The sequence below is a fragment of the Streptomyces longispororuber genome (genome assembly GCF_014656095.1).
GTDB lineage: Bacteria > Actinomycetota > Actinomycetes > Streptomycetales > Streptomycetaceae > Streptomyces > Streptomyces longispororuber.
The window spans coordinates 1-81584 of record NZ_BNBT01000018.1; the positions used below are offsets into that span (position 1 = coordinate 1).

The window sequence follows — 81584 nt, forward strand, 5'->3', positions numbered from 1 at the left end:
CCGCGATCACCGCGTCGCTGTTCGCCCGGTTCTCCTCGCGCCAGGACGACTCGCCGCAGATGAAGATGATCGCCGCGTTGCGCAACCAGTTCGGCGGGCACGCGGTGGAGTCCAAGAGCGAGCACTGATCCACAGCCCGCGCGGCCCGTCGTCCACAGCCTGTGTGGAGCGCGGCGGGCCGGCGCGGGACCGGCCGGACCGCGTGCGGCCGCTGCGGCGCGCGGCCGGGCCGGCCACGGCGGGCGCCCTGCCCGCAGCACAGGAAGACAGCCGGGGGAGGTCGGCGCACACCATGCACGTCACGCACCTGTCCCTGGCCGACTTCCGCTCCTACGCCCAGGTCGAGGTCCCGCTCGATCCGGGCGTCACCGCGTTCGTGGGCCCGAACGGCCAGGGCAAGACCAACCTCGTCGAGGCCGTCGGCTACCTCGCGACCCTCGGCAGCCACCGGGTCTCCTCGGACGCGCCCCTGGTGCGCATGGGCGCCGACCGGGCCGTCGTCCGCGCCGCCGTCCGGCAGGGCGAGCGCCAGCAGCTCATCGAGCTCGAACTGAACCCCGGTAAGGCCAACCGCGCCCGGATCAACAGATCCTCGCAGGTCAGGCCCCGTGACGTGCTCGGTATCGTGCGCACGGTCCTGTTCGCGCCCGAGGACCTGGCCCTGGTCAAGGGCGACCCCGGTGAGCGGCGCAGGTTCCTCGACGAGCTGGTCACCGCCCGAGCCCCGCGGATGGCGGGCGTCCGGTCCGACTACGACCGCGTCCTGAAGCAGCGCAACACGCTCCTGAAGTCCGCCGCCCTCGCCCGGCGCCACGGCGGCCGCTCCATGGACCTGTCCACCCTCGACGTGTGGGACCAGCACCTCGCGCGCGCGGGCGCCGAGCTGCTCGCCCAGCGCCTCGACCTGATCGCCGCGCTCCAGCCGCTCGCCGACAAGGCGTACGAGCAGCTCGCCCCGGGCGGCGGCCCGCTCGGCCTCGACTACAAGCCCTCGTCGCCCGGGATCGTCGCCCACGCGCGCGAGGAGCTGTACGAGCAACTGCTCGCCGCGCTGAACGAGGCCCGCAAGCAGGAGATCGAGCGGGGCGTCACCCTCGTGGGACCCCACAGGGACGACCTGCTCCTCAGACTCGGCCAACTTCCCGCGAAGGGGTACGCCTCCCACGGGGAGTCGTGGTCGTACGCGCTGGCCCTGCGGCTCGCCTCGTACGACCTGCTGCGGGCCGAGGGGAACGAGCCGGTCCTGGTCCTCGACGACGTCTTCGCCGAGCTGGACGCGCGGCGCCGCGAGCGGCTCGCGGAACTGGTGGCCCCCGGCGAGCAGGTCCTGGTGACCGCCGCTGTGGACGACGACGTGCCGGGCGTGCTGAGCGGGGCCCGGTACGCCGTCTCCGGAGGTGAGGTGCGACGCGTATGACCGACTCCCCCGAGACCCCCCGCACGCCCGGGCCCGGGCCCGCCCCCGCCGAGCCCTCCGGCGTCGACCTGGCCCGCGTCGCGCTGCGCGCCGCCAAGGAACAGGCACGCGCGCGCGGCGACGCGACCCGGCAGAAGAAGCAGGCCCGGCGCGGCGGGCTCCGCTCCGGTGCGCGCGCCGACGGCCGCGACCCGCTGCCGCTCGGCTCCGCCATCAACCGGCTGATCACCGAGCGCGGCTGGGAGACCCCCGCCGCCGTCGGCGGTGTGATGGGCCGCTGGCCCGAGATCGTCGGCGAGGACCTGGCCAAGCACTGCGTACCGCAGCGGTACGACGAGAACGAGCGCGTCCTGACCGTCCAGTGCGACTCCACGGCCTGGGCGACGAACCTGCGCCTCCTCGCTCCGCAGCTCGTCGGACGGCTGAACGAGGACCTGGGCCACGGCACCGTACGCCTCATCAAGGTCCTCGGCCCCGGTGGTCCCGCGCGCCGCTTCGGGCCCTTGCGCGCGCCCGGCAGCACCGGCCCCGGCGACACCTACGGCTGAGACGAACCGGCCAGTAGCTCGGGGTTGACCTCCCGAAGCGCTGAGTGCCGCTGTGAGCCTCTTAGGGGCCGGGGGCGCATATGGGGAGTCGGCTGAGGCTGGTTCAGGGCGGCACATGCGGACTCAGGTACCGGCAAACCCCCATCACTGTCAGCGCTACCGGTAGACTGGAAGCTAATCCCGCCCCAGTCGTGGGGAGCAGCGGGAGAAGCTGAGCAAGAGCTGAACCAGGCTTACCAACGCAACACGCCGCAGCCGCTCCGGCCAGCGCCGGGAGCTTGGCTTGTGCTGTGCCAGAAAGGGCGCTTCGTGGCCGATTCCGGCAACCCCAACGAGAACATCCCGTCCACTGCCGCCGGCGACGGCGCCGTCCCTCCCGAGGCCGCCGCGGTCTCCGGCCAGGGCTCGGCTTCGTACGACGCCAGCGCCATCACCGTCCTCGAGGGTCTGGACGCGGTCCGCAAGCGGCCCGGCATGTACATCGGCTCGACCGGTGAGCGCGGTCTGCACCACCTGGTCCAGGAGGTCGTCGACAACTCCGTCGACGAGGCCATGGCCGGGCACGCGGACACCATCGACGTGACGATCCTGGCGGACGGCGGCGTGCGCGTCGTCGACAACGGCCGCGGCATCCCGGTGGGCATCCACCCGGTCGAGAAGCGGCCGGCCGTCGAGGTCGTCCTCACCGTGCTGCACGCGGGCGGCAAGTTCGGCGGTGGCGGGTACGCCGTCTCCGGTGGTCTGCACGGCGTGGGTGTCTCCGTGGTGAACGCGCTCTCCACCAAGCTCTCCGTGGAGATCAAGACCGACGGCTACCGCTGGACGCAGGACTACAAGAGCGGCGCCCCCACGGCTCCCCTGGAGCGGCACGAGGCCACCGAGGAGACGGGCACGTCCGTCACCTTCTGGGCCGACGGCGACATCTTCGAGACGACCGAGTACTCCTTCGAGACGCTGTCGCGGCGCTTCCAGGAGATGGCCTTCCTCAACAAGGGCCTGACGATCAAGCTGACCGACGAGCGCGAGTCGGCCAAGGCCACGGCGGGCGCCGACTCCGCCGAGGCCAGCGACGACACCGTCGAAGAGGTCCGCACGGTCACGTACCACTACGAGGGCGGCATCGTCGACTTCGTGAAGTACCTCAACTCCCGCAAGGGCGAGGTCGTCCACCCGACCGTCATCGACGTCGAAGCCGAGGACAAGGAGCGCATGCTCTCGGTGGAGATCGCGATGCAGTGGAACTCGCAGTACACCGAGGGGGTGTACTCCTTCGCCAACACGATCCACACGCACGAGGGCGGCACCCACGAGGAGGGCTTCCGCGCCGCGCTGACCGGTCTGGTGAACCGTTACGCGCGCGACAAGAAGCTGCTGCGCGAGAAGGACGACAACCTCACCGGCGAGGACATCCGCGAGGGCCTGACCGCGATCATCTCGGTCAAGCTCGGCGAGCCGCAGTTCGAGGGCCAGACCAAGACGAAGCTCGGCAACACCGAGGCGAAGACCTTCGTGCAGAAGGTCGTGCACGAGCACCTGACGGACTGGTTCGACCGCAACCCCAACGAGGCCGCGGACATCATCCGCAAGGGCATCCAGGCCGCCACCGCGCGCGTGGCCGCCCGCAAGGCGCGCGACCTCACCCGCCGCAAGGGCCTCCTGGAGACCGCGTCCCTGCCGGGCAAGCTGTCGGACTGCCAGTCGAACGACCCGACGAAGTGCGAGATCTTCATCGTCGAGGGTGACTCCGCCGGCGGCTCGGCCAAGTCCGGCCGCAACCCGGAGTACCAGGCCATCCTGCCGATCCGCGGCAAGATCCTGAACGTCGAGAAGGCCCGCGTCGACAAGATCCTGCAGAACCAGGAGATCCAGGCGCTGATCTCCGCCTTCGGCACCGGGGTCCACGAGGACTTCGACATCGAGAAGCTCCGCTACCACAAGATCATCCTGATGGCGGACGCCGACGTCGACGGCCAGCACATCAACACGCTGCTCCTGACGTTCCTCTTCCGCTTCATGCGCCCGCTCGTCGAGGCGGGCCACGTCTTCCTCTCCCGTCCGCCGCTGTACAAGATCAAGTGGGGCAAGGACGACTTCGAGTACGCGTACTCGGACCGCGAGCGCGACGCGCTGATCGAGCTCGGCCGTCAGAACGGCAAGCGGATCCGGGACGACTCGGTCCAGCGCTTCAAGGGCCTCGGCGAGATGAACGCCGAGGAGCTGCGCATCACCACGATGGACATCGAGCACCGCGTGCTCGGCCAGGTCACGCTGGACGACGCCGCCCAGGCCGACGACCTCTTCTCGGTCCTCATGGGCGAGGACGTCGAGGCGCGCCGCTCGTTCATCCAGCGCAACGCCAAGGACGTCCGCTTCCTCGACATCTGAGCCGGTCAGGCCCCCCGACGGCTGCTGACTGACGTACGAAAGGATCTTGACCGGCCATGGCCGACGAGAACAACCCCACCACCCCTGAGGACGGCGAGGGCCAGACGGTGCGCATCGAGCCCGTCGGGCTCGAGACCGAGATGCAGCGCTCGTACCTCGACTACGCGATGTCCGTCATCGTGTCGCGCGCGCTGCCGGACGTCCGCGACGGCCTCAAGCCCGTCCACCGCCGCGTCCTGTACGCGATGTACGACGGCGGCTACCGGCCCGAGAAGGGCTTCTACAAGTGCGCCCGCGTCGTCGGCGACGTCATGGGCAACTACCACCCGCACGGCGACGCCTCGATCTACGACGCGCTGGTCCGCCTCGCGCAGCCGTGGTCGATGCGCATGCCGCTGGTGGACTCGAACGGCAACTTCGGCTCCCCGGGCAACGACCCCGCGGCCGCCATGCGCTACACCGAGTGCAAGATGGCGCCGCTGTCCATGGAGATGGTCCGGGACATCGACGAGGAGACCGTCGACTTCACGGACAACTACGACGGCCGCTCCCAGGAGCCGACGGTCCTGCCGTCCCGCTTCCCGAACCTGCTGATCAACGGCTCGGCGGGCATCGCGGTCGGCATGGCGACCAACATCCCGCCGCACAACCTCCGCGAGGTCGCCGCGGGCGCCCAGTGGGCCCTGGACCACCCGGAGGCCTCGCACGAGGAGCTCCTCGACGCCCTGATCGAGCGCATCAAGGGCCCGGACTTCCCGACCGGCGCCCTCGTGGTGGGCCGCAAGGGCATCGAGGAGGCGTACCGCACGGGCCGCGGCTCCATCACGATGCGCGCGGTCGTCGAGGTCGAGGAGATCCAGAACCGCCAGTGCCTGGTGGTCACGGAGCTGCCGTACCAGGTCAACCCGGACAACCTCGCGCAGAAGATTGCCGACCTGGTGAAGGACGGCAGGATCGGCGGCATCGCGGACGTCCGCGACGAGACCTCGTCGCGCACGGGCCAGCGCCTGGTCATCGTCCTGAAGCGGGACGCGGTCGCCAAGGTCGTCCTGAACAACCTCTACAAGCACACGGACCTGCAGACGAACTTCGGCGCCAACATGCTGGCGCTCGTCGACGGCGTCCCGCGCACCCTCTCCCTGGACGCGTTCATCCGCCACTGGGTGAGCCACCAGATCGAGGTCATCGTCCGGCGCACGAAGTTCCGGCTGCGCAAGGCCGAGGAGCGCGCCCACATCCTGCGCGGTCTGCTGAAGGCCCTGGACGCCATCGACGAGGTCATCGCGCTCATCCGGCGCAGCGACACCGTCGAGGTCGCCCGCGAGGGCCTGATGGGCCTCCTGGAGATCGACGAGATCCAGGCCAACGCCATCCTGGAGATGCAGCTCCGCCGCCTGGCCGCCCTGGAGCGCCAGAAGATCCTCCAGGAGCACGCGGAACTCCAGCAGAAGATCGACGAGTACAACGCGATCCTCGCCTCGCCCGCCAGGCAGCGCGCGATCGTCAGCGAGGAACTCACCGCGCTCGTCGAGAAGTACGGCGAGGACCGCCGCTCCAAGCTGGTGCCGTTCGACGGCGACATGTCCATGGAGGACCTGATCGCCGAGGAGGACATCGTCGTCACGATCACCCGCGGCGGCTACGTCAAGCGGACCAAGACGGATGACTACCGCTCCCAGAAGCGCGGCGGCAAGGGCGTCCGCGGCACGAAGCTCAAGGAAGACGACATCGTCGACCACTTCTTCGTGTCCACGACGCACCACTGGCTGCTGTTCTTCACCAACAAGGGCCGCGTCTACCGTGCCAAGGCGTACGAGCTCCCGGACGCCGGCCGCGACGCCCGCGGCCAGCACGTGGCGAACCTGCTCGCCTTCCAGCCGGACGAGGCGATCGCCGAGATCCTCGCGATCCGCGACTACGAGGCGGCGCCCTACCTGGTCCTCGCCACCAAGGGCGGTCTGGTCAAGAAGACGCCTCTGAAGGATTACGATTCGCCTCGCTCCGGCGGCGTCATCGCCATCAACCTGCGCGAGACGGACGACGGTTCGGACGACGAGCTGATCGGCGCCGAGCTGGTCTCGGCCGCGGACGATCTGCTTCTGATCAGCAAGAAGGCGCAGTCCATCCGGTTCACGGCGACGGACGACGCGCTGCGCCCGATGGGCCGTGCGACCTCGGGCGTCAAGGGCATGAGCTTCCGCGACGGCGACCAGCTCCTCTCGATGAATGTGGTCAGGCCCGGTACGTTCGTGTTCACCGCAACGGACGGCGGGTACGCGAAGCGGACCGCCGTCGACGAGTACCGCGTCCAGGGCCGTGGCGGTCTCGGCATCAAGGCTGCCAAGATCGTCGAGGACCGTGGTGAGCTGGTCGGCGCGCTGGTGGTCGAGGAGACCGACGAGATTCTCGCCATCACCCTGTCCGGCGGTGTGATTCGCACGCGAGTCAACGAGGTCAGGGAGACGGGCCGTGACACCATGGGCGTCCAACTGATCAACCTGGGCAAGCGCGATGCCGTCGTCGGCATCGCACGTAACGCCGAGGCCGGGCGCGAGGCCGAGGAAGTCGACGGAGTCGACGAATCGTCCGACGGCACTCCGGCCGCCGGTACGGACGAGGGCACGGAGTCCCCGGCCGAGTAGCGCGAGGAGTGAGTCATCGTGAGTGGAGCCACGGGCGCCGGAGCCGCTGAGGCGAGTGCAACCGGCACGGACGGTGCCCGTGGCTCCGCCACTGATGCGGACTCCCACGAGTCTCATGGATCCCAGGGGGGGACTGTGACGGACACCCGAGGCCGAGGGACGCAGACGTCCGAGGCGACGGACGGCGGGGACGGTACGACCGGCCGCGCGGGCGGCGCCGACGACGTACGTGAAGCCGGTGGTACGCGAGGTGGCGGCGACGCGCGCGGCAAGCGCGACGCACGCAAGAAGGGCGACGCGCGCGGCAAGGCCGACGCGCGGAGCAAGAGTGATGCGCGGGGCAAGGGAGGCACCCGGACCAGGACCGACGCGCTCGGCAAGGGCGACGCGCCGGGCAAGGCGGACCCGCTCGGCCAGGACGACGTCCTGGCCAAGGACGACATCCTCGGCGGCGGCGTGCTCGGCGGCGGTGAGGTCCTCGGCGGCGGTGACGCGCTCGGCCCGGGCGACGCCCGGGGAAGCGGTGACGCCGCTGCCAGCGCGCTGCCCACCGAGCGCCCGGCCCAGCAGCAGGGCGCGCAGCCGTACCACCCGCCGCAGGCCTACCAGGCGGCTCCGGCCGGGGCGGTCCGCCGCCCGCGCACGGGGGCGCGCACCACGCCGCGCACCCGCAAGGCCAGGCTTCGGGTCGCCAAGGCCGACCCGTGGTCGGTGATGAAGGTCAGCTTCCTGCTCTCCATCGCGCTGGGCATCTGCACGATCGTGGCGGCGGCGGTGCTGTGGATGGTCATGGACGCGATGGGCGTCTTCTCCACCGTCGGCGGCACGATCTCCGAGGCCACGGGCTCGAACGAGTCCAACGGCTTCGACCTCCAGGCGTTCCTGTCGCTGCCCCGCGTGCTGACGTTCACCACGATCATCGCGGTCATCGACGTGGTCCTCGCCACGGCGCTCGCGACCCTCGGCGCGTTCATCTACAACCTCTCCGCCGGTTTCGTGGGCGGCGTGGAGCTGACGCTGGCCGAGGACGAGTAACACCTGGCGTGTCCTAGGGCCCCTGCCGTCGTTCGTACCCGTACTCCGGACCGCGTACGACGGCAGGGGCCCTTCGGCGTGTACGGACGGGGGCGGCGCGTGGGGAGCCCGGGTGGGCCGGGTGGGCCGGGGGAGCTGGGGGAGCTGGGTGAGCTGGGGGAGCGTCTGAGCCTCTGAGTGCCTGAGCTCTGGGAGGGCCGGGATCATCCCCCGGCGAGGAGGGCCGCGTCGGCCGCCGGGGCGAGCCCTCGGCGCGGCGAGGTCACGGGCCCGGGGCCCATCGATTTTGGGACTGGCCGCCACGTGCGCTAATCTTCAGTGGTCAGCGCGCGGGGCGACCCGCAGAGCGCGGCGGGGCTATAGCTCAGTTGGTTAGAGCGCATCCCTGATAAGGATGAGGTCACTGGTTCAAATCCAGTTAGCCCCACAGCGAGAAGACCCCCAGCCGGTGACGGCTGGGGGTCTTTCGTGTCGGTGGGGCGCGGTGGCGTCCGTCGCGTCTACGGCTCCGCGGCGAGGCTCGCGCCGGACAGGGCGCCGGCGTCGGCCGTTGCGGCGTCCGCGTCCGTCGTGGGGAGGTGGCGGCAGCTCGGCGTCGAACCGTGCGCCTCGGCGCGGATGCGTTGCTTCATCGTGGGCGGCAGGGACCGTTCGTACGCCATCGCCCAGGCGGTGAGCACGGGCGCCGTCGCGCTCGGCGTGCTCTTGCACGTCGTCGTGGTCTGCTGTACCGCCTCGGCCGCCGTCGCCGACGTGGCGAAACCCAGGGCGGCGAAGAACGCGAGTACGGCGCTGACGAGCGTGGTCCACAGCTTCATGGCCTTGTTGGCAGGCATGACCTCTCACTTTCGGGTTGGGCGATTTGCGTACTTTCCTCATGATGTGTATGAGGCGCCGCTAGTGAGGGACCGACGCTCCCGTCGCGTCGATGTTCCGATGAACACCACCCGGATGGGTGCAGGTGCCCCGAGAAAGCCGGGAAGCGGCGCGAGGGCGGCGAGCCCGGCCGGGGACGGAGCGTAGGCGGATCGATTCGGTCCGCATCTACTGCTCTGTCAGGCAGGGGAGTTGGGGCCGATCCAGGTCACCGATCGATATCGGTCGGTGTGTATAGTCGGGCGCCAGAAGTCCCCTACGTCAAGGAAAGACGAGGTCGCGCGGTGAAGAAGCTTCTCCTGGTCGCACTGGCCGCCATCGGCGGGCTCCTCGTGTACCGCCAGATCCAGGCGGATCGCGCCGAGCAGGATCTGTGGACGGAGGCGACCGACTCCGTGCCCACGGGTTCGTGAGTATCGACAGCAGTCTTCGCGGGGCCCCGATCGCTGGAGCGATCGGGGCCCTGTGCTGTACGGGGGGCTTTTGTCCCGCTTCTTCTGGCGTACGGGTGTGACGTCCGGGTCCCGGACGGCTCCGCGACCTGGACGGCTCAGCTTCTCGGACGGCTTCTCGTCGCGGTGGCCACGGGGACGCGCTGTCGCTTCGGTGGCCCCTCTAGTTCACTGACGCAATCTCATTGCTTGCTTGGGCAAAGCCGGGGAGGGTGAGGTGGAGAGCGGCGTGACGTGGCGCCGGGCGGACCGCTGGACGGCGGTGCGTCGAGCAGGACGAGCGGGATTCGCCGGACGAGCGGCACTCGTGACGCGAGCGGGACGAGCGGGCCGGGGGACGGCCGCGGAAGCGGTCCGCCGGGGCGGTCGGCGGGCGGGGCGCCGGGTGGCGGCGGGCGCGGGAGCCGCCCTCGTGGGCGCGGCGTGGTGCGTGGTCGCGCCCGCCGGTGCGGCCCGGGCGACGGAGACGCCACCGCCGTACGCCTTCGCGGACGACGCGCGCACCGTCGCGGGGACGCCGAGCAGCACGGGCAGCCGCACCCTCACTCCCGGGACGACGTACCGGAGCGCCATCGCGCACCCCGGCGCCGGCGGTACGACCACGCTCTACTACCGGCTCGAACTGGGGGCCGAGGACAACGTCCACGCCTCGGTGACCGCGCTGCCCACGCCCGGCAGCCGTGTCGGCTTCGCGGACGGCATCCGGGTCGCGGTGGAGGACGCGAACGGCTTCGACTGCGACGCGGGCTCCGCCCGCTTCGGGGCCGCGCGCAGCCCGCGCCCCCTCACCGCGTCGGCGCTGCGTACCGTCGGCACGGACGACAGCCGCTGCGCGGCCGCGGGCACGTACTACGTGGTGGTCGAGCGGACCGCCGCTTCCGGCGCGTCGGCCGCGGCCAGGTCCGAGAAGCCGTCCACCCCGGAGGAGTGGGACCTGGAGCTGTACGTCACCTCCGAGCCCGCCGTGGCCGAGCGGCGCGCGACGACCCCGCCCGCGGAACAGGACGCCCCCACACCGGCCCCGCCCGCGGGCCCGGCCCGCCCCCGCGAGGGCGGCAGCGGCTTCAGCACGGCCGAGGCCCTGGGCCGGGGCGTCTGGGGCGACCGGGTGGCACCCGGGCAGACCCGCTACTACCGCGTGCCGGTGGACTGGGGCCAGCGGCTCACCGCCACGGTGGAGCTGGGCGGTGCTCGGGGTGCCGGTGGTCCCGGCGGTGCGGGCGGCCGGGCCGGGGGGCGCGAGTACGTGACGTCCGCGCTGGTGGTGTCCGTGTTCAACCCCGCGCGGATGCCGGTCCAGGACATGGACACCGCGTACGACGGCAGCCAGAAGTCCACCACGCTGCCCTCGCTGGTTCCGGTCGCGTACGAGAACCGGTACGCGCCCATCGACCGGATCGCGACCGTGCGGTTCGCCGGCTGGTACTACCTGGCGGTCACGCTCCACCCGGATGTCGGGGCGCGCTTCGGCAGGGGCCCGGTCGGGCTGACCTTGCGGGTGGGCGTCACGGGGGAGCGGCGCGCCGGACCGAAGTACGCGGGGACGGCGCGGCCCGCGGACGCCTTCGGGGTGACGGGACGGGAGGAGTCAGCGGCGCGCGACGGAGCCGCGGGCACCCCCGGGCCCACCGGAGTGGCGGCGCCCGGCAGGAGCGAGAGCGCAGCCATGAAGGTGCTGGCGGCGGCGGGCATCGGCACGGGCACGGCCCTGCTGGCCGTACTCGGGGTGTGGACGCTGGTGGGGCGGCGACGGGCTGCCGGACGGCGAGTTTCCGCATGAGCGCCACAGCGACGGCTCGACCGCGGCGGTAGCGCCTCAGATACGGGCCAGCGCCCAGAACCCCACCGCGAAGCAGGCCAGCGCCGCGAACAGCATGGGCAGGGCCACCCGCGCCGGCGGGCCGGTACGCCGGGGCCTGGCGGCGTGGGAACGGGAGGCCCGGGGACGCGGGGGCCGCGTCGCCTCGGCGGCGGGCTGCGCGTAGGCGTGGGCGGGCTGCGCCGCGGGCCGGGGCAGCGGCGTGGGGGGAGTGGGCGGCTGCGGAGGCGGTGGCAGAGGCGGCGCCAGGTGGAAGCTCCCGGTCTCCGACAGCGGCGGGTACGGAGGCGGGGCCAGAGGTGGAGACGGAGGCGGGCACGGGGGCCGCCCCGGCGGCGGGGTCGGCGGCTGAGCGGGTAAGGGCGTACCGGTACGGGAGTTGCTCCCGGAGGCCGGGTGACCGTCGGCACCCGGCAGCGCGGCGGACGACGCGGAGCCGACCGACGGCACCGGTGATGCCGGTGATGTCGGTGAGGCCGATGGCACCGGTGAGGCCGATGGCACCGGTGAGGCCGATGGCACCGGTGACGCCGATGGCACCGATGACCCTGGTGGCGCCGATGCCCCCGATGGCACCGATGCCTCGGACGACGGCTGCCCGGCGACGGCCGCCACGAAGGACGGCGGATCACCGGCCGACGACGCGGCGGGCGGCTGCGCAGGTGGCGGCTGCGAGGGCGGCGGCGGAGGTGGTGGCTGGGGTGCGGGGGTGAGAGGCCCGTCGGGTCCGAAACCCTCGGGCAGCGGCCCGAGTTGGTCGAAGATCTCGATGCCCTCGTCGTCGGTACCCGGCTCGGGAAGCATCTCGACGGCGGAGGCGAGCGCCTTGCGCGCCCCGGTGGCGGTGCGGAAGCGCGCCTGCGGGTCAGGTTGCAGCAGCGTGGCGACGACCTGCCACAGCGGTTCCGGCACGCCCTGGGGAGCACGCGGCGTGCCAAGGGCCGCGAAGTGCTCGATGAGGGCCTTGGCGTCCGGTTTCCTGCCCCGGATCAGATAGAGGGCGACGAGGCCGACGGCGAAGAGGTCGGCGGGGAAGTCCGGTTCGGCGCCCAGGACTTGCTCGGGAGCGACGTACCCGGGTGTGCCCACCACGTAGTCGGTGGCGGTCAGCCGCGGCTCGCCCTTGCGCATCGAGATGCCGAAGTCCGAGAGCCGCAGGTGCGGCCGCCCCGTCCCGGTGGCTTCGAGCAGGATGTTGGCGGGCTTGATGTCGCGGTGTACGACGCCTTCCGCGTGCACGGCGGCGAGACCGGAGAGGAGCTGGTCGAGCAGAGTGCAGCAGAAACGGGGCGGCAGCGCCCCGTAGTCACCGATGACATGGGCGAGTGACCCGCCGGTGACCAGGTCCATGGTGAACAAGACCTGGTCGTCGTCGGCGGCCCAACTGGCGGGAGCGAGGACGTGCGGATGGTCGATCCGCAGTGCCTGCTCCCGCACGAAGCGCAACAGCGTATGGGCGTCGCGCTGCTGGAGGACCTTGGCGGCCACGTACCGGCGGCGCCTGTGGTCCCAGGCGCGCCACACGGCACCTACTCCCCCGCGACCGATCGGGTCGACGAGTTCGTACCGGCCGGCGAAGACCTCACCCATGGTCGTGCCCCGCTCCCCTTCCGGGCCGCCCGGCAGCGGCCCGGCCGACGGCTCAGCTCTGGTGCGCTTCGTAGTGGGCGACGGCGTCGGCGGTGCGGCCCGCCCCGTACACCCGGAGGAACTCTGCCAGTTCCGGGTGGGTCGGGGCGAGGGAGTCCGCGGCATCGATGATGTCGCCCGCGGCGGAGACCGAGCGCAGCAGCGACTGGATCTCGCGCACCACGCGTTTCACCGTGGGCGCGCCCGAACTCGACGTCGTCTGGGTGGTGTTGGTCAGGACGGAACCCCCCTGGGACTTCTTGATCTCGTCCATGCGGTTCGTCGCCTCGGCGGCGCTGACGCTGCCGTCCGCGACCTGGCCGGCCAGCTCCTGGAGCAACTGGACGCGCTGGACGACGGCCGGATTGCCGATCTTGGCGCGCTGGCCGCTCATGAGCTGGGACAGCATGGGCGCCGAAAGGCCCAGCACTCCGGCGAGCCGGGCCTGGTTGAGGCCCAGGTCGTCGATGAGCCGGCGGAACAGCGCCCCCAGTGGTTCCCCGTACCAATTCCGCTGTAGTTCCCGTGCTCTTGCGGTTGATTCTTGCTGTGCAGCGTCCATGTTGCGTCTCCCCATCGCTTCCCCATAGGACTGCGGTTCGCTGCCGCGAACCACGTCAGGCATCTTACGGAGAGTGGTCGCGCACGGGGACCCCCAATCCTTTTGCGAGATCCCCCGGGGGACCCGGTACTCTGGTCTGCGACGCTCACCGGGACGTGGTCCTTCCGCACCGGTGGTTGGTGTCCCGGGGCCTTAGCTCAGTTGGTAGAGCGCTGTCTTTGCATGGCAGATGTCAGGGGTTCGACTCCCCTAGGCTCCACGTCCCAGAGCCCCTCTGACCTGTGTCGACGCAGGACAGAGGGGCTCTGTCGCACACGGGGCGGCAGCGCCGTCCGACATCGTCCGGGTACGCGGTCCCGTGGCCGGTGCCTGCCCGCCCACCGACGGGCCCGGTGTGATCACGGTGAGCTACCGACGGTGAGCGGTCTCCCGCCCCCTGGCGGCAACGCCGTGCGCCACCCCACGGCGACAGAAGACGAGGCACCACGGGCATCTCGTCACCGTGCCCCTGCCTCCTGAGCGGCGGATCGTCTCCCGCTTCGCCGCACGCCCCCTCTCTCCCTCCTTCTCTTTCTCTCTCTGTCTCCTTCCTTCTCTCCTCCACGCTCTCTCCGGCCACGGTATTCATATAGGCGGAATATCTTGAGCCCGCACTGACTACGCAATAGCGGCTGGTCCTGTCGGCGGCTCGGCCTGACAGTGGCTGCGCCTGACAGCGGCTGCGCCCGATAACGGTTGGGCTCGACAGTGACGGGCTCGATAGTGACTGTGCTCGGAATGCCTCGTTGTCCGGTATGGCGCGCATTGCGTGCAGACATCAGGGCCTCCGGCCGCCCCCGGCCGGTTGGCAGGCAGCTCATCTTTAAGGACTTTCATGCGACGAGCTTTCATGTCGGCCTTCATGACCGTGGCGACCCTGACCGTGGGAGCCGCGGGCAGCGCCCACGCCGTGGACGTAGCCGACGCTTCCACTCTGCGTGACCTGCCCATTCTTGCTCCCGACACGCTCACGGAACCGGTGGAGGGGGCCGCGGGCACGCCGTCGGGCCTGGTGACGGGCACCGCGGGCCAGAAGATGCGGCAGATGCTGCCGTCGACGGTGCGGATGGTCTGAGTCCCCTCCCGGCCGCCCTTCGTACGCGGTCAACGGCTCGGTGGGACGGAACACCGTCTGCCTTCTGTCACGAAGGCATATGAATCCGGCGACCGGGTGATTACTCACCCCACAGAGAAACGCCGTGCACTGCATCCCGTTATTGCTGGTGCTGCTGTCTTCACCGAGACGCCGCCCGCACGCGAGGAAGGTAAAACCATGAGCATGAAGAAGATCGTCGCTGGTTCCATGCTGACGCTGACGGCTACGGGGATCGCCGTCACGCCGGCCGTGGCCGACGAGGAGGTGCACGGTCACTACTCCCAGAACATCGAGATCATCCGTGACCTCTGCCCGACCATTCAGGACATCGACGTCCTGACCATCGAGGTGCTGGACGAGGCCCGTGCCTTCCAGTGCAACGAGGTCCGTCAGCACTCGAAGGTGCACGACAGCTCCTCCGCCCCCGCGCTGCCGCTCCTCGGTTCGGTGCAGAACCACGGCTGAACCCCCGGTCACCGTCCGACGGTGTTCCTGGAGTAACCCCGCCGAGGGGAGCGAGCCCCGGGTCACGTGATCAGCACGTGGCCCGGGGTTCTCGCATGGCGCCGCGAGCCGGTCGCATTTTTGTTGCTGCAAGCGGATGAATGGCGTGCGGGAGCCGGAACCCCGCCGCCGGGAAGCCGGTTAACCGACTGTCGGCGCTTATCACTAAGAGCCGCAGCATTCGCACGCAAGGAAGGCAACTCCATGAACGCCAAGAAGATTCTGGCTGGCTCGATGCTGACGCTGGCTGCTACCGGTGGGGCCGTGACGCCGGCCATGGCCGACGAAGAGGTGCACGGCCACTACTCGCAGAACATCCAGATCATCCGTGACATCTGCCCGACCATTCAGGACATCGACGTCCTGACCATCGAGGTGCTGGACCAGGCCCGTGCCTTCCAGTGCAACGAGATCCGTCAGCACTCGAAGGTGTACGACGACTCGGCCGCCCCCGCGCTGCCGATCCTCGGCAAGGTCAACAACTAAAGCTCGGACACTTGACCCGGCGTTCTGCGATGCCCTTTCGGTTGGGGCTCATGGGCCCCGGACCGTGTGCTCGCCACGCGGCCCGGGGCTTTTCCACCGCACCCTCGTAACAGGGGCTCGCGCACCACCCGCATTACTGAAAGCGGGTGAATCGGCGCCATAGTGCGGAACCCCCCGGGCGGGAAGTCGGTTAGTAGGCTGTCGGCGCTTATCACTAAGAGCCGCAGCATTCGCACGCAAGGAAGGCAACTCCATGAACGCCAAGAAGATTCTGGCTGGCTCGATGCTGACGCTGGCTGCTACCGGCGCGGCTGTCACGCCGGCCATGGCCGACGAAGAGGTGCACGGCCACTACTCTCAGAACATTGAGATCATCCGTGACGTCTGCCCGACCGTCCAGGACATCGACGTCCTGACCATCGAGGTGCTGGACGAGGCCCGTGCCTTCCAGTGCAACGAGGTCCGTCAGAAGTCGAAGGTGCACGACGACTCGTCCGCGCCGGCCCTTCCCATCCTCGGTGCCGTCATCGACTAATCGATACGGTTTGCCGGCAGGGCTCTCCGTCCGCTGACGGGGCATTCCCTACCGCACACTTCGGGGCCACTGTTTCGACAGTGGCCCCGCTCAGCATATCCACGTTCTTCGCCGTGCCGGTTCGAAATCCTTCGCCGTGGCCATTCGGGGCCGGGGGAGCCGGCGCATGGTCGCGGCCCGAGGGCGCGCACGCGGTGAACGGTCCCGGAGGGCGTGTCGGCGGTCCAACACCCACGCGTCCTTCCGGGGGCTGGAGGCTCCACGCGTCCTTCCAGAGGCTCACCGGGTGCGCCCTGCGCCTTCCGTCGCAGCACGAGGCCCCTGATCGGAAAGATCAGGGGCCTCGTGCCGTTTCCGCGTCGGACGCGGGACCGCCGGGAGGTGCGAACCTCTTGTCAGTCGTCGTCCGCGTCGTCGGTCATCAGGAAGGCGCCGTGGTGCTTGGAGCCGCTGTAGATGCCGCCGCCCGACGAGCCGCGGACGTTGTCCCAGTCGCCGCCGCCCCGCTTGGCCGCGACGACCTCACGGTCGTCGGACTTGACGGAGGAGTCGGCGGCGGCCGAGCCGGTACCGAGCGCCAGCGCGGCCACGGCGACGACCGCGCAAGTAACAACCTTCTTCATCATGCTTTCTCCGAGTCGAATGGTCGTGCCCATCCCCTGCATGGAACGGGCATCCAGAACTCAGAATCTCCGCATTCGTTTCCGGTAATTCGCAATGCGCCGCCGCCTCACTCCTTCGTGATGTTTTGCACGGGCCATATGGGCTGCGCGGTAACCGGAGGAGCGTAAATGAATGATTTTCGGAAAGAAGTACCCGTCGCAGCAAACGGGGGAAAGGCGTCATCGCGTCGATCCTGCGGTTTCCTCATGCGTTTCTCCTCGTTGAACAGGCTCAGGAGAGAACTCGGTGTGACCCGAAGGGAAGCCAAGTGAAGCTCAGGAAGAGCGCGACGCTGGTCGCCGGTGCCGTCATGTCTCTGGCCACGGGTGCCACTGCCTATGCCGATGCCGGGGCTCAGGGAGCCACCTACGGCTCGACCGCCAAGGACTCGGAGAGTTCCCTGTCGGGCAACGTCGTCCAGGTGCCCGTGCACGTCCCCGTCAACGCCTGCGGCAACAGCATCAACGTCGTCGGCCTGCTGAACCCGGTGGCCGGCAACACCTGCGTCAACGACTGAGAAGCGCGCGGCTCTGGCGCCGCGTCTGCACCGGCCTCGGGACCCCAGACGTCCCGGGGCCGGCTCCACCGCACAGAGGAAGATCACTAGATTGCGACAGGCCCTCAGCAAAGGCATGCTCTCCGCCGCCGCGGCGTCGAGCATCCTGTCTCTGTCCGGCTCGTCCGCCTTCGCCGCCGACGCGAGCGGACAGGCCCACGGTTCTCCCGGATTCTTGTCGGGCAACAACGTGCAGGCGCCGGTGCACGTGCCGGTCAACGTCTGCGGCAACACCGCCGACGCCGCGGCGGCCCTCAACCCCACGGGCGGCAACGACTGCGCCCACGGACAGCAGCCGGCGCCGCACCACCACGCGCCGCCCCGCAAGGTGACGCCCCACCACCCGCCGACCCACGGCCCGGACCGCCACGACGCCCCGGACCGCGGCCCCGCGAGCGGCACCTCCGACCGTACGGACGAGCACGGCCCCAGGGGCTACGGCGACCCCGGCCCCGACCACGCCCACCGGCACACCGAAGCGCCGGGGCCCCGGACCGTGTCCTCGGCGTCCGCGGGCGGCAGCACGGCCAAGAGCGAGACCCACGGCTCCTCCGGGCTCCTCTCGGGCAACAGCCTCATGGCACCGCTCGGCGTGCCCCTCGACCTCTGCGGCAACACCGTGGACGTCGTGGGCGTCCTCAACCCGGCGCTCGGCAACCGCTGTGAGACCCACGGCGCCGAGCCCGGGCCGCTCGCCCCGCACCCCGACAAGCCGAAGCCGCCACGGCACCCGGACCGCGCGAAGCCGCCCGCGGAGCACCCCGTGCAGCCCGTGGACGAGGCCGACCCGCGCGTCCCGCCGCGGACCGTGGACCGGGCCGAAGCGCCCGACGTCACGCCGGACATGGTGCCGAGTGCGGACGCCCTCGCGGAGACGGGCCTCGATGTGAGCCTCGTCACGGCCGCGTTCATGAGCGCGGGGCTGCTGGCGGGCGGCGCGGTGCTCTACCGGCGCGGCCGCGTGGCGGCCCGTCGCTGACCCGGACCCGGCACCGCAGACCCCCCGCTCCACCGGAGACATCCGCTCGTCACCGAAGGCACCCCCGTCCCCCTCCCCGCATCCGCCCCGGCCCCAGCCAGCCGTTCGTAGTGGTGCGGCGACTCCCCCGAGTCGCCCCCCCCCCACCACTTTCGTACGTCAGGGGGCCGTCGCCACGAGCCGTCGGGGGCACGCCCCGGCGGTCAGCCGCCGCGGCCCGCTCGGTCGCACCCGGCCCCCGCCCCCTCCCGGCCCGACGCCGGTCCCGGCAGCACCGGCGGTGCGGGACGCGGCAGGCGTACGGGACCGCGCAGCCACGGCCCGCGCAGGTGCCGCGGGACGCGGCCGCCCAACTTGCCGAGGGCGTGGCGGCTCCACAGGCGGCGCAGGGCCTGGCCGGGCGCGCGGTCGTCGTCGGCGTGCCAGGCGAGCTCCCGCGGGGCCGGCCGCTGCCCCGGCCGGAGCGCGGACAGCGGGGCGTAGTTCTCCACGACGAAGGTGCGGCCGGGCAGCGGGCTCGACGGGGGCACCGGGCGGCCCGTCAGGTCCAGGTGCTGGGCGCGCACGACGTCGAGGTCCGCCGCGTCCGCGAAGAGCCGGAACTGCGCTCCCGGCCGGGGGTTGAAGTCCAGGAGGTGGTAGGTGCCGGTCGCCGCGTCCGCACGGAAGTCCAGGTCGAAGACGCCCCGGTAGCCGATCCGGGTCAGCAGCCGGGCCGCCGCCTCCTGGAGCGCCGGGTTGGGCGTCCACTCGCCGCGTACGGTGATCCCCGCCGAGCGCGGCCAGGCGCTGAGCTTCCGGCCCGTCCCGCCGGCGTGGACGCGGCCGTCGCGGCCCACGTAGCCGTGGACGAACCAGTCGGCGCCGCCCCGCGCCGCCACGAACGCCTGGATCAGCAGCGGACAGCCCGCCTCCCCGCCACGGGCGAACAGGGCCGCCGCCTCGTGCGGCGAGCGCACCAGGACCGTGCTGTGCAGCCCGGCGCCGCGCGGCAGGCACCAGGGGCGGCTCCACTTCGCCACGGCCGTGGGGCCGAGGCTGCGCGCGGCGTCGGCCGCCTGACCCGCCGACCGCGGCATCTCCGTACGGGGGTGCGGTACGCCCGCCGAGGCGCACAGCCGCGCCAGGACCGCCTTGTCGGCCACGCTCTCGGCGGTGCCGTCCGCCATCTCCGGGAGCAGGTACGGTCCGCTCAGCTCGCTCCGCAGGGTGTTCACGGCCAGGGCGCCCGCGTCGTCCAGGGGGATCAGGACGGCCGGGGCGCGCAGGTCCGCGGCCACCCGCCGCAGGGTGGCGGCGACCTCCGTCAGGGGCGCGTCGGGCCGGGCCGGCCGGTGCAGTCGGTGCAGGTAGCGGGAGCGGGACACGGGGGTGTGGGCGTCGTCGGCCACCAGGTGCACCTCGACTCCGGCGCGGCCCAACGAGCGCACCGCTCCCAGCGTTCCGTGGTGAAAGGAATTCCGGTCGGTCCGCAGCAGAACCGCCGGGACGCGTGTGTCGAGACGCTGCACTTTCACCCTTACTCTTCGCTCGCCCAAATGGAGCGATCTCTCGGAACCGAGGGTTAGGAACTCGTTTGGCGCAATACACATGTATATATGACTGAGCGTCAGTCGCGGCAGGCGGAAACGAGGAGGTTTCATGACCCCATACGGTCGCCGACGCGCGAAGCACGCGGCGTTTGTCGCAGGGGGAATCATTATGGCGTCCGTGGTCACGTGCGGGCCGGGGTACACGGTGGACAGCGGGCGGGAAAGCGCCGCACGGCACCTCTCGCCGATGGGCCCCGTGGCCCGGGCCCCCGCCGAACCGTCGCCCCCGGCCGCTCCCCCCGGCCCCGGCGCCTCCGACGCCCCGGCGGCCCCTGAGGCCTCCGGCGGACCGGGCGACCCCACCGCACCTGCTGCCCCTGCCGCGCCCGCCGTGCCCCAAGCCCCGGACGCGCCACCGGACTCGGAGGCGTCCCCCGCCTGGCCCGCCTTCGGCGCGTACCTCGACTACGGCCCGCGCGGCGTCTCGCGCATGGACGGGCTCAGCCGGTGGCTGGGCGGGGCGAAGCTGCGCGTGGGGCACACGTACCTGCCGGGGGACCGGTGGAGCAACATCGCGGGGGCGCCGCGCTTCCTGGAGAGCTGGGCCGAGTGGCGGCGCCAGCGGGACGACCGGCTGTTCGTGCTGAACGTGCCGATGCTGGAGCGCAACGAGGACGGCGTCGAGGACGCCGTCGTCCGCGCCCAACTGCGGCGCGGGGCGGCCGGGGAGTTCGACGAGCACTACCGGACCCTCGCCCGGCGCCTGGTCGGCCTGGGCGTGCCGGACACGGTGATCGTCCTGGGCTGGGAGATGAACGGCGTCACGTACACCCACCGGTGCGGGCCCGCCCCGAAGGCCTGGAAGTCGTACTGGAGGCGCATCGTCACGGTGATGCGGGAGGTGCCGGGGCAGAAATTCCGGTTCGATTTCACGCCGAGCCGGGGCCGGGACGCCATTCCGTGGCCGCGGTGCTATCCGGGGGACGACGTCGTCGACATCATCGGGATGGACTCCTACGACCAGCCGGAAGGGCTCTCGTTCGACGAGCAGGTGTCCGAACCCTACGGACTGCAGTTCCACGCCGATTTCGCGGCGGAGCACAAGAAGCCCATCTCCTTTCCGGAGTGGGGGCTTTTCCGCAACGGCGACAATCCCACGTACATGCGCCGCATGTTGGCGTGGATGGACGAGAAGAAACCCCTCTACAACACGCTCACGGACTACTGCCCGCACGGCGTGTGGCAGTGCGGGTCCAACCCGAAGTCGGCGGCGGTCTACCGGGCCCTGCTGACCGGCCGGGGCGAGGGGCCGGGGCCCCGGCCGGTCGAGCCGCCGCAGCCCACCCAGCCCTCGCAGCCCGCGCAGCCCGCCAAGTGCGCTCCGCTCGAACTCGGCGACTGGGTCGAGTACTGGCTGGGCGGGAAGCTCTGCCTGCGGTTCGACTGGTGGCGCGGGGACGACGGCACCGGGGACGGGGCCCGCGGGGACGGGGCGGGCCGGTAGGCCGCCGCCCCTCGCGCGTCGTGGTGGCGCGGGCTCAGCCCGTGGCCGCGTCACCACGACGGGCCCGCCGGGCGTCGAGCAGCCGCTTGCCGGCCCGGCGGGCGGCCGCCCCGGAGACGGCCGCGGCGAGCAGGGGCGCCGTGGCCGTCCGCGCGAGCAGATAGCGGCGGTTGACGACCGGATCGGGCCGCCAGTGCTGCTTGTAGGACTCGGTACCGCGCAACAGGCTCAGCGCGCGCGGGTGGTCGCCCGCGGTGTGGTGCGTGCAGGCGTGCAGGAGCATCGTCGCCACGTCGGCCTTGCGTTCGCGCAGCCGCGGGTGGGCCCCGTACAGATAGCCCCCGGCGAGGCGGTCCGAGAGCAGGGTGAGGTCGGCCGCCACCACCTCGCCGTCCAGGTGGAACTCGGTGACGACGGCGTCGCCCGCGGCGACCATCGGCTGCACCGCGCGGGTCAGGTGCTCGCGGAACCGCGGCCGCAGGTGCTCGGACGTCACCTTGCGCCCCTGCCACTGGAGTTCGTGCAGGCGCAGCAGGGTGCGCAGTGCCTCCGGTACGTCGTCCGCGGGCACCACGCGGGTCTCCACGCCGAGCTTGGCCAGCTTGCGCAGCTTGGCGCGGACGCGCTGGGCGCGGGGCGTGGGCAGGCGCGCGAGCAGCTCCTCCATGGGGAGCGGGGGCAGTTCGAGGCACGGGGAGTCGGCCAGGACGCGGCGCGGCCCCGGCCAGCGCTCGTACACCCGGTCGAGGCAGGCGCCGGGGCGCACCTCCCGGAAGTCGAGCAGCGCCCCGCGGGCCAGCGTCGCGAGGCCGTCGACCAGGGCGGACAGGACCTGCCCCGCCCCCTCGTCGGTCGCGTCGGCCGCTTCGTCGACGAGGACGTCGGTGAAGTCCGAGATGGCGCCGCCGAGCGGGACGAGCGCGGGCAGCGGGGCGTGGACCCGCATCAGGGGCGCCGCGGCCACGAGGGTGCCGCGGTCGTGGACGAGCAGCACCCGCAGCCGGCCACGGGTGCCGTACGACTGCCACCAGGAGGCGAGCCAGGCGTGGCTCTGGAAGGGGGTCGCCGCCGGGGACGCCCGGTGCAACCGGGCCCAGGCCGGGCCCAGGAGGGCGAACTCGTCGTCCCGTACGCACAGGTCCACGGTGAGGCGGCGGGCGGACGGCGGCGGTGCGGTGACCGGCCGGCGGGGGCCCGGCGGCGACGGCTCGGCCCGGGGCCCGGCGGCCAGGCGCTCGCTCTCCGGCGTCACCGCGCACCTCCGGGGAACCGCCGGGCGCACACGCCGAGCGGCTCGTCGGCGGCCTCCCGGGGCGCCTTCGGGGCGGCTTCCCCGCCCGCCTCCGGGGCCGGTGCGGGCACGGCCGCCGCGGGGGCCGGCTCGCCGCGCCGGGGGCGTACGAGGAGGACCAGGCCGCCCAGGAGGCCCCCCGCCGACATGCCGACGAGGGCGCTGACGGGGGCGGAGACCGACGAGGGCGCCGACGGGGGCAGGGCCCGGGAGAACGGCAGCAGCTTGACCTGGGTGCTCTTCTTGGTGTGGTTGGCGCTCACCGTCAGGGCGCGCGCCACCGCGTTGGCGGTGGTGGCGGCCTGGGCGGGACGGGCCGATGATGCCGTGACCGCGATCATGGGCGCGTCCGGCGAGGTGGCCACGCGCACGGACTCCCGCAGCCGGGCGGGCGACAGACCGGCCTCGACCTGCGCGTCGCCCAGGACGGCCAACTGGGTCGCGACGCGTCCGTAGGCCTGCGCGAAGCCCAGGGCGGTCGTCGGGTCGGTGCGCTCCTGGGGGACGGCGATGACGTAGCTCGTCGCGGTGTACTCGGGGGTGTGCAGCACGCCGTACCCGCCGCCGGCGAGGGCGCCGAGGAGCGTGCAGGCGGGCAGGGGCCACCAGCGGGGCAGCCGGGTGAGCCGGTCGCGGACGCGGACGAGCCGCTCGCGCGCGCGGGGGGAATCACTCATCGGGGGCAACCTCCGGGGTCGGGCCGCTCGGGCGGACCGGTTCGTGTGCGGTTTCATGCGGGTGCGATCGCGTGCGCGTGCGGACCGGTCGGGTGCGGTCCGGTTCCGCGCGGGCCAGGTCGCGTACGGGCCCGTTCACGTCTGGGGGGTGAGCAGGCGCTCGTAGACGTGCATCAGGCGGGTGGCGCTGCGGCTGACGCTGTAGTGGTGCGCCACCGCGGCGGTCTCGCGGGGCGGGACCCCGTCGGTGAGCAGCGCGTACAGGGAGCGGGCGAAGGCGTCCGGGTCGCTGGCGCAGGGGACGGCGGGGCCGCGGTCCTGGGCGGGCAGGGCCTCGATGGCGGGGCAGTCGGCGTAGAAGACGGGCAGGCCGCTGGCCAGGCCCTCCACCAGGGCGAGGCCGAAGGCCTCCTCGGGGGAGGGGGAGGCGAGGACGTCCATGGCGGACAGGAGCGAGGGCAGGTCGGGCGCGGCCGGGCCGGACGGGGCCGCCCCTTGCGCCCGCGTACCACCCTGGTCGTGGCCGGTCCCGGAGGGTTCCGCCCACGCGGAGCCCTCGTCCTGGTCGTGGCCGGTCCCCGGGGCGCCCTCGCCCCGGTCGTGGCAGACCTCGCCCGCGAACCGCACCCGGTCGCCGAGGCGCAGTTGCCGGGCCAGGGTGCGCAGCTCGTCCTCCTCGGGGCCCGCGCCGACCAGCAGCAGCCGTACCTCGTGGGGGAGCTGGGCCACGGCGCGCAGCAGGACGTCGAAGCGCTTGCCGGGGACGAGGCGCCCGACGCCCCCGACGACGAACGCGTCGTCGGGCAGGCCCAGGAGGCGCCGGGTCGCGGCCCGTGCCCGGGCGTCGTAGCGGAAGCGGTCGGCGTCGATGCCGTTCGCCACGACGTGGATGCGCTGCCGCGGTACGCCCCACTGGTGCAGCCGCGCCGCGACGGCGGGCGAGACCGCGACGGTCACCCGGCCGAGCCGTTCGCCCGTGAGGTACAGGGCGCGCACGCCGCGGGTCAGCGGGCGGCCCTCCATCTGCGACTCCCCCAGCGAGTGCTCCGTGGCCACGACGGCGCGGACCCCGGCGAGGCGGGCGGCGATCCGCCCGTACAGGCAGGCCCGGTAGAGGTGGGTGTGGACCACGTCGTAGCGGCCGGCGCGGATGAGCTTCGTCAGGCGGGGCAGCGCGGTCAGGTCGCGGTTGCCGGACATACCGAGGTGCGTGACCCGGAAGCCCTCGGCGGTGAGCTGGCGGGCGACGGCGCCGGGGTTGGTGAGGGTGACGACGTCGCAGGCGGCGGGCAGGTGGCGCAGGAGCAGCCGGAGCTGCTGCTCGGCGCCGCCGGTGCCGAGCCCGGTGATGACGTGCAGGACCCTCATCGGGTCACCGCCGGCGGGGGCAGCGTGCGGCCGCGGCGGCGGTTCAGCCGCTCCTTGAGCCACAGGCGGGCGGCGGTGTCCCGCTGGCCGATGTGGACGCGCGGCAGTGCGAGGTCCCCCGCGAGGTCCCCGGGGGCGATGGCGCAGGCGTAGCGGTAGCCGGCGTCGTGCACGGTGGCGAGGACCCGCGCGTCCACGAAGCCGTACGGGTAGCAGAAGCCCGCGACCTCCGTCCCGGTCAGCTCGGTGAGGGCGGCGCGGCTGCCGTGCACCTCGCGTACCAGTTCCTCGTCACCGGCCCGCGTGAGGTCGACGTGGGTCAGGCCGTGCGAGGCGACCTCCATGCCGCTGTCGGCGGCCTGGCGTACGCCGTCGGCGTCCAGGAGCGGCTTGCGGGGGCCCAGCGGGTCCCAGGCGTTGTCGCCGTCCAGGAGGCCCGGCAGCACGAACAGGGTGGCGGTGCAGTCGTGGCGGCGCAGCAGGGGCAGGGCGTGGTCGACGAAGTCCTGGTAGCCGTCGTCGAAGGTGAGGCCGACCAGGCCGTCAGCCCGGCCCTCGTCGCGGGCGCGCAGCAGCTCGGCCACCGAGACGCCGCGCAGCCCTCGGCGCCGCAGCCGGTCGAGCTGGCTGTCGAGGCGGTCGGGCGAGACGGTGATGCCGTACGGGTCGTCGGCGCACTCGGCCACCGAGTGGTACATCGCGATCCAGGCGGGTGCGGCGGCGCGCCGGGGCGGAGGGGGCGAGGGGGGTGTCGTACGTGCGGTGTCAACGGACATGACGGGAGGCCAGCTTTCGTGTGACGGTGCCGAGTACGGAAACCAGGGAGCCGGTCGCGCGGACCAGGGAGCCCGCCGTGCGGGCCAGGGCGGCGGCCACGGGCAGCAGGGGCGCGGCGCCGAGCACCCGGCCGACGACGGCGAACGTCACGAGCACCACCGCGCCGGAGAGCACGAGGGCCGGCACGGGCGAGCCGACCGCGTCCGCGCACAGGGCGCCCGCCGTCGCCGCGGCGGCCGCCGCGAGGACGAGCCGGGCGAGCTGGGCGACGAGCCCGCGGGTGCGGACGGGCACGGTGCGCGGGCCCATGCCGTGCAGCAGCAGGACGGCGGTGACGCAGATGCCCGCGGCGTTGGCGGCGGCGATGCCGTGCACGCCCCAGGTGCCGACGGTCAGGAAGCCGAGGCCGGCCGTCATGACGATGCCGATGCCCATCGCGGTCACCGGCGCCCAGGTGACGCTCCCCGCGGAGAAGTACGACCGGGCGAGGGCGCCCACGAGGGTGTGGCCGAGCAGGCCGAGGGAGTACACGCGCATGACGGAGGCGGTGGCGGCGGTGTCCTGCGGGGTGAACGCGCCGCGCTCGAAGAGGAGACGGCTCAGCGGGTACGCGGTCGCGATCACGGCGGCGGCGCCGAGCAGGACCACGCACCCGGCGAGCACCACGTCGCGCTCGACGCGGTCGCGGGCCCGGTCGAGCTGCCCGTCCGCGAGCGCGCGGGCCACCACGGGGAAGGTGACCGTGCACAGCATCAGGGACAGCGCCATCGGCATCTGCGCGACCTTCTGCGCGTAGTTCAGGTGCGAGATGGCGCCGCCCGGCAGCGAGGACGCCAGGAAGCGCTCGATGAGCACCTGCGACTGCCGCAGCAGCGCGAACAGCAGCACAGTCCAGATGACCGCCGTCATCAGCCGGGTCGCGTCCGGGCGCGCGTCCTGGGGCCCGGCGTCCGGGCGGGCGCGCAACTGCCACCACAGGGAGGGGGCCTGGGCCACCACCATGAGGGCGCCGCCGAGGGCCACGCCGGCCGCGGCCGCCCGGACGCCCCACTGTCCGGAGAGGACGACGAGGGTGCCGATGATGGCCGCGTTGTAGACCACGTAGATGGCGGCCGGGACCGTGAAGCGCTGGTGGGCGCGGAGGGCGGCGCTGCAGTACCCGGCGAGGCCGAACGACAGGGCGCACGTCGCGGTCAGCCGGGTGCAGTCCACGGCAAGGGCGCGGTCCGGCAGCCCCGGCGCGAGGACCGCCACCACCCAGGGGGCGGTCAGGGCGAGGACGAGCGCGGCGGCCGCGAAGCACAGGCTCATCCGCGGCAGCGACGCGGCGACCAGGGCGCGCACCGGGTCGCGGTCACCGCCGTGCGCGCGCCGCGCGAGGGCGAGGCTGAACGCCGGTACGAGGAAGAAGGCGAGCCCGTCCTCGATGAGCAGGGTGGCCGCCATCTCCGGCACGGTCCACGCCACCAGGAAGGCGTCGGTGTCGGTACCGGCCCCGAAGAAGTGCGCGAGCGCCTGGTCCCGCCCGAGCCCGAGCAGCGACCCGGCGACGGAGAGGGCGGCGGTGACGAGGGCGGCCTTGGCGAGGAAGCCGTTGCTGGGGAGGGCGGGGGTGGAGGGGGGCTTCTGGGGGGTGGGGTCGGGGATCGGGGGCCCTAGGGGGGCGGGTTCCGTAAGCGGTGTCTTCAGGGGGGCGGGGTCCGGGGCAGGGGCCTTCAGGGGTGCCTTCAGGGAGGTGGGTTCCGGAAGCGGTCTCTTCGGGAGAGCGGGTTCCGGAGGCGCGGCGGTGGAGGGCGGCGTGGCTGAGGGCGGCGCGTGCGGGGGCTGTACGTCCGGAGGTAGCGCGGGTGAGCGCTGCGTGTCCGGGGGCGGCGCGGGCGAGGGCGTGGGCGCGCCGAGCAGCCCCTGGCCGCTGGTGTCGGGGGCGGTGCTCATGACCGGGACGCCTCCAGGGGCCGTACGCCGTGCCCCGGGGCGTCCGCCGTGCCCCGTGCCTGTGGCGCTCCTGACGCTCCTGGTGCCGCTGGCGCTCGGGGCGCGTCCTCGCGTCCGTGGGCCCCGACGCCCCACCACCCCGCGAGGCCGAGCACCACGGCCGTCAGGACCGTGGAGGGGCCGCCGATGTCCGCGTACAGGAAGTCGACCATCTGCCAGACCAGCAGCCCGCAGGCGAGCAGGGCGCAGTCGAGCCGGTCCTCGCCCCCGGCGGTGCGGCGCAGGCGGACGCAGCGGCTCAGGCAGCGGGCGAGGAGCCCGGCCCAGCACCCGGCGAGGGCGGCCAGGCCGACGACCCCCTGCTCGCTCAGGACGAGCAGGTACATGTTGTGCGGGGACAGCAGCGGCTGGCGCTGGAAGCCCTGGCCGGCGCCGGCGGTGTCGCTGCCGGAGGAGAGCGCGACGGAGGCGTGGCTGTCGCGGTACTCGGGGAAGCCCTTGAGGCCGACGCCCGTCAGGGGCTTCTCCTGCCACATGGCCACGGAGGCGGCCCACATGGTGTACCGGTCGGTGACGGACTGGTCGGGGGCGTCGGTGACCTGGGTGATGCTGCCGAGCCGCTCCTGGAGCATCTGCGACCCCAGGCCGAAGCCGCCCACCAGGACGACGGCCGCCGCCGTCGCGGCCAGCAGGAGCCGCAGCGCGCGCCGTACCCCGGCGAGCACGAGGACGGTCCCGCAGGCCGCCGCGGTGGCGATCCACGCGCCGCGGCTGAAGGACAGCGCCAGCGGTACGAGGAGGAGGGCGGCGCAGAGCCCCGCGGTGGCCCGTCGGCGGGGCGCGCCGGGGCGGAAGGCGAGCGCGAGGGCGCACACCACCCCGTACGAGACCACGGTGGCCATCCCCATGACGTCCGTCGGGCCGAACGTGCCGACCGCGCGGATGTCCTCCCCCATGTACGAGGCCCCGGTCCCGGTGAGGTACTGGTGCACCCCGATCCCGCCCTGCCACACCGCGAGGCCGACGAACGACCAGGCCACCACGCGCAGGTCGCGGCTGTCGCGGACGAGGGCGAGCACCGCGAGCGGCACGAGGACGAAGACCTGGAGGTAGCGGGCGGTCCCGGCGAGCGCGGCACCGCCCGTGGGAGCGGCGCACGCGGCCAGGGTGACGCCGAGCACCGGGAGCCCGAAGAGCAGCGCCGCGGCACGGGTCAGGGGCCGGCGGGCGGAGCGCACGGCGGACAGGACGCAGTACGCGACGACCAGACCGGAGGCGGCGTCGGCGGCGGTGGCCTGCGGGGAGCCCGCGGTCCCCGGGGACACGGGCAGGGCGAGCAGGGCCACCACCAGGACGACGGGCAGCACGGGCGCGTGGCGGCGCAGCGCGGTCAGCGGTCCCGTCCCGTAGGCGGCCAGGCGCCCGGTGAGCACGGTCGACACGGCGCCTCAGCTCCCCGTGTGCCGCACGAGGCAGCCCAGGGTGCGCAGCAGGATGCACAGGTCCTGCCAGAAGGACCAGCCGTCGATGTACGCGTTGTCGAAGCGGCACCGGTCCTCGATGGACGTGTCACCGCGCAGGCCGTGGATCTGGGCGAGCCCGGTGATGCCGACGGGCATCCGGTGGCGGCGCGCGTAGTCGGGGTACTGCTGGCTGAACCGGTCGACGAAGTACGGGCGTTCGGGGCGCGGCCCGACGAGGCTCATGTCGCCGCGGAGCACGTTCCAGAGCTGCGGCAGCTCGTCGAGGGAGGTCCGGCGCAGGAACCGGCAGTACGGGCTGATGCGGTCCTCGTCGGCCACGCTCCAGCGGGTCGCCGCCTCCTGGGGGTCCGCGGGCCGGTGCGTGCGGAACTTCAGGAGCGTGAACCGACGCCCGCCCATGCCCACCCGCTCCTGCCGGAACACCACACCCGGCCCTTCCAGGGTGCGCAGGAGCAGGGCGCACACCAGGAGGACCGGTGCGGCGAGCAGCAGCAACGCGGCCGAGACCACGACGTCGAGGGCCCGCTTGCGCAGGCGCGCCCCGCCGCGGCCGCCGGAGGTCAGCGGGCGGCACGGGAACCCGGCGATGTGCTGGGCGGGGACCGTGGGCCCGGGCGGCGCCGAAGCCAGCTCCCACAGGTCGCAGCCGAGCGCGTGCAGCGTCGGCAGCCAGCGCTCACGCGCGTCCGCAGGGCCCGCGGCGATCAGTACGGTGCGTACGTCGTTCTGGATGGCGGCGCGGTGCAGGGCGTCCGGCGTGGACAGCACGGGGAGGCCGGGGGGAGCGTCCTGGCCGGGGTCCTCGGGGGCGGTCGGGGTGGGCGCGGGCGCGGGCACGGAGTCAGCGGTTCCGGTGGTGCTGGTGGTGCTGGTGGTACTAGCAGGGCTGGCCGTTCCGGTAGTGCTGGTGCCGGTGCGGCCGGAGGCGGTGGCGGGCCGGTCGGACGCCTCGGCGTCGGCGGAGACCGTGGGTCCGGCGGAGGCGGTGGGCCCGGTGGTGGTCGCAGGTGCGGCGGGGGACGCGGGTTCGGCCGGGGCGGACGTACCGGTGTCCGAGGGGGTGCACACGACCCCGACCGGGCGCACCCCGCACCGGGGGTGGCGCAGCAGGGCCCCGGCGACCCCGCGGGCGTGCGCGCCGTCGCCGAGCACCAGGACCGGGCGCGGCCCGCGCAACAGGCTCGCGCGGCGGCGCCAGTACACCAGGGCGCGGCTGCCCACGCTCAGGGCGCAGTGGGCGGCGCACGCGGTGAACAGTGCGCCCGGCGCGAGCGGCGCGAGCTGTGCGGCGCTCGCGAAGAACTGCCCGGCGTCCACCGCGGCGCGCCCGGACCCGCCGACGGCGCCGGGCAGGGCCGTCACGCACGTCAGCGTGACGCACCAGGCGACGGCCACCCGCCCGCACAGGGCAGGCAGTTCGTCGAGTGCCCGGGGGAGCCGGGCCGGACGGTACAGGCCGCCGCGGGTGTTGAGAGCGCCCACGGTCACGGTCAGCAACGCCCCGACCAGCAGCGTCGCGGCCGTACCGGACCGGGTCGCGGCCGCGTACGCGAGCGCGCCGAGCACCGCCGCGGTGACGTCGGCCGCCACCAGCGGACCCGGTGGCCCCTGGCGGTACGGCTGCCGGACGCCGGGGCCGACGCGGGGGCCCCGTGCGTCCCGCGGAGCCACGACGACGGCCGAGGCGAAGCCCTGCTGGCCCTGCCGCAGCTCCTCTGAGGAGGTGGCGACGGTTCGTTCCGCACTCACGGGTTGCTGGACTCCCTGTGCTCGGTGACTGCCGCGCGGCCGGGGACTGCCGCACGGCTGGTGACGGCCGCGTCCGGCACGACGCCCGTGTCCGGTACGACGCCCGTGTCCGGTACGAAGCCCGTGCCTGGCGTGGCGGCCGTGTCTGGCGTGTCGGAGCTGCCTGAGGTGACGCTCGTGCCGGAGGTGACGGGCCTGCCGGAGGTGGCGGTCGTGTCCGACACAGCGGTCGTGTCCGGGGTGGCAGCCGTGTCCGGGGTGACGGTCGTGTGCTTCGGGTCGGGCAGGAAGCATGTGATGGGCGTGCGTTGTGTGCCGGTCGTGTGCGGAGTGCCGGTCGCGCTTGGCGGGACTGGCGCGTGCCGCGTCACCACCGCGCACAGGGCCGAAGGCGAGGCGGCCGGGGCCGGTGTCGATCCGGCCGGGGCCGGTGTCGATCCGGCCAGGAGGGTGCGGTAGACGCCCTCGACCGTGCTCGCCGTGCGCCGCACGTCGTGGCGCTCCTCCACATGGGCGCGGCCCTGCTCCCCCAGCCGTTCGCGCAGCGGGCGGTCCCGGAGGAGGGCGACCAGGGCACGGGCCAGGGCCCTCGGGTCCTCGGGCGGTACCAGGACGTGCGGCACCAGGGACGGCGGCAGGCTCTCGCGCGCGCCGTCGACCTCGGTGACCACCACGGGCCGTGCGCAGGCCATGGCCTCCAGCGGGGCCAGTGCCATGCCCTCCCAGCGCGACGGCAGGACGACCAGGTCGGCGGCCCCGTACCAGGGCGCCACGTCGTCGGCCGCCCCGGCGAACAGCACGGACGGGTCCGCCGCCGCCCGCAGCGCGGCGGCGTCCGGCCCGTCGCCCACCAGGGCGAGCCGCGCTCCCGGCACCTCCGCGGCGACGGCGCACCAGGCCCGCAGCAGCACGTCCTGCCCCTTCTGCCGGCAGAGGCGCCCGACACACACGACCAGGGGCGTCGCGGGAGCCCGTACGGAATCGGGCAGCGGCAGTGACGCCCGGCTCTCCCGGCGGTCGGCGGGCCGGTGGCGGCGGAGGTCGATGCCGTTGGGCACCACGACGGCCGGGCCCCGCACCCCGGCCCGGGCGCCGGTGCGCCGTTCCGCTTCGCTGACGCACACGAGCCGTGCCGTCCACCGGGCGCTGTACCGCTCCCAGGCCCGCGCCAGGTCAGCGGTCACTCCGCCGACGGCCTCGAACGACCAGGCGTGCGGCTGGAAGACGGTCGGCACGCGCCCGCGCACGGCGAGCCGCGCGGCCAGTCCGGCCTTCGCGCTGTGGGCGTGCACGAGGTCGGGGCGTACGGCAGCGACGACGCGGGCGATGTCCCGCACCTCGGCAGCCAGGCGGGGGCCGGGGGAACGGGTCGCCGCCCACGGGTGCACGCGCGCGTGCCCGGCGGCTCCCCGGGACAGGAACCCTTCGTCGGGGCAGGCGACATGGACCCGAACACCCGCCGCTGCCTGGGCCGCCACGAGGTCCTGGACCACGCGGGCCACACCGCCGTCCACGGGCTGGCTGACGTGCAGGACACGCGGGGGCCGGTCGGTCGGAGCCAGTTGCATGCGCGATTCCCCTAGGTGTGTGCGGGACGGTGCGTTCACCGCCACACGCCGACGAAGCCGGAGCCGGCGTCGGGGCCGGAGCGGGTACCGGTGGCCGAGCCGGAGCGGTGGTCGAGGACGGGGTCGGTGAGGACGCGACGCAGGCCCGGCGAGTGACGCATGACGGCGGTGGCCTTCCGGAGGGTGCGGATCTCTGCGAACTGTGGGATCACGACGGTCGGGACACGGTGGGGTGGTGCGGGTGGAGCACGTGGCGGACTGTGGGTGCTGTAGGTAGGTACGACAAGCGGTGAAGCGGCAACCAATCGTGCGAATGTGCACGAATATGGCTGAAATTCCCTCGCGAGGAAGCGCCACAGTAGCTGGCCGCGCAGGACATTCCCGCGAGCCCGGAACGTGTGTCGACGCGGTGAAATCAAGGGTCAGAGCACGTCTAAGAGGCGCGCGACAAGGCCGTGTTGTGCGGGGGCGGGGGTGTCACCGGGCCACTGTTGCGACAGTCGGATCACCGGAATGGAGCCGAGAATCCTTCACTCGTCCGGAGGACGCCCCACTCCGGGCTCCGCCGCGCGGACTCCGCCTCCGCGCAGCCCGCTGGTGTGATCGTCGTACGACGGGGCGGCGGGAGCTGCTGAACGCGACCGGCTGACGACCACCCCCGCCGCCGGGAGCACGACCGGGACCTCCGTGGCGGCGTCCTCGAATGGCCGTAGCCCCCCACGACGATCCCTCCAGGACCGGGACTGCGCCCGCGACCTGCCCGAACAGCGTTGGCGAGGCGCGTATCTGACGCTCCGTCGCTCCGGCTCGGTTGCGACGGCCGCGTGGCCCTCTCACAGTGATCACAAGATCCGACGAGCCATCAGACGGGGACGACCATGCGCGCTCCATCCGTACGGCGCACCGCGGCACGGCGCATCACGACCACCGCGCTCTGCGCGACGCTTCTACTCGGTGTGACAGGACCGGTCCTGGCTCTCCAGGCCGCCTCGCGCCAGGACCCGCCCGCCGCCGGTGCTCCCGTACCGGAAGCGGACAAGCTGCTGGCCCAGGCGACGGCACTGGGGGGCCTCGGCACCGTGCTCACGCCGGTCACCGACCTCGTGACCCAGGTCCTGAAGGCGGAGGGCGGCACACTGGAGCCGGAGCAGGCGAAGAAGCTCGGGGACGCCGTGCGGGAGGCCCTCGACAAGCTCAAGACGGCCGAGGCGGCACCCCCGGGCACCTCCCCGCAACCGCCAGCCGCCTCGCCGCAGCCCCAGGCCACCTCTTCCCCACCCTCAGCCACCCCGCCACAACCCCAGGCCTCCCCTCCGCAGCCCCAGGCCACCTCTCCGCAACCCCCGGCCGCCCCTCCACAGCCACAAGCCACCCTCCCAACCCCCGACACGCTCCAGCGGCTCTCCTTCCTGGAGGAGACCGCGTACGCGGACCGTGCCATTCCGCGCGATATCAAGGACGACACGGTGAAGCAGCTCCGGAGGGCCGTGGACGCTTTGCTCAAGGCGTCCGCGTCCGGAGACGCGGCGGCCGTCGCGACATCCGTGAAGGACGTGGTGGCCGGTGCGGTGAACACGGTCGTCGCCGTTCTGCTCACCGGGAAGCTGCCCGCTCCGAATCTTCCGGGTCTGCCCCCGTTGCCGAAATCCGCGGGCCATGGAAAAGCCTCGGCGGATGACGGGCAGGGCGTTGTCTTCAGCGGATCACACGAATCGCCCGGTTATTAGGCCGGTTGATACGAGGATGCGGCGCTTCCTTCGCACGCGTGGGTTCGGGAGAGTGCGTGCGCGGGGGTTTCCGGGCCGAGTTCCGCTCGTTGTTCTGGGGGAGACTGCACAGGCGTTTATTCCTTGGAGCACAGGCAGTAAAGGCCTGATCGGTGACGTTTACAGGTGACGCGAGTCGCCGGAGAAGGGAACACGATGAAGCCTCTCAAGGCCGCCGCCGTCCTCGCCGGATCCATGGCCGTTCTGGGTGCCGCAGCACCCGCTTTCGCCGGTGGTCTGACGCCTCCCGGCCTGAACGGCGGCCTGGAGTCGCTGTCCGGTCAGTCCCCCAAGGCGCAGCCGCTGAACCCGGGTGCGCAGGAGACGCCGGCCAAGAGCCCCGTCGTGAACGTGGTGAAGCAGGCCGCCGAGGGCCTCACCGGGAAGGGCGGCCCCACGCAACTCCTCGGCGGCCTTCCGCTCGGCAAGTAAGGAACGTGACGGCGTACCCCCGAAAGCAACCGAAGGCCGGTCCGTGGAGCGCTCCGCGGACCCGTCTTTCGCAGGGGTGACGGCAAGCGTCGCGAATCGTCTTCAGGTTCGATCGGATGACACCATCGGGTGGAGCCGAACGGTGGATCCGCCACTTAGGGGACGTGCTGCGAAAACCGCCGCGCACGCATCGCTACGGTTCCGTCCATGACCTCACCACCGAGCGGGCGGCTCCCTTTCCGGGCGGCCGACCTGGGCACCCTCGGGGTGATCGCCTGGAGCGGCGAACACCCCGAAGAGGAACAGGACATGGCCTTCCTCATGGCCTACTCCCTCGGAGACGCCGAGGGCGGCCCGGAGACCACGGCGAACGCCGTCGGCACGCTGCTGCACAGCGCGGGGCTGCCCGTCGGAGGGCCCGTGCTCGACGGCGCGCAGGACCCGCGGCTGCCGGTGAGCCTCGTCGTCGAGGGCGGGGAGGCAGTCGTGAACATGACCTACGTCAACGCCCGGTGCGCCGTGCCGCCCGAGTGGCTCGCCGCGGCGCGGGACCGGGGCCACGCGTACTTCCTGATGACCACGCGCGCGTGGCCGGAGGGCGCGCCCGGCACCCCTGTGTCGGAGCAGAGCCTCCGGGACTTCGCCGGTGACGAGGAGACGCTGACCAACGCCGCGCACTGTCTCCTCCCCCTGCCGCGGCCGGGCGACTGATGCGGACCGGGGTACGCACCGCCACGGTCCCCGCGCAGACGGTACGGGAGGCGTCCCGGGCGGACGGCACTCCCCCCGCGCGCGCGGTCGCCGGGAGCAGGGCGCTGGGGCTGCTCCTGGTGGGCACCGGGGCGGCGGGGCTGCTGGCGTCCTGGGTCATCACGCTCGACAAGTTCGCGCTCCTGAAGGACCCGGACTTCCGGCCGGCGTGCAGCCTCAACCCGGTGGTGTCCTGCGGCAGCGTCATGGAGAGCGACCAGGCCGCGGTGTTCGGCTTCCCGAACCCGATGCTGGGCCTCGTGGCGTACGCCGTGGTGGTCTGCGTCGGCGTGGGCCTGCTGGGGGCGGCGCGGTTCCCGCGCTGGTTCTGGCTGGCGTTGAACGCGGGGACGCTGGGCGGGGTGGTCTTCTGCACCTGGCTGCAGTTCCAGTCCCTGTACCGGATCAACGCGCTGTGCCTGTGGTGCTGCCTGGCGTGGGCGGCGACGGCCCTGATGTTCTGGTACGTCACCTCCTTCACCGTCCGCCAGGGGCTGCTGCCCGTGCCGGGCGGGCTGAGGGCCTTCTTCGAGGACTTCACCTGGGCCCTCCCGGTCATGCACCTCGGAGGCGTCGCCCTGTTGATCCTCACGCGGTGGTGGAGTTTCTGGACCGGTTGACGAGGGGGCACGCATGACAGCACGGGCCGGTACGCCGCTGACGCACCGGGTGGGGCGCCGCCATCTGCTCGGCGTCGCGGCCGTGGCCACGCTCACCGCCGTGGGCGTCCTGCGCGGCGCGTACACCCGGCGGGGAACGGGACGCACCGACCACGCGCGCCCGGCCACGGAGGAGGGCGCCTTCGAGGAGACGTACCGGGGACGGCACATCCAGGGCGTACCGCTCGCGTCCGGCGACGGACGGGCGCCGGGGGACTGGCACGTCACGGTCGACGGCCGGCGGCTCGGCGTGATGCGCCGGGCGGACGGCAGCTACCTCAGCATGGTCGACCACTACGCGGCGTACGGGACGCCCCGCGAGGCGGCTCGTGGCGCCGTCGACGAACTCGGCGCGGGCGAGGCGCTGCGCGGCCACACGCACTGACGGCGCGGGGGCGTCACACCGGGGCCAGGGCCCCGGAAGAGCCGGAGGGGGCACAACGGGTGACCTACACACGCAAGAACCAGAGCCGTCTCACGCGGGCCGAGCGGCGCAGGTTCGTGGACGCGGTGCTGAGCCTGAAGCGCAGGGGCGAGTACGACGAGTTCGTCCGCAGGCACATCGACTTCTACGTGGCGGACGGGGAACGGCGGCTCAGGGTGGCCCACATGGCGCCCTCGTTCTTCCCCTGGCACCGCCGGTTCCTGCTCGACTTCGAGCGGGCGCTCCAGCGGATCGACGCCGCCGTCACCGTCCCGTACTGGGACTGGACGCGTGACCGTACACCCGCCGCGTCCCTGTGGGGCGAGGACTTCATGGGCGGCGACGGGCGCGCCCGCGACCGGCAGGTGCTCACGGGCCCCTTCGCGCACGGCGGGGGCAACTGGACGATCAAGGAGTCCGTCACGGACGGGGCGTTCCTCACCCGGGCGTTCGGCAACCCCCCGGACCCGCTCGACCTGCCCACCGCCGACGACGTGGAACGGGCCCTCCGGGAGACGCGCTACGACGTGGAGCCCTGGGACTCGACGTCGAAGGGCGGGTTCCGCAACGTCCTGGAGGGCTGGGCGCCCGGCCGCGGCAACGAGCGGTGGCGCAACCACAACCGCGTGCACCGGTGGGTCGGCGGCCACATGCTGGGCGGCGGCTCGGTCAACGACCCGGTGTTCTGGCTGCACCACGCCTTCGTGGACCTGCTGTGGTCCCGGTGGCGGCGGCGCCACCCGGACGCCGCGCAGTACCTTCCCCTGCGGCCGCCGCAGTTGGGCGAACCGCAGTACCAGCGCGTCCTCGCCCGGGACGAGCCGATGCCGCCCTGGCGGGCCACGCCGGGCGACCTGGTGGGACACGAGTGGGCGTACCGGTACGAGGAGTGAGCTCGCTCGGCGCGTGGCCGCCCCGGGGAGGCCGGGCCGCCGGGCGGCAAGGGGAAGCCCCCGGAGGGGGTGGTCACCGGGGGCTTCTCGACGGGTCGGGCGTGGCTCAGTGGCCGTACCCCTGGTGGCCGTGGCCGCCGTCGTTGACGCAGGTGTTGCCGGAGGCCGGGTTCAGCAGGCCGACGACGTTGATGGTGTTGCCGCAGACGTTGACCGGGATGTGGACCGGAGCCTGGACGACGTTGCCCGACAGCGCCCCCGGGGAGTGGGCGGCCGCGCCCGACGCGTCGGCGTCCGCCGAGGCCATCCCGGCGCCACCCAGTACGACCGCACCCGCGCCCAGGGTGAGGGCGGCTGCCTTCGCGATGCGAGACATCACGGTTCTCCTTCGAATCGAGACAACGCGGCCGCGCAGGTGCGGCCGCACCTGCCTAACGCCACCCCGGAAGACGAGGTCACGGCGGTGAACCGAAAGCCGCACGATCGGTAAATAGGCCCACCGCGTCACGCGAGGCGCACGCCCCGTCTTGCCAGGTACCTGACCGGGTTGACGTCCGATCCGTAGCGGCGGCGCCTGCGGATCTCCAGGTGCAGGTGCGGCCCTGTGGCCCGGCCCGTGCTGCCGCTGCTGCCGAGGCGGGTACCGGCGCGCACCCGGGCGCCCTGGTGCACGGAGATGCGCGACAGGTGCGCGTACACCGCGTAGTGCCCGTCCCGCATCCGGACGGTGACGGCCTTTCCGTACGGGCCCGACCAGCGGGCCAGGACCACGACGCCCGCGCCCACGGCGTAGACCGGTGTGCCGCGCGGTACGGCCAGGTCGATGCCGGTGTGGTGGCCGGCGAGCCACTTGCCGGGCACGCCGTAGCGGGCGGTGACCCGGAAGCGGCGGCGCAACGGCCGCGTCAGCTTGCCGGGCGGTCCGAGGTTGCGCGGGGAGGTTTCGCCGAGCTGCTGGACGGCGGCCTCCAGGAGCGCCTCGAACTCCGCGTCGTAGTCGGCGTCGCATCCCTCGGGGCCGCCGTGCCGGTCGAGGGCGGCGTCGTCACCGTGGTCGCTCGGGTCGCCGTGATCGCTGCGGTCGCCGTGGTCGTCGGTGCCGTCGAGCCAGTCGGGGCGGCGATTCGTGTCCGGGGGCCCGTCGAGGGCGGAGGCCCTCGTGCCGAGCGCCCCCGAGGCCAACAGGAAGACACCGATGCCCAGCGCGCTCCGCCGTGTGCTGCCCGCTGTGTGCGGGCCGTCTATGTGGTAGCCCATGCCCGACAGCACAACGGGGACGACGCGGTGGCGCACGTCCGGTTGCGCCGACTGGCTTAACCGGCCGGGGTGCGGAGAGCCGGGCGGGGCTGTCCATACGCGGAAACCGCCGTGCTGCGTGCACGGCGGCAACCACTCGTAAGGTCCGGCTTCGGGGGCTCGGCTCCGGGCGGGCCGACGCTTCGGCGGGCCTTCAGGTCAGGCGCGGTCGTCCTGCTCCTTCGCCTCCGCCTCGGCCTCCTTCGCCTGGACCTCCGGGTCCAGGGAGGCCTGCCCGCTGCCGTCCACCGACGTCAGCGGCGTACGGTCGGGCACCTCGGTGGCGGCCGGGGGCTCCACGAGCCAGTCCGGGTTGGCCTGCTTGTCCCACCACTTCCACACGGCGACGGCACCGGCGCCGAGCACGCCGATGACGGCGAGGCGCTTGAAGACGCGTCCCCTGCGGGCCCGGCGCTCCTGCTTGCGGACGAGGCGCTCGATCTCCCGGGGGGACACCTGCCCGCGCAGCGCGGCGAGCGCGGCGGCACCGCGGGACGCGGCCTCGTCGCGCACCGGAGCCGCCACGGACCTGGCGTGCTCGAGCCGGGGCTTGGAGAAGTCGGCGGCCTGCCGGGCCGCCCTGCGGGTGCGGGCGGCGGCCTCGTGCGCCGCGTGGTCGACCTTCGGCGGCACATGGCTGCGGGCCTGCTCCACACGCGGCGCGACGTGCGTGTCGAAGTGGGTACGGGCCTGGCCGACGGCCGTGTGGGCGGCCTGCGACACCTTGGGCGCCAGGCGCGTCCGGGCCTCCTGCGCCAGGTGGGTGGCCCGGCCCTTGGCCTCCTCGGCGTAGGGCGCCACCGCGTCCGCGGCGTGCCGCACACTGTCCTTCGCCGAGTCCGCCGCGGCACGCACGCTGTCTTTGCGGGTCACGGGATCCTCCTCCTTGGTGGCGTTATAGGTATGTCACCTTTCCACCCTTTCCGGGATCATGCCTGCCGGAAGGGAGCGGGGCACGTACGGGCGGGCATCCGGGGGCACCGGACACTTCCGCCGAGTGGCACCGCACGCGCCCGCCGAGGGGAACTGCCGTCGACGATGCCACGGATCGGGCCGCTGCGCGCCGCCTCTGCGGCTACTCGTCGTCTTCCCCGCGTCTTCCCTCCGTCTCTTGTCCTCTTCCCTCCCTTTTCCTTTTCTCTCCTTACCTCCGGTCGCCTCTCCCGCCCGTCCCCGACTCGGCGGCTACTCGTCCCCATCGGGTCCGTGCGAGGATCGGAGGGTCACAGAGGACAACGGAAGGCAGATCGTGGCTGAGCAGCTTTACGCCACCCTCAAGACCAACCAAGGCGACATCGAGATCCGGCTCCTGCCGAACCACGCGCCGACGACGGTCAAGAACTTTGTTGAGCTCGCCAAGGGCGAGCGCGAGTGGGTGCACCCCGCCACCGGCAAGAAGTCCACGGACAAGCTGTACGACGGCACGGTCTTCCACCGGGTGATCAGCGGCTTCATGATCCAGGGCGGCGACCCGCTGGGCAACGGCACGGGCGGCCCGGGCTACGAGTTCAAGGACGAGTTCCACCCGGACCTCGCCTTCACCAAGCCCTACCTGCTGGCCATGGCCAACGCCGGCCCCGGCACCAACGGCTCGCAGTTCTTCATCACGGTCGCCCCGACGGCCTGGCTGACCGGCAAGCACACCATCTTCGGCGAGGTCACCAACGACGCGAGCAAGAAGGTCGTGGACGCCATCGCCGGCACCCAGACCAACCCGCGCACGGACCGCCCGGTCAACGACGTCGTGATCGAGTCCGTCGTCGTGGAGACGCGCGAGGGCTGAGCGCCGAGCGCCCGGTGCGCCGAGCCGCACGCCCGCTCGGCGCCCGAGGGAACAAAACCGCCCCGCCCATCCGTAGAGGAGGGCGGGGCGGCGCGTTGACCAGCGTGCCGACGTCATCGCGTACGGCAGACCAGAGGGGACCGTGATGGACCAGGCGCCAGGCAGCCCGCAGGGGCCGCAGGACGCGCAGAGCCTGCCGAGCTGCTACCGGCACCCGGGCCGCGAGACGGGCATTGCCTGCACGCGCTGCGAACGACCCATCTGCCCGGAGTGCATGATCAGCGCCTCGGTGGGCTTCCAGTGCCCGGAGTGCGTCAAGGGCGGCTCCGACACCGGGCCCGCTCCGGCGGCGAGCCGGCCGCGCACGCTGGCGGGCGGCACGCTCACGCAGGACCCGCGGCTGCTCACGAAGATCATCCTGGCGCTCAACGTCCTGGTGTTCCTCGCGGTCCGCGCGCGCGAGGACCTGGTCGGCGACCTCTTCCTCATCGGCGAGTGGCCGCCCGCGCCGTTCCCCGCCAGCCAGGGCGTGGCGGCCGGGGAGTCGTACCGCCTGGTCACGGCCATGTTCACGCACCAGGAGATCTGGCACATCGCGTTCAACATGCTGGGCCTGTGGTGGCTCGGCGGCCCCCTGGAGGCGGCGCTCGGCCGGGTCCGCTTCCTCGCGCTGTACCTGCTGTCGGGGCTCGGCGGCAGCGCGCTGACGTATCTCCTCGAGGACCCGAGCGACGCCTCGCTGGGCGCCTCCGGGGCGATCTTCGGGCTGCTCGGCGCGACGGCGGTCCTGATGCGCCGCCTGAACTACGACATGCGCCCGGTCATCGCGCTCCTCGCGCTGAACCTGCTGTTCACCTTCACCTGGAGCGGCATCGCCTGGCAGGCGCACGTCGGCGGTCTCGTCGCCGGGGTGGTGATCGCGTACGGCATGGTGCACGCGCCGCGCGAGCGCCGTGCCCTGGTGCAGTGGGGCACCTGCGCCTTGGTGTTCGCGGTCATCGTGGCCCTCGTGCTCGTCCGCACGGCCCAGCTCGCCTGACGCCCGGGCGCCCGGGCCGCGAGCGACCGGGCCGTACCCGGCCGTACCCGGCCGCTCACCTGGCAGGACCCCGGGGTACGCGGGCTTTCCACCGCGTACCCCCGGGTTGTCCACAGACTGTGCCCGATCTTGTGCACGACGTGGGGAACGTCTGTTCCGTGCGTCCCCGATCCGGGTTTGCCCAGGCAGGACAAGGGGTGCGCGGATCAGGCGCGGAGGGCCGACCAGTCACACCGGCGTCAACGCCCGGAGAGTTATCCACAGATTTTCAGGCCTTTCCCCAGACCTGTGGATGGCAGTGCTCACACTGTGGATAACTGGGGCCAGGACTTGCGGACGACGCCGGTGCCGGGGACGGAACTCAGGCGGCGGTCACTTCCACTGCGTGGAGACGCCGAAGCCCGCCGCGATGAAGCCGAAGCCGACCACGATGTTCCAGTTGCCCAGCGGATCGATCGGGAGCTTGCCGTCCGTGACGTAGAAGACCACGATCCAGGCCAGGCCGATCAGGAACAGCGCCAGCATCACCGGGGCGACCCAGCTACGGCTGGTGAGCTTGATGTCCGTCGCCTTCTTCTGCGACGGCGCAGTGTAATCGTCTGCCTTCTTGCGGATACGTGACTTCGGCACGAGGGTCTCTCCTGTCGATGCGCTGCGTGGCCGCGCAGGTAGCTGGGTCCGGCGCCGGGGACGGACGCTACGGCGCTACGGTGCGCTAAGTCTTCCCCCGGGCGTCCGATAGCGTAGTGCTTCCGCGGCGGTGAAGGAGATAAGGGTACGTTGAGCAATTCCGCCGACTTCCCCACGGGCCCGGGCCACTCCTCTTCCGCCCCCGGCCGGCGCCGCCGCTGGCGGCCGGTGCGGGTGCTCACCGCCGGTGTCTTCGCGCTCGCCGGGCTGCTCTTCATGACCAGCTTCAACACGGCCAAGGGCACCAACATCCGCACCGACGACTCCCTGCTGAAGCTCTCCGACCTCATCCAGGAGCGCAGCCGCGAGAACAAGGACCTCGACGAGTCCAACAGCTCGCTGCGCGGCGAAGTGGAGTCCCTGGCCCGGCGCGACAACCCCGCCAGCAAGGCCGACGACGCCCGCCTCGCCGCCCTGGAGCGGAACGCGGGCACCGAGAAGCTGCGCGGCGACGCCGTCTCCGTGACCCTCACCGACGCCCCGCCGAACGCCAGGGCCAAGCTGCCCGGCTACCCCGAGCCGCAACCCAACGACCTGGTCATCCACCAGCAGGACCTCCAGGCCGTGGTCAACGCCCTGTGGCAGGGCGGCGCCGAGGGCATCAAGGTCATGGACCAGCGCCTGATCTCCACCAGCGCCGTGCGCTGCGTCGGCAACACCCTGATCCTCCAGGGCCGCGTCTACTCACCGCCGTACAAGGTGACCGCCGTCGGCGACCCCGGCCGTCTCAAGCGGGCCCTCGCCGCCTCGCCCGAGATCCAGAACTACATGCTGTACGTCAACGCCTACGGCCTCGGCTGGAAAGTCGAGGGCGACGGGGCGGTGACTCTTCCCGGCTACTCGGGCACAGTGAACCTGCACTACGCGAAGCCCCTGGAGTAGCACGCGCTCGGGAGGTCCCTGCGGTGTCGGTGCGCGCGATCGTCCGGACGGTCAGCGAGCTGTGCGTCACCGCCGGCACCGTGATCGTGCTCTTCGTCGTCTACGTGCTCTTCTGGACCGGCGTGAAGGCCGACCGGGCCATGGACGACCAGATCGACCGCCTCCAGGACCGCTGGTCCCACGGACGGACCGCCACCGGCGGCGCCCCGGGCACCGGCCCCGCGGCCCCGGGCGGCCCGCCCCCGGAACCCGCCCCCTACGAGGACGGCGAACCCTTCGCCGTCATGTACGTCCCCCGCTTCGGTTTCACGTGGAACAAGCCCGTGCTCCAGGGCACCGCCACCGACACCCTCAAGAAGGGCCTCGGCCACTACGCGGGCACCGCGCGGCTCGGCCAGAAGGGCAACTTCTCCGTCGCCGGGCACCGCCGCACCTACGGCGACCCGTTCAAGGACTTCCCCGCGCTGCGCCCCGGCGACGCGGTCGTCCTGACCGACGGCACGACCTGGTTCACGTACCGCGTCGACAGGAAGCCGTACAGGACGCTGCCCGCCGACGTCGGTGTCATCGACCCGGTGCCGCGCGCGTCCGGCTACCGGGAGCCCGGCCGCTACCTCACCCTCACCACCTGCGAACCGGAGTGGGGCCACAGCCACCGCCTCGTCGCCTGGGCCCACCTGGACGCCACCCAGCCCGTGGAGGCAGGGAAACCTGAGGCACTGCGCCGTTAGTCTGGTGCGGTACGGCGGCGACGGTCGGCACGATGGCCGGGGGCCGCCCGTGACGGAAGGGACCGCATGTACGGCTGGATCTGGCGGCATCTGCCGGGGAACGCATGGGTGAGGGCACTGATCTCGCTGGTGCTGATCCTCGCGGTGGTCTACGTGCTCTTCCAGTACGTCTTCCCCTGGGCGGAGCCGCTGCTGCCCTTCAACGACGTGACGGTGGACAACTGATGGGCGCACGCATTCTCGTCGTCGACAACTACGACAGCTTCGTCTTCAACCTCGTGCAGTACCTGTACCAGCTCGGCGCCGAGTGCGAGGTCCTGCGCAACGACGAGGTCGAGCTCCGGCACGCGCAGGACGGCTTCGACGGCGTCCTGCTCTCGCCGGGGCCCGGCACCCCCGAGCAGGCCGGGGTCTGCGTGGACATGGTGCGCCACTGCGCCACCACCGGCGTGCCCGTCTTCGGGGTGTGCCTGGGCATGCAGTCGATGGCCGTGGCGTACGGCGGTGTCGTGGACCGGGCGCCGGAGCTGCTGCACGGCAAGACGTCGCTCGTCGAGCACCGGGGCGAGGGCGTCTTCGCGGGCCTGCCCTCGCCCTTCACCGCGACCCGCTACCACTCGCTCGCCGCCGAGCCCGCCACGGTCCCGGCCGAGCTGGTCGTGACCGCCCGTACGCAGGACGGCATCGTCATGGGCCTGCGCCACCGCGAACTGCCCGTCGAGGGCGTGCAGTTCCACCCCGAGTCGGTCCTCACCGAACACGGGCACCTCATGCTCGCCAACTGGCTCGCCGAGTGCGGCGACGCCGGGGCCGTCACACGATCGAGCGGGCTGGCCCCGGTGGTGGGCCGGGCCACGGCGTGACCGCGGAGGCGCGCGGGGGCGCCGACGCGGGCGGGACGGGGGAGCACTCGTCGCCCTGGTTCCGCACGGCGCCCGCGTCGCCCCCGCCGCGGTCCGTGCCGTCCCCTGGGGCGCCCGGGAACGCCGAGGCGGTGGACCCGGCTCCACCGGTGGGTCCGGCCGAGCCGGTGCGGCGGGCCGACGACGAGACGATCGGGCTGCGCACAGCGGACACGCGGCGAATAGCGGCAGGAGGGCGGCCGACGGCGCCGGGGCGGCAGCCGCTGCCCCAGGAGGTCCCGGTCGGCCAGGGGCCGGACGTGGTCCCCGGCGGCGGCCGGGCCGCCCGGCGCAAGGCCGCCAAGCACAAGGGCAGCAGGGGCGCGCAGCCCCGGCCCAGGGCGGTGGCCCCGTCCCCCGCCGACGGGGGGCCGGGCCGCCCCCTGACCCGCCTGGAGGCCCGCCGGGCCGAACGGGCCCGCAGGCCGAGCCCCGCGACCGTGGCGAGCCGCGTCATCGGCGAGCTGTTCATCACCGTCGGCGTCCTGATGCTGCTCTTCGTGACGTACCAGCTCTGGTGGACGAACATAAGGGCCCAGCAGCAGGCCGACGCCGCCCGCCGGGACCTGGAGGAGGACTGGGCGCGGGGCAAGGGCAGGCCGGGCGTCTTCGAGCCGGGCCAGGGCTTCGCGCTGCTGCACATCCCGAAGCTCGACGTCGTCGTGCCGGTCGCCGAGGGCATCGACAAGCACCGGGTCCTCGACCGCGGCATGGTGGGCCACTACAACAAGGGCCGTACGAAGACGCCGATGCCCGACGCCGACCCCGGCAACTTCGGCGTGGCCGGGCACCGCAACACCCACGGCGAGCCGTTCCGGTACATCAACCGGCTCGACCCGGGCGACCCCATCGTGGTCGAGACGCAGGACACGTACTACGTCTACAAGATGGCGAGCATCCTCCCGCAGACCAGCCCCGCGAACACGGCCGTCCTCGACGCCGTCCCGCCCGGCTCGGGCTTCACGAAACCCGGCCGCTACATCACACTGACCACCTGTACCCCTGAGTTCACGAGTAAGTACCGGATGATCGTGTGGGGCAAGATGGTCGAAGACCGGCCACGGGCCAAGGGAAAACCGGCCGCTCTGGTCGACTAGGGCGCCGGGAAGGCCACGACAGACGGGGCAGAAGCAGTGGCAGCCACCACCGATCAGGACGAGCGGACCGAGGGGTCCACGCCGACGGACCCGCCGCGCCCGCGCGGCCGGGGCCGCATCGCGACCGCGGTCAGCGTCTTCGGTGAACTGCTCATCACGGCCGGCCTGGTCCTCGGCCTCTTCGTCGTCTACTCGCTGTGGTGGACGAACGTCGTGGCGGACCGCGAGGCGAAGAAGCAGGGCGACCGCGTCCGCGACTACTGGGCGGACGGCCCCGGCTCCCTGAACACCAAGGACGGCATCGGCTTCCTGCACGTGCCCTCGATGACCGGCGGCGAGATCCTCGTCAAGAAGGGCACCGCCACCAAGACCCTCAACAACGGCGTCGCGGGCTACTACACCAAGCCGGTCAAGTCGGCCCTGCCGCGGGACAAGACGGGGAACTTCTCGCTGGCCGCCCACCGCGACGGCCACGGCGCGAAGTTCCACAGGATCGACAAGATCGAGAAGGGCGACCCGATCGTCTTCGAGTCCCGCGACAAGTGGTACGTGTACAAGGTCTACAAGACCCTCCCCGAGACGTCGAAGTACAACGTCCGCGTCCTCGACCCGATCCCGAAGGAGTCGGGCGCGAAGAAGCCGGGCCGCTACATCACCCTCACGACCTGCACGCCGGTGTACACGTCGAAGTACCGCTACGTGGTCTGGGGCAAGCTGGAGCGCGTCGAGAAGGTCGACCACGACCGGACACCGCCGCCCGAGCTCGGATGAGGTGAGGGGCGCGTCCCGCGCCTGCCGCACGCAAGAGCCCCGGCACCCTCCTGGTGGGTGCCGGGGCTCCTCGTCGGCGCCTGGCCGCTCGCGTACGCCGTGCGGGTCGTCAGTCGTCGCGCTGGTGGCGGCCGAAGCCGGTGGCGCCCTCGATGAAGCCGCCGCCGCCTCCGTTGTCACCGCCGCCCTGGTCGCCGCCGCCGGGGGTGCCACCGCCACCGCCGCTGATGGTCGTCAGCTTGACCGTGGTGCCGGACTTGACCTTGGTACCGGCGGGCGGGTCGGAGAAGACCACCATGGCGTCGTCGTCCTGCGGGCCCGTGACGCCGCCGACGGACAGGTCCGCGTCCTCGATCGCGTCCCGCGCGTCGGACAGCTTCTGCCCGGTGACGGACGGGACGGTCACGTCCGGTTCCTCTTCTTCCTTGGGCTTCTTGGCGACCTGGACGGTCACGTTGGAGCCCGGCTGCGCCTGCGTGCCGGCGGTCGGCGTGGTCTGGATGACCTTGCCCTCTTCGACGCTGTCGCTCTCGATGTCCGTACGGACCGGGGTGAAGCCGTTGTCCTGGATCTGCTTCTTGGCCGCTTCCCAGGACTGCCCGGTAACGTCGGGCACGGCGTTCAACTGCTTCTTCTTGGCGACCGTCAGCGTGATGGTCGTGCCCTTCTGGGCCTCCGTCTCGCCCGACGGGTCCTGGTCGGTGACGACGCCCGGGTTCTGGTCGGACTCCTCGGTCTGCTTCTCGACCACGAAGCCCTTGTCCTCAAGCTGGCTCTTGGCCGTCTCGTACTTGAGCCCCTCCACGTCCGGGACCAGGATCTTCGGAGCACCCGTCGACACGACCACACTGATCGTGTCGCCCTTCTCGACCTTCGTGCCCTCGGTCGGGGTCTGCGAGCAGATCTGGTTCTTCGGGTACTTCTCGCAGGGCTCGCGCTTGGCCACCGCGATCTTCAGGTCGACGTTCTTCGCCGACTGCTCGGCTTCCTTCAGGGTCTCGCCGACGAAGTCGGGGGCCTTCTTGTCGGCGGCGGCGCTGTTCCCCGAGAACGCGACCTTGCCGATCAGTATCGCGCCCACCAGGACGAGGATGCCCGCGACGACCAGCAGGATCGTCGAGGTGTTGCTCTTCTTCTGGCGGCCGCGCCGGCCGTTCTCGTCGTAGCCGTAGCCGCCGTCGTCCGGGTTGACCGGGGGCATCATCGACGTCTGGCCCTGGCCGGGGGCGCCGTTCTGCGGGCGCAGCATGGCCGTGGCCTGGTCGCCGTAGTCGCCGCCCTGGCCGCCGTAGCCGACGGCGCCCATCGCGGCGGTCGCGGCGACGGGCTGGCCGTCGAGGCAGGCCTCGATGTCGGCGCGCATCTCGTCGGCCGACTGGTAGCGGTAGTCGGGGTCCTTGGTGAGCGCCTTGAGGACGATCGCGTCCATCTCGGGCGTGATCTCGTTGTCGAAGACGCTCGGCGCCTGCGGCTCCTCGCGCACGTGCTGGTAGGCCACCGCGACCGGGGAGTCGCCGACGAACGGAGGCCGTACGGTCAGCAGCTCGTACAGGAGGCAGCCGGTCGAGTAGAGGTCGGAGCGGGCGTCGACCTGCTCGCCCTTGGCCTGCTCCGGCGAGAGGTACTGCGCGGTGCCGATGACGGCCGCGGTCTGCGTCATCGTCATGCCGGACTCGCCCATCGCGCGGGCGATGCCGAAGTCCATGACCTTGACCTGGCCGTTGCGCGTCAGCATGACGTTCGCGGGCTTGATGTCGCGGTGCACGATCCCGCTGCGGTGCGAGTACTCCAGCGCCTGGAGGATGCCGATGGTCATCTCCATGGCGCGCTCGGGCAGCAGCTTGCGCCCGGAGTGCAGCAGCTCGCGCAGCGTGGAGCCGTCGACGTACTCCATGACGATGTACGGGATGGACACCCCGTCGACGTAGTCCTCGCCGGTGTCGTAGACCGCGACGATCGCGGGATGGTTGAGCGAGGCGGCCGACTGGGCCTCACGGCGGAACCGGGCCTGGAACGACGGGTCGCGGGCCAGGTCCACCCGCAGCGTCTTCACCGCCACGGTGCGGCCGAGGCGGGTGTCGTGCGCGAGGTAGACCTCCGCCATCCCGCCGCGGCCGAGCACCTGGCCCAGCTCGTACCGGCCGCCGAGGCGACGCGGCTCTTCCATAGCTATTCCAGCCCTCTCCGTCGGTCCCGACCGCACCGTGTTGCGCGGTCCGGCGGTGTGCTGTCCGGGCATACCGTACCCGGATCGCCTAACGTGACCCGGCCGCAACCGTCACCCGATACAGGACCGGTATCGCTACGTGCACCGATGGGGAGTGGCCGTGACATGGGTCACTTCTTGCTGTCGAGGACCGCCTTCATCACGTCCCTCGCGATCGGCGCCGCGAGACCGCCACCGGAGATGTCGTCACGGGCGGCGTCGCTGTCCTCGACGACCACGGCGACCGCGACCGGGGAGCCCGAGTCGGTCTTGGCGTAGCTGATGAACCACGCGTACGGGTTCTTGCTGTTGTTCAGACCGTGCTGGGCGGTACCGGTCTTGCCACCGACGGTGACGCCGGGGATCTTGGCCTTGGTTCCCGTGCCGTCCTCCACGACGGTCTGCATCATGTCCTGGAGCTTCTGCGCGTTCTCCTTGGACAGTGGCTTGCCCATCTCCTTCGGCGAGTGCTTCTCGACCACGTCGAGGCTCGGCGCCTGGAGCGAGTTGACCATGTACGGCTCCATGAGCGTGCCGTCGTTGGCGATCGCGGCGGTCACCATCGCCATCTGCAGCGGCGTCGCGGCCGTCTCGAACTGGCCGATGGACGACAGCGCGGTCTGCGGCTTGTCCATGTCCTTGGGGAAGACGGAGGCGTTGGAGCGGACCGGGACGAACTGCTCCTCGTTGAAGCCGAACTCCTCCGCCGTCTCCAGCATCTTGTCCTTGCCGAGGTCCGAGCCGATCTTGCCGAAGACGGTGTTGCAGGACACCCGCAGCGCCTGGCGGAGCGAGGCGTTCTTGCAGGGGATGGGGCCCTCGTTCTTCAGCTCGGTACGGGTGTTCGGCATGACCCAGGGCAGCGGCGAGCGCGTCTTGGAGTCGATGTCCGTGTACAGGCCGTGCTCCAGGGCCGCGGCGGCCGTGACCACCTTGAAGGTGGAGCCGGGCGGGTAGGTCTCGCGCAGGGCCCGGTTCAGCAGCGGCTTGTCGGGGTCCTTGTCGAGCTTGGTGAAGGTCTCGGCTTCCTTGTTGGTGTTCCCCGCGAAGCTGGAGGGGTCGTACGACGGCGTGGAGGCCAGCGCCAGGATCGCGCCCGTCTGCGGGTCGATCGCGGCGACGGCGCCCTTGCCGCGGCCCTTCAGGCCGTTGTACGCGGCCTTCTGGGCGGCGGCGTTCAGCGTCGTGACGACGTTGCCGCCCTCCTTCTTCTTGCCGGTCAGCATGTCGAGGCTGCGGCGGAAGAAGAGCCGGTCGTCGTTGCCGGTGAGGATGCGGTCCTCGATGGACTCGATCTGCGTGGCGCCTATGCGCTGCGAGGCGAAGCCGGTGACCGGGGACCACATGGGCCCGTTCTTGTACGTGCGCTTGTACTTGAAGTCGTCGCCGTCGACCTTCTTGGAGCCCGTGATCGGGTTGCCGTCGACGATGATGTCGCCGCGCGGCTGCGCGTACCGCTCGATGGGCACGCGGCGGTTCATGTCGTGCTCGGCGAGGTGGTCGGCCTTCACGTACTGGAGCCAGTTGTCACGGACGAGCAGCGCGAGGACGAGCAGCCCGCAGAAGACAGCGATGCGGCGCAGGGGCTTGTTCACGGCCGTACCACCTGGGTCATCTCGGCGTCGGGGTTGGGGGCGGGGGACGGGGCCGGGCGGCGCGCGGTGTCGCTGATGCGCAGCAGGATGCCGACGAGCGCCCAGTTGGCGATGACGGAGGAACCGCCGTACGCGATGAACGGCATCGTCATACCGGTCAGCGGGATCAGGCCCATCACACCGCCGGCGACGACGAACACCTGGATCGCGAACGCGCCGGACATGCCGATCGCGAGCAGCTTGCCGAACGGGTCGCGGGCGGCGAGCGCCGTGCGGACGCCGCGCTCCACGATCAGGCCGTAGATCAGCAGGATCGCCATCACGCCGGCGAGGCCCAGCTCCTCGCCGTACGTGGCGAGGATGAAGTCGGAGTTGGCGGCGAAGCCGATGAGGTCGGAGTGGCCCTGGCCGAGGCCGCTGCCGAGGGTGCCGCCGGAGCCGAAGGCCATCATCGACTGGGCGATCTGGTCGGTGCCCGTCTGCGCGATGACCTCCTTGGAGAAGGGGTCAAGCCAGGCGTCCACACGCACCTTCACGTGCGGCTCGAAGGAGGCCACGGTGACGGCGCCCACGGCGGACATCAACAGACCGAACACGATCCAGCTCGTGCGCTCCGTGGCGACGTACAGCATCACGACGAACATGCCGAAGAACAGCAGCGACGTACCGAGGTCGGTCTCGAAGACCAGGATCAGGATGGACATCGCCCACACGGCCAGGATGGGGCCGAGGTCACGGCCGCGCGGCAGGTAGAGCCCCATGAAGCGGCGGCTGGCGAGCGCGAGCGCGTCGCGCTTGACCATCAGGTATCCCGCGAAGAACACCGCGATGACGATCTTGGCGAACTCGGCCGGCTGGATGGAGAAGCCACCGACCTGGATCCAGATCTTGGCGCCGTAGATGTTCTTGCCGAGGCCCGGCACGAGCGGGAGCAGCAGCAGTCCGATCGCGGCGACCATCGAGATGTACGTGTACCGCTGCAGGACGCGGTGGTCCTTGAGGAACAGCATCACGACGACGAACAGGGCGATGCCGATCGCCGAGTACAGGAGCTGCTTGGGCGCGGCGGGGCTGAACGCACCGAAGGAGGCCTTGGCCATCTGCTGCAGCTTCTCGGACTGGTCCAGGCGCCAGATCACCACCAGGCCGAGCCCGTTCAGCAGCGTGGCCAGCGGCAGCAGCAGCGGGTCGGCGTACGGCGCGAACTTGCGCACGACGAGGTGCGCGACGCCCGCGAGGAGGCCGAGTCCGAGGCCGTAGCCGAGCATGCCCGGGGGCAGCTCGCCGGAGATGGCGAGGCCCACGTTCATATAGGCGAACAGCGGGATGACGACGGCGAACACCAGGAGCGCGAGCTCGGTGTTGCGCCGGCTCGGCGCGCCGATGGCGCCGATCGTCGACGTGTGTGTAGTGCTACTGCTCATGGCGTGCGGGGGCCCCCAACGGCTGCTTACTGCTTACCGCACTGCGGGACCAGCTTCTGCTCTTCTTCGGAGAGGCTGGGGCCGGGTGTGGGAGTCGGTGCGGTGGTGGACTTGGACTTGTCGTCCTTGGCGTTCTTGTCGTCGCCAGGAGCGGTCGGAGTGCCGGTGGCGGTCGGCGCGCCGGTGGCGGTCGGAGCATCCGGGGCGCCGGGGGTACCGGTGGGCGCCGGCTTCACGGTCAGGGTCTGGCTCGACAGGCCGCCCGCCTCGCCCTCGTCCTCGCCCGGCTTGGCGCTGGGCTTGGCGTCGCTCTCCGCGCGCTCCCTGTTCTCCCGGTTCTCCCGCTCGATCTTGCGCCGCTCGGCGTCCTTCTTGCACGCCGACGCCTGCAGACCCAGCTCCTCGATCTTGCTCTGGGCGTCGTCGAGGCTGTCCTCCTCGATCGTCGCCTCGACCTGCTTGCGCTGGTACGACGGCAGGTACTTGAGTTCGATCTCGGGGTGGTCCTTCTCGACCTTCGACAGGCTCACCCAGGCCAGGTCCTGGTCGATGCCGCGGTAGAGCGCCACGTGCTCGTCCTTGGCGCCCACGTAGTACTGGTTCTGCGTCCAGCGGTAGCCCCCGTAGAGGCCGCCGCCGACCACGGCGAGCGCGAGAGCCGTGTACAGCGATCTCTTGAGCCACTTGCGGCCGCCGCCGGGCTTCACGAAGTCCTCGTCGCCGTACGCCCCGAAGGAGCCCTCCGGGGCGTACTCCGGGCTGTCGCCGCTGCCGGGCGGGCCGAAGCCGCCGGAGGACGGCGGCGCCTGCCGGCCGAGGCCGGAGGCGCGGCCCGCCGGGGTCTGCATGGCCCCGCCGTCGTTCGTCTGGAGCTGGTTCTCGGCGACCGCGCCGACCACCACCGGGGTGTCGGAGAGCTGGCCCGCGAGGGTGTCGCCGGTGTCGATGTCCAGGACGTCGGCGACGATCACCGTGATGTTGTCCGGGCCGCCGCCGCGCAGCGCGAGCTGGATGAGCTCCTGCACGGTCTCCTGGGGGCCCTGGTAGCTGGCGAGCGTGTCCTCCATCGTCTGGTGCGACACGACGCCGGAGAGGCCGTCGGAGCAGATCAAGTACCGGTCGCCGGCGCGGACTTCACGGATGGAGAGGTCGGGCTCCACGTGGTCGCCGCTGCCGAGGGCGCGCATCAGCAGCGAGCGCTGCGGATGCGTGGTCGCCTCCTCCTCGGTGATGCGGCCCTCGTCGACGAGCCGCTGCACCCAGGTGTGGTCCTGCGTGATCTGCGTGAGGACGCCGTCCCGCAGCAGGTACGCGCGCGAGTCGCCGACGTGGACGAGCCCGAGCCGCTGGCCGGTCCAGAGCAGGGCGGTGAGCGTCGTGCCCATGCCCTCGAGCTGCGGGTCCTCCTCGACCATGAGGCGTAGCTGGTCGTTGGCGCGCTGCACGGCGGAGCCGAGCGAGGTGAGGATGTCCGAGCCCGGGACGTCGTCGTCGAGGGTGACGAGCGTCGAGATCACCTCGGAGCTGGCGACCTCGCCCGCGGCCTGGCCGCCCATGCCGTCGGCGATGGCGAGGAGACGCGGACCGGCGTAACCGGAGTCCTCGTTCCCCTCCCGGATCATGCCTTTGTGCGATCCGGCGGCGAAACGCAGTGACAGACTCATGCGCACCTCGCCCGTCGGCTCCGGGTACATCCGCACGGTGCCCACCCTCCGGTCGGGAGCGCGCTGGCGTCCTGTGTCTGGACCGCGTCGGCTCGCTCGCTCCGCTCGCTCATTGTCGTACTACTTCCGCAGCTCGATGACGGTCTTGCCGATGCGGATCGGCGCGTTCAGCGGAACGGGCGTCGGGGTGGTCAGGCGGGTCCGGTCGAGATAGGTGCCGTTGGTGGACCCGAGGTCCTCGACGATCCACTGGCCGTCACGGTCCGGGTAGATCCTGGCATGCCTGCTGGAGGCGTAGTCGTCGTCCAGCACGATGGTCGAGTCGTGCGCCCGGCCCAGGGTGATCGTCTGTCCCTGCAGCGCGACGGTCGTGCCGGTGAGCGTGCCCTCCGAGACGACCAGCTTCGTGGGGGCGCCCCGGCGCTGGCGGCCCCCGCCGGACTGGCGCCCACCGCCCTGCTGGCGCTGGTGCGGCGGCGCGGCGGCGACGGCCTGCCGGGCGGCCTGGCGGCCGCCCTCCCGGCGCGCGCCGCGCTGGGTGACGCGCGTACCGAACAGGTCGCTGCGGATGACCTGGACGGCCACGATCACGAACAGCCACAGAACGGCCAGGAAACCCAGCCGCATGACCGTCAGGGTCAGCTCTGACATTGCCCCCGCTTCACCCTTCGGCTTGCCGGTAAATGATGGTGGTACTGCCCACGACGATCCGCGAGCCGTCGCGGAGCGTAGCGCGGGTGGTGTGCTGCCCGTCTACCACGATGCCGTTGGTAGACCCGAGATCCTGGATCGTCGAGGGCGTTCCGGTCCGGATCTCACAGTGCCGGCGCGAGACGCCGGGGTCGTCGATCCGCACATCGGCGTCGGTGCTGCGTCCCAGCACCAGCGTCGGGCGGGAGATCTGGTGGCGATTGCCGTTGATCTCAATCCAGCGCCGTACTTGTGTGCCCGGCAGGGCGCCGGGGCCCGGCCCCTGCGGGCGGCCCGCGGCCGCGCCGGGAGGCGGTGCGGCAGGCATGGGAGGAGCGCCCGAGGGGCCCTGCGGGAAGCCGGAGCCGCCGCGGCCCTGGCCCGCGCTCGTGGGTCCGCCGCCGGGGCCCGCGGGGCCGCCGGACGCGGGGTCGGGAGTCTGCGAGGTGCTGGACGCGAGCGTGCGGCTGCGCACCCGGTACAGGCCGGTGTCGAGGTCCTCGGCCTTCTCCAGGTGGACCTTGATGGGGCCCATGAAGCTGTAGCGCTGCTGCTTCGCGTACTCGCGCACCATGCCGGACAGCTCGTCGCCGAGCTGCCCGGAGTAGGGGCTCAGGCGCTCGAAGTCGGGGGCGCTGAGCTCCACGATGAAGTCGTTCGGGACGACGGTCCGCTCGCGGTTCCAGATCGTCGCGTTGTTGTCGCACTCGCGCTGCAGGGCGCCGGCGATCTCGACGGGCTGGACCTCGGACTTGAACACCTTGGCGAAGGTGCCGTTGACCAGACCTTCGAGTCGCTGCTCGAACTTCTTCAGGACTCCCATGGGGCACCTCCTCCGTCGTTGTCATCCTCGTACTGCTTACTGATCGTATCCACGCGTCGGGAAATCAGCTGGTTCCCCCTGTCTGCCCAGACCACGAGTGTCGCCTCTCACAAGGCATGCCCGCACCGCCCTTCCGGGATCCTCCGGGATCGTTCAGGGTTCCACCGGACGCGCACCAGGGTCCTGCCCGGCGTCTGCCCGGGTCTTCGCTGGTGATCCACGGTGCTCCTCCGTCGACCTTCAGGGATCTTTCAGGGGCTCTTTCGGGAACCGCCGCGGGGCGCTTCCCGACCAGGGCTCCGGCGTACCGGCGCCTGGCTTGTGGCGTACCGGCTCCGGGTGCCCGAAGTACCGGTTCTGGGTGTCCGGCGTACCGGCTCCGGGTGTCCGGGGTCGGATGTCCGGTCCGGGCGTGCTGACCTCGGTGTGCGCCTCGGCGTTCTGCCTTGGCGCCCGCCTTGGCCTCCGGGGCCGGGCGTCCTGGCTGTCGTCCGGTGGTCCTGACCCGGGCGTCCTGGCTGTCGTCCGGTGGTCCTGACCCGGGCGTCCTGGCTGTCGTCCGGTGGTCCTTACCCGGGCGTCCGGCCCGTGCTTCCTGGTCGGCTTCCGGGTCCGGCGCGCCTGTCGGTGCGCCCTTGCCGTGTCCGTCCGGTTGCTTCTGGCCGGGGTTCCGGTTCGGGGCTCCTGCCCGGGGTTCCGGTTCGGGTGGCCTGTCGGCGGCCCGGTGGGTGCTCCCGGTGTGGTGCTCCCGGTCGGTATCCCGGTTCGGTGCCTCCGGCCGGTGTCCCGGTCCGGCGTTCCCAGCTCGGCGGTCCCGGCCGGTGTCCCGGTATGGGGCCAGCACTCGGACTCCGCGGTTCCGGTGCTTCCGCGCTCGCTCGCTCTTGCCTCGCCTTCCGCTCTTCCTTCCGCCGTGGTCGCTTCCTGTCCCGGCCGCTGGCGCGGCGGGGCCCGAGCCTGCGCGGGCGGGCGCCCGGCCTGCTGGGCCCGCGCAGGCCCGGTCAGGCCTCGCTCGGCCTGCACCCAAACCTGCTCGGGTGGTGCTCGGGGTGCTGCTTGGGGTGGTGCTGGGGTCCTGCTCGGGCCTTGCTCGGATCCCGCCGGCCCGCCGGCCCGGTCCTGAACGCCGGGCACGGTGTTCCCGCAGGGTTCCCGTACAGGTACCCGCCCATGTCCTCGCCGGACATCTCGGGCCCGTGCGGGCCGGGTCGGATTCCTCTTTACCAGGGATCGTAGAGGGGCTCTGAAGACAGTGTCCCGCACGTGCCCGTGGACCTTGGAGGAGGACTTGACGGGTGGCTTGGTTGCGTCTGGCAGCAGGTTGCCGGTGGGGGTGACCGACGGGGCCCCGTGGCGTGTGGCGGTGCGGGGCCAGGGTGGGGGAAGTCACGGCGGGGCGTGAGGTGTGAGGTGTGTGCGGGGTGTGTGGGGGCGGGCGTGGCGGGTGCGCCGGATGGGGTTGTGGGTGGGGTTTGAGGGGTGGCTGTGGGTGGGGCTGGGGAGAGGGGGCGTAGGCCGGGTACGCGGCGGGGCGGGGGTGGGGGCCGGGACGTGGAGCGCCGGTGGCTGTGGTGACTGCGGAGGGCTCCGGGGGCGGCGGGGGTGGAGGCCGGGGCCGGGGTCGGTGCGGGTCCCCGCGCAGGTGCCCGCACATACGGATGTGAATCCACCCTCCGCAGCGTGCTAATCTTCTGGATGTCGGCAGGCGCTCGCACCACACAGTGAGAGACCCAAAGACAACACCCATGCGCGGGTGGCGGAATAGGCAGACGCGCTGGATTCAGGTTCCAGTGCCCGAAAGGGCGTGGGGGTTCAACTCCCCCCTCGCGCACCAAGTGAGACCCCAGTTCATCTGGGGTCTTTCTTTTTTCTCCAGCTCTTTCGCGGCTGGTCGCCGGGGTAGTGCGGTCGGCTGCGATGGCGCCCATGCCCACGCCCATGCCCATGCCCGGTCGGTGTCCGTGGGCACGCTTCCGGTCGCATCTGTGTCCGGATGTCGACTGCTGCCGACTCTCGCGGGGCGTGCGGGAGTCGTGATGTATGTCACCCGTCAGGCCCGTGATGGTGGTCGGGCGGAGTTATCCACAGGCTCTGACGAGGATTCGTTCGCGGCGGTACGGTCGATGGCAGTTGATGTTCGCGACGCCGCTCGCCGACGCGGGGTGGATGTGCCTCGACCGGGGTGTGTCGGCAGGGGCTGCGCGGACACCGGAACCGGGGGGCGATGGCCGTGACTGAGACAACTGACACATCAGGTACGGGCGGACGGGCCGCAGCGGAGGGTGTCGCTGAGGGCGCGGGCGCCGCCGCGGCCGGTGCCGTCGGCGGACGGACCTCCGGTGCGGCGCTGCCGGGGCCGCGTGAGGCGCGTGGCGCCTGGCGGCTGCCTCACGTGGAGGGCTTCGCTCGCCACCCCGCGCTCGGCGGTACGGAGCAGGCGAGGCCCAAGCAGGAGGGCAAGGCCCTGCGCGCAGGCGTCCCGCGCTCCGCGCACGCGCGGTTCGTGCCGGACGACCGCCGCCCCGACCCGCTCTCCGTCCTGGCGGAGACCAACAGGGGCCGGCTCCCGGAGCTCGCCCCGATCCGTACGGGCCGGATGGCCGCGACGCCGTTCGCCTTCCTGCGCGGATCGGCCGGGCTCATGGCCCACGACCTCGCGCGCACCCCCGCCACCGGCATCGGCGCACAGATCTGCGGCGACGCCCACGCGGCCAACTTCGGCCTGTACGGGGACGCGCGCGGCGGCCTCATCATCGATCTGAACGACTTCGACGAAACCGCCCACGGCCCCTGGGAGTGGGACGTCAAACGGCTGGCCGCCTCCCTCGTCCTCGCCGGCCGCGAGGCGGGCGCCACCGAGGACGCCTGCAAGGAAGCCGCCTACGACGCCGTCGGCGCGTACCGCCGCACGATGCGCCTGCTCGCGAAGCTCCCGGTCCTCGACGCCTGGAACGCGATCGCCGACGAGGAGCTGGTCTCCCACACCGACGCGCGCGACCTGCTCGGCACCCTCGACCGGGTCTCGCAGAAGGCCCGGCAGAACACGAGCGCGCGCTTCGCGGCCAAGTCGACCGAGCCGGTCGAGGGCGCGGGGGACGGCCACGACGGCGTTACGGCCCGGCGCTTCGTCGACGCCCCGCCGGTCCTGCGGCGCATACCGGACGCCGAGGCGGCGGCGGTCGCCCTCGCCCTGGGCGAATACCGGAACACGCTGTCCGAGGACCGCCTCCCCCTGCTCGCGCGGTACGCGATCCAGGACGTGGCGTTCCGTGTCGTCGGCACCGGAAGCGTCGGCCTGCGGTCGTACGTGGTGCTGCTCCTGGACCACCGGGGCGAGCCGCTGGTGCTCCAGGTCAAGGAGGCGTGCCCCTCGGCGTTGCTGCCCCACCTGCCCGCGGCCGGCTTCAAGGCACAGGACGTCGTTCACGAGGGCCGGAGGGTGGTGCTCGGCCAGAAGCGGATGCAGGTGGTCAGCGACTTCCTGCTCGGCTGGACCACGATCGCCGGGCGCCCCTTCCAGGTGCGGCAGTTCCGCAACCGCAAGGGCAGCGTCGACCCGGCCGCCCTCGCCCCCGATCAACTGGATGACTACGGCCGTATGACCGGTGCCCTCCTGGCCCGCGCGCACGCCCACAGCGCCGATCCGCGCCTCATAGCCGGGTACTGCGGCAAGAACGACGAACTGGACGAGGCCGTGGCCGACTTCGCGGTGACCTACGCCGACCGTACGGAGGCGGACCACGCACTGCTGGTCACCGCCGTACGGGAGGGGCGCATCGCGGCTGAGACGGGGGTGTGAGGGAGCCTGAGAGGCGCGAGGCCGCCGACGTCCCGGTTCTGGGCACGGTGGCGCGCGGCCCGTGTCCTACGCTGGGCAGGTGACGACCCCGGAAGCCGAGCAAGCACAGGACGAGACGCCCGAGCAAGCGCCGCAGGACGGTGGCGCCCGGCCCGAGGAGCGGCTCGAGAAGGCTGTGCGGGCGGCCGAGCAGGCGTTGATCGAGTACGAGATCGCGGTGGAGACGTTCCGGGTCGAAGTGGAGAACTTCTCCCGGCTGCACCACCAGAAGCTCGGCCCCATGTACGCCCGCCTCGACGAGCTGGACGCACTGATCGCCGAGGCCGTCGCGGCACGGTCCGGCGATCCGGAGGACCGACGCAAGGCGGCGGAGGCCAGGGCGCGGGTCCTGCCGATGCCGGGCGTGGACGAGCTGTTCCACGGCTGGATGGACGGCGACGGGCTGCTCCCCGAGGCCGCCGCGATGCTGACCGATCAGTCGGTGCGGCCGCCGCAACGGGTGCGGCCCAGTGACGAGGCGCGCAAGCTCTACCGCGAGCTGGTCCGCAAGGCCCACCCCGACCTCGCGCAGGACGAGCAGGAGCGGGAGCGGCGGGACGCGTTCATCGCGCGGGTGAACGCCGCGTACGGCCGTGGTGACGAGGCGCTGCTGCGCGAGCTGCACGAGGAGTGGGACGCGGGGCCGGTGCCGGACGAGCGGCGGCCCACCCCGAGCGAGGAGCTGTACGCGCGGCTCGAGTGGCTCGCACAGCGCAAGGAGCTTCTGTCGGTGGTCGCGCGTGAGCTGGAGGAGAGCGCGATCGGCGCGATGCTGAAGCTGGCGCCGGACGACCCGGACCGGCTCCTCGACGAGATCGCCGAGCAACTGCTGGCCCAGGTGGCGGAGCGCGAGGCGGAGCTGGAGCAGTTGCGCGGCCGCGTGACGTGACGGGCGTGCGCCGGGCCGCGGTGTGTGGCTCCGGCGCGTGCCCGGTGTCGGGCCGTGGGACCTTGTGCCGGGCTCTATGGGGGCATGCAGGGCGGTATGGGGGCGTGCGGGGCTGCGTGGTGGGGTGACCGGACTGGCCGGGCCGGATGGTGGGTGGTGTGGGGGCCTGCCGGGGGTGGGGGCTGTACCGGGTTCGAGGGGGTGGCTCGGCTGGTTCCGGGTGGTCGGGCCGGGGGGTCGTGGTGGGGTCGGGTAGCGTCGGTGGCATGCAATTCGGTTCTGGTGTGCCCACGGTCACGGTCGCTGATCTCTCGGACGGAGACTTCCTGCTCGACGTCCGCGAGGACGATGAGTGGCAGGCCGGTCACGCGGCGAACGCGCTGCACATTCCGATGAGTGAGTTCACGGCCCGTTTCGGTGAGTTGACGGAGGCGGCGCCGCAGGACGGCAAGGTGCACGTGATCTGCCGGTCCGGGGGACGCTCGGCGCAGGTGACGATGTACCTCGCCCAGCAGGGCTTCGACGCGGTGAACGTGGACGGCGGCATGCAGGTCTGGGAGGCCTCCGGCAAGCCGGTCGTCGACGACAAGGGCCAGCCGGGCACCGTCATCTAGATCTAGGGCGTCGGCATGTCCGCCTACCCCGCCCTGGTCCGCCAAGGGCGGTGCCCGCGTGCGGCGGGAGTGGGCGTGCTCCTACGGGCTCGGCCAGCCCTTCCTGTGCGTGCGGCGCTTCCGCACGGGTCCGCCTACGGAGTGGTGCCCCTGGGCGCTGAAGGCTCATGGCGTGCCCAGGTTGCCTGGCGGGGCCCGCGAAGCTCCGCTCCGTCAGCCGGGGGCGTGGGCGGAGAGGATCTCGCCGAGGGCTTCCTCGTGGGCTGCCGCGGGGCCCAGGGAGAGCTCCAGGTACTTGGCCCAGGCGTGGTAGCGGTGCAGGGGGTAGTCGGTGTCCGCGCCCAGGCCGCCGTGCAGGTGCTGCGCGGTCTGGACGACGCGGCGCACACCGTCCGCCGCCCACGTCTTGGCCACGGCTATGTCCGCGGCGACGGGCAGGGGGCCGCCGTTGCCCGGGGGCGTGGCATCCGGCGTGCTGAGTCGCCAGGCGGCCTGCCAGAGGGTGGCTTCCATGGCACGCAGGTCGATGTAGCGGTCGGCGGCCTGGACCGCGACGGCCTGGAACGTGGCGATGGGGTGGCCGAACTGCTCCCGCTTTCCGGCGTATTCGCTGGTCATTCGCAGCACCTCGGTGCCGAGGCCCAGGGCGAGCGCGCAGGTGCCCGTCGCGAGCAGGTGGCGCAGGAAGTCCCAGGCTCCGGCGGCGGTGACGAGGTCGTGGCCCGGGACGCGCACCGAATCCAGGTGCAGCTCGCCGAGGCGTTCGCCGTGGGTGGAGAACTGCTCGGCGATGCCCAGTCCGGGGGCGGTGCGGGGCACGACGGCGAGAACGGCGCGGCCCTCCGGAGTGGCGGCCGGTACGAGGACGAAGTCAGCCTCGTGGGCCCAGGGCACGGCGGTCTGGGTGCCGTCGAGCAGCCAGTCGGGTCCGTCGGGCCGGGCTGTGACGGCGAGTTCGGCAGCATCATGACCCGTGCGTCCGTGCGCGGCGACGGACAGGACGACGTCACCACGAGCGGCCCTCGGGAGGAGCCGTTGCCTCAACTCCGCGCTGCCGTGCGCCTGTAGTGCGTATGCGGCCGCACTCGACTCCAGGAGCGGGACGCGGGCAAGGACCTTCGCGGACTCGCGCAGCACCAGGCAGAGCGCGATGGCGTCGAGGCCCGAACCACCGTACTCGGGAGCGAGGAGCAGACTGAGCAGGTCGGCGTCCGCCAGCCTGGCCCACAAGGCGCGGTCGAAGTCCTCGGCGACGGCGCCCGGGGTGAGTGAGGGGCTCGGCACACCGTCCGGCGCCACGTCGGCGAAGAGGGCCTTCGCCGCTTCGAGCGCCGCCTGCTGCTCCTCGGTGAAGGTGAAGTCCACCGCTCGTCCTCCCCGCCCCGGCCTGTCCGTGTCTGCCCGTGCCCGTCCTCACACCACTGCGTCCGCGTGCGCTGACGGAGCGTCAAGATAGAACAGGTTCTAGGAGAAGGGAACAGGCGGGCGGGGAGCGTTCAGCGGTCGAAGTCCAGCTCCACCTTGTCCGTGGTGGGGTGGGACTGGCAGGCCAGTACGTACCCCGCCTCGGTCTCCTCCGGCTCCAGCGCGAAGTTCCGGTCCATCCGCACCTCGCCGGAGACCTTGAAGGCCCGGCAGGTGCCGCACACCCCGCCCTTGCAGGCGAACGGCGCGTCCGCGCGGTTGCGCAGCACCGTGTCGAGCAATGACTCGCCGGCCTGGACCGGCCAGGTGCCGGAGCGGCCGTCGAGGGTGACGGTGACCGTGCTGTGCTGGGGCGTCGGGAGGGGCGCCGAAGCCGTGGGTGCGGCGTCGACGTGGAAGATCTCCTCGTGGATGCGGCGGCGGTCGACGCCGAGGGAGCGCAGGGTCCGCTCCGCGCTCTGCACCAGGCCGTACGGGCCGCACAGGAACCAGCCGTCCACCTCGGCGACCGGCAGCAGCGCGGGCAGCAACCGGGCGAGCCGCTCCTGGTCGAGCCGTCCGGAGGTGAGGCCGGCCTGCTGCTCCTCCCGGGAGAGCACCGTCACGAGCTGGAACCGGTCCGGCCAGCGGTCCTTGAGGTCGGCGACCTCCTCCAGGAACATCGTGGAGGCGGTGGTGCGGTCGCTGCGGACGAGGCAGAACGTGGCGCCCGGCTCGCGCTCCAGAAGCGTGGTGACGATGGAGAGCACCGGGGTGATGCCGCTGCCGCCGACCACCGCCGCGTACCGCCCGGGCGCGGGGTCCAGGGTGAAGCGGCCCGCAGGCGTCATCACCTCCAGCTCGTCGCCCACGGCTATCTCCTTGTGCGCGTACGTGGAGAAGGCGCCGCCGTCCACGACGCGCACGCCGACCCGCAGCGTCCGCGGTTCCCCGGCGGCTTCCGGTGCGGGCGCGGGCGAGCAGATGGAGTACGTGCGGCGGACCTCGACGCCGTCCACGACGCGGCGCAGGGCGAGGTGCTGGCCCGGGGCGTAGCGGTACTCCTCACGGAGGGGTTCCGGGACGTCGAAGGTGAGGGCCACGGAGTCGTCGGTGAGCTGCTCGACGGCCGCCACGCGCAGCGGATGGAAGCGCGCCATCACAACTCCTTGAAGTGGTCGAAGGGTTCGCGGCAGGTCACGCAGCGGCGCAGCGCCTTGCAGGCCGTGGACGAGAAGCGGCTGAGCAGTTCGGTGTCGGTGGAGCCGCAGTGCGGGCAGCGGACCGTGAGGGTGAGCGGCACGGGGCCGTCGGCGGTGTGCGGACGGGGCGGGGCGATGCCGAACTCGGCCAGCTTGCGGCGGCCCTCGGCGCTGATGTCGTCCGTGGACCAGGCCGGGGAGAGCACCGTGCGCACCTCAACGTCGGCCATGCCGTGCTCGTGCAGGACCCGCTCTATGTCCGCGCTCATGGCCTCGATCGCGGGACAGCCGGTGTACGTCGGCGTCAGCTCGACCTCGACGCGGCTCGGCCCGCTGACGTGCACCCCGCGCACCACGCCCAGCTCCGCGAGGGTCAGGACGGGCAGCTCGGGGTCGGGCACCGAGCCCGCCAGGGCGAGGAGCCGCTCCTCCAGGGGGGTGGGCGCGGTGGTCACCATGACGCCCCCGGGTGGCTGCGGTGCAGGTGCTGCATCTCGGCGAGCATCCGCCCGAAGGACTCCGTGTGCAGGCCCTGGCGCCCGGCGCCCGCGGTCCAGGCCCCGGTCTGCGGGCCCTCCGGGACGGTCAGCGTCGCCTTCCGGACGACGGAGGTGACCACGGCCGTCCACTCGGTGCGCAGGGACTCCCCGTCGACGTCCAGGCCCTGTACCGGCTGGAACAGCTCGCCGGTGAACCGCCACAGCGCGTCGAGGCCGCGCTGCATCCGCTCGTGGCTCTCGGCCGTGCCGTCGCCGAGGCGGAGGGTCCACTGCTCGGCGTGGTCCCGGTGGTAGGCGACTTCCTTGGCGGCCTTCGCGGCCAGCGGTGCAAGCTCGCTGTCCGTGGTGGCAAGGCGGTCGTACAGCAGGTGCTGGTAGACGGAGAAGTAGAGCTGGCGGGTGATGGTGTGGGCGAAGTCGCCGTTCGGCTGCTCGACCAACTGGACGTTGCGGAAGGCGCGCTCCTCGCGCAGGTACGCCAGCTCGTCCTCGTCGCCGACCAGGGACAGCAGGACCCGGGCCTGGCCCAGGAGGTCCAGGGCGATGTTCGCCAGGGCGACCTCCTCTTCGAGGACGGGGGCGTGTCCCGCCCACTCGCCCAGGCGGTGGGAGAGCACCAGTGCGTCGTCGCCGAGGGCGAGGGCCGCGGCGTCGGCCGTGCGGGGCGCGGTGGTCACAGGTGCTGCACCCCTTCCGGGATGTCGTAGAACGTCGGGTGGCGGTACGGCTTGTCGGCGGCCGGGTCGAAGAAGGCGTCCTTCTCGTCCGGTGAGGAGGCGGTGATCGCGGCGGACGGCACCACCCACAGGGAGACGCCCTCGCTCCGGCGGGTGTACAGGTCGCGGGCGTTGCGCAGGGCCATCTCGGCGTCCGGGGCGTGCAGGCTGCCCGCGTGCGTGTGCGAGAGGCCGCGGCGCGAGCGCACGAACACTTCCCACAGCGGCCATTCGGTCGAGTTGCTCATGCGGTCGCCTCCCCGTGAGTGCCGGGCGTCGCGGGCCGGCGGTCCTTGTCGTGGTCGCTGTGCTTGGCGGCGTACGCGGCGGCCGCCTCGCGCACCCAGGCGCCCTCCTCGTGGGCCCGCCTGCGCTGGGTCAGGCGCTGTTCGTTGCACGGGCCGTTGCCCTTGAGGACCGACCAGAACTCGCTCCAGTCGATGGCGCCGAAGTCGTGCTGTCCCCGCTCCTCGTTCCACTTCAGGTCCGGGTCCGGCAGGGTGAGGCCCAGCGACTCCGCCTGGGGGACGCAGATGTCCACGAAGCGCTGGCGCAGCTCGTCGTTCGAGTGGCGCTTGATCTTCCAGGTCATCGACTGCTCGGAGTGCGACGACTCGGCGTCCGGCGGGCCGAACATCATCAGGGACGGCCACCACCAGCGGTTCACCGCGTCCTGGGCCATCTCGTGCTGCTCCGGGGTGCCGCGGCTGAGGGCGAGCAGCAGCTCGTACCCCTGGCGCTGGTGGAAGGACTCCTCCTTGCAGATGCGGACCATCGCGCGCGCGTACGGACCGTAGGAGCAGCGGCAGAGCGGGACCTGGTTGGTGATCGCGGCGCCGTCCACGAGCCAGCCGATGGCGCCCACGTCCGCCCACGTCAGCGTCGGGTAGTTGAAGATTGAGGAGTACTTCTGGCGGCCCGCGTGCAGCTTGTCGAGCAGCTCGTCGCGGCTGGTGCCGAGCGTCTCCGCCGCGCTGTACAGATACAGGCCGTGGCCAGCCTCGTCCTGGACCTTGGCCATCAGGATGGCCTTGCGGCGCAGGGACGGCGCGCGCGTGATCCAGTTGGCCTCCGGCTGCATGCCGATGATCTCGGAGTGGGCGTGCTGCGCGATCTGGCGCACGAGCGTCGCGCGATAGGCGTCGGGCATCCAGTCGCGGGGCTCGATCCGCTCGTCGGCCGCCACGGCCGCGTCGAAGGCGGACTCGAGCGCGGCCGTGTCCACCGCCGCGGCGGCGGTGTCCACGGCGCCGGCCACGGCCTCGTCCTCCGCCACGACGGGCGGCTGGTGCGCTGTCGCCATCTCGGTCCCCCTCGACCTCGGGCAGTCTCTGCGTCCTCACCGGCTCCCGACCGATCGTTCGGTCCGCCGGGATTCAATGGTGCGGCGCGGCGCCATAAGGTGTCAACCCTGTGGATAACCTCCGGGACGCTGTGCCGGGCGGGCAGGTCTGAGTACCGTTCCGGCGGCAAGGATCGGTGCGGGATCGGGGAACGGGACGGAATGGACGCCTACGACAAGAGCCCGCCGGACGGGCCGGTCGAGCTCGATGAGCCCCCCGCGCCGGACGGGACGGCCGAGCTCGACGGGTCCTCGGCGTCGAACGGGGTGGATGAGACTCAGGCGTCCTCGGCGTCGGACGGAGGGCATGAGACTCAGACGTCCTCTGCGCCGGGCAGGGCGGATGAGACCCGGGCGGCCTCTGCGCCGGGCAGGGCGGATGAGACCCAGGCGGCCTCTGCTCCGGACGAGGCAGATGAGACCCAGGCGGTCCCTGCGCCGGACGGGGCAGATGACACCTACCCGTCACCGCCCCCCGTGCCGAACGCGGGGCAGGCAGCCCACGCCGCCGAGGCGGCCTCCTCCGCCAGGGACGAGTCCCCCGCCCACGGCATAACCCCGGCCGCGCGCCAAGCCCCGGCCGCGTGTCAGGCCCCGTTCGCGCGTAAGGCCTGGGCGGCAGCCGCCTCCGGCTCCTCTCCGGCCGCAGACACCCCCAGCGGGTTCCGGGTGCCCGAGTGGCCCGGCGGGGCCTCCGCGCCGGGCGCGCCCGCCGCCGTCCCCCTCGGCATCGCCGGTCTCCCCCGTCGCTACCAGGTCGTCGCCGTCCTCGCGCTTGCGGTGATCGTCGCCACCGTCTGCGTCCACGTCGGGATGATGTTCCTGCACGTCGCCCCGGCGAACACCGTCAGCAAGAAGCACGGCGAGACCATCGACAAATGGGTGTACCCGGAGTTCGAGCAGAACTGGAAGCTGTTCGCGCCCAATCCACTCCAGCAGAACGTCTCGGTGCAGGCCCGCGCGAAACTGCGTACCGCGGACGGCGGGCACCGGGTCACCGATTGGTACGACCTGTCCGCCCAGGACGGTGCCGCCATCGACCACAACCCGCTGCCCAGCCACACGCAGCAGAACGAACTGCGCCGGGCCTGGGACTTCTTCCTGTCCACGCACGACGCGCAGAATCGTCCCACCGGTCCCCGAGGTGAGATCTCCGAGCGCTACATCCGCCGCGTCGTGCTGCTGCGCATCGACCGGCAGGACCCCCTCGCACGCGGGGAGACGATCGACCAGGTGCAGATCCGGTCCCGGACCACGGGCGTACGGCCGCCCGAGTGGAGCGACGAGAACGTCAGCACCAAACCGGTGGTCCGGCTGTTGCCCTGGTGGTCGGTGATCCCGGACGACCTGCCGCTGGCCGATGACGCGCGCGCGAGCCGGGACGTCGCCGCCGAGGGGAGCGACCGGTGAGCCACCCGGCCCGGCGCGCCGTGGCGCGCCTCGACCCGCTCGCGCGCGGCCTGCAGCGCGTCACGGCCCACGCCCTCGGGCCGTACCAGACCGCGGTGGTCCGGATCGGCTTCGCGGCCACGTGGCTGTTCTTCCTGCTGCGCGAACTGCCGCACCGCCACGAGCTGTACGGGCCCGACAGCCCGTGGGGCTGGGACATGGCGCGGGAGCTGATCTCCGGGAACGACGCGTTCACGGTGCTGATGTGGTCGGACTCGACGCTGTGGTTCGAGTTCGTCTACGCCTTCGCCGTGCTCGCCAGTGCCCTGTTCCTCCTGGGGTGGCGGACGCGCACCATGTCCGTGCTGTTCATGATCGGCGTGCTCTCGCTGCAGAACCGCAGCATCTTCATGGGGGACGGCGGCGACAACGTCATCCACCTGATGGCGATCTACCTCGTGTTCACGCGCTGTGGCCAGGTGTGGTCCCTGGACGCGCGTCGGCGGGCACGCGCGCGTGGAGCCCGCGTCGACCCCCTGGGCCGTGCCGACGACTCCCTGGGCCGTGCCGACGACCCCCTGGGCCGTGCCGACAACTCCGTACGCCCTGCTGCCGACGTGGACCGTACGGGAGCCCCGGGCGCGGCCGACCGTATCGGCCCGGTCCTGTGGTGGGTGCTCGGGATCGCGCTGGCCCTCGTGACGGGCATGGGGGAGCTCGACCGGTTCTGGCTGGTGCTCTTCTGGGGCTTGTGGGCGTCCCAGGGGCTGTGGTGGGCCGCCGGGCGGCGGTCGCCGTACGGTGCCCCGCGCAGGCTGCTCGACGTCGTGGCCAACCTCGCGCACAACGCCGCCCTGCTCGTGATCATGATCGAGGCGTGCCTGGTCTACGCGACGGCGGGCTGGTACAAGGTCCAGGGCAGCCGCTGGCAGGACGGCACGGCCGTCTACTACCCGCTGAACCTCGACTACTTCTCCCCCTGGCCCGCGCTGTCCGACCTGCTCTCCTCGCAGGGCACGATGGTCATGCTGATCACGTACGGGACGGTCATCGTGCAGGTGGCCTTTCCGTTCACGCTGCTCAACCGGCGCGTCAAGAACGTGCTGCTGGCGGTCATGATCTGCGAGCACGCCGTCATCGCGGTGGTGCTGGGGCTGCCGTTCTTCTCGCTGGCGATGATCGCGGCCGACGCCGTGTTCCTGCCGACGTCCTTCCTGCGGCGGCTGGGGAACGGACTGGCACGCACGCGTGGAGCGCTGTCCGCGCGACTTCCGCTGCCCCGCGCCCTCCGGGGCCGCGTGGTACCGCACCAGCACCCCCAGGACGGCGTGCGCGCCCGTCAGGAGGGCGAGCAGGGGTACGAGGAGGCCCGGCAGGCGCACGTAGGCTTCGGGGCATGAGCGGTACGGGAGAGGGCGGCGGGCCGCCGGTGGACGCGGTGCGGCTGTGGCGCGGGCTGGCCGGGTCGGCGGTGCTGCTCGACGGCTTCCACGCCCTGAAGCACGCGCTGCGGTTCGGCGCGTCCGTCCCCGTGGCGCTGACCAGCGACAAGGCGGGCGCTCTGGCCCTCGCGGCGGACCTGGCGCCGGATGTCGCGGACACGTTGGACGCGCTGCTCGTCGAGACCGACGACGCGACGCTGCGCGCCCTGGTGCCCCGGCTGCACCCCACGGCGGTCGCAGCCCTCGCGGACCGCCCGTCACGGGCCGCCAACCTGGAGGCCCTGGCGCGCAGGCCGCGGACCGCGCCCGTGGTCGTCCTCGACGACCCGCGCAACCTCGGCAACGCCGGGGCGGTGATCCGCCTGGCGGCCGGCTTCGGCGCCACGGGCGTGGTGACCACCGGCACGCTCGACCCCTGGCACCCCACCGTCGTCCGCGGCGGCGCGGGCCTGCACTTCGCCACGGCGGTGGAGCGCCTGGACGACGGCGCGCTGCCCGAGGGACCGCTGTTCGCGCTCGACGCCGAGGGCGACGACATCCGCGGGGTCACCCTGCCCGACGACGCCGTACTGGCCTTCGGCTCCGAGCGCAGCGGCCTGTCAGCGGACGTCCGGGCCCGCGCCGACCACCTGGTGTCCCTGCCGATGCGCCCGCAGGTGTCCAGCTACAACCTGGCCACCAGCGTCGGCATGACGCTGTTCCACTGGTCGGCGCAGCACGCTCCGGCGGCAGCGGAGAGCTGACCTCGGAGGGTCCGGTCCAGCCGGACCGGACCCCGGGGGACACCGCCAGGCTCACGCCTCCTTGCGGATCTCCACCACCCGGAAGCGGTTGGCCACGAACGCGCTGTCGCACAGCGCGGCGTTCGCCGCCGGGTTGCCGCCCGAGCCGTGGAAGTCCGAGAAGGCCGCGGTCTGGTTCACGTACACGCCGCCCGTCAGGTTCAGCGAGAGCTGGGCGCTCTCGTCCAGACAGGTCTCCTCGACCATGGACGCCACCTCCTGGGACGTGGTGTACGCCCCGACCGTCATGGCGCCCTTCTCGCGCACCGTGCGGCGCAGCAGTTCGACCGCGTCCGCCGGGGAGTCCACCGCCACGGCGAACGACACCGGGCCGAAGCACTCGCTGAGGTACGCGGCCTCGGCGTCCGGCTTCGCGCCGTCGAGCTTCACGATCACCGGGGTGCGCACCACGGCGTCCGGGAACTCCGCGTTCGCCACCTCGCGCGAGGCCAGGGCGACCTCGCCGAGGCCGGCCGCCGCCTCCAAGCGCGCCTTGACGTCCGGGTTGACCAGGGCGCCCAGGATGCCGTTCGCCCGGGCCTCGTCGCCCAGGAGGCCGGACACCGCGCCCGCGAGGTCCGTGACCACCTCGTCGTAGGACTTGGCGCCCGCGTCCGTGTCGATGCCGCCGCGGGGGATCAGGAGGTTCTGCGGGGTGGTGCACATCTGGCCGCTGTAGAGCGACAGGGAGAAGGCGAGGTTCGCCAGCATGCCCTTGTAGTTGTCGGTCGACTCGATGACGACCGTGTTGACCCCGGCCTTCTCCGTGTAGACCTGCGCCTGGCGGGCGTTGGCCTCCAGCCAGTCGCCGAAGGCGGTGGAGCCCGTGTAGTCGATGATCTTGATCTCGGGGCGGACGGCGAGGGTCTTGGCGATGCCCTCGCCGGGGCGCTCCGCGGCCAGCGCGACCAGGTTCGGGTCGAAGCCGGCGTCGGCGAGGACCTCGCGGGCGACCCGCACGGTCAGGGCGAGGGGCAGCACCGCGCGCGGGTGGGGCTTGACCAGGACCGCGTTGCCCGTGGCCAGGGAGGCGAAGAGGCCCGGGTAGCCGTTCCACGTCGGGAAGGTGTTGCAGCCGATCAGCAGGGCGACGCCGCGGCCGACCGGCGTGAAGCGCTTGTCGAGGACCAGGGGGTCGCGCTTGCCCTGGGGCTTGTGCCACGCGGCGGTGGCGGGGGTGCGGGCCTGCTCGGCGTAGGCGTACGCCACGGCCTCCATGCCGCGGTCCTGGGCGTGCGGGCCGCCTGCCTGGAACGCCATCATGAAGGCCTGGCCGCTGGTGTGCATGACCGCGTGCGCGAACTCGTGCGTCCGGGCGCTGATGCGCGCCAGGATCTCCAGGCAGACGGCCGCGCGGGTCTCGGGGCCCGCGTCCCGCCAGGCGCGCATCGCCGCGCGCATCGCGGGCAGCAGGGTGTCCACGTCCGGGTGCGGATAGGTGATGCCCAACTCCGGGCCGTAGGGCGAGACTTCGCCGCCCGTCCAGTCGTCCGTGCCCGGCTGGTCGAGGTCGAAGCGCTGGTTCAGCAGGGACTCGAAGGCGGCCTTGCCTTCCGGCAGGCTCAGGCTGCCGTTCTCCCCGTAGGCCTTCGGGTGCTCGGGGTGCGGCGACCAGTACGCGCGCGTGCTGATGGCCTCCAGCGCCTGGTCGAGCGTGGGCCGGTGCTTGGCGATCAGCGGGTGCGCGGTGAGTTCGGCGGCCATGGCGGACCAACTCCTCGTCGAGTCAGCTCTCCTTCGAGCTGGCGAGCGGGGCAGGGACAGTGGGCAGGAACGACTGGACAGGGCTAGAGTAACCGAACGATCGGTCGGGACAAGGGGGTCTGCCAAAGCTGTGGAAAACCTCCCTCGCCCACCCCGAACCCCTGGCCAGGACCCTTGTGCGGGAGGATCGCGAGCATGACAGCACTCGATCTCAGCAGCCCGGTGGCCGTCGTCGGCACCGGCACCATGGGCCAGGGCATCGCCCAGGTCGCGCTGGTGGCGGGACACCCGGTGCGGCTGTACGACGCCGCCCCCGGTCTCGCGAAGAAGGCGGCCGAGGCGATCACCGCACGTCTGGACCGGCTCGTGGCGAAGGGCCGCCTGGACGCGGACGCGCGCGACGCCGCGGTCGGGCGCCTCCGGACGGTCGACACGACGGCCGGACTCGACGGGTGCGGCCTCGTCGTCGAGGCCGTCCTGGAGCGGCTGGACGTCAAGCAACGGCTGTTCCAGGAGCTCGAAGAGGTCGTCTCCGAGGACTGTCTGCTCGCCACCAACACCTCGTCCCTGTCGGTGACCGCGATCGCGGGCGCGCTGTCCAGGCCCGGCCGCTTCGTGGGGCTGCACTTCTTCAACCCGGCGCCCCTGCTGCCCCTGGTGGAGGTCGTCAGCGGGGCCGCCACCGACGAAGCGGCCGCCACGCGCGCGTACGCGACGGCACAGGCCTGGGGCAAGACCCCGGTGCGCTGCGCCGACACCCCGGGGTTCGTCGTCAACCGGGTCGCGCGGCCCTTCTACGCCGAGGCGCTGCGCGCGTACGAGGAGCGGGTGGCCGACCCGGCGACCATCGACGCCGTGCTGCGCGAGTGCGGCGGCTTCGCGATGGGCCCCTTCGAACTCACCGACCTCATCGGCCAGGACGTGAACGAGGCCGTCACGCGCTCGGTGTGGGAGTCGTTCTTCCAGGACCCGAAGTTCACCCCGTCCCTCGCCCAGCGCCGCCTCGTCCAGGCGGGGCACCTGGGACGCAAGACCGGCCAGGGCTGGTACGCGTACGGCGACGACGCCCCGCGCCCCGCGCCGCACACCGCGGGGCCCGCCGACGCCCCGGAGGCCGTCACCGTGCACGGCGAGCTGTTCCAGGCCGCCGCGCTGGTCGGGCTCATCGAGGGCGCGGGCATCCGCGTCGACCGGGACGACACCCAGGGCGGGCCGTACCCCGGCTGGATCGAACTGCCCAGCGGCACGCGCCTGTCCCTCGTCGGCGGCGGGTCCCCGCACGCCGCGGCGGTGCCCACCGTCGAGTTCGACCTCGCCCTCGACTACGCGGCCGCCACCAGGATCGCGCTCGCCCGCGACGTACGCGTCGGGGACCAGGGCCTGAGCGAGGCGGTGGGCCTCTTCCAGGCGCTCGGCAAGGAGGTCAGCGTCGTCCGCGCCACCCCGGGCCTGATCGTCGCGCGCACCGTCGCGATGCTCGTCGACTTCGCGCACGACGCGGTGGCGCGCGGCGTGGCCACCACGGACGACGTCGACACGGCCATGCGCCTGGGCGTCAACTACCCGCGCGGGCCGATGACCTGGGGCACCGCGCTCGGGCTTCCCTGGGTGGCCGAGTTCCTCGACGCGGTGCACGGCGAGTACCCCACGGGGCGGTACGCCCCCTCGCAAGGGCTGCGCCACGCGGCCGCGCGGGAGGAGAACGGATGACCACGGCACGACGCGACACCTACACCCCGCAGACGCTCCTCGAAGTCGCCGTAAGGGTCTTCAACGAGCGCGGGTACGACGGCACATCCATGGAGCACCTCTCCAAGGCGGCCGGCATCTCCAAGTCGTCGATCTACCACCACGTGGCGGGCAAGGAGGAGCTGCTGCGGCGCGCGGTGAGCCGGGCGCTCGACGGGCTCTTCGCCGTGCTCACCGAGGAGCCCGCGCGCGTGGGCAGGGCGGTGGACCGCCTGGAGTACGTCACGCGCCGTACCGTCGAGGTGCTGGTTGCCGAGCTGCCCTATGTGACGCTGCTGCTGCGCGTGCGCGGCAACACCGACACCGAGCGGTGGGCGATGGAGCGCCGCAGGGACTTCGACCACCAGGTGGCGGCCCTGTTCAAGGAGGCCGTGGCGGACGGCGACCTGCGCTCGGACGTCGAGCTGCGGCTCGCCACCCGGCTGCTGTTCGGAATGATCAATTCCATCGTGGAGTGGTACCGGCCGGACGTCCGCGGTGCCGCCGACGGCGTGGAGATCGCCGACGCCGTGGTGCAGTTCGCCTTCGGCGGACTGCGGACGAATGGCTGAGACCCGGCGGTAGCCGCCGGCCGGCCGCGGCGCCCGCGGGCCGGCCGGGCTCAGCTCTCCATGTCCAGGTCGTCCTCCTCGAAGACCAGCAGGGTGCGCGTGCTGAGCACCTCGGGGATGGACTGGAGCCGGGTGAGGACCAGCTCGCGCAGCGCGCGCGTGTCCGGCGTGTGCACCAGGAGCAGGACGTCGAAGTCCCCGCTCACCAAGGCGATGTGGGCCGCTCCCGGCAGGGTGCGCAACTGCTCGCGGACCGTGCGCCAGGTGTTCTGGACGATCTTCAGGGTGATGTACGCGGACGCGCCCTGGCCTGCCCGCTCGTAGTTGACGCGGGCGCCGAAGCCGCGGATGACGCCGTCCTCGATCAGCCGGTTGATGCGGGCGTAGGCGTTGGCCCGCGACACGTGGACGCGCTCGGCCACGGACCTTATCGAGGCGCGCCCGTCCGTGTGCAGGATCTGCAGGATGTCGCGGTCGATGGCGTCCAGCGGGCGGGGCGGAGGCAGCGGTCGGCTCCCGTCCCGCTTGTCGGCCATTCGTTCAGATGCCATGTCCCCCCGCCTCCCTACCATGGACGTTATGCGTCCATCCCAGGCTGTGGAGAACCGTTTGTCCACAGCCTGAAGGTGCCTGTAGCCAAAATGTGCCGTCGACCGAACAATCGGTAGGTGAGGCGCGTCACACCGCTGCGCCTCTGTTGCCGCTCCCACGAGGAGACCGCTCCTCTCAGCATCCCCCCAGGAGGTGCCGTCATGACGGTCATGGAGCAGAGGGGCGCCTACCGGCCGGCCCCGCCTCCCGCATGGCAGGCCAGGACCGACCCCGCGCCGCTGCTGCCGGACGCGGCGCCGTACCGGGTGCTCGGCACCGACGCGGCGTCCGAGGTGGCCCCTGAGCTGCTGCTGCGCCTGCACGCCGAGCTCGTGCGCGGGCGGCGGTACAACACGCAGGCGACGGCCCTCACCAAGCAGGGCAGGCTCGCGGTCTACCCGTCCAGCACCGGCCAGGAGGCGTGCGAGATAGCGGCCGCCCTCGCCCTTCAGGAGCGCGACTGGCTCTTCCCCAGCTACCGGGACACGCTCGCGGCGGTCGCCCGCGGCCTCGACCCGGTGCGCGCCCTGACGCTCCTGCGCGGCGACTGGCACACCGGCTACGACCCGCGTGAGTACCGGATGGCGCCCCTGTGCACCCCGCTGGCCACCCAGCTCCCGCACGCCGTGGGCCTGGCGCACGCCGCGCGCCTCAAGGGCGACGACGTGGTGGCGCTCGCCATGATCGGCGACGGCGGCACCAGCGAGGGCGACTTCCACGAGGCCTTGAACTTCGCGGCCGTCTGGCAGGCGCCGGCGGTCTTCCTGGTGCAGAACAACGGCTTCGCGATTTCCGTGCCGCTCGCCAAGCAGACGGCCGCGCCCTCCCTCGCCCACAAGGCCGTGGGGTACGGCATGCCGGGCCGCCTCGTGGACGGCAACGACGCGGTCGCGGTGCTCGAGGTGCTCGGCGAGGCCGTGCGGCGCGCCCGTGAGGGCGGTGGCCCCACGCTCGTGGAGGCGGTGACGTACCGCATGGACGCGCACACCAACGCGGACGACGCCACCCGCTACCGCCCGGACGAGGAGGTCGAGGCCTGGCGCGACCACGACCCCGTCCTGCTCGTGGAACGGGAGCTGACCGCGCGCGGGCTGCTCGACGAGGAGCACAGCCGGGCGGTGCGCGAGGACGCCGAGGCCATGGCCGCGGACCTCAGGGAGCGGATGAACCAGGACCCGGTGCTCGACCCGATGGACCTGTTCACGCACGTGTACGCCGAGCAGACCACGCAACTGCGGGAGCAGGCGGCACAGTTGCGGGCCGAGCTGGAGGCCGAGGCCGAGACGGACGGGGCGGACCGATGACCACTGTCGCCGTGAAGCCGGCCACCATGGGCCAGGCCCTCGGCCGCGCCCTGCGCGACGCCCTCGCCGAGGACCCGACCGTGCACGTCATGGGCGAGGACGTGGGCACGCTCGGCGGTGTCTTCCGGGTCACCGACGGCCTCGCCGCGGAGTTCGGCGACGACCGCTGCACGGACACGCCGCTGGCCGAGGCGGGCATCCTGGGGACCGCCGTCGGCATGGCGATGTACGGCCTCCGGCCGGTCGTCGAGATGCAGTTCGACGCGTTCGCGTACCCCGCCTTCGAGCAGCTCATGTCGCACGTGGCGCGGATGCGGAACCGCACCAGGGGCGCGCTGCCGATGCCGATCACCGTCCGGGTGCCGTACGGCGGCGGGATCGGCGGCGTCGAGCACCACAGCGACTCCTCCGAGGCGTACTACATGGCCACGCCGGGGCTCCACGTCGTCACGCCCGCCACGGTCGCCGACGCCTACGGTCTGCTGCGCGCCTCCATCGCCTCCGACGACCCCGTGGTCTTCCTGGAGCCCAAGCGCCTGTACTGGTCCAAGGCCGAGTGGAACCCGGACGCGCCGCAGCCGGTGGAGCCCCTCGGCAAGGCCGTGGTGCGGCGCGCCGGGCGCAGCGCCACGCTGATCACGTACGGGCCGTCGGTGCCGGTCTGCCTGGAAGCCGCCGAGGCGGCTCGGGCGGAGGGCTGGGACCTCGAAGTGGTCGATCTGCGGTCGCTGGTGCCGTTCGACGACGAGACGGTGGCGGCGTCCGTGCGGCGTACGGGGCGCGCGGTCGTGGTGCACGAGGCGACCGGCTTCGGCGGACCGGGCGGGGAGATCGCCGCGCGGATCACCGAGCGCTGCTTCCACCACCTGGAGGCGCCGGTGCTCCGGGTCGCCGGATTCGACATCCCCTACCCGCCGCCGATGCTGGAGCGGCACCACCTGCCGGGCGTCGACCGCATCCTGGACGCCGTGGCGCGGTTGCAGTGGGAGGCGGGGAGCTGATGGCGCAGGTCCTGGAGTTCAAGCTGCCCGACCTCGGTGAGGGGCTCACGGAGGCGGAGATCACGCGCTGGCTGGTCCAGGTCGGCGACGTCGTCGAGGTGGACCAGCCGGTCGTCGAGGTCGAGACGGCCAAGGCGATGGTCGAGGTGCCGTGCCCGTACGCGGGCGTGGTCACGGCCCGCTTCGGCGAGGAAGGCACGGAGCTGCCGGTCGGCGCGCCGCTGCTGACGGTCGCGGTGGGCGCTCCGGCGGCGGGCTCCCCCGCGGACGGCGCCGCCCCTGGGGCCGGGGACGCGGCGGGCGCGGGCGAGGGGTCCGGGAACGTGCTCGTCGGCTACGGCACGGCCGCGGCACCCGCGCGCCGGCGCCGGGTGCGGTCCACCCGGCCGGCGCCGGAGCAGGGCCCCGCGCGCGGGGACGGCCCTCCGCGTGCGGACGGGCCCGCGCACCGGCAGGGCCCGGCGCGCGATAAGGACCCCGCGCGGCCGGGAAGCACCGTGCCCCCGGAGAGCCCCGTACGCCCACGGGACCACGCGGGCCCGGAGGAGTACGCGGGCCGGGAGGGTTCGGTGCGCGGGACGGACGCGGTGTACGCGGACGGGCCCGTTCCGGTCATCTCCCCGCTCGTGCGCAGGCTGGCCCGGGAGAACGGCGTCGACCTGCGGGCGCTGGCGGGCTCGGGTCCGGACGGGCTGATCCTGCGCGCCGATGTGGAGGACGCGATGCGGGCCTCGGCGGCCTCGGCCGTGCCGGTCGCGGACCCGGGCCCGGCGTCCGCCGCGCGGGGCACGGCACCGGCCCTGGGCGCCGCGACCGGCGGCCCGGCAGGGGCCGAGCCCTCCGGGGGCCGGACCGCGGCTGCCGGGATGCGGATACCGCTGCGCGGCGTACGCGGTGCCGTCGCGGACAAGCTGTCCCGCAGCCGCCGCGAGATACCGGACGCCACCTGCTGGGTCGACGCCGACGCGACGGAACTGACGCACGCGCGCACGGCGATGAACGCGGCGGGCGGGCCGAAGGTGTCCCTGCTGGCGCTGCTCGCCCGGATCTGCACGGCCGCCCTCGCCCGGTACCCCGAGCTGAACTCCACGGTCGACATGGAGGCGCGCGAGGTCGTCCGGCTCGACGAGGTCCACCTCGGCTTCGCCGCGCAGACGGACCGCGGGCTCGTCGTGCCGGTCGTACGGGACGCGCACGCACGCGACACCGAGTCGCTCAGCGCCGAGCTGGCACGGCTCTCGGAGGCGGCGCGCGCCGGGACGCTCACTCCCGGGGAACTGACGGGCTCCACGTTCACGTTGAACAACTACGGGGTGTTCGGGGTCGACGGATCCACGCCGATCATCAACCACCCCGAGGCGGCCATGCTGGGCGTCGGCCGGATCGTGTCCAAGCCATGGGTGCACCAGGGCGAGTTGGCGGTGCGCAAGGTCGTCCAGCTCTCGCTCACCTTCGACCACCGGGTGTGCGACGGCGGTACGGCGGGCGGCTTCCTGCGCTTCGTGGCGGACTGCGTCGAACAGCCGGCGGTGCTGCTGCGCACGGTGTGACAAGGGGGTACGGCTGCGATGGGACAGGGGGAGTACGGCTGAGGCGCTGTCCAGACGGTCCTCAGCCCCGGGGAAGGGTCCGAGCACGTGCCGCTGCGGTGCCTCGCCGAGGGCTCTGAGGCCGGAGTGACACCCGGGGTGGTGGTGACGGCACCCCCTGCGCCCATACTCGGGGGATGACTGCGAACTCGGCACGTGGCGCGGCGGCGTTCGACGCCGTCGTACTCGCCGGAGGCCGCGCGGCCCGGCTGGGCGGCGCGGACAAGCCCGGTGTCCGCGTGGGCGGCCGGGCGCTGCTGGACCGCGTCCTCGCCGCCTGCGCGGACGCCGGTACGACCGTCGTCGTCGCGGCGCCCCGGCCCACCTCGCGGCCGGTGGTGTGGGCGCGCGAGCACCCCGCGGGCGGCGGACCGCTGGCCGCGCTCGACGCGGGCCTGCGCCGCACCGGCGCCGACCTGGTGGTGGTGCTCTCCGCCGACCTGCCGTTCCTGCGCGAGGAGACGGTACGCCGCCTCGTCGGCGCGGTGGGTACGGCCGACGGCGCGCTGCTCACGGACCCCGAGGGCCGCGACCAGCCGCTGGTGGCGGCGTACCGGCGGGCGGCGCTGCGCCGGGAACTCGACCGCCTCGCCGCGGGCGGCGAGGGCCCCGCCGGGGGTGGGTCCGAGTCCGCCGCGGAGGACCGCGGGCTAGCCGGGCTGCCGCTGCGGCTGCTCACCGGAGCCCTGGAGCTGGTCCGTGTGCCGGAGGCGCTGGCCGCGTTCGACTGCGACACCTGGGACGACATCGCCGCCGCCCGCGCGCGGATCAGGGAGCATGGGCACGTGTTGGATGAATGGATTTCCGCAGTCAAGGACGAACTGGGCATCGACCTCGACGTCGACACCGGCACCCTGCTCGACCTGGCGCGTGACGCCGCGCACGGAGTGGCCCGCCCCGCCGCGCCGTTGACGACCTTCCTGGTCGGGTACGCGGCGGGGCGGGTCGGTACGGCGGGCGGCGGGCCGCAGGCCGTGGCGGAGGCGGCACGCAAGGCGGCCGCCCTGGCGGCCCGCTGGGAACAGGAGACGGCCGCGGGCGGGGCGCCCTCGACAGCGGCGGCCCCCGGCAGTGAGGCGCCCTCCGGCGGCGCGCCCTCAGCGGCAGCACCCTCCGGCGAGGCTCCCTCGGCCAAGGGCGGGGGCGCGCGGCCCGCCCCCGGCTCGGCGGCGGCGCCCGAGGACTCCTCCCCCTCGGCCCCGGGAACCCCGTGAACGGGCCCCACTCGGCCGACGCCGAACTCGAAGAGGCCCTGGCCCTGGCGAACGACGGCCGTTCCGGGAGCGGGGGCGCGGCACGCCGGGGCGGCAGCCGTGGGCCCACGGCTGCGGCACGCGGTCAGGATCCGGACGACGAGCAGCTCCCCCTGGGCTCGGGAGGGGAACAGCCCCCTCCGAACCCGCAGAGCACTCACGACCCCCGAGGCACTCACGACCCCCGAGGCACTTACGACCCCCAAAGCGCTCACGCCCCCCGGAGCTCTCACGCCCGCCGAAGCGCTCAGAACCTTGGAAGCATCCAGGTCCCCCAGGTCCCTCAGGGCGGCCGGGGCGTGCCGGAGCCCCAGCCTGCCCCCGCGCCAGACATCGGCACGGCCTCCGCTCCACCGCCCCGTGGCCGTACCGCGCCGTCGGACAGCGGTGCTGGTGCGGAGAGGAGGGGTACGAACCCGCCGGACGGCGGCCCCACCCCCTCGGACAGGCCCGCCCCCTCAGCCCCAGGAGCCCCCTCGGCCCCAGGCACCCCCTCCGCCCCAAACCCTGCCACCGGAACCCCCGTGGCCCGTCACGCCACCCCCTGGCCCGAAGCCCGTGCCGCCGCTCACGCGGCAGGGGTCTCCAGGGCAGCCCGGGCGCCGTCCGGGCACCGCCCCGACCAGGCCCCGGCGACCGCTCCGGCCGCCGTGGCCCCCGCCCTCGCGCCCTTGCCCGCCGCCCTCGGCCGTGTCCTCGCCGCGCCCCTGACGGCCCTCACCGACCTGCCCTCGTTCGACACCTCGGCGATGGACGGCTGGGCCGTGGCCGGGCCCGGTCCCTGGAGGGCGCTGCCCGACGGGGTCCTGGCCGGGCAGGAGCGGCCCGAGCCGCTCGGTGACGGCCAAGCGGTCCGGATCGCGACCGGCGCCCGCATCCCACGGGACACCACCGCCGTCATCCGCAGCGAGCACGCGCACGTGGACGACAAGGGACACCTGTACGCCCAGCACGACGTCGTGCCCGGCCAGGACATCCGGCCGCGTGCCCAGGAGTGCCGCACCGGCGACCGGCTCCTGCCGCGCGGCACCCTGGTGACCCCCGCCGTGCTCGGTCTCGCCGCCGCAGCCGGGTACGACACGCTGCCCGTGGCGCCGCGCCCCACCGTGGAAGTGCTGGTCCTGGGCGACGAGTTGCTCACCTCCGGGCTACCGCAGGAGGGCCGCATCCGGGACGCGCTCGGCCCGATGCTGCCGCCCTGGCTGGGCGCGCTGGGCGCGGACGTGACCGCCGTGCGGCGCCTCGGCGACGACGCGGACACCCTGTACGCGGCGCTGGCCCGGTCCACGGCCGACGTGATCGTGACGACGGGAGGCACCGCGTCCGGGCCCGTCGACCACGTCCACCCCGCGCTGCGCCACCTCGGCGCGGACCTGCTCGTCGACGGGGTCGCGGTGCGCCCCGGCCACCCGATGCTGCTCGCGCGCCTGCCCGCGACGGCCACCGCACCCCCCGGCCAGGCAGCCCCCGGCCAGGCACCCCCCGGCCCGCAGGCCCCCCCAGACCCACAGGCGTCCCTCGCTCCCCAGGCATCCCCCCGTTACCTGGTGGGCCTCCCCGGCAACCCCCTGGCCGCCGTCTCCGGGTTGCTCACCCTGGCCGCGCCCCTGCTGCGCGGGCTCGCCGGGCGCCCCGCCGCCGCGCCGTACGCGGTGCCCCTGCGGGACGACGTACACGGGCATCCGCGGGACACGCGCCTGGTGCCGGTCTCCGTGCGGGGCCCGTACGCGGTGCCGCTGCGCTACAACGGGCCCGCGATGCTGCGGGGCATCGCCGTCGCCGACGGGCTCGCGGTGGTGCGGCCGGGCGGGGCGGGCCGTCACCAGGAGGTGGAGATCCTCGATCTGCCCTGGGGTGAAGCGCGTGGCCAGTACGGTGAGTTGAGCTCCGGCGGCCCGAACGGTCCCTTCAACGAGGTGTGTTTCACGTGAAACTGCCCGGCCATGACGCGATCGCGCGCCAAGCCGACGAACATTTGGTGACGCGTCGGGTCAAACTTCCCCGGCGTGTCGTCGAACGCCCCCTGCGCCAGGTCGGCAAGCGGCTGCTGATGGCGCTGTTCGTCCTCCTGGTCACGATCGCCATCGTGTGGCTCGACCGCGAGGGGTACCACGACAACGCGAACGGGGAGGTCGACCTCCTCGACGCCTCGTACTACGCCACCGTGACGCTCTCCACGACCGGGTACGGCGACATCGTCCCGCACAGCGACAGCGCGCGCCTGGTCAACATCCTGCTGATCACGCCGCTGCGCGTGCTCTTCCTGATCATCCTGGTCGGCACCACGCTCGAGGTGCTGACCGAACGCACCCGTGAGGAATGGCGGCTTTCCCGCTGGAGGTCCAACTTGCGTGACCACACCGTCGTCGTCGGCTTCGGCACCAAGGGCCGGTCCGCGATCCAGACCGTGCGGGCGACCGGACTGAAGCCCGAGCAGGTCGTGGTCGTCGACCCCAGCTCCAAGGTGGTCGACGCGGCCACGGCGGAGGGGTACGCCGGGGTCGTCGGCGACGCGACGCGCAGCGATGTGCTGCTGCGGGCCGAGGTGCAGAAGGCCCGTCAGATCATCGTGGCCACCCAGCGCGACGACACGGCGGTCCTGGTCACGCTCACCGCCCGCCAGCTCAACCGGCACGCGAAGATCGTGGCCGCGGTGCGCGAGGAGGAGAACGCGCCGCTGCTGAAGCAGTCGGGCGCCGACGCGGTGATCACCAGCGCCAGCGCGGCGGGGCGGCTGCTCGGCCTGTCGGTGCTGAGCCCCAGCGCGGGCGTGGTCATGGAGGACCTGATCCAGCAGGGCAGCGGCCTCGACCTCGTCGAGCGGCCGGTGATAAAGGCCGAGGCGGGCAAGAGCGTGCGGGACATGAAGGACCTGGTCGTCAGCGTCGTACGGGGCCATCGGCTGCTCGCGTACGACGACCCGGCGATCGGGGCGCTCCAGCTCACGGACCGGCTGATCACGATCGTCCGGGCCTCCCCGACGCCGGAGCCGCCGGCCATGGACCAGCGGCGGCCGGCGCGGCCGCTGGACTGAGGCCCGTGGCCGCGCGGCCACGGGAGTCCGCGGCGCGGGGACCGGCGGCCGCGGCGGTGCCGGGG

At 72.6% G+C, this 81584-nt stretch carries 72 protein-coding genes, 3 tRNA genes and 2 pseudogenes; 45 read left to right on the plus strand and 32 right to left on the minus strand.

The genetic code is table 11. From position 1 onward, the window contains the following. From IE330_RS08835 to IE330_RS08865, 7 genes and pseudogenes are all read left to right on the plus strand, one after another. A pseudogene (locus tag IE330_RS08835) lies at window positions 1-128 on the plus strand (6-phosphogluconate dehydrogenase); the annotation flags it as partial. Between the two features lie 164 nt (window positions 129-292). After that, entirely contained in the window at window positions 293-1417 is a 1125-nt protein-coding gene (gene recF / locus IE330_RS08840) for a DNA replication/repair protein RecF (protein WP_190135331.1), read from the plus strand. Then, window positions 1414-1965, plus strand: coding sequence for a DciA family protein (locus IE330_RS08845; protein ID WP_190135332.1), 552 nt, complete (start codon window positions 1414-1416; stop codon window positions 1963-1965). The genes recF and IE330_RS08845 overlap by 4 nt, the downstream gene beginning before the upstream one ends. Before the next feature lie 285 nt (window positions 1966-2250). Further along, window positions 2251-4350, plus strand: coding sequence for a DNA topoisomerase (ATP-hydrolyzing) subunit B (gene gyrB, locus IE330_RS08850; protein ID WP_308438992.1), 2100 nt, complete (start codon window positions 2251-2253; stop codon window positions 4348-4350). 56 nt (window positions 4351-4406) lie between these two features. Beyond that, on the plus strand, window positions 4407-6992 hold the full coding sequence (gene gyrA / locus IE330_RS08855; RefSeq protein ID WP_190135333.1) for a DNA gyrase subunit A: 2586 nt from the start codon (window positions 4407-4409) through the stop codon (window positions 6990-6992). 456 nt (window positions 6993-7448) lie between these two features. Further along, the gene (locus IE330_RS08860) at window positions 7449-8027 is read left to right on the plus strand and encodes a DUF3566 domain-containing protein (protein WP_190135392.1); all 579 of its coding nucleotides are present in this window, start codon (window positions 7449-7451) and stop codon (window positions 8025-8027) included. Window positions 8028-8380: 353 nt separating this feature from the next. Next, window positions 8381-8454, plus strand: a tRNA-Ile gene (locus IE330_RS08865). A 73-nt stretch (window positions 8455-8527) separates the two neighbouring features. On the opposite strand, the gene IE330_RS08870 is transcribed toward IE330_RS08865, so the two are convergent. Then, window positions 8528-8863: a DUF6344 domain-containing protein gene (locus tag IE330_RS08870; RefSeq protein WP_190135334.1), complete on the minus strand. Its 336-nt coding sequence runs from the start codon at window positions 8861-8863 to the stop codon at window positions 8528-8530. 324 nt (window positions 8864-9187) lie between these two features. Here IE330_RS08870 and IE330_RS38790 point away from each other — a divergent pair, with 324 nt between their 5' ends. Together IE330_RS38790 and IE330_RS08880 are read left to right on the plus strand one after the other, a co-directional pair. Next, window positions 9188-9316, plus strand: a complete 129-nt coding sequence (locus IE330_RS38790) for a DLW-39 family protein (RefSeq protein WP_003999697.1) — start codon at window positions 9188-9190, stop codon at window positions 9314-9316. A 451-nt stretch (window positions 9317-9767) separates the two neighbouring features. Continuing rightward, complete coding sequence (locus IE330_RS08880) at window positions 9768-11135, plus strand: hypothetical protein (RefSeq protein WP_229925495.1); 1368 nt, start codon at window positions 9768-9770, stop codon at window positions 11133-11135. Between the two features lie 36 nt (window positions 11136-11171). Here the strand turns inward: IE330_RS08880 and IE330_RS08885 are convergent, their stop codons facing one another. Continuing rightward, the gene (locus IE330_RS08885; RefSeq protein WP_190135336.1) at window positions 11172-12764 is read right to left on the minus strand and encodes a serine/threonine-protein kinase; all 1593 of its coding nucleotides are present in this window, start codon (window positions 12762-12764) and stop codon (window positions 11172-11174) included. Window positions 12765-12816: 52 nt separating this feature from the next. Then, the gene (locus IE330_RS08890; protein WP_190135337.1) at window positions 12817-13365 is read right to left on the minus strand and encodes a helix-turn-helix domain-containing protein; all 549 of its coding nucleotides are present in this window, start codon (window positions 13363-13365) and stop codon (window positions 12817-12819) included. A 186-nt stretch (window positions 13366-13551) separates the two neighbouring features. On the opposite strand from IE330_RS08890, the gene IE330_RS08895 reads away from it, so the two are divergent. The 5 genes from IE330_RS08895 (at window position 13552) to IE330_RS08915 (ending at window position 16025) form a co-directional block, all read left to right on the plus strand. Then, window positions 13552-13624: transfer RNA gene (locus IE330_RS08895), tRNA-Ala, on the plus strand. A gap of 615 nt (window positions 13625-14239) precedes the next feature. Continuing rightward, window positions 14240-14479 carry a hypothetical protein gene (locus tag IE330_RS08900; RefSeq protein WP_190135338.1) on the plus strand — a complete coding sequence of 80 codons (240 nt, stop codon included), beginning with the start codon at window positions 14240-14242 and terminating at the stop codon, window positions 14477-14479. Between the two features lie 198 nt (window positions 14480-14677). Continuing rightward, window positions 14678-14965 carry a hypothetical protein gene (locus IE330_RS08905; RefSeq protein ID WP_190135339.1) on the plus strand — a complete coding sequence of 96 codons (288 nt, stop codon included), beginning with the start codon at window positions 14678-14680 and terminating at the stop codon, window positions 14963-14965. A 243-nt stretch (window positions 14966-15208) separates the two neighbouring features. Beyond that, window positions 15209-15490 carry a hypothetical protein gene (locus IE330_RS08910; protein WP_190135340.1) on the plus strand — a complete coding sequence of 94 codons (282 nt, stop codon included), beginning with the start codon at window positions 15209-15211 and terminating at the stop codon, window positions 15488-15490. A gap of 253 nt (window positions 15491-15743) precedes the next feature. After that, complete coding sequence (locus IE330_RS08915) at window positions 15744-16025, plus strand: hypothetical protein (RefSeq protein ID WP_190135341.1); 282 nt, start codon at window positions 15744-15746, stop codon at window positions 16023-16025. A gap of 395 nt (window positions 16026-16420) precedes the next feature. Here the strand turns inward: IE330_RS08915 and IE330_RS08920 are convergent, their stop codons facing one another. Then, on the minus strand, window positions 16421-16681 hold the full coding sequence (locus tag IE330_RS08920; protein ID WP_190135342.1) for a hypothetical protein: 261 nt from the start codon (window positions 16679-16681) through the stop codon (window positions 16421-16423). Between the two features lie 317 nt (window positions 16682-16998). Between IE330_RS08920 and IE330_RS08925 the strand changes: the two genes are divergently transcribed. Together IE330_RS08925 and IE330_RS39865 are read left to right on the plus strand one after the other, a co-directional pair. Continuing rightward, window positions 16999-17205: a chaplin gene (locus IE330_RS08925; RefSeq protein WP_190135394.1), complete on the plus strand. Its 207-nt coding sequence runs from the start codon at window positions 16999-17001 to the stop codon at window positions 17203-17205. Between the two features lie 91 nt (window positions 17206-17296). Then, window positions 17297-18223: a chaplin gene (locus IE330_RS39865; protein WP_190135343.1), complete on the plus strand. Its 927-nt coding sequence runs from the start codon at window positions 17297-17299 to the stop codon at window positions 18221-18223. Between the two features lie 203 nt (window positions 18224-18426). Here the strand turns inward: IE330_RS39865 and IE330_RS08935 are convergent, their stop codons facing one another. Further along, window positions 18427-19734 carry a carboxylate--amine ligase gene (locus IE330_RS08935; protein ID WP_190135395.1) on the minus strand — a complete coding sequence of 436 codons (1308 nt, stop codon included), beginning with the start codon at window positions 19732-19734 and terminating at the stop codon, window positions 18427-18429. Between the two features lie 130 nt (window positions 19735-19864). Here IE330_RS08935 and IE330_RS08940 point away from each other — a divergent pair, with 130 nt between their 5' ends. Next, the gene (locus IE330_RS08940) at window positions 19865-21259 is read left to right on the plus strand and encodes a glycoside hydrolase family 26 protein (protein ID WP_190135344.1); all 1395 of its coding nucleotides are present in this window, start codon (window positions 19865-19867) and stop codon (window positions 21257-21259) included. A 34-nt stretch (window positions 21260-21293) separates the two neighbouring features. On the opposite strand, the gene IE330_RS08945 is transcribed toward IE330_RS08940, so the two are convergent. From IE330_RS08945 to IE330_RS08985, 9 genes and pseudogenes are all read right to left on the minus strand, one after another. Further along, window positions 21294-22403, minus strand: coding sequence for a GNAT family N-acetyltransferase (locus tag IE330_RS08945; RefSeq protein ID WP_190135396.1), 1110 nt, complete (start codon window positions 22401-22403; stop codon window positions 21294-21296). Between the two features lie 104 nt (window positions 22404-22507). Further along, the gene (locus IE330_RS08950) at window positions 22508-23227 is read right to left on the minus strand and encodes a YveK family protein (RefSeq protein WP_229925496.1); all 720 of its coding nucleotides are present in this window, start codon (window positions 23225-23227) and stop codon (window positions 22508-22510) included. 135 nt (window positions 23228-23362) lie between these two features. Then, entirely contained in the window at window positions 23363-24595 is a 1233-nt protein-coding gene (locus tag IE330_RS08955; RefSeq protein WP_190135345.1) for a glycosyltransferase, read from the minus strand. After that, window positions 24592-25371 carry a polysaccharide deacetylase family protein gene (locus tag IE330_RS08960; protein ID WP_190135346.1) on the minus strand — a complete coding sequence of 260 codons (780 nt, stop codon included), beginning with the start codon at window positions 25369-25371 and terminating at the stop codon, window positions 24592-24594. The genes IE330_RS08955 and IE330_RS08960 overlap by 4 nt, the downstream gene beginning before the upstream one ends. Then, window positions 25361-27307: a murein biosynthesis integral membrane protein MurJ gene (gene murJ, locus IE330_RS08965; protein ID WP_190135347.1), complete on the minus strand. Its 1947-nt coding sequence runs from the start codon at window positions 27305-27307 to the stop codon at window positions 25361-25363. Before murJ ends, IE330_RS08960 begins: the two co-directional genes overlap by 11 nt. Continuing rightward, window positions 27304-28740, minus strand: coding sequence for an O-antigen ligase family protein (locus IE330_RS08970; protein ID WP_229925501.1), 1437 nt, complete (start codon window positions 28738-28740; stop codon window positions 27304-27306). The genes murJ and IE330_RS08970 overlap by 4 nt, the downstream gene beginning before the upstream one ends. A gap of 15 nt (window positions 28741-28755) precedes the next feature. Further along, the gene (locus IE330_RS08975; RefSeq protein WP_229925497.1) at window positions 28756-30540 is read right to left on the minus strand and encodes a sugar transferase; all 1785 of its coding nucleotides are present in this window, start codon (window positions 30538-30540) and stop codon (window positions 28756-28758) included. A 407-nt stretch (window positions 30541-30947) separates the two neighbouring features. Then, a pseudogene (locus IE330_RS08980) lies at window positions 30948-32108 on the minus strand (glycosyltransferase family 4 protein); the annotation flags it as partial. Between the two features lie 35 nt (window positions 32109-32143). After that, the gene (locus IE330_RS08985; RefSeq protein ID WP_190135349.1) at window positions 32144-32320 is read right to left on the minus strand and encodes a hypothetical protein; all 177 of its coding nucleotides are present in this window, start codon (window positions 32318-32320) and stop codon (window positions 32144-32146) included. Between the two features lie 666 nt (window positions 32321-32986). On the opposite strand from IE330_RS08985, the gene IE330_RS08990 reads away from it, so the two are divergent. From IE330_RS08990 to IE330_RS09015, 6 genes are all read left to right on the plus strand, one after another. Then, window positions 32987-33835 carry a hypothetical protein gene (locus IE330_RS08990; RefSeq protein ID WP_190135350.1) on the plus strand — a complete coding sequence of 283 codons (849 nt, stop codon included), beginning with the start codon at window positions 32987-32989 and terminating at the stop codon, window positions 33833-33835. Window positions 33836-34030: 195 nt separating this feature from the next. Further along, window positions 34031-34306: a hypothetical protein gene (locus tag IE330_RS08995; protein WP_190135351.1), complete on the plus strand. Its 276-nt coding sequence runs from the start codon at window positions 34031-34033 to the stop codon at window positions 34304-34306. Between the two features lie 207 nt (window positions 34307-34513). Then, window positions 34514-35017 (plus strand): DUF5949 family protein, encoded by a 504-nt coding sequence (locus IE330_RS09000; RefSeq protein WP_190135352.1) that lies wholly within the window; start codon window positions 34514-34516, stop codon window positions 35015-35017. After that, window positions 35017-35676: a vitamin K epoxide reductase family protein gene (locus IE330_RS09005; RefSeq protein WP_190135353.1), complete on the plus strand. Its 660-nt coding sequence runs from the start codon at window positions 35017-35019 to the stop codon at window positions 35674-35676. Before IE330_RS09000 ends, IE330_RS09005 begins: the two co-directional genes overlap by 1 nt. A gap of 13 nt (window positions 35677-35689) precedes the next feature. Continuing rightward, window positions 35690-36100 (plus strand): tyrosinase family oxidase copper chaperone, encoded by a 411-nt coding sequence (locus IE330_RS09010; RefSeq protein ID WP_190135354.1) that lies wholly within the window; start codon window positions 35690-35692, stop codon window positions 36098-36100. Window positions 36101-36159: 59 nt separating this feature from the next. Further along, window positions 36160-37032 carry a tyrosinase family protein gene (locus IE330_RS09015; RefSeq protein ID WP_190135355.1) on the plus strand — a complete coding sequence of 291 codons (873 nt, stop codon included), beginning with the start codon at window positions 36160-36162 and terminating at the stop codon, window positions 37030-37032. 106 nt (window positions 37033-37138) lie between these two features. Here the strand turns inward: IE330_RS09015 and IE330_RS09020 are convergent, their stop codons facing one another. The 3 genes from IE330_RS09020 to IE330_RS09030 all read right to left on the minus strand — a co-directional run bounded on the left by IE330_RS09020 (window position 37139) and on the right by IE330_RS09030 (window position 39201). After that, entirely contained in the window at window positions 37139-37408 is a 270-nt protein-coding gene (locus tag IE330_RS09020) for a chaplin (protein ID WP_190135356.1), read from the minus strand. A gap of 128 nt (window positions 37409-37536) precedes the next feature. Continuing rightward, window positions 37537-38289, minus strand: coding sequence for a M23 family metallopeptidase (locus IE330_RS09025; RefSeq protein WP_190135357.1), 753 nt, complete (start codon window positions 38287-38289; stop codon window positions 37537-37539). A 198-nt stretch (window positions 38290-38487) separates the two neighbouring features. Continuing rightward, window positions 38488-39201, minus strand: a complete 714-nt coding sequence (locus IE330_RS09030; protein WP_190135358.1) for a DUF5324 family protein — start codon at window positions 39199-39201, stop codon at window positions 38488-38490. A 376-nt stretch (window positions 39202-39577) separates the two neighbouring features. Here IE330_RS09030 and IE330_RS09035 point away from each other — a divergent pair, with 376 nt between their 5' ends. Both IE330_RS09035 and IE330_RS09040 read left to right on the plus strand, forming a co-directional pair. Further along, window positions 39578-40111, plus strand: coding sequence for a peptidylprolyl isomerase (locus IE330_RS09035; protein ID WP_190135359.1), 534 nt, complete (start codon window positions 39578-39580; stop codon window positions 40109-40111). 145 nt (window positions 40112-40256) lie between these two features. Beyond that, complete coding sequence (locus IE330_RS09040) at window positions 40257-41150, plus strand: rhomboid family intramembrane serine protease (protein ID WP_190135360.1); 894 nt, start codon at window positions 40257-40259, stop codon at window positions 41148-41150. Between the two features lie 372 nt (window positions 41151-41522). Here IE330_RS09040 and crgA read toward each other — a convergent pair whose 3' ends face one another. Next, window positions 41523-41780: a cell division protein CrgA gene (crgA, locus tag IE330_RS09045; protein ID WP_190135361.1), complete on the minus strand. Its 258-nt coding sequence runs from the start codon at window positions 41778-41780 to the stop codon at window positions 41523-41525. A gap of 150 nt (window positions 41781-41930) precedes the next feature. Between crgA and IE330_RS09050 the strand changes: the two genes are divergently transcribed. The 5 genes from IE330_RS09050 to IE330_RS09070 all read left to right on the plus strand — a co-directional run bounded on the left by IE330_RS09050 (window position 41931) and on the right by IE330_RS09070 (window position 46223). After that, complete coding sequence (locus IE330_RS09050) at window positions 41931-42722, plus strand: DUF881 domain-containing protein (RefSeq protein WP_190135362.1); 792 nt, start codon at window positions 41931-41933, stop codon at window positions 42720-42722. Window positions 42723-42751: 29 nt separating this feature from the next. After that, window positions 42752-43453 carry a class E sortase gene (locus tag IE330_RS09055; protein WP_190135400.1) on the plus strand — a complete coding sequence of 234 codons (702 nt, stop codon included), beginning with the start codon at window positions 42752-42754 and terminating at the stop codon, window positions 43451-43453. Between the two features lie 224 nt (window positions 43454-43677). After that, on the plus strand, window positions 43678-44316 hold the full coding sequence (locus IE330_RS09060; protein WP_190135363.1) for an aminodeoxychorismate/anthranilate synthase component II: 639 nt from the start codon (window positions 43678-43680) through the stop codon (window positions 44314-44316). Next, a complete protein-coding gene (locus IE330_RS09065) occupies window positions 44313-45452 on the plus strand; it encodes a class E sortase (RefSeq protein ID WP_229925498.1) in 1140 nt (379 codons plus the stop codon). The genes IE330_RS09060 and IE330_RS09065 overlap by 4 nt, the downstream gene beginning before the upstream one ends. A gap of 36 nt (window positions 45453-45488) precedes the next feature. Next, entirely contained in the window at window positions 45489-46223 is a 735-nt protein-coding gene (locus tag IE330_RS09070; protein WP_190135365.1) for a class E sortase, read from the plus strand. Between the two features lie 109 nt (window positions 46224-46332). Here IE330_RS09070 and pknB read toward each other — a convergent pair whose 3' ends face one another. The 6 genes from pknB to IE330_RS09100 form a co-directional block, all read right to left on the minus strand. Then, on the minus strand, window positions 46333-48390 hold the full coding sequence (gene pknB, locus IE330_RS09075) for a Stk1 family PASTA domain-containing Ser/Thr kinase (RefSeq protein WP_190135366.1): 2058 nt from the start codon (window positions 48388-48390) through the stop codon (window positions 46333-46335). Window positions 48391-48560: 170 nt separating this feature from the next. Then, window positions 48561-50024, minus strand: a complete 1464-nt coding sequence (locus IE330_RS09080) for a peptidoglycan D,D-transpeptidase FtsI family protein (RefSeq protein ID WP_190135367.1) — start codon at window positions 50022-50024, stop codon at window positions 48561-48563. Beyond that, window positions 50021-51448: an FtsW/RodA/SpoVE family cell cycle protein gene (locus IE330_RS09085; RefSeq protein WP_190135368.1), complete on the minus strand. Its 1428-nt coding sequence runs from the start codon at window positions 51446-51448 to the stop codon at window positions 50021-50023. The genes IE330_RS09080 and IE330_RS09085 overlap by 4 nt, the downstream gene beginning before the upstream one ends. Before the next feature lie 26 nt (window positions 51449-51474). Then, window positions 51475-53112, minus strand: coding sequence for a Stp1/IreP family PP2C-type Ser/Thr phosphatase (locus IE330_RS09090; RefSeq protein ID WP_229925499.1), 1638 nt, complete (start codon window positions 53110-53112; stop codon window positions 51475-51477). 120 nt (window positions 53113-53232) lie between these two features. Continuing rightward, on the minus strand, window positions 53233-53763 hold the full coding sequence (locus IE330_RS09095) for an FHA domain-containing protein FhaB/FipA (protein WP_190135370.1): 531 nt from the start codon (window positions 53761-53763) through the stop codon (window positions 53233-53235). Between the two features lie 10 nt (window positions 53764-53773). Then, entirely contained in the window at window positions 53774-54625 is an 852-nt protein-coding gene (locus IE330_RS09100) for an FHA domain-containing protein (protein WP_190135371.1), read from the minus strand. 1747 nt (window positions 54626-56372) lie between these two features. Here IE330_RS09100 and IE330_RS09105 point away from each other — a divergent pair. The 4 genes from IE330_RS09105 to IE330_RS09120 all read left to right on the plus strand — a co-directional run bounded on the left by IE330_RS09105 (window position 56373) and on the right by IE330_RS09120 (window position 59966). After that, window positions 56373-56459: transfer RNA gene (locus IE330_RS09105), tRNA-Leu, on the plus strand. 390 nt (window positions 56460-56849) lie between these two features. Continuing rightward, on the plus strand, window positions 56850-58424 hold the full coding sequence (locus IE330_RS09110; protein ID WP_190135372.1) for a DUF2252 domain-containing protein: 1575 nt from the start codon (window positions 56850-56852) through the stop codon (window positions 58422-58424). 79 nt (window positions 58425-58503) lie between these two features. Continuing rightward, window positions 58504-59352 carry a J domain-containing protein gene (locus tag IE330_RS09115; RefSeq protein WP_190135373.1) on the plus strand — a complete coding sequence of 283 codons (849 nt, stop codon included), beginning with the start codon at window positions 58504-58506 and terminating at the stop codon, window positions 59350-59352. A gap of 284 nt (window positions 59353-59636) precedes the next feature. After that, entirely contained in the window at window positions 59637-59966 is a 330-nt protein-coding gene (locus IE330_RS09120; protein ID WP_190135401.1) for a rhodanese-like domain-containing protein, read from the plus strand. A gap of 213 nt (window positions 59967-60179) precedes the next feature. Here IE330_RS09120 and IE330_RS09125 read toward each other — a convergent pair whose 3' ends face one another. The 6 genes from IE330_RS09125 to paaA all read right to left on the minus strand — a co-directional run bounded on the left by IE330_RS09125 (window position 60180) and on the right by paaA (window position 65091). Further along, window positions 60180-61331 carry an acyl-CoA dehydrogenase family protein gene (locus tag IE330_RS09125; protein WP_190135374.1) on the minus strand — a complete coding sequence of 384 codons (1152 nt, stop codon included), beginning with the start codon at window positions 61329-61331 and terminating at the stop codon, window positions 60180-60182. 131 nt (window positions 61332-61462) lie between these two features. Further along, window positions 61463-62530 (minus strand): 1,2-phenylacetyl-CoA epoxidase subunit PaaE, encoded by a 1068-nt coding sequence (paaE, locus tag IE330_RS09130; RefSeq protein WP_190135375.1) that lies wholly within the window; start codon window positions 62528-62530, stop codon window positions 61463-61465. Further along, on the minus strand, window positions 62530-63030 hold the full coding sequence (gene paaD, locus IE330_RS09135) for a 1,2-phenylacetyl-CoA epoxidase subunit PaaD (protein ID WP_190135376.1): 501 nt from the start codon (window positions 63028-63030) through the stop codon (window positions 62530-62532). Before paaD ends, paaE begins: the two co-directional genes overlap by 1 nt. Next, complete coding sequence (paaC, locus tag IE330_RS09140; protein WP_190135377.1) at window positions 63024-63749, minus strand: 1,2-phenylacetyl-CoA epoxidase subunit PaaC; 726 nt, start codon at window positions 63747-63749, stop codon at window positions 63024-63026. The genes paaD and paaC overlap by 7 nt, the downstream gene beginning before the upstream one ends. After that, window positions 63746-64036, minus strand: a complete 291-nt coding sequence (gene paaB, locus IE330_RS09145) for a 1,2-phenylacetyl-CoA epoxidase subunit PaaB (RefSeq protein WP_190135378.1) — start codon at window positions 64034-64036, stop codon at window positions 63746-63748. The genes paaC and paaB overlap by 4 nt, the downstream gene beginning before the upstream one ends. Next, window positions 64033-65091 (minus strand): 1,2-phenylacetyl-CoA epoxidase subunit PaaA, encoded by a 1059-nt coding sequence (paaA, locus tag IE330_RS09150; RefSeq protein ID WP_190135379.1) that lies wholly within the window; start codon window positions 65089-65091, stop codon window positions 64033-64035. The genes paaB and paaA overlap by 4 nt, the downstream gene beginning before the upstream one ends. A 708-nt stretch (window positions 65092-65799) precedes the next feature. Between paaA and IE330_RS09155 the strand changes: the two genes are divergently transcribed. The 3 genes from IE330_RS09155 to IE330_RS09165 are packed head-to-tail and all read left to right on the plus strand — an operon-like array spanning window position 65800 to window position 68704. Next, window positions 65800-66540: a DUF5819 family protein gene (locus IE330_RS09155; RefSeq protein ID WP_190135380.1), complete on the plus strand. Its 741-nt coding sequence runs from the start codon at window positions 65800-65802 to the stop codon at window positions 66538-66540. Beyond that, window positions 66537-67919, plus strand: a complete 1383-nt coding sequence (locus tag IE330_RS09160; protein ID WP_190135381.1) for an HTTM domain-containing protein — start codon at window positions 66537-66539, stop codon at window positions 67917-67919. Before IE330_RS09155 ends, IE330_RS09160 begins: the two co-directional genes overlap by 4 nt. After that, a complete protein-coding gene (locus tag IE330_RS09165; RefSeq protein WP_190135382.1) occupies window positions 67916-68704 on the plus strand; it encodes a TrmH family RNA methyltransferase in 789 nt (262 codons plus the stop codon). The genes IE330_RS09160 and IE330_RS09165 overlap by 4 nt, the downstream gene beginning before the upstream one ends. A gap of 51 nt (window positions 68705-68755) precedes the next feature. Here the strand turns inward: IE330_RS09165 and paaN are convergent, their stop codons facing one another. Next, window positions 68756-70447 carry a phenylacetic acid degradation protein PaaN gene (paaN, locus tag IE330_RS09170; protein ID WP_190135383.1) on the minus strand — a complete coding sequence of 564 codons (1692 nt, stop codon included), beginning with the start codon at window positions 70445-70447 and terminating at the stop codon, window positions 68756-68758. Between the two features lie 195 nt (window positions 70448-70642). On the opposite strand from paaN, the gene IE330_RS09175 reads away from it, so the two are divergent. Together IE330_RS09175 and IE330_RS09180 are read left to right on the plus strand one after the other, a co-directional pair. Next, a complete protein-coding gene (locus IE330_RS09175; protein WP_190135384.1) occupies window positions 70643-72157 on the plus strand; it encodes a 3-hydroxyacyl-CoA dehydrogenase in 1515 nt (504 codons plus the stop codon). Further along, window positions 72154-72747 (plus strand): TetR/AcrR family transcriptional regulator, encoded by a 594-nt coding sequence (locus IE330_RS09180; RefSeq protein ID WP_190135385.1) that lies wholly within the window; start codon window positions 72154-72156, stop codon window positions 72745-72747. The genes IE330_RS09175 and IE330_RS09180 overlap by 4 nt, the downstream gene beginning before the upstream one ends. 50 nt (window positions 72748-72797) lie before the next feature. Here IE330_RS09180 and IE330_RS09185 read toward each other — a convergent pair whose 3' ends face one another. Then, a complete protein-coding gene (locus tag IE330_RS09185) occupies window positions 72798-73283 on the minus strand; it encodes an Lrp/AsnC family transcriptional regulator (protein ID WP_190135402.1) in 486 nt (161 codons plus the stop codon). A gap of 216 nt (window positions 73284-73499) precedes the next feature. On the opposite strand from IE330_RS09185, the gene pdhA reads away from it, so the two are divergent. The 6 genes from pdhA to IE330_RS09215 all read left to right on the plus strand — a co-directional run bounded on the left by pdhA (window position 73500) and on the right by IE330_RS09215 (window position 81519). After that, window positions 73500-74642: a pyruvate dehydrogenase (acetyl-transferring) E1 component subunit alpha gene (pdhA, locus tag IE330_RS09190; RefSeq protein WP_190135386.1), complete on the plus strand. Its 1143-nt coding sequence runs from the start codon at window positions 73500-73502 to the stop codon at window positions 74640-74642. Then, complete coding sequence (locus IE330_RS09195) at window positions 74639-75643, plus strand: alpha-ketoacid dehydrogenase subunit beta (protein WP_190135387.1); 1005 nt, start codon at window positions 74639-74641, stop codon at window positions 75641-75643. The genes pdhA and IE330_RS09195 overlap by 4 nt, the downstream gene beginning before the upstream one ends. Further along, window positions 75643-77193, plus strand: a complete 1551-nt coding sequence (locus IE330_RS09200; protein ID WP_190135388.1) for a dihydrolipoamide acetyltransferase family protein — start codon at window positions 75643-75645, stop codon at window positions 77191-77193. The genes IE330_RS09195 and IE330_RS09200 overlap by 1 nt, the downstream gene beginning before the upstream one ends. 176 nt (window positions 77194-77369) lie before the next feature. Further along, window positions 77370-78446, plus strand: a complete 1077-nt coding sequence (locus tag IE330_RS09205) for a DUF6457 domain-containing protein (protein WP_190135389.1) — start codon at window positions 77370-77372, stop codon at window positions 78444-78446. A gap of 371 nt (window positions 78447-78817) precedes the next feature. Then, the gene (locus tag IE330_RS09210; RefSeq protein ID WP_373314599.1) at window positions 78818-80416 is read left to right on the plus strand and encodes a molybdopterin molybdotransferase MoeA; all 1599 of its coding nucleotides are present in this window, start codon (window positions 78818-78820) and stop codon (window positions 80414-80416) included. Further along, window positions 80413-81519, plus strand: a complete 1107-nt coding sequence (locus tag IE330_RS09215; RefSeq protein WP_190135390.1) for a potassium channel family protein — start codon at window positions 80413-80415, stop codon at window positions 81517-81519. Before IE330_RS09210 ends, IE330_RS09215 begins: the two co-directional genes overlap by 4 nt. Window positions 81520-81584 lie beyond the last annotated feature (65 nt).

What these genes read in the sequence shown, in the direction of transcription:
- IE330_RS09095 (WP_190135370.1), bottom strand. Translation starts at nt 53,763, where the DNA reads ATGTCAGAGCTGACCCTGACGGTCATGCGGCTGGGTTTCCTGGCCGTT.
- IE330_RS08955 (WP_190135345.1), bottom strand. Translation starts at nt 24,595, where the DNA reads ATGAGGGTCCTGCACGTCATCACCGGGCTCGGCACCGGCGGCGCCGAG.
- IE330_RS09010 (WP_190135354.1), top strand. Translation starts at nt 35,690, where the DNA reads ATGACAGCACGGGCCGGTACGCCGCTGACGCACCGGGTGGGGCGCCGC.
- IE330_RS09000 (WP_190135352.1), top strand. Translation starts at nt 34,514, where the DNA reads ATGACCTCACCACCGAGCGGGCGGCTCCCTTTCCGGGCGGCCGACCTG.
- IE330_RS09205 (WP_190135389.1), top strand. Translation starts at nt 77,370, where the DNA reads ATGACTGCGAACTCGGCACGTGGCGCGGCGGCGTTCGACGCCGTCGTA.
- murJ (WP_190135347.1), bottom strand. Translation starts at nt 27,307, where the DNA reads ATGAGCACCGCCCCCGACACCAGCGGCCAGGGGCTGCTCGGCGCGCCC.
- IE330_RS08995 (WP_190135351.1), top strand. Translation starts at nt 34,031, where the DNA reads ATGAAGCCTCTCAAGGCCGCCGCCGTCCTCGCCGGATCCATGGCCGTT.
- IE330_RS09005 (WP_190135353.1), top strand. Translation starts at nt 35,017, where the DNA reads ATGCGGACCGGGGTACGCACCGCCACGGTCCCCGCGCAGACGGTACGG.
- IE330_RS09025 (WP_190135357.1), bottom strand. Translation starts at nt 38,289, where the DNA reads ATGGGCTACCACATAGACGGCCCGCACACAGCGGGCAGCACACGGCGG.
- IE330_RS09085 (WP_190135368.1), bottom strand. Translation starts at nt 51,448, where the DNA reads ATGAGCAGTAGCACTACACACACGTCGACGATCGGCGCCATCGGCGCG.
- IE330_RS08885 (WP_190135336.1), bottom strand. Translation starts at nt 12,764, where the DNA reads ATGGGTGAGGTCTTCGCCGGCCGGTACGAACTCGTCGACCCGATCGGT.
- IE330_RS09175 (WP_190135384.1), top strand. Translation starts at nt 70,643, where the DNA reads ATGACAGCACTCGATCTCAGCAGCCCGGTGGCCGTCGTCGGCACCGGC.
- IE330_RS09100 (WP_190135371.1), bottom strand. Translation starts at nt 54,625, where the DNA reads ATGGGAGTCCTGAAGAAGTTCGAGCAGCGACTCGAAGGTCTGGTCAAC.
- IE330_RS08920 (WP_190135342.1), bottom strand. Translation starts at nt 16,681, where the DNA reads ATGGGCACGACCATTCGACTCGGAGAAAGCATGATGAAGAAGGTTGTT.
- IE330_RS09195 (WP_190135387.1), top strand. Translation starts at nt 74,639, where the DNA reads ATGACCACTGTCGCCGTGAAGCCGGCCACCATGGGCCAGGCCCTCGGC.
- IE330_RS09200 (WP_190135388.1), top strand. Translation starts at nt 75,643, where the DNA reads ATGGCGCAGGTCCTGGAGTTCAAGCTGCCCGACCTCGGTGAGGGGCTC.
- pknB (WP_190135366.1), bottom strand. Translation starts at nt 48,390, where the DNA reads ATGGAAGAGCCGCGTCGCCTCGGCGGCCGGTACGAGCTGGGCCAGGTG.
- IE330_RS09180 (WP_190135385.1), top strand. Translation starts at nt 72,154, where the DNA reads ATGACCACGGCACGACGCGACACCTACACCCCGCAGACGCTCCTCGAA.
- IE330_RS08900 (WP_190135338.1), top strand. Translation starts at nt 14,240, where the DNA reads ATGCGACGAGCTTTCATGTCGGCCTTCATGACCGTGGCGACCCTGACC.
- IE330_RS08960 (WP_190135346.1), bottom strand. Translation starts at nt 25,371, where the DNA reads ATGTCCGTTGACACCGCACGTACGACACCCCCCTCGCCCCCTCCGCCC.
- IE330_RS08990 (WP_190135350.1), top strand. Translation starts at nt 32,987, where the DNA reads ATGCGCGCTCCATCCGTACGGCGCACCGCGGCACGGCGCATCACGACC.
- IE330_RS08890 (WP_190135337.1), bottom strand. Translation starts at nt 13,365, where the DNA reads ATGGACGCTGCACAGCAAGAATCAACCGCAAGAGCACGGGAACTACAG.
- recF (WP_190135331.1), top strand. Translation starts at nt 293, where the DNA reads ATGCACGTCACGCACCTGTCCCTGGCCGACTTCCGCTCCTACGCCCAG.
- IE330_RS09185 (WP_190135402.1), bottom strand. Translation starts at nt 73,283, where the DNA reads ATGGCCGACAAGCGGGACGGGAGCCGACCGCTGCCTCCGCCCCGCCCG.
- IE330_RS08905 (WP_190135339.1), top strand. Translation starts at nt 14,678, where the DNA reads ATGAGCATGAAGAAGATCGTCGCTGGTTCCATGCTGACGCTGACGGCT.
- IE330_RS08940 (WP_190135344.1), top strand. Translation starts at nt 19,865, where the DNA reads ATGACCCCATACGGTCGCCGACGCGCGAAGCACGCGGCGTTTGTCGCA.
- IE330_RS08845 (WP_190135332.1), top strand. Translation starts at nt 1,414, where the DNA reads ATGACCGACTCCCCCGAGACCCCCCGCACGCCCGGGCCCGGGCCCGCC.
- IE330_RS09020 (WP_190135356.1), bottom strand. Translation starts at nt 37,408, where the DNA reads ATGTCTCGCATCGCGAAGGCAGCCGCCCTCACCCTGGGCGCGGGTGCG.
- IE330_RS09040 (WP_190135360.1), top strand. Translation starts at nt 40,257, where the DNA reads ATGGACCAGGCGCCAGGCAGCCCGCAGGGGCCGCAGGACGCGCAGAGC.
- pdhA (WP_190135386.1), top strand. Translation starts at nt 73,500, where the DNA reads ATGACGGTCATGGAGCAGAGGGGCGCCTACCGGCCGGCCCCGCCTCCC.
- IE330_RS09060 (WP_190135363.1), top strand. Translation starts at nt 43,678, where the DNA reads ATGGGCGCACGCATTCTCGTCGTCGACAACTACGACAGCTTCGTCTTC.
- IE330_RS08950 (WP_229925496.1), bottom strand. Translation starts at nt 23,227, where the DNA reads ATGAGTGATTCCCCCCGCGCGCGCGAGCGGCTCGTCCGCGTCCGCGAC.
- IE330_RS08915 (WP_190135341.1), top strand. Translation starts at nt 15,744, where the DNA reads ATGAACGCCAAGAAGATTCTGGCTGGCTCGATGCTGACGCTGGCTGCT.
- paaD (WP_190135376.1), bottom strand. Translation starts at nt 63,030, where the DNA reads ATGGTGACCACCGCGCCCACCCCCCTGGAGGAGCGGCTCCTCGCCCTG.
- paaN (WP_190135383.1), bottom strand. Translation starts at nt 70,447, where the DNA reads ATGGCCGCCGAACTCACCGCGCACCCGCTGATCGCCAAGCACCGGCCC.
- IE330_RS08925 (WP_190135394.1), top strand. Translation starts at nt 16,999, where the DNA reads ATGTCTCTGGCCACGGGTGCCACTGCCTATGCCGATGCCGGGGCTCAG.
- IE330_RS09110 (WP_190135372.1), top strand. Translation starts at nt 56,850, where the DNA reads ATGGCCGTGACTGAGACAACTGACACATCAGGTACGGGCGGACGGGCC.
- IE330_RS09165 (WP_190135382.1), top strand. Translation starts at nt 67,916, where the DNA reads ATGAGCGGTACGGGAGAGGGCGGCGGGCCGCCGGTGGACGCGGTGCGG.
- IE330_RS08910 (WP_190135340.1), top strand. Translation starts at nt 15,209, where the DNA reads ATGAACGCCAAGAAGATTCTGGCTGGCTCGATGCTGACGCTGGCTGCT.
- paaE (WP_190135375.1), bottom strand. Translation starts at nt 62,530, where the DNA reads ATGGCGCGCTTCCATCCGCTGCGCGTGGCGGCCGTCGAGCAGCTCACC.
- IE330_RS08870 (WP_190135334.1), bottom strand. Translation starts at nt 8,863, where the DNA reads ATGCCTGCCAACAAGGCCATGAAGCTGTGGACCACGCTCGTCAGCGCC.
- paaA (WP_190135379.1), bottom strand. Translation starts at nt 65,091, where the DNA reads ATGGCGACAGCGCACCAGCCGCCCGTCGTGGCGGAGGACGAGGCCGTG.
- paaB (WP_190135378.1), bottom strand. Translation starts at nt 64,036, where the DNA reads ATGAGCAACTCGACCGAATGGCCGCTGTGGGAAGTGTTCGTGCGCTCG.
- IE330_RS09090 (WP_229925499.1), bottom strand. Translation starts at nt 53,112, where the DNA reads ATGAGTCTGTCACTGCGTTTCGCCGCCGGATCGCACAAAGGCATGATC.
- gyrA (WP_190135333.1), top strand. Translation starts at nt 4,407, where the DNA reads ATGGCCGACGAGAACAACCCCACCACCCCTGAGGACGGCGAGGGCCAG.